Source organism: Saccharopolyspora dendranthemae, assembly GCF_007829955.1.
Lineage (GTDB): Bacteria > Actinomycetota > Actinomycetes > Mycobacteriales > Pseudonocardiaceae > Saccharopolyspora > Saccharopolyspora dendranthemae.
In genome coordinates this window covers 402,877-514,059 of the sequence record NZ_VIWX01000004.1, presented here as the reverse complement: position 1 = coordinate 514,059, position 111,183 = coordinate 402,877, and the positions used below count along the sequence as shown (strand labels likewise).

Here is a 111,183-nt window from a genome sequence, read left to right as displayed (position 1 = left end):
ACTCCCAGGCGTCACCGACGATCACACCGAGGTCGGCGCGCTGGGGCTGCCACCCCAGGTCTTCCCGAGCACGCAGGCTCGAGGCCACCAGAGTCGCGGGGTCGCCTGCCCTGCGGGGTGCCACCTTGGCGGGGATGGGGTGCCCGGTGACCTCGCGGCAGGTGTCGATCACCTGCTTGACCGAGAAGCCCGTGCCGTTGCCGAGGTTGTAGATGCGATGCCGGCCGCCGGTCGCGTTCTGCAGCGCCAGGAGGTGGGCGTCGGCGAGGTCGGTGACGTGGATGTAGTCGCGGACGCAGGTCCCGTCGGCGGTGGGCCAGTCCTCGCCGAAGATCTGCACCTGCTCGCGCTGGCCCAGCGCCACCTGCAGGACGATCGGGATCAGGTGCGTCTCCACGGTGTGCCGCTCGCCGAAGGCGCCGTGCGCCCCGGCGACGTTGAAGTACCGCAGGCTGACCGCGCCGATGCCGTGCGCGGTCGCGTACGAGGTGATCGCGTGGTCGATCGCGAGCTTGGTCGCGCCGTAGGTGTTCGTCGGTCGCGTCGCGAGGTCCTCGGTGATCGGGGATTCCTCCGGCTCGCCGTAGGTGGCCGCGGTCGAGGAGAACACCAATCGCGGCGTGCCGTGCTCGCGCATCGCGTCCAGCAGGTGCAACGACGTCACGACGTTGCCCTGCCAGTACTTCTGCGGATCCTCCATCGACTCGCCGACCAGCGACTTCGCCGCGAAGTGCAGCACTCCGTCGAACTGCTCCGCGAGCAGCTCGTTCGCTGCTGCTGCGATGTCGGCTTCGACGAACTTGCAGCCGTCGGGGACGGCGTCGGCGTGCCCGGTGGAGAGGTCATCGACCACGACGACCTCGTGACCTGCTTCCACCAAGCGTGCCGCGCACACGCTTCCGACGTAACCGGCACCACCTGTGACCAGGAGCTTCAACTGCGCACTGCCTTCCGTGGGAAAACTGGCCGATTCAGCGGGAAGCGGCCGGCGACCAGCTCGTCACAGGTCCCGCCCCGCACCGGCGGAGGGTATCGCGATGAACACGCGCGGCTCGGTCAGGCTCCGCTCGGCGAAGGCGTCGCGGACGGCGGACTCGACGCGTTCCCGGTCGGCGCTGGAGATCAGGGCGATCGCCGAACCGCCGAAGCCGCCGCCGATCATCCGGGCGCCCAGTGCGCCGGACCGCACCGCTGCGTCCACTGCGACGTCGAGTTCGAGGCAGGAGACGCGGTAGTCGTCGCGGAGGCTGGCGTGGGAGGCGTTGAGCAGGGGGCCGATCTCGGCGTACCCGCCGGAGCGCAGCAGCTCCACGGTCGAGAGGACCCGTTCGTTCTCGGTCACCACGTGCTTGACCAGCGGCTGGAGCTCATCCGGAAGCTTCTTCGTCGCCGTCGGCAGCTCCGCCACCGAGATGTCGCGAAGTGCTTTCACATCCAGCAGGTCTGCCGCCCGCTCGCAGCCCTTCCGGCGTTCTCCGTAACCGGATTCGCTGTGCGAGTGCTTCGCGCGCGTGTCGATGACGAGCAGTTCGAGACCGGCGCTGCGCGGGTCGAACGGGACCTGCTCGGAGTCGCCGGTGCGGACGTCGAAGAACAGGACGTGGGACTCGACGCAGCGAAGCGATGCCGTCTGGTCGAGCAGGCCGGTGGGGGCGCCGACGTAGTCGTTCTCCGAGCGCTGCACCAGCCGCGCGATCTCCGCCAGGCTCGGCGCGCCCGGCTCGCCCGGTGCCAGGCCCACGTGATCCAGCAGCGCCAGCGCGAGAGCGCACTGCAGCGCGTGGGAGGAGGACAGGCCGGCGCCGGTGGGAACGTCACCGACGATCATCAGGTTCAGGCCGGGGATCGCGTGACCTGCTTCCCGCAGCGACCACGCGACACCGGCGGGGAAGGCGGACCAGCCGGTGGGGGAGCCCGGACGCAGGTCGTCGACGACGGCCTCGTCCGCCTGGTGGAGCTCGCCGTCATCGCCCAGCGTCGTGGTCACGAGCTTGCGGTCCTCGCGCGGGCCCACTGCCACCGCCACGCGGTGCGGAATCGCCATCGGAAGCACGAAGCCATCGTTGTAGTCGGTGTGCTCACCGATCAGGTTGACCCGTCCGGGGGCCGACCACACCGCGCTCGCAGCGCGGCCGTGCTCCGCGGCGAACAGCTCCGCCGCGCGATCGGAGACCGTCACTTGGCGGTCACCATGACCGCGTGCGCGATGCTCGGGGTCAGCTCGGCGTTGCCGGTCCGGCCGTGCACCTCGATCGGCTTGTTCGCACCCACGACGGACACGATCTCGACCTCGTTGCCGGGCACGATGCCGACCTCCTTGAGGTCGGTCATGAGGTCGGGGTCCAGCTGCACGTGCTCGGAGATGCGGCGGATGACCGCGCGGCCACCGCCGTTGCGGGCGATCTCGTCGACCCGCTGGAGCTCGCCGTCGACCGCGGTCTCGACGTGATCGACACCGAGGTCGTCCAGGCCGGGGATGGGGTTGCCGTAGGGGGAGGTGGTGGGGCCGCCGAGGAGCTTGACGAGCTTGCGCTCGACGGCCTCGCTCATCACGTGCTCCCAGCGGCAGGCCTCGTTGTGCACGTGCTCCCACTCGAGGCCGATCACGTCGACGAGGAGCCGTTCGGCGAGGCGGTGCTTGCGCATGACGCTGATCGCGCGGGCGCGGCCGGCCTTGGTCAGCTCGAGGTGGCGGTCCTCGGCCACGCTCAGCAGTCCGTCGCGTTCCATGCGGGCCACCGTCTGGCTCACGGTCGGTCCGCTCTGCTCCAGGCGCTCGGCGATGCGGGCCCGGAGCGGCACCACGCCCTCTTCCTCGAGGTCGTAGATGGTGCGAAGGTACATCTCAGTGGTATCGATGAGATCGTTCACGTCGGCTCCCCATTCAAGTCCCAACCACGATGCTAGCCGCTGCCAGCGACAACGGTCAGTGGCCGGGGAGTTGACAGCCAAAGATTATGACCGACCTCGTCGGCGGGCTTCGAAAGGCCGTCATGCATACGTTGATCAGTACTGATGATCTCATGTCCGCCCTGAGCGCGGACCCGCACCCGACACTGCTCGACGTGCGGTGGTCGCTGCTCGGCCCACCTGGACGGGAGGACTACGCCGAAGGGCACCTGCCCGGCGCCGTTTTCGTCGATCTGGACGCCGAGCTCGCGGCCGAACCGGGCCCGGCGGGTCGCCATCCGCTGCCGGATCCGGCGGTCCTGCAGGAGGTGCTGCGCAGGGCCGGGGTGGACGCGGACCGCCCGGTGGTGGTCTACGACGCGGACAACGGCTCGGCGGCCGCGCGGGCGTGGTGGCTGCTCCGCTGGGCCGGGCACCGCTCCGTCGCGGTCCTCGACGGTGGTTACGCGGCGTGGACCGCGGAGCACAAGCCGACCACCACCGAGGTTCCCGAGCCCGGCCCCGGTGGGTTCCGGGTGCGGGCCGGTGCCATGCCGGTGATCGACGCCGAGGAGGCCGCTGCGCTGGCCCGCGAGGGCGCGCTGCTCGACGCGCGGGCACCGGAGCGCTACCGGGGAGACGTGGAACCGATGGATCCGCGCGCGGGGCACGTTCCGGGCGCGCTCAACGCGCCGTTCAGCGAGCACATCGGTGAGACGGGGCGCTGGCGTTCGCCGGGAGATCTGGCTGAGCGCTTCGCGGCGCTGGGCGTCACCGGCCACGATCCCGTCGGGGCCTACTGCGGCTCGGGCGTCACGGCCTGCTCCGTGCTGCTCGCACTGGAGCACGCCGGCGTCACCGACGCCGGGAACCCCGCAGCGCTCTACGCGGGCTCGTGGTCGAACTGGTCGGCGGATCCGGAGCGTCCTGCGGCCACCGGGGCGGAAGCGGGCTGAGCGCTCGGCGAGATCGGTCCACCTCGCCGGGTCGCGTCGCCGAGGCCCTGTGGCGGCGGGCCTCCGGCAGGTAGCGTCCCGCCCATGGGTTCTCAGTTGGCCGTGGTCTGGGACGAGGCGCTGCTCGAGTACGACCTCGGAGGGCAGCATCCGCTGCATCCGATCCGCTTGGACCTGACCATGCGGCTCGCCGACTCGCTGGGGCTCCTCGGTGACGTGGAGACGATCAAGCCCGAGCCGGCCACCGAGCAGGACCTGCTGCGGGTGCACACCGCCGAGTACATGGCCGCCGTTCGCTCAGCGCCGCTGAGCGGCTGGGAGGTCGGGCACGGGCTGGGCACCGACGACAACCCGATCTTCGATCGGATGCACGAGGCGTCGGCCTTGATCGCCGGCGCGTCGATCAAGGCCGCCGAGCAGATCGTGTCCGGCCGCGCCGACCGGGCGGTCAACATCGCCGGCGGGCTGCACCACGCGATGGCCGATCACGCGGCCGGGTTCTGCGTCTACAACGACTGCTCGGTGGCCATCGCCTGGATGCTCGAGCAGGGCGTGGAGCGCATCGCCTACCTCGACGTCGACGTCCACCACGGCGACGGCGTGCAGGCGGCCTTCTACGACGACCCCCGCGTGATGACGATCTCGCTGCACCAGCACCCGGTGACGTTGTGGCCGGGCACCGGCTTCGCCACCGAGGTCGGCAGGGGAGACGCGGACGGGACTGCGGTGAACGTCCCGCTGCCGCCGGGCACCGGCGACGGGGACTGGCAGCGCGCCTTCCACGCGGTCGTGCCCTCGGTGCTGGAGCAGTTCCGCCCGCAGGTGCTGGTCACCCAGTGCGGTGCCGACGCGCATCGCGATGACCCGCTGGCGGACCTGTCGCTGAGCGTCGACGGCCAGCGCGCGACCTACCAGAGCCTGCGCGAGCTCGCCGAGACCTACGCCGGCGGAAAGTGGCTGGCGCTCGGCGGCGGCGGGTACTCGCTGTTCCGGGTGGTGCCCAGGGCGTGGACCCACCTGCTGGCGACGCTGCTGAACCGGGACATCGCGCCGGAGACCACCATCCCTGACGATTGGATCGCGTACGCCGTCCGGCGTGCGCAGAACGTGCCGATGCCGACGTCGATGTCGGACGGGGCGGACCCGTCCTTCGAACGCTGGACCGGGGTGACCTCCTCGACGGTGGACACCGCGATCCGCGACGCCCGGCACGCGGTCTTCCCGCTGCTCGGGCTGGACCCGGCCGACACGCGCGACTGAGGAGTGTCCGAAGTGGACGAAGAGCGGGGAGAGGAGACCGGGCCGCAGCAGGACTACCCGCGGCAGTGGGAAGCCGACGTGGTCCTCTCCGACGGCGGCACCGTGCACCTTCGGCCGATCGTCCCGGCCGACAAGGACAAGCTGATCGCCTTCCACGGGCGGCTCAGCGATCGGACCAGGTACTACCGGTACTTCGGTCCGTATCCCCGGATGCCCGAGCGCGACGTGCGGCGGTTCACGCAGGTCGATTACGTCAACCGGATCGCCATGGTGGCGCTGCTGGGCGATGACATCGTCGCCGTGGGGCGCTTCGACCGGCTCGGCGAGCAGAAGTCCGCCGAGGTCGCGTTCGTGGTCGAGGACGGCCACCAGGGCCGGGGCCTGGGCTCGATCCTGCTGGAGCACCTCGCGGCATCGGCGCAGGAACGCGGTTTGCGGCGGTTCGTGGCCGAGGTGCTGGCCGAGAACTCCAAGATGGTGCGGGTCTTCCGCGACGCCGGCTACCAGGTCAGCCGGGCGATGGAGGAAGGCGTCGTGCACCTGGAGTTCGACATCGACCCCACCGAGGAGTCGGTGGCGGTGGCCAGGGCCCGCGAGCAGGCCGCCGAGGCCCGCAGCGTGCACAACCTGCTGCGTCCTCGATCGGTCGCGGTCATCGGTGCCTCCACCGACCACCGCAAGATCGGCCACGCGGTGCTGACGAACCTGCTCACCGCGGACTTCACCGGCCCCGTCTACCCGGTCAACCCGGAGCACCGCTCGGTGCGCGGGGTGCGCGCCTACGCCTCGGTGCTCGACATCCCCGACGAGGTCGACCTCGCGGTGGTGGCGATCCCGGCGGCCAGCGTCACCGAAGTCCTCGACGACTGCTTGGCCAAGGGTGTGAAGGCGCTGGTCATCGTCTCCTCCGGGTTCAGCGAGTCAGGTCCCGCCGGGCGTGAGGTCGAGCGCGAGATGGTGCGGGCCGCGCGCGTGCACGGCATGCGGGTCGTCGGCCCGAACGCCCTCGGCGTGGTCAACCCGGACCCGGAGTTCCGGCTCAACGCCAGCCTCGCCCCGCAGCTGCCCGGTCGCGGCCGCACGGGCTTCTTCTGCCAGTCGGGCGCGCTGGGCGTGGCGATCCTGGAGACCGCCACCGAGCGGGGGCTGGGGCTGTCGACGTTCGTCTCGGCGGGCAACCGCGCGGATCTCTCGGGCAACGACCTGCTGCAGTACTGGCAGACCGACCCGGCCACCGACGTCGTGCTGCTGTACCTGGAGTCCTTCGGCAACCCGCGCAAGTTCGGGCGGCTGGCGAGGCGCCTCGCGCTGAGCAAGCCGGTCGTGGTGGTCAAGTCCGGGCGCAACGCCGTGCGCGCCGGCCTGGCGGCCACCACGGTCGAGATCGACGAGACGAGCGTCCAGGCGCTGTTCGAGCAGTCCGGTGTGATCCGCGTCGAGTCGGTGGCGCAGATGTTCGACACCGCGCTGCTGCTCGCGCACCAGCCGCTGCCGCAGGGCGATCGGGTGTCGATCGTCGGCAACTCCTCGGCCCTGGGCATGATCGCCGCGGACGTGGCTCAGGCGCAGGGGTTGCAGCTGGCGCACGAACCCGTCGACGTCGGGGCCGCAGCCGAACCGGAGGAGTTCGCGGCGGCCGTGCGAGACGCGGCCGCGCGCAGCGACGTCGACGCGCTCATCACCGTGTTCGCCCCGCCGGTGGCCGTGCCCGGCACCGCTTACGCGCGAGCTCTGCGGGACGCGCTGCAGGAGGCGGACGCCGCGCGTTCGAAGCCGGTGGTCACCACGTTCCTGGCGGCCGAGGGCGTGCCCGACGAGCTGGTGGTGCCCGGCCCGGACGGCATCACCGGCAAGGGATCCGTCCCCTCCTACCCGTCGCCCGAGCGCTCGGTGCTCGCGCTGGCCCGCGTCACGCGCTACGCGAAGTGGCGCGCAGCGCCGAAGGGGCACTTCGTGCGGCCGGATGTGGCCGACGAGCAGGCGCGTTCGCTGGTCGAGCAGTGGCTCTCGGAGGGCGTTGCGGAGCTGGGCGACGAGCGCACCGTGCGCCTGCTGGGCTGCTACGGCGTCGAGGTGGTGCCCTTCCGCAAGGTCGCGGACGTGGACGCGGCGCTGGCCGCCGCCGAGGAGCTGGGCTACCCGGTGGTGCTGAAGTCCACCAGCGCCAAGCTCCGGCACCGCAACGACCTGGTCGGCGTCCGGCTGGACCTGGGCAACGAGGACGCGGTGCGCACGGCCTACGCCGACGTGCAGCGCGTGTCGGGGATCGACGAGGTCTACGTGCAGCGGATGGCCGGGCGGGGGACGTCGTGCGTGATCGACCTCCTGGACGACCCGTCGTTCGGCACGTTGGTCTCCTTCGGGCTCTCCGGCGTGGCCAGCGAGTTGCTGGGGGACAAGGCCTACCGGGCGTTGCCGTTGACCGACGTGGACGTGGCGAGCCTGGTGCGAGCGCCCAGGGCGGCTCCGCTGCTGGCCGGGTACCGGGGTGTGGAACCGGCTGATCTGTCCGCCCTGGAAGACCTGGTGCTGCGGGTGGCGACCTTGGCCGAAGACCTCCCCGAGGTGCGGCAGCTGGTGCTGCAGCCGGTGCTGGCCTCCGCGTCCGGTGCCGCCGTCACCGGTGCCCGGGTGTCCTTGGGCGCCTCGTCGGCCGTTCCGGACACCGGACCGCGCAGACTGCGATAGGGGACACAGACCGAAACGTACTAGTTCCGTTAATCTGTGCGCGTGGATGAGGTCACGACCCGGAAAGTCGACGCACCCGCACCTGTGGTCGGCGTGGTCCCAGCGGGCCAATACCGGATCAAGGTGCGCGCGTTGCAGCAGGACGACCCGACCGCGCCGGTCGCCGTCCTGGCACCGGCCATGGGCGTCCCGGCCGGCTACTACCGGCGGTTCGCGGCTGAGCTGCACCGCCTGGGCATGACCGTGGTGTCGTTCGACGTGCGCGGTCAGGGTGAGAACAGGCCCCGGGCCCAGCGCGGGGTCCGCTTCGGCTACCAGGACTTCGTCAACGACCTCGACGCCGTGCTGGACCTCGTCGAATCCGTCTTCCCGAAGGCGCCCCGGTTCGTCCTGGGGCACAGCCTCGGCGGTCAGATCGCGCTGCTGCACGCCGCCGCCAACCCCGGCAGGGTCCACGGCGCAGCGCTGATCGCGACCGGCTCGGTCTGGTACCGGGCCTATCCCGGACTGGCCAAGTACTACTACTCGCTGCTGGGCACCCAGGCGATCGCGATCGGATCGACGCTGCTCGGCTACTGGCCGGGCTTCGCTTTCGGCGGGAAGCAGGCCACCGGTCTGATGCGGGACTGGGCGCGGCAGGCGCGCACCGGGCGCTGGAGACTGACCGGCTCCGACCTGGACTACGACGCCGCGATGGCCGAGGTGACCACGCCGCTGCTCACCGTGACCGTGGAGAACGACGAGCTCGCCCCGGAATCGGCGATGGCGGACCTGGTCAAGCACTCCACGAGCGCCGATCGCACCGCCCGGCACTACACCGCCGACGACGCGGGCGGGCCGGTCGACCACTTCAAGTGGACGCGGAGCTCCGCCGGGATGGCGGCCTGGATCGACGACTGGATGAACGGCGTCCTCGGGCGTTGACGACGCGTTGGTGCACCGCAGGGCGAATAGTGTGAAAGTTGGGGACCGATCCGAATGGTCCGGGACGCAACCGCTGACTCCCGCGCCTCCGTCTTGTAGGTATGAGACGCCTACAAACCGCAGTGGGCGCGGGGAGTCTGCTAGTGGCCTTGGCAGCCTGCGCTCAACAGCCGACCGACGACGTGGGGTTCGGTGGTCAGCCGCCGGTCCCGGCCGGACCCGTTCAGGCCAAGCCTGAACCGGAACGGACACCCGTGGCTGCGGAGGCCATCGACCTCTCGCAGCTGCCAAGAGGATATCCGAAGAAGGTCTGGACCCAGGACAACGGTACCGCAGTGGTCGCCTCCGGTCAGGAGGGCGGTTGCAGCAAGGTGCGCGCCGAACTGGGGGAGCAGACCGCGGACCACGTGAAGATCATCCTGGTGGAGGAGACACCTGACCCACCGGGTGTGTGCACGATGGACCTGAGGTACCCGCCGGTGGCGGTGAGCCTCGACGCACCGCTGGAGGGGCGAAAAGTCGTTCTGGAGCAGAAGGACGTGAAGGTTCCGCGCTGATCCGGCTGTAGCGCGGCGGAAACCTGCCACCGCCGTGCGCGCGGAATCCGGTTCGCCGCCGGAGGTGGGGCTCCACGGTGCGCCGGGTCCGGCAGTCCTGGTTCTCACGCGGGCTTTCGCAGCGGGATGACCGCGGCCGCTTGGGCTCACCCGCACATCGCGGGTGAGCCCAAGACCGGTCGCCAGTCGTCCTTCTCGTGCGGATCAGCCGCGGCTCAGCGGCCGAAGGAGATCTGCAGGGTGGGCTGAGTCGAGTTGGCGAAGAAGTCGTTGCCCTTGTCGTCGACGACGATGAAGGCGGGGAAGTCCTCGACCTCGATGCGCCAGACCGCTTCCATGCCCAGCTCCGGGTACTCCAGCACCTCGACCTTGCGGATGCAGTCCTGAGCGAGACGCGCCGCCGGTCCACCGATCGAACCGAGGTAGAACCCGCCGTGGTTCTCGCAGGAATCGGCGACCTTCTTCGACCGGTTCCCCTTGGCCAGCATGACCATCGAGCCGCCGGCGGCCTGGAACTGCTCGACGTAGGAGTCCATCCGGCCCGCCGTGGTCGGTCCGAACGATCCCGAGGCGTAGCCGTCGGGGGTCTTGGCCGGACCGGCGTAGTAGACCGGGTGGTCGCGCATGTAGTCGGGCATCGGTTCGCCCGCGTCGAGCCGCTCAGCGATCTTGGAGTGCGCGATGTCGCGCGCCACGACGAGCGGTCCGGTCAGCGAAACGCGCGTCTTGACCGGCAGTTTCGACAGCTCGGAGCGGATCTCGTCCATCGGCCGGTTCAGGTCGATCTTCACGACCTCGTCGGAGAGCTGCTCGTCGGAGACCTCCGGCAGGTACTTGGCCGGATCGCGCTCCAGCTGCTCCAGGAACACGCCCTCGGGGGTGATCTTGGCCTTGGCCTGCCGGTCCGCCGAGCAGGACACCGCCACGCCCACCGGCAGCGACGCGCCGTGGCGGGGCAGCCGGATCACGCGCACGTCGTGGCAGAAGTACTTGCCGCCGAACTGCGCGCCGATGCCGAACTGACGGGTCATCTCCAGGACCTGCTGCTCCATCTCGACGTCGCGCAGCGCGTGCCCGGATCCCGAGCCCTCCTGCGGCAGCTCGTCGAGGTAGCGCGCGGAGGCGAGCTTGGCGACCTTGAGGTTGTACTCGGCGGACATGCCGCCGACGACGATCGCCAGGTGGTACGGCGGGCACGCCGCCGTGCCCAGCGAGCGCAGCTTCTCCTCCAGGAAGCGGCCCAGGCGCGTCGGGTTCAGCAGCGCCTTGGTCTCCTGGTAGAGGAACGTCTTGTTGGCGCTCCCACCGCCCTTGGCCATGAACAGCAGCTCGTAGAACGGGTCGGTGCCCGGCTTGTTGAACAGCTCGATCTGGGCGGGCAGGTTGCTGCCGGTGTTGCGCTCCTCCCAGAAGTTCAGCGGCGCCATCTGCGAGTAGCGCAGGTTGAGGTCCTGGTAGGCGTTGAAGATGCCGCGAGCCAGCGACTCCTCGTCCTGGCCGCCGGTGAGCACCGACTCGGTCCGCTTGCCGATGACGATCGCGGTGCCGGTGTCCTGGCACATCGGCAGCACCCCGCCGGCCGACACGCAGGCGTTGCGCAGCAGGTCGGTGGCCACGAAGCGGTCGTTCGCACTGGCCTCGGGGTCTTCCACGATCGACTTCAGCTGGGCGAGGTGCGACGGACGCAGCAGGTGCTGGATGTCCTTGATCGCCTCAGCGGCCAGCGAGGTCAGCGTGGCGGGTTCGATCTCCAGGAAGCGGCGCCCTGCGGCTTCGACGACCTTGATGCCTTCATCGGTCACCAGGCGGTACTCGGTGTCGTCGGGGCCGAGGGGGAGCACCTCGGTGAAGTCGAAATTCGTGGTGGTCACGTCGCGGCTCCTTTGCGCGCGTTCGGGTTACGCGTGCACTCATGTAACCGCGCAGCGGATCACGGCGTCCACACGGGTGGGCTATGTGTGACGGAGACCGGCCGCCGACGCCTCCGGGGTGCCCTGGTCGAAACCTCTTCGGCTTGAGATTCTCGAGGCTGGACGCCCGGTACCGCTCACATCGCATCGGAGGCCGCATGCCCACGTCGGACGCGCTCGATGAACTGGTCAACCTCCGCGACCTGGGCGGTCAACCCGTCGGTGACGGGGAGCTGACCAGGTCCGGGGTGGTGTACCGCAGTGATGCCCCGCATCCCGGCGACCGCGATCCGGAGGGGTTGACCGGCTGGCCGCCGAGGGTGGTGGTGGATCTGCGCGAAGCGGCCGAGACGCAGGAAACGCACCCGATGGCACCGGTCGCTCAGGTGCACCGGATCCGGGTGCTGGAGGGGCTGGACAAGCCCGAGGACGACGGCTCTGCGCACGAGCTGACCCTGCTCTACCAGGGCATGCTGGAAGGCGCTCCGAAGAAGCTCGTCGAGGTCTTCCGGCACGTCCTGGAGGCCGACGGCCCGGCGCTCGTGCACTGCGCTGCGGGCAAGGACCGGACGGGGGTCGTCTCGGCGATGCTGCTCAGCGCCGCCGGCGTGCGCCCGGACGCGATCATCGCCGACTACGTGCGCACCGACAAGAACATGTTCCGCGTCCTGCAGCGCCTCAACGAGGCGCCGGAACTCCCGCCGGGCGTGGACGAGGAGATGGTCGCCGAGTTGCTGGCCACCCCGACCCAAGCCATCGAGCGGGTGCTGGAGGTCTTCGACGTCCACCAGGGGGCCGCGGGCTGGTTGAGCAACCACGGCGTCACCGACGACGAGCTGAACCGCTGGAAGGCGAAGTTCTTGGACAGCTGAGCCGCGAATTTAGGTGAGGAGGTCGGACCCGCCTTTTCGACGAGTCCGGCCTCCTCCAGCAAGCGGTGGAGGACCCCACCGCTCAAGCGAGCGGGAAGAAGATCTTCGCTCCTTCCCCGCACCCGGGTCAACGAGCCGATCGGGTGCAAAGTGATGCGGACCGGCATCGGAGTTCCCACGCGTCACTTCCGCCACACGAGAACGCCCCTCCGCTCCCAGGTCAGGAGCGGAGGGGCGCTCCGGTCGGATCAGCTGGCGTACGCGCGGAGCTTGTCGGCCCGATCGCCCTGGCGGAGCTTCGACATGACCTCGCGCTCGATCTGGCGGACCCGCTCGCGGGACAGGCCGAACGCCTTGCCGATCTGGTCGAGGGTCCGCGGCTGGCCGTCCTCGAGGCCGTAGCGCATCCGGATGACCGCCTGCTCGCGCTCCTCCAGCGTGGACAGCACCCGCCGCAGGTCGTCCTGCAGGAACCCGGAGATCACCGCGTTCTCCGCGTCAGCGGACTCGGAGTCCTCGATGAAGTCGCCCAGCGGGGCGTCCTCCTCGGCACCGACCGGCATGTCCAGGCTCACCGGGTCCCGGGAGTGGTCCATCAGGTCGAGAATCTTCTCGACCGGGATGCCGGCCTCGTTCGACAGCTCGTCGTCGGTGGCCTCGCGACCCAGCTTCTGGTGCAGGTCGCGCTTGATGCGGGCCAGCTTGTTGACCTGCTCGACCAGGTGGACGGGCAGCCGGATGGTGCGGCTCTGGTCGGCCATGCCCCTGGTGATGGCCTGACGGATCCACCAGGTCGCGTAGGTCGAGAACTTGAAGCCCTTGGTGTAGTCGAACTTCTCCACCGCCCGGATCAACCCGAGGTTGCCCTCCTGGATGAGATCGAGCAGCGGCATGCCGCGGCCGGTGTAGCGCTTGGCGAGGCTGACGACCAGCCGGAGGTTGGCCTCCATCAGGTGGTTCTTCGCGCGCCGGCCATCCCGCACCACGGCATTGAGGTCGGAGCGCCGCTCGGGCGAGAGGTTCTTGCTGTCCTCCAGCAGGTGCTTGGCGAACACCCCGGCCTCGATGCGCTTGGCGAGGTCGACCTCTTCCTGTGCGGTGAGCAGCGCGGTGCGCCCGATGCCGTTGAGGTAGACGCGCACCAGGTCGGCCGATGGTCCCTGGGTGTCCAGTTCTTCGGCGACGGCGACGTCTGGCTTGGTGGTCTGCGGGACGGTCATGAGCTCCCTCCCTGACGGGCTGGCTGGCGGGGCGCAATTCACACCGACGCATCGGTGCGCGGTGCGGAAGACGCGTACGCTCGGTATTACCGGGCCTTCCGCGTCGACGTTCTTCCACGGATGTCGGGTCGGTGCCATGGCTGTCCGTTCCGTCGGAACTCGCAGCTGTTCGGTCACCGCTGTCGGCACGGCCGTTGAAGCTTCGTTACCTGGAAAACGACGGGCGCGGCGAATTCGTTCCCGAAGTTCTCGATTCGAAGACGTCGCGGCCGTCACATCCGTTGCGCCCCCAAGCCTGAGGATTTCCTGAGAGCTCTCGTTACATTTAGACCTCAACCAAAAGTGTGAATGGCCCGTCGTTCACGCTTTCGACGGCCATCATCGCGCCGAACACCCCGGTCGACACCCGCGCACCCCGCTCGCGCAGCTCCGCCACGACCTCGTCCACCTGCGGTTCGGCCTGTTCCGGGCGGGCCGCCTCGGTCCACGACGGGCGGCGCCCCTTCTTGGTCGATCCGTAGAGGGTGAACTGGCTGACGACGAGCAGCGGAGCACCGGTCGTGGCGCACGACTCCTCGTCCCGCAGGGCTCGAATCTCGTGCAGTTTCCGGGCCATTTTCGTGACTTCCTCACGACCGTCGGAATGCGTCACACCCAATAGCACCAACAGGCCGGGTTCTTCGATCTTGCCGACGACTTCACCGTCGACCGTTACCGAGGCGCGAGTGACCCGCGTGACGATTGCCCTCACCGATCATCACCTTCCCATTCGGCCGGAACGACCATTCCGTGCCGGACGAGTTCGCGCACCATCGGAATCGCGGCCGCGGCCAACTCCTCCGCGTCCTCGCCGTATCCCATCGCCAGCAGCTCGAGCAGTTCCTCCAGCGGAAGGGCGCCCCGGAAGCCCGCCAGCAACCGGACGCCGAGTTCGTCGATCTCGTGCTGCCAGCCCGGCCCGTCGGTGCGGTGCAGGCGGTGCACCATCGCCTCCCAGCCCTCGTCCCCCGGCTGCGACACCTGTTCCAGCACGGTGCTGTCGGCGGTGACCAGGCGAGCGGCCAGCAGGTCGTCGTCCGAGTCGTGGGCGCGCAGCCACTCGACCCTGCGCAGCCAGGCGTCGGACTCCGGGCCGAGCGGGTCGTCGAAGGCGTGCCGCAGGTCCTCGCAGACGACCTCGCCCGGACCGTCGGTCCGGCGCAGCGTGACGAAGCCGAACCCGATGCCGATCACGTCGTTCGCCTCGAACCAGTCCAGCCACTCGGCCGCCTTGCGGATCCCCTGCTCCGAGCGCGGGTCGTACCCCGCGTCGCGCAACCACGTGCCGACGTAGAGCTCCGGGTCCGCGACGTCGCGCTGCACGAACCACGCGTCCACGCCGGCGCCCGGCGGCAGCCAGGACGACACGCGGTCCTCCCAGTCCTCGCCGTCCCGGTGCACCCAGGACGCCAGCAGCTGCCCGGTGCCGCCCTCGGTGAGGAAGGACGGCAGCTGGCGCACCACCAGCGCGCTCGCGTCGTCACCGGCCAAGCCGGAGTCGCGGTAGGTGAAGTCGGTGCGCGGCGGCCCGACCACGAAGGGCGGGTTGCACACCACCAGGTCGAACTTGCGGCCCCGGACCGGGTCGAACCACTCGCCCGCGGAGAGCTCGGCGTCGACGCCGTTGAGCCGGAACGTCGCCCCGGCCAGCGCCAGCGCCCGCTCGGAGACGTCGGTGACGGTGATGGTGTCCGCGTGCGTGCTCGCGTGCAGGGCTTGGACGCCGCAGCCGGTGCCGAGGTCGAGCACGGAGCCGACCTTCCGCCGGGTGGTGGCCCGCACCAGGCTCAACGAGGCGTGTCCGACGCCCAGCACGTGGTCGGCGTCGAGGGGTCGGCCGCCGCGCAGGTCGGAGTCCAGGTCCGAGACCACCCACCAGGAGTGCTCGCCCTCGCCGTGAGGGCGGATGTCGAGCCCGGCGCGCAGCAGCTCACCGTCGGCGGTCAGGATCCCGGCCGCCAGCGCTTCGTCGACGTCCAGGGAGCCGAGCGCGGCCTGCACCTCGGCGCGCTTCTCGGCCTGGCCGAGCAGGAACAGCCGGACCAGGGTGCCCAGCGGGCCCGCGCCTTCGACGGCGCGCAGCGCGGGCACGGGTTCACCGCGGCCGAGCGCGGCGTGCGCGGAGTGGCCGAGCAGGTCGAGGACGCCGTCGGCGTCGTAGGAGGCGTCGCGGAAGGCGTCGCGGAGTCGGTCGATGCGGTCAGCGGACAGATCTGGAATCACGTCCTGAATCCTCACACGCCCGCCGGTGGGCCCACCCGCTCACTCGACCGGGCGGTCGCGAGGCCGGACGCCGTCGGTGGTGCGGCCTAGCATCGGGTTCATCCACGACGGGGGAGTTGTCATGACCACTCTGGAGAACCGGCCGAACACCGCGCTGCTGGTCATCGACGTGCAGAACGGGGTCGTCGCCGACGCCCACGACCGCGACCGGATCGTCGCCAACATCGGGGACCTGGTCAGCAGAGCCCGCTCGGCCGGGGTCGACGTCGTGTGGGTTCAGCACCACGACGATTCGATGGTCCGCGACAGCGAGGCGTGGGAACTGGTGCCCGAGCTCGACCGCGGTGACGCCGAGCCGCTGGTGCACAAGTCCTACGGAGACGCCTTCGAGAGCACCGAGCTGGAGGACCTGCTCGCCACCGGCGGTATCGGCAGGCTGGTGGTCGCCGGGGCGGCCACCGACCAGTGCGTCCGCTCGACGCTGCACGGCGCGTTCACCCGCGGGTACGACGCGACGCTGGTCGCCGACGCCCACACCACCGTCGACCTCAGCCAGTACGGAGCGCCGACGCCGGAAGAGGTCATCGCGCACACCAACCTGTACTGGCGCTACCAGGTCGCGCCCGGCCGCACCGCGGGCACGGTCAGCACGGCGGATGTGGACTTCACGTCCGCATCGGCGAAAAGGCGGTAGCCAGCCGGTGGGCGTGGGGCTAGATTCGGCCGGTGCCTGACGCGATGTTCGCTCATCCCCGGCTCGCGCCGCTCTACGACGCGTTCGAATCGGACCGCGCGGACCTCACCGCCTACGTCGAGATCGCCGACGAGTTCGGTGCGGCCAGAGTTCTCGACGTGGGGTGCGGGACCGGGTCGCTGGCGATCCTTCTGGAGGAGACCGGGCGCACGGTCGTCGGGACCGACCCCGCTGAGGCCTCGCTGGCGGTCGCCAGGTCCAAGGACAGCTCCGCGCGGATCGTCTGGGTGCGCTGCGACGCCACCATCCTGCCGACCATCGCGGCCGACCTGGCGGTGATGACCGGCAACGTCGCGCAGGTCTTCCGCACCGACGAGGAGTGGACCCGAGTGCTGCTCAGCGTCCGCGCCGCGCTCCGCCCGGGAACGCACTTCGCGTTCGAGACGCGCAAGCCCGAACGCCGCGCCTGGGAGCGGTGGCCCGGCACCACCAGCGTCGAGATCCCGGGGGAGGGCCGCGTCGAGCGGACGGACGAGCTCACCGACGTGAGCCCGCCGCTGATCTCCTTCCGCAGCACCTACCGCTTCGCCGACGGCGACGAGCTCACCAGCGAGTCCACCCTCCGCTTCCGCACCCGCGAGGAGATCGAAACCTCCCTCGCCGAAGCGGGGTTCGAGATCGTCGAGGTGCGAGAAGCCCCAGACCGGCCCGACGAGGAGCACGTCTTCATCACCCGCCGAGCCGACTGAGCTCCCACTCGGGCCCGAGTCGGCTCAGCCCCAGGGGACGGATGACGCGATGGCAGCGATGTCGCCGTCGTCGAAGTAGATCGACGCGAGGCAGGATCATGTTCCTGGGGTGAGCTTGTAGTGCAGGCGGACCACTTGAGCGGACCGCAGCGCGAGGGTGTGATCGGTTCGCACCGAGCCTTCGTCGTCGACGTAGAGGTGGAACGTCTCGTGGATCGGGATGCGCGCGGCGAACGAGCGTCCGCCGGACTCGACGACCACGTAGGCGCCGTTCTGGCCGAACGTGCCCGCCGGTGACCGCAGCTCCAGCTCGCCACCCGGCAGTGCCACGGGCTGGAGGAAGACCTGGACGTTTCCCGATTCCAGCGGAAACGCGACGTGCACGCTCGGGCTTCGCGCACCCGGCAGCGTCCGCGTGGTGTAGCAGCCGCTGTAGACGTACTCGCCGGTCGACCTCAGCGTCCGGATCCACGCGGCGGCTTCCTGGCCTCCACCGGCCCCGATGATGGGGACGACCTTGCTGTCCATGCCGTGGGCGACGTCGAGCGGGCGGGTGGGCAGCGCCAGCTGCTGCACGCGGCGCCCGAACAGCCGGGAGATGAGCTCGCCGCCCGGTTGGAAGACCGGGTTCCACTGGGTCCAGACCTCCATGCGCCACCTGGACGTGTGTTCGTAGAAGTCCCGGATCTCAGGGCGCAGATCGGCCACCCGGAAGGACGGCCCGTCCAGCTGCGACATGTCCGCGAGCAACCCGGAGGGGCTGGCCGTCTCGCCGCCACCGCTGGTCGTGGCGGTGCGCACCCACGCATCACCGACCGTCGACCCCTCGCTCATCGGCGCGTTCAGCCACCGCTCGGCGTGAGCGAGGTCGACGCGGCGGCCGCTCAGCCGCCAGAAGAGGCGGGTGGCCCGGTCCAGGCTCGACATCCATGAACGCACGCGTGACAGCTTGCCCCCGGGGGCTGCGGACTTGGCGGTGAGGTGGGCATCGAATCCTCCCCGCGCCAGGTCGGTGATCGATGCTGAGTGCGGTGGCGTGGTTGTCGGTTCGGGCGCGTGCCAGGATGGGTTCATGCCCCAAGCGCTGCACCTGACCGGCGACGCCGACGCCGACAAGCTCCTCTCGGACGACCCGTTCGCCCTGCTCACCGGGATGTTGCTCGATCAGCAGGTGGCGATGGAGCTGGCGTTCGCCGGTCCGAAGAAGATCGCTGATCGGATGGGCGGGTTCGACGTCGCCAAGATCGCCGACTCCGATCCGGAGGAGTTCGTCGAGCTGTGCGTGCAGAAGCCGGCGATCCACCGCTACGGCGGTTCGATGGCCAAGCGCGTCCAGGCCCTCGCGCAGCACGTGGTCGAGCACTACGACGGTCGCACCGAGGCGCTGTGGACCGACGGCGACCCGGACGGCAAGGAAGTCCTCAAGCGGCTCAAGGCCCTGCCGGGTTACGGCGACCAGAAGGCCCGGATCTTCCTCGCGCTGTTGGGAAAGCAGCGAGGCGTGGAACCGGCGGGCTGGCGGGAGGCGGCAGGCGCCTACGGCGACGAGGACGCGCGCCGGTCGATCGCCGACGTCGTCGACGAGCACACCCTCCAAGAGGTCCGCTCCTTCAAGAAGGCCCAGAAGGCCGCAGCGAAGGCGTCGAAGTAGGTCCGCGTCGTGCTGCGGCAGCCCGCTGGGGTGCCGTGGCGCGGAGCCACGCACGGGCGCGCTCGTCCAGGTCGCGAATGTCGGCCCAGCTGCGCTCCACCGGTATCGACGCGATGCGCAGGTCGTCCTCGTGCACCGGTCCAGGATCTCCGCGCAGCACGTCGATCGCGGGGTCCCCGCGACCCCACCGGAACGTGAATCCGCCCAGGTAGAGCCACTGGCAGGGGATCTTGGCCACGGTCATACCCCCATCAGGCAGGCGAAGTGCACGTGCTGGACGTGCCAGGCCATGCAGTCCAGGCCCATCACGCCGAAGTCGACGAGAACCCGGCCGCAGCGCTTCCCGCCGACCGGGCAGCAGAACCACTCCCGCCCGTCGACCACCGCTACCTCCAGGTCGATCTCGAATCGGCCGACCTCGATCACGCCCCCGACACGCGTGGGTGGCGTGGGCTCGGTCGTCGCTGACATGGCATCGCCCACTTGCATCAGTCGTCACAGTCGTCTCATACAACTTCGTGACGAAGGTAGCGATGCCATCTCTGGTGAGGCAAGGTGAGACACTCGTTTGGGAGGACTGAGTCGTCTAGTGCGAGGTGTTTCCGATGTCCGCCGCAGCGAAGTACCAGGAGATCGCCGCCACGCTGCGAGGCCAGATCGACAGCGGATCGCTGGGTGTGGGTGACAAGCTGCCCACCGAGCAGGCGCTGCAAGAGCAGTTCGACGCCTCGCGCACGACGGTTCGTCAGGCGCTCAGGGAGCTCCGCGATGCCGGTCTGGTTCACAGATGCGCCACGGCATCGGGGTGTTCGTGTCGCCGCCGACCGTGGTTCAGCGGCTCGACTCCCGTGATCGCCTGTCGAAGGCCCGCCGGGAGCGGAACAAGGCCGCCTTCTTGGCGGAGGCGGATGCCCAGGGCTTCGCCCCAGCCTCCTCGGTGCGCGTGTGGTTCGAACCCGCGCAGGACTTCGCCGAACTCCTCGGTATGGCGGAAGATGCCGAGATCTGCGTACGAGATCGGGTGATGCGCGCCGACGGGCAGCCGGTCATGCTCGCGGTGTCCCGGTTGCCTCGGGAGATCACCCGGGGAACCGCTCTCGAGGAGGTCGAGACCGGGGCGGGCGGCTCTCTCGCCCGCCTGGAAGAGCTCGGGTTCGGAATCGCGAGACATGAAGAGGTGGTCGGCGCCCGCATGCCTGACGCCAACGAGCGTCAACTGCTCGGTCTGGGCGCTGGCCCGGTACTCACCGTTCGTCGACGCACCTGGAGTGGGGAGCGGGTCGTCGAGGTGAACGACATGGTGATGTCGGGCGCCGGGTACGAGCTCCGCTACGGCTGGGACGCGATCTGATCGGATCCCAGCCGTGCCGGCTCAGGCGGCGGCTGCTGCTCCGGGTTTCTGGTACTTGTCGACGTACTCCTGGTCGGAGAGCTCCGAGATCGAGTACATGATCTCGTCGGTGATCGACCGCAGGACCGGCAGGGACGCCTCCATGCCCGAGTAGCGGGTGAAGTCCAGCGGGTCGCCGAAGCGGACCGTGACCGCGGCCCGGCGCGGGATCTTGGTGCCGCGGGGCTGGAGCTTGTCGGTGCCGGTCAGCGCCACGGGCACGACCGGGGCGCCGGTGTTCAGCGTCAGCCGTGCGACGCCGGTGCGGCCGCGGTAGAGGCGGCCGTCGGGGGAGCGGGTGCCTTCCGGGTGGATGCCGAAGGCGCCGCCGTTGCGCAGCACGTCCTCGGCCGCGCCGATCGCCTCCAGCGCGGCCCGGCCGCGGCCCCGCTCGACCGGGATGGCGCCCAGCGACGTGAACAGCCACTTGCTGAGGCCGCCCTTGACGCCCGTGCCCTGGAAGTACTCGGCCTTCGCGAGGAAGGCCACCGGGCGCGGCAGCACGAGCGGGACGATGAAGCTGTCCAGCACCGCGAGGTGGTTCGGAGCGAGGATCACCGGCCCCGTGGTGGGCACCTTCTCCGCGCCGATGATCTTGGGGCGGTAGACCGACCTGGCCACTGCACCTACGACCCGTTTGCTCACCGCGTACAGCATGTGTGGTCTCTCCCGCTCCGAGGTTGTCCGCTCCCCCTCGAATCTAACCCGCCGAGGTTTCGCGGGTGCGGCGCGCAGGTCAACCGGTGGGGGTAATCGCCGGGGTCCCGGGGGTATCCGGGCTCGTCGACGAGTGGGAGCATGGAGGTCGGAGGTAGCGTCGTGAACACTTCACATCGTGACGACACCCCGGTGCTGATCACCGAGGCCGAGCCGTCGATGGACGATCAGCAGGCCCTTCGCCGCCGCAGGTACGCGTGGATGATGGCCAGCCGCATCCCGTGCTTGGTCGGTGCGGTAGTCGTGTTCCAGGTGTGGCAGCTGTGGTGGCTCGCGTTGATCATCGTGGCGATTTCGATCCCCTTGCCGTGGATGGCGGTTCTCATCGCCAACGATCGGCCCGTCCGCAAGTCCGAGGACGTCAACCGATTCCGCCGCTCGCACCGCAGCATCGAGTCGCCCAACCACCAGGTCATCGAAGGCACCTGACCGCCCCTGCCCAGGACGATCACCGTCGTGGCGGGAACGGGGCCGCTGCGGACAAACGCATGCGGTGTGCGGCATCATTGGTGACATGAGCACGATGACGCTGCCGGAGACCGACACCCGGAACGAGACCGCTGAAGAGACCAGCGACGACCGTCCCGAGGTATTCCACTACGTGCAGAAGGACAAGATCGCCGAGAGCGCGGTCATGGGCAATCACGTGGTGGCGCTGTGCGGTCAGGTCTTCCCGGTCACCAAGTCCGCGAAGCCCGGTTCCCCGGTCTGCCCGGACTGCAAGGAGATCTTCGAGTCGTTGCCCACGGGCGGCGGCGACGAGTGAGCAGGGCGCTTCCCGAACCGCCGCGGATCAGCCGCTGTGCGGTTCGGGATGTCCCGCGCGCTTGAAGGCCACCGGTGCGCCGTTGGTGTGCGGTGGCTCGGGGTCGGCCGCCGGCGGCTCCGGATCGTCCTCCTGCGTGCGGGTCTTGTCCTCACGCCACGCGCGGTAGCCGTCCTCGGTGTGCATCCGCTGGGCCAGCCGCCGCATTTCCAACCGTCGCCAGCGCCGCCGCTCCCGGCGGGTCATCTTCGCCGGCCACATCTCCTGGATCGCGTTGTTGAACTCCGCGCCCATGATGATCGCGAAGCCGATGAAGAACGCGAACAGCAGGAAGGCGATCGGCGTCGCCAGCGCGCCGTAGGTGTAGCCGGTGCTGGTGATCCAGGTGATGTACACCCGCAGCCCGTAGCTGGACACCAGGAACAGCACCATCGCCAGCAGCGCACCCGGGATTCCCCGGTACCAGGGCAGTTTCCGCGGCAGCGCCACGCTGTAGAGCGTCGCCAGCGCGATCACCAGACCGGCAGCCGTGGCCGGGTAGTAGATCGCGTGGATCAGCCAGGTGATGTCGTCCTGCAGGCCGTGCGGGAACACCGTCGGCAGCCACTCCGGGCCCAGCGCGACCACCGGCATCCCGATGATCGCCAGAACCAGGCCGACCAGGTACAGCAGCAGCGCCACGATCCGCTGCCAGACGCTGTTGCGCACCAGGTACTGGTCGTAGGCCTGGGTGATCGAGTCCACCAGCGACGCCAGCGCGGAGGACCCGGCCCACAGCGACAGCAGGAAACCCATCGACGCGATCTCGCTGCGGCCCTTGGTCAGGATGTCGCCGACGGTCGGACCGATGATCTGGTCCACGACGCCACCGGTGAACACGGTGCGGCAGAAGGCCAGGATCTTGTCGTGCACCGCGTCGACGATCGCGGGACCGAACCAATCACCGAGGTAGCCCAGGCTGCCCAGCAGTCCCAGCAGCAGCGGCGGCAGCGACATCGTCTGCCAGAACGCGGCGGCCGCGGACTCCGAGAAGATGTTGTCCCACCACGCCTTGTCCAGGGTGCGCACGACCAGGCGCAGGGGACCGCGGCGCACCGGGACCTCGTCCCGGGCTGCGGTCGCGCTGCGCCCCTGGCTTTCTGGCGAACTCGGCGAACCCATCTCGCCTATAAGGATGCTTCATAGCTCCCGTGCGTAGGCGTCGAGGTGTTGAAACCGGAGTGTCGGAAGCGTCTCGATCGGCCGAACCGGTGTCGACCGGAGCGCAAAGGTAAGCTGCACGGCGGTCCGCCAGAAGTTGATCGGTGCTGGTTGATCCAGTTCTCCGGTCAATCCCTCGTTCGAGGGAGCACGGCGGTAGTGGGGCTCAACGGATGTGCCCGCACCATCCGGTTTGGGGAAAACGAGGAAGGGAGCGGCGAGCCGGCGTGTCCGAAGCGCAACTCGACTATTCCGTCCGATCTGTTCTGAGCGATCCCTCGCAGGCCCCGTCCCGGCCACTGCGCGCCTGGCAGCGGCGAGCGCTCACCAAGTACCTGGCCAACCAGCCGCAGGACTTCCTGGCCGTCGCGACGCCCGGCGCGGGCAAGACGACCTTCGGCCTGCGGGTGGCCGCCGAGCTGCTGGCCGACCGCACGGTCGAGCAGGTCACCGTGGTCGCGCCGACCGAGCACCTCAAGCACCAGTGGGCGCTGGCCGCCGGTGGCGCCGGGATCCCGCTGGACTCGAACTTCCGCAACGCCGACGGGATCACCTCCAGCGACTACCGCGGCGTGGTCGTCACCTACGCGCAGGTCGCGGCTCACCCGAACCTGCACCGGGTCCGCACCGAACGCCGCAAGACGCTGGTGATCCTCGACGAGGTGCACCACGCCGGCGACGCGAAGTCCTGGGGCGACGCGATCCGGGAAGCGTTCACCCCCGCTGTGCGGAGGTTGTCGCTGACCGGTACGCCGTTCCGCAGCGACGACTCGCCGATCCCGTTCATCGGCTACGAGCCCGACGCCGACGGGTCGTTGCGCAGCCGCGCGGACCACTCCTACGGCTACTCCGACGCGCTCGCCGACGGCGTCGTGCGGCCGGTGCTGTTCCTCGCGTACTCGGGCGAGGCGCGCTGGCGCACCAACGCCGGCGACGAGTTCAGCGCGCGCCTGGGCGAACCGCTGACCGCCGAGCAGACCGCCCGCGCGTGGCGGACCGCGCTGGATCCGTCCGGCGAGTGGATCCCCGCGGTGCTCAAGGCCGCCGACACCCGGCTCGAGCAGCTCCGCCAAGGCGGCATCCCGGACGCGGGCGGCCTGGTGATCGCGTCCGACCACCCGACGGCCAAGGCCTACGCCAAGGCGCTGCACCAGATCACCGGTTCGGATCCGGTCGTGGTGCTCTCCGATGATCCGCAGGCGTCGTCGCGGATCGGTGAGTTCGCCGAGTCCGACGACAAGTGGATGGTCGCGGTCAGGATGGTGTCCGAGGGCGTCGACGTGCCGCGCCTGGCAGTCGGCGTCTACGCCACCAGCGCCTCGACGCCGCTGTACTTCGCCCAGGCCATCGGTCGTTTCGTGCGGTCTCGACGGCCGGGGGAGACGGCCAGCATCTTCCTGCCCAGCGTGCCCGTGCTGCTGGAACTGGCCAGCCAGCTGGAAGCGCAGCGCGACCACGTGCTGGGCAAGCCGCACCGCGAGAAGGATGGCTGGGACGACGAGCTGGTCGCCGCCGCCAACGCCCAGCGCGACGAGCCGGGCGAGGAGGAGAAGGCGTTCACCTCGCTGGGCGCCGACGCCGAGCTGGACCAGGTGATCTACGACGGTTCGTCGTTCGGCACGGCCGCGTTCAGCACCACCGAGGAGGAGCAGGACTACCTCGGTCTGCCGGGTCTGCTGGAGCCGGACCAGGTGAAGGCGCTGCTGCGGCAGCGCCAGTCGCAGCAGCTGGAGGACGTCGGCAAGCGCGAGGCCGAGTCGAAGGCGGCGAAGGCCGCCGAGCAGGCCGAGCAGCAGTCCCGTCCGCAGAGCGTCCAGGAGCGGCTGCAGAAGCTGCGCAAGGAGCTCAACACCCTCGTGTCGCTGCACAACCACCGGACCCGCAAGCCGCACGGCAAGATCTACAACGAGCTGCAGAAGGCGTGCGGCGGCCCGCCGACCGCCATGGCCACGGTCGAACAGCTAGAAGAGCGGATCGCCACGCTCCGTTCTTGGTGATCGCCTGATGCGGGTGCTGCCGTCCGGCTAACCTGTCACCCGCCAGAGCGACGATCTTGGAGCGGGCTGTGACCGGCGACGCGTGGAACATCGGGCTCAACATCATCGCCAGCGTGATCACCGGCTCGGTGGTCTGGCTCTCCGGTCGCCTGCTGCGACTGCGCGGGCTGCGGCGCAAGCAGGCGTTCTTCGGGCTGAGCAGCGGTGGTGAGTGCCTGCTCGTGGTGCCGCGGATGGTCTCGGCCGACAACGAGCGCAGCGTCCACCGCAACGACGCCGCCGCGATGCTCGATCTCTCGTCGATCCTCGGGGAGTGCGGTGCGAAGCCCGAGGTGATCTTCCACGACCAGGTCTACCAGGGGCTGGCCGACAAACCCGAGTTCTGCATCGGCGGTCCGGTGGCCAACCGGCGGACCGAAGCCCACCTGAGGTCGGTGCTGCCGGCGTGCGCATCGGGGGCGTGGAGGAGCGGACGGCGATCACCGTGGGCGGGCAGACCTACCCGCCGAACGCCCGCCGGGTCGGGTACGCGTTGCTGGCCAAGGTCGTGCGGGACGAGCGCGACAAGCCCGCGTTCGTGATCTGCGGTCAGACCTCGATCGCCAACCGCGCCGCCGCGCGCTACCTCGATGCGGAGTTCCAGCGGCTCAAGCGCGCTCACGGCCTCCGGAGGCGCTTCTGCGTGCTGCTGCGCGTCATCGAGCCCGAGAGCTACGGGCCGAGCGTCGTCGAGCTCGTCCGCGACGTCACCACCGAAGCCTTCACCCCGAGCCCCGCCGACGACGCCGAAGCCACCGAAGCGTCGGGAACGTCCGAGGACGAGGTCACCTCCGCGTAGCGGGGCAATTCCCAGTTTTAGTCCAAACCGAGCCATGGTCATGTCCGAAATGTCGGCTCAGTTTGGACTAAAACTGGGATCTGGTGCGGCGCGTTGCTTCAGGTGTGGGACTCAACCTGCACCGCTGTGCCGTCCCCTGTGGGGTTTTCTCACTCGTCGTCTGGCGAGTACGCCGCGACGCCGATGTCCACCCCGGGGTAAGCGGAAGACATCAGGAGTGGCGCACGGAGTCCAGGCGGCGTGTGAGGTTCCGCTACCTGCACCGCCAAGCAAAGTGATTCTGCAATGATCCCTAAAACTGGGAGCTGCCGCGGCGGTGCCCGCGTGCCAGGTGCGGCCGGGGGCGATGATCTTGGGGGGTCGTTCGGTCTTCTAGGGTCGCCGCATGGGATTCGACGTGGAGAAGGTCAGGGCGCAGTACCCGGCGCTGGCCGACGGACGGGCGTGGTTGGACGGTGCCGCCGGCACGCAGGTGCCGGAGGTGGTGATCGAGGCGATCAGCGACGCGTACCGGGTCGGGCTGTCGAACGTGGGCGGGCCCTACGAGTCGAGCCGCCGCTCTAGCGGGATCGTCGCCGAGACCCGCGCGGCTGTGGCCGACCTGGTGGGCGCGCCCGATCCGGCCTGCGTGACCTTCGGGCCCAGCATGACCTCGCTCACCTACCGGTTCGCCGGAACGCTGGCGCTGGGCTGGAACCCCGGCGACGAGATCGTGGTGACCGATCTCGATCACGACGCCAACGTGCGGCCGTGGGTGCAGCTCGCCCAGCGGGCGGGTGCGACCGTGCGCACCGCCGAGATCGATCCGGCCACCGGTGAGCTCCCGGTCGACAACGTCGTGGGACTGATCGGCGACCGCACCAAGCTGGTCGCCGTCACCGCAGCGTCGAACATGCTCGGCGTGATCCCCGACCTCAAGCCGATCACCGACAGGGCTCGGGAGGTCGGTGCGCTGTCCTACGTCGACGGCGTGCAGCACTGCCCGCACGCGCACGTGAGGATCGCGGAGCTGGGAGCGGATCTCTACGCCACGAGCGCTTACAAGTGGGCCGGGCCGCACCTGGCAGCCGTGGTCGCCGCCGACCCGTGGGTGCTGGAGAACCTGCACCCGGACAAGCTCAAGCCCTCGCCGGAGAGCTCTCCTGAGCGCTTCGAGCTGGGGACCAACCCGTTCGCCCCGATGGCCGGTGCGGTCGCCGCTGTGGAGCACCTGGCCGGCCTGGACGCCGACGCGGCGGGCAGCCGGTCCGAACGGCTCGCGACGTCGCGCGCGGCTGTCGTCGAGCACGAGGAGCGGCTGGCGAGCCACCTGTGCGAGGGCCTGGCCGGGCTCAGCGGCGTGCGGCGCCACGGGGTGCCGCAGGGCCCCACCACGCCCACCGCGTTCTTCACCGTGGAGGGCAGGGCCCCGGCGGAGGTCTCCGCTGCGCTCTCGGAGAGGGGTCTGAACGTCTCCGCCGGGCACTTCTACGCGTGGGGGCTCGTCCACGCCCTGGGCATCGGCCCCGAGGGCGGTGTGCGGGCGAGCCTGTCGCACTACTCGACCACCGGCGAGGTCGATCGGCTGCTCGCCGCGCTCGGCGAGATCAGCGCCTGAAACGCACCGGGCCCCCGCAGCGCGTGGCTGCGGGGGCCCGGTGAACTCAGCTGATCAGGTTGTCACTGCTCGTCCTGCTGAAGGTCGGCCTCCACGTCGCGCAGACCGGCTTCGTAGGCGCGGGCGTGGTGCCCGCAGAACAGAAGCTCGCCACCGGACGGTAGTACGGCGCGAAGCTTGGCAGCGGCCCCGCAGCGGTCGCAGCGGTCGGCGGCGGTCAGCTCGGGGCGGGTGAGCGTTCCCGGCATCGATATCTCCCTCCGTCCCGGCGTCGGTTTCCACACCGACGCCCTCGATCCTGCTACGACCACCGGTGTCCTACTGGCTGCAGGGTCGGTGCTCGTTGGCTCCACTCTTCCAGACGTTTTGGCCGGAGTCAGTGTTCCCGCGCGGGCTAGCGACGGTCGTCACCATGAAGTACCCGGTTGCAGCAGCGATCCTTGCGGAGCGTGATCAACATCAGCGCCGTCTCGCTGACCAGGCAATACGCCGGGATCGATGAATCTAGCTGGAGAAACGCATCGAGCAGTCAAGGCTGATCCTGGTGTGGTGGATCACAAATATGACGATCTGTGTTCGGTCGTGTTCCTCTGGAAGCGAACAGCAAATCTCAGCACTCGGACGGAAATCGGCCCTTCTGGAGTCCGAAATGCGTGGTTCGAGGCCGAAGTGGACACACGAAATCGGCCGCCGATCCGAGTGGATCGACGGCCGATTCGCAGATGATGCGGTCAGTCCAGGTAGTCCCGGAGGACCTGCGACCGGGACGGGTGGCGCAGCTTCGACATCGTCTTGGACTCGATCTGCCGGATCCGCTCCCGGGTAACCCCGTAGACCTGGCCGATCTCGTCCAGCGTGCGCGGCTGGCCGTCGGTGAGGCCGAAGCGCAGCCGGACCACGCCCGCCTCGCGCTCGGACAGCGTCGCCAGCACCGACTGCAGCTGGTCCTGCAGCAGCGTGAACGACACCGCGTCCACCGCGACGACGGCCTCGGAGTCCTCGATGAAGTCACCGAGCTGGCTGTCGCCCTCGTCACCGATGGTCTGGTCGAGCGAAATGGGCTCCCGGGCGTACTGCTGGATCTCCAGCACCTTCTCCGGGGTGATGTCCATTTCCTTGGCGAGCTCTTCGGGCGTGGGCTCGCGACCGAGGTCCTGCAGCAGCTCGCGCTGGATGCGCCCGAGCTTGTTGATGACCTCGACCATGTGCACCGGGATGCGGATGGTGCGCGCCTGGTCGGCCATCGCACGCGTGATGGCCTGACGGATCCACCAGGTCGCGTACGTGGAGAACTTGTAGCCCTTGGTGTAATCGAACTTCTCGACCGCGCGGATCAGACCGAGGTTGCCCTCCTGGATCAGGTCCAGGAACGCCATGCCGCGGCCGGTGTAGCGCTTGGCGAGGCTGACCACCAGGCGGAGGTTGGCCTCCAGCAGGTGGTTCTTGGCGCGCTCGCCGTCACGCACGATCCAGCGCAGGTCGCGCCGCATCTGCGTGGTCAGCTGCTCGCCGGACTCCTCGATCTGGCGCAGCCGCTCGGCACCGTAGAGGCCGGCCTCGATGCGCTTGGCGAGCTCGACCTCCTCCTCGGCGTTGAGCAGGGCGACCTTGCCGATCTGCTTGAGGTAGGCGCGAACCGAGTCCGCGGAAGCGGTCAGCTCGGCGTCCTTGCGCGCCTGCCGGAGCGCCTCGGACTCCTCCTCGTCCCAGACGAAGTCACCGGACTCCTTGGAGTCCTCGTCCGGAACCGGCTCCTCCGGGATCTCCACCTCGACTTCCGCGAGATCGCCGACCTCGGGAGAGGTCAGGTCGGTCTCGATCGGTTCGTCGATCTCCATGCCCTCGCCGCTGCCCTTGGCGGAATCCGACTTGGTCGTCTTCTTCGCCGGGGTCTTGGCGGCGCTCTTCTTGGCCGCGGGCTTGCGGGTCGTCGACTTCGCACCCGTCGAGCTCTTGGCGGTGCTCTTGCGCGCGGCAGGCTTCGTCTGCTCGACGTCAGACGAAGCAGCCGCCTCCGAAGCTGGGGTGGCCTGGGACTGGCCCGACTCGGCTGGAGCGCCGCCGTCGGTTTCGGCGGTGCTGGAGCGTCGGGTTGCGGTTTCTGCGGCTGCCACGTACGCCCTTTCGCGACGGTCGATCAGGGCTGGCCGGAGGGCGCGAAACCTCGGCCGCCAAAGGTCGGGGAACAACCCACCGGACTCGGCGTCCTGGCTGACGAGCGATCACCCGAGACTTGCCGGGGTGACCGGTTCGCCGCCGGAGCGGCTACCACCGTCGGCATTGCGCCAGCGGGCGGATTCACCAGCGTTCACCAGCCAAAAGGACTTCGAACCAAGTGGGTCGTGTTCCATTGTAACCGCGATGCGGGGGTGCGGTTCCGCTGCGAGGCGGAGTCCGCGCGTCCCGACGTGTGCTAGGCACGGCTCGGAAGGCCTGTTGCGAGCCGTACCGAGCACACCGACGGGTGTCACTCGGAATTCCCCGCCGAGACGGGCGCAGCGCGCGGTCGCCGCTGCGCCCGGCAGTGGTGAGATCAGCTCTTCTCGCTGCTCGCGGCCGCCATGGCGGCGCCGACGATGCCGGCGTCGTTGCGCAGCGCCGCGGCCACGACGGGCGTGCGGGTCTCCAGCAGTGGGATCCACTTGTGACCCTTCCGACTGACACCGCCGCCGGCGATGAGCAGATCGGGCCAGAGGAACTTCTCCAGCGATTGGACGTAACGGGTGACCCGCGGCGCCCATTCCTCGTAGGAGAGCTCGAGATCGTCCTTGACCGAAGCGGCGGCCTGCGACTCGGCGTCGTGGCCGTCGACCTCGATGTGGCCGAACTCGGTGCTGGGCACCAGCTTGCCGTCGATGAACATCGCGCTGCCGATCCCGGTGCCGAAGGTCAGCACCACGACCTGGCCCTGGTGCCCGGCGCCTGCGCCGGCCTTCATCTCGGCGACTCCGGCGGCGTCGGCGTCGTTGAGCACGACGATCTCGTCCCGGTCTCGCCCGAGCCGCTCCGCGAACAGGGCCTGAGCGTCGGTGCCGATCCAGCCCTTGTCGATGTTGGCAGCCGTGAGCGCCGTGCCGTCCTTGATGACGCAGGGGAGCGTGACGCCGACCGGTCCGGTCCACGCGAACTTCTCGACGATCTCGGCCACGGCGTCGGCCACCGCGTCCGGGGTCGAGGGTTGCGGCGTCGGAATGCGCAGGCGCTCCTCGGCCAGCACTCCGGCTTCGATGTCGACCGGCGATCCCTTGATGCCGGATCCGCCGATATCCACGCCGAACCCGCGGGCTGTCGCCATGGCTGATCCTTCCTATTCGATTCAGACCAAGGTGTGCAGACCTTAACGGGACTGTGTTGCGATGTCTGCGTGGGATTGGCAAAAGATGTGGACGCATTCGCCTTGTCCGAGGTCGCGGTACGGATCGCGCGGGAAGCCGCCGAGCTGGCCAGAACCGTGCGTGACGAGGCGGTGACAGACGGTGTCGACACGAAGAGCACCGAGACCGATGTCGTCACGATGGGAGATCGAGCCGTGGAGCGCTTGGTGCGCGAGCGGCTGGCCGAGATCCGCCCCGGCGAGTCCGTGCTGGGCGAGGAGGAGGGCGGCGACGGTGCGCTGGACGGACTGCGCTGGGTCGTCGACCCGATCGACGGCACTGTGAACTATCTCTACGGATTCCCGTTCTACGCGGTCTCGCTGGCAGCGCAGGTCGACGGGCGCTCGGTCGCCGGTGCTGTCGTCGAGCCCGTGTCCGGTCGGGTCTGGAGCGCTGCGGCCGGTCACGGCGCGCTCCTCGACGGCGAGCCGCTGCGGGTCTCCGGCTCCGAGCGGCTGGATCTCGCGCTGGTCGGCACCGGCTTCGCCTACGCGGTGCAGCGGCGGACGGCTCAGGCGCGCGTGGTGAACGAACTGCTCGGCCGAGTGCGCGACATCCGGCGGGCGGGGGCGGCCTCGCTGGACCTGTGCGCGGTCGCGGCCGGATGGCTGGACGCGACCTACGAGGTGGGCCTCAACCGCTGGGACTGGGCCGCAGGAGCGCTGATCGCCGAGGAGGCCGGCGCGACTCTGCGGTTGCCTCAGAAGGGGTCGGCGGACGGGCTCGGCGACGAGATGCTCGTCTGCGCCACTCCGGGGATCGCCGAGGGGCTCACCGGCGCGCTCCTCGCGGCCGACGCCGGCGAGGTCTAGGAGCCGTTTGGGAATGCGGCAGAGCCGCCTTTTTAGATGTGGGACTCAGCCCGCACCGGCGCTCGGGTTCCGCTACCCGCACCAATTCACGAACAGCCTCTAGACGGCTCGTGGCGGGAACCCGCCAATTCTCAGGCGGGTTCCCGCCACGACATCGATAGCGAGCCGTTGCCGGTTTCTGCCGGGAATCGTTATCAGCAGTGCACGTCGCGGGCCTTGGTGAGCAGATCCTCGCTGATCTGCGGTGGCGTCACCTCTTGGTGCGCGCCGTCCTGCTGATCGCGCTGCGGCACCCAGTTCTGCAGCTGCTGCAGGATCTGCTTGGCCTCTTGCGTGGTCTTGATGTCGTCGAAGTCCGCGCCCAGCGCCAGGTCGAGGCCGGCGTCCTCGCGTTCGTCGCGCACCAGCTGGGCGCAGGGAGCGATCAGGCTCAACGTGCGGGCCGCGCTCATGCCCGCCGCGCCGAAGCGGATCTGGCCGTGGCACTGCAGGTCGTAGTTGACGTAGACCGCGTCGTTGTCGGCACCGGCCTTGTTGAAGCCCAGGCTGGCCAGCTCGTCGCCGACCATGCTCGCCTGCCTGCTCTCACCGTTGCCGTTGAGCACCCGCACCTGCACGTCCTGCGGCGGCACCGGGTTGGTGGAGTCCAGCGCGTTGCGCTCGAGCATGGTGCCCACCGGCACCTGCGCGGGCTGGCCGCTGACCTCGGGCGGAGCGGTCGGGGCTCCGGGCGGGTTGCACCTGGTGGCCGTGTCGATGTCCTCGACGGACCCGAAGACGCGGGTCCACACCAGTCCGGACAGCACCACCAGCGCCACCAGCACGACCAGTGCGGGGAGCGGTCGGCGTCGGCGATATCCGACTCGCCGTCCCGGCCTTGCACCTACGGCTGCCACGTCCGCCCCTCCCTGGATGCATCGGATCCGCGCGCTCCCGCCCGCACTGGATCAGCCTAGGGGTTGACCCCGTGCTGCGCGGTGCTGGTCGCCGCTGTCGTGTCTTGATCTCCCCGTGATCGTCTCGATGCCGATGCCGACCGGGAAAGCGCGAGCGCATCGCATCACGCGTCGATCGTCCGGGCAACCGGGAAGAGCCGTCCGGTGGGGCCGGTCGACCCGTCCAATTTTGATCTACGACGGCCTCCGAATGCGCGCAATGCCACACCTACGGGTGACCTGCTGCGTGTTCGCAGAAGTTATGAGCTACCCTCTCGGCGCCTCACGGAGTGCCGAGTTGAGGCAAGTCGCTCTTTACGGGGGAACTAGACGCGTTGCAGGGCGAGACCGCGATCACTGTCCCATCGGGCACAAATCCGGGTCCTGGAACGTTTACCAGCGGCACACCATTGCAGTCTCCACTAACGCAGGGGTGAATCACGATGGCGACCGACTACGACGCTCCTCGCCGCGAGTCCGAGGACTTGGCGGAGGACTCGTTGGAGGAGCTGAAGGCGCGACGCAACGATGCGCAATCGGGCGTCGTCGACGAGGACGAAGGGGCGATCGCGGAGAACTTCGAACTGCCGGGCGCTGACCTGTCCGGTGAGGAGATGACCGTCAAGGTGCTCCCGAAGCAGGCTGATGAGTTCACCTGCTCGAGCTGCTTCCTCGTTCATCACCGCAGCCGGCTGGCCGAGACCAAGAACGGTCAGTTCATCTGCCGTGATTGCGCCGCCTGAGGCGCACGTCGACGACGCGCACACAAAGGGAAGTGGCTGGGCACACGCGGGCGGCGTGTGCCCAGTGTTTTTCCTGCGGACCTCCTCCGGCGAGGTCCGATCGAGCGGCTCGAGGACCCGGTGCCCGCGCTCCGCGTCAGCCGCGGCGGAGCAGGGCGGCCTTGAGCTTATCCGGCTTGCGGGTGCTGATCACCCAGTACGGCGTGGGGTCGTCCGGGTCGTCGAGCCAGATGCGGGCCGAGGTGGGCACCCAGGACCGGTGCACGAGGAACGCCGCCGGATCCAGGTCCGGGCCCAGGGCGCGGCGCTTCTCGGCGGGGGAGACGGTCTCGACCTCGTCGATGAACCGAAGCGGGAGGTGCGCGTCACCGACCCACAGCTCGTCGTCGACGACCTCGATCTTGAGCCTGCCCAGCCACAGCGGCACGGCGATCGCCAGCGGGACGAGCACGACGTAGGGCAGCCACGCCCGCACGCCCGGGTAGCCCATGTGCACCTGGGCGGCCATCAACACCGCCGCGACCAGCGGCAACGGCCACGTCCACCACGAGGCGTACAACCGCTCGCGGAAGGCCGCGCGGCTCTTCGAATTCGCCTGACCGGGGTTGTCCCCGTCCGTGCTGGCTGCTTCTACGCTTTCGGACACGCATTCAGGGTAGTCTCGCCGCCCGTGTCGAACGTGAAGGTCCTGCTTACCAGAACCGACCCTGGCGTACCGGTTCCCGAATACGCCAAACCCGGGGATGCCGGTGCCGATCTGGTAACCACCAGTGATGTGGTTCTCGAACCGGGCGAACGCGCTCTCGTGGGAACCGGAGTCGCCGTGGCGCTGCCCGAGGGATACGCGGGCTTCGTCCATCCGCGCTCCGGACTGGCGGCCAAGACCGGCCTCAGCGTGGTCAACACGCCCGGCACGATCGATTCCGGGTACCGCGGTGAGATCAAGGTCTGCCTGATCAATCATGATCGTGTGCAGCCGGTGTCGTTGAGACGAGGTGACCGGATCGCTCAGCTGATCGTGCAGAAGGTCGAGCGCGCCGTGTTCGACGAGGTCGACGAGCTGCCCGAGTCGCTGCGCGGTGCCGGTGGTTATGGCTCCACAGGTGGTCATGAGGTGCTGACGGCGTCGGGAACCACCGAGGCCGGTCACAGGACGGAGGTCTGAGGGGATGTTCAGAAGGGGCCGGGGGAAGTCCAAGCGCGACGCCGCGGACGAGCAGCGGGAAGCGCCCGAGCAGATTCCCTCGCAGGGACCGTACGACGAAGACGAGGCGCCCTCGTCCGAGGTCGAGCGCCTCGACCTCGGCTCGGTCCGGGTGCCGGTGCCCGAGGGCGGCCAGCTGCAGGTCGAGGTCGACCCGTCCGGGCCGGTCCGCGCGGTGCACCTGGTGACGCCGGTCGGCAGGCTGACGGTGAGCGCCTTCGCGGCACCGCGCAGCGGCGGGCTGTGGCAGGACGTCAGCAACGAGCTGGCCGACCAGCTGCGCAAGGACGGTGCGCGGGTGCACACCGAGCAGGGCGACTGGGGTCTCGAGCTCGTGGCCGACTCGCCGAAGGCGGCTTTGAGGTTCGTCGGCGTCGACGGCCCGCGCTGGCTGCTGCGCGGGGTCTCGGCCGGTCCGGCCGAGACGTCGAAGGAGTGCGCGCGGCTGCTCTACGGCGTTCTGGACGACACCGTCGTGGTCCGCGGCTCGGAGCCGATGCCGGTGCGCACGCCGCTGCCCATCGAGCTCCCGGAGGCGATCCTGCGCCACATCCAGCAGGCGCAGCAGTCGGAAACCCCCAACGGGCAGGTCTGAGGACCGAGTCCCCGCAGCGGGGGAGGTTCCGCCTGGAACGTCCCCCGCGGGCAGCTCGAACGGCCGGCGGGAACGGGCTGGTGTGCGGTGGGTTTCTTAATCCCGCCGGGCGTGGGTTTCGCCCCGCGCGGCCGGTTACGCTGGGAGGTGCACGGGCTGCGGAGTCGAGCCCCGAGGCGCACAGGAGCGCTCATGAGCAAGGCCGGAGGCGGCTACTGGAAACGCCTCGTGCGGAGCCTGACCAGCGATGTCGCCGAGCTGGACGCGGACGACCTGTCCGATCGGTCGCAGGCGGGGGGAGCGCAGCCCGCCAGTGACTGCCAGTGCGGTCAGGAAGCCGTGGTGCTGGGCCGGGTCCGCAGCGTCGAGCTCTGCCCCAAGACTTCGGCGCCCACCCTGGAAGCCGAGCTCTACGACGGTACCGAAGGGGTGACCCTGGTGTGGCTCGGCCGCAGGCGCATCGCGGGAATCGAGCCCGGCCGTATCGTCAAGGCCCGTGGCCGGATCGCAGTCCGGGACGGTCGCAAGGTGCTGTACAACCCCTACTACGAGTTGCAGAACACCGCATGAGCGAACATGACGCATCGGCTGCCGGGTTCAACGCCCGCCAGACCGACGATGACCGGCAGCCCGAGGGCAAGGCCGGTGTTTCCGAGCAGACCCTGCTGGAGCAGATGGGAGGCGTCAGCGGGCTCGCCTACTCCGCTGTGCCGATCGTCGTGTTCGTGGTGGTCAGCTCGTTCACCTCGCTGATGCCCGCGATCTGGGCCTCGATCGGGGTCGCCGTGGGCATCGCGATCTTCCGCCTGGTGCGCAAGGAACCCCTGCAACCGGCGATCTCCGGCGTGCTGGGCGTGGCGGTGTGCTCGTTCATCGCCTACCGCTCCGGTGAGACCAAGGACTTCTTCCTGCTCGGCATCTGGACCAGCCTGATCTACGGCGGCGTGTTCCTGGTGTCGGTGGCGGCCCGCTGGCCGCTGGTGGGAGTCGTCTGGTCGGCGCTCAACGGCCTGGGCATGGAGTGGCGCAAGCAGCGCCGCGCGATGCGCGCCTACGACATCGCCACGCTGTCCTGGGCGGCGGTGTTCGCCGCGAAGTACGTCGTGCAGCAATGGCTCTACGACAACGACCAGACCGGGTGGCTGGCCTTCGCGCGCATCGCCATGGGCTACCCGATGACCGGCATCGCGCTGGTCGTGACGGTGTGGGCGATCCGCCGGGCGAAGAAGGTCGCCGAAGAGGCGGCGGTCGCCGCCGCCTAGCGCAGCTGAGCAGTGGGGGACGGTTCCGCCGGGAGCCGTCCCCTTCTCATTGCTGCTCCGGGTGGTCGTGGATGACCGCGCGGATCTCGCTCTCGACGTTGCTGGTGGCCACGAACAGCATCTCGTCGCCCGCTTCCAGCGGGTCGTCGGCCTGGGGCACGATGACCCGGCCGCCGCGCAGGATGCTCACCAGCGCCGCGTCGGCGGGCAGCTTGAGGTCGCGGACCCGGCGCCCGGCCAGCGGGGTGGCCTCCGGCAGCGTCACCTCGACGAGGTTGGCCTGGCCCTGGCGCAGCGTCATCAGGCGCACCAGATCGCCGACGTTGACGGCTTCCTCGACCATCGCGGCCAGCATCCGCGGCGTGGAGACGGCGACGTCGACGCCCCAGGCGTCGGTGAACAGCCACTCGTTGCGCGGGTCGTTGACCCGGGCCACGACCCGGCGCACCGCGAACTCGGTCTTCGACAGCAGCGAGACCACGAGGTTGACCTTGTCGTCGCCGGTGGCCGCGATGACCACGTCGCAGGTCTGCAGGCCGGCTTCCTCCAGCGAGGCCAGCTCGCAGGCGTCGGCGAGCATCCACTCGGCGTCCGGGATGCGCCTCGGGTGGTAGCTGGCCGTGCTGCGCTCGACGAGCAGCACCTCGTGCTCGCCTTCGAGCAGTTCGCGGGCGATGGACTGGCCGACCGCCCCCGCTCCCGCGATCGCGATTCGCATTACTCGCTCTCCTCGGGTGTGCGGCGAGCCGCCGCGGTGACGTCGGTGACGGTCCCGGACAGCGCCGCGACGTACACGGTGTCGTCCGCCTGGATCACGGTCTTGCGGTCGGGCAGCACGCCGCTGCCGAACCGCATGATGAACGCCACCCGCGCGCCGGTCGCCGACTCCACCTCGGAGACCTTGCGACCGACCCAGCTCTCGTGCAGCGGCAGCTGCAGGACGGCGACGGCACCGGACGGCTCCCGCCACGCGGTGGCCACGCCTTCCGGCAGCAGCATCCGCAGGAACCGGTCCGTCGTCCACGGCACGGTGGCCACGGTGGGGATGCCGAGGCGCTGGTAGACCTCGGCGCGCTTGGGGTCGTAGATGCGGGCGACGACGTGCGCCACTCCGAAGGTCTCCCGGGCCACCCTCGCCGAGACGATGTTGGAGTTGTCGCCGTTGGACACCGCGGCGAAGGCGCTGGCCTGCTCGATCCCGGCCTCTTCGAGGATGTCTCGGTCGAAACCGTTCCCGGTGACCTGCTGGCCGCGGAAGTCCCGTCCGAGGCGGTGGAACGACTGCGGATCCTTGTCCACGACGGCCACCGTGTGATCGAGCCGTTGCAGGGCGGCGGCCAGGGAGGCCCCGACCCGGCCGCAGCCCATGATCACCACGTGCACGACTCTTGTCTCCTCGCTGCGGGTTGAGCGCGTGTGTGCTGACGACGACGCTGTTCAGTCGCCTGACCGTACCCGGACGGGTGCCGTCTGGTTGCTCCAGCGGCCCGTCGGGCGCGGGCTGGTGCACCGTACCGGGTGAAGGGCTCTGAAAGGGATCGTGGCACCCCCGATGTGACCTCCGGAGCAATTCCCGAGCCCGCGTGCACCGGTTGCGTTCCCCCAGCCCTTACGCTCTGCACCGTGTCCAAGCTCGCAACCGCGGCGAAGCGGCTGATCGTCGGTCGGCCGTTCCGCAGTGACCGCCTTTCGCACACCCTGTTGCCCAAGCGGATCGCGCTCCCGGTGTTCTCCTCCGACGCGATGTCGAGCGTGGCCTACGCACCGGAAGAGATCCTGCTCGTCCTGTCGGCGGCAGGTATTTCCGCCTACGCGATCAGCCCGTGGATCGGTGGCCTGGTCGCGCTGGTGATGATCGCCGTGGTTGCCTCGTACCGGCAGAACGTGCACGCCTACCCCTCCGGAGGCGGTGACTACGAGGTCGCCAGCGCCAACCACGGTCGGCGCTGGGGCCTGGTGGTGGCCAGCGCGTTGCTGGTCGACTACATCCTCACCGTGGCTGTCTCGATCTCCTCGGCCGCCGCCAACATCGGCTCGGTGATCCCGTTCGTCGCTCAGCACAAGGTGCTGTTCGCCGTCGGGGCCATCGCTCTGCTCACGGCGCTGAACCTGCGGGGGATCCGCGAGTCGGGGACGCTGTTCGCGATCCCCACCTACGCGTTCGTCGTCGGCGTGCTGGGCATGATCGTGTGGGGCTTCTTCCAGTCCACGTTCCTGGGCACCGACCTGCGCGCCGAGAGCGCGGGGTTCCAGCTCGTCGAGGAGGAGGGGCAGCTGGCGGGGGTGGCCTTCGCCTTCCTGATCCTGCGGGCGTTCTCCTCGGGCAGCGCGGCGCTGACCGGTGTGGAGGCCATCAGCAACGGCGTGCCCGCTTTCCGCAAGCCCAAGTCCCGCAACGCGGCGACCACGCTGGCGCTCATGGGCGGCCTCGCGGTCCTGATGTTCCTGGGCCTGATCATGCTGGCCAAGACGACCGGCGCGGTCGTCGCCGAGGACCCGGCCCACCAGCTGGTCGGCGCCCCGGAGGGCTACCAGCAGAAGACGTTGATCGCGCAGCTGGCCGGCGCCGTGTTCGCCGGGTTCTCGCCGGGCGTGTGGTACCTGGTGTTCTTCACCGGGCTGATCCTGGTCCTGGCCGCCAACACCGCCTTCAACGGGTTCCCGGTGCTGGGATCGATCCTCGCCCAGGACCGGTTCCTGCCGCGGCAGCTGCACACCCGCGGCGACCGGCTCGCCTACTCCAACGGCATCCTGTTCCTGGCCTTCGGCGCGATCATCCTCGTGTTCGCCTTCGAGGCCGAGGTCACGCGGCTGATCCAGCTCTACATCGTGGGCGTGTTCGTCTCCTTCGTGCTCAGCCAGAGCGGCATGATCCGGCACTGGAACCGGTTGCTGCGCAACGAAGACGACCCGATGGCGCGGCGCAGGATGCGCAGGGCTCAAGCGACCAACGCCTTCGGCCTGTTCATGACCGCCAGCGTGCTGGTGATCGTGCTGATCACCAAGTTCACCCACGGCGCCTGGATCGCGATCGCCGTCATGGCCGCCATCTACGTGCTGATGACCGCGATCCGGAAGCACTACGACCGGGTGGCCGACGAGCTGGAGGAAGCCGAGACCGACCGGGTCCTGCCCTCCCGGAACCACGCGCTGGTGCTGGTCTCCAAGCTGCACCTGCCGACGATGCGGGCCATCGCCTACGCCCGCGCGACGCGCCCGGATGAACTGGAAGGTGTCACCGTCAACGTCGACGAGGAGGACACCCGGGCCCTGACCGCCGAGTGGGAGCGGGAGAACCTGCCGCTGCCGCTGAAGGTCCTCGAATCGCCGTACCGGGAGATCACCCGCCCGGTGCTGGAGTACGTCAAGCGCATCCGCCGGGACAGCCCGCGCGACGTCGTCACGGTGTTCATCCCCGAGTACGTCGTCGGGCACTGGTGGGAGCAGCTGCTGCACAACCAGAGCGCGCTGCGCCTCAAGAGCAGGCTGCTGTTCCAGCCGGGAGTGATGGTGACCAGCGTGCCGTGGCAGCTGGAGTCGTCCACGAGGGTGCGAGCACAGCGGATCACGTCGATGCCCGGCGCGACGCGCCGAGGCCTCGGGAGCAATGGAAAGGTGAACGGTGACCGAAAAGCCGGACTGGACCGGTAGGCGGCTGGAGGTCGAAGTCGGCCCGGTGGCCCACGGAGGCCACTGCGTGGCCCGCTACGAGGGCCGGGTGGTGTTCGTCCGCCACGCCCTGCCGGGGGAGAGCGTGATCGCCGAGGTCACCGAGGACAACGGCGGCGGTTTCTGCCGCGCTGATGCCGTGGAGGTGCGCGAAGCGGCACCGGGCCGAGTCGTTCCGCCGTGCCCGCTGGCCGACATCGCGCTGGGCAAGGACCGCTGCGGCGGCTGCGACTTCCAGCACGCCGACGGCGAGACGCAGCGCGAGCTCAAGGCCGCGGTGATCACCGAACAGCTGCAGCGCCTCGCGGGCCTGGACTGGCCGGTCCAGGTGCGCGAGCTGCCCGGCGGCCTGCTGCGCTGGCGCACCCGCGCCCGGCTGGCGGTCGATCGCAAGGGCAACGCGGGTTTCCGCCCGAACCGCAGCCACCGGGTCATCCCGGTGGCCGACTGCCCGATCACCGTCGAAGGTGCCGTGGAGGCGATCGCCGATCGCCGCTGGCGGCCCGGCGCGGAGCTGACCGTCGCGGCCGACGGCGAGGGCGAGCTGCACGTCACCGCCCTGGACCGCAAGCCGCAGCGGCGCGGACGCCAGCAGGCCGTGGCCCGTCAGGTCTCCGGTAGCGGCGTGGCGCACGAGACGGTGCGGGGACGCGGTTTCGACGTCGCGGCGCAGGGCTTCTGGCAGGTGCACAGGGAAGCGCCGGAGACCTTCGCCGAGGTCGTCGCCCGCTTCGCGGCGGCTCCGGCCGGGGGCGTGGCCTGGGACCTCTACGGAGGGGTGGGCCTGTTCGCCGCGGACCTCGCCGACCAGGTCGGCCCGACCGGTTCGGTGCTGCTGGTGGAGTCCTCGCACCGCGCGGTGGAGGACGCGGTCGCCAACCTGCGCGACCAGCCGCAGGTGGCCTTCCGCGCGGGCACGGTCGAGCGCGTCCTCGACGACGAGGAGCTGGAGTCGCCGGACGTGGTCGTCCTCGACCCGCCGAGGAAGGGCGCGGGGCGCCAGGTCGTGGACGGCATCGCGGCTCGCGCACCGGCCCGGATCGTGCACGTCGCCTGCGACCCGGCCGCCCTCGCCCGCGATGTCTCGCTGTACGCGGACAAGGGCTACCGCATGGTCGATCTGGAGGCGTTCGACGCCTTCCCGATGACCCACCACATCGAGTGTGTCGCGGTGTTCGAACCTGTCGCGGAGGACGCCTGACCGCAGGTCACGCGACCTGGAGGACGTGCTTGCCCCGGACGCCGCCCGCCTCCAGGTCGCGGTGGGCCTCGGCGATCTCGTCGAGCGGCCGGACGGTGTCGACGACCGGCCGCAGCGAACCGGACTCGGCGAGGGCGGTGAGCTCGGCCAGCATCGTGCTCGTCGGGTTGCCGCTGAAGAAGCGGACGCGCTGCGCGCCGTGGACCGCCGAGCCGGCGATGTAGCCAGGCTCGGCCCGATCCGGTCGAGGTCGAACGCGATCGCGACCATCCGACCGCCGGGCGCGAGCAGCCGCCGGAAGGCGCGGTGCTCGGTGCCGACGGTGTCCAGGACGACGTCGTGCGCAGCGAGGTCGGACGGCCGATGGGTCCGGTGATCGAGGGCCTCGGCCGCGCCGAGGTCGCGGGTGAAGTCGAGGTTCGCGGCGCTCGCGAGCGCGGTGACGCGGGCGCCGAGCATGGCTCCGATCTGCACGCCGAAGCTGCCGACGCCGCCGCTCCCGCCGCGCACCAGGAGGCGTTCGCCCGGTTGCAGCCGGGCCTTGTCGCGCAGGGCCGTCATGGCGGTGGTGCCGCCCGCGAGCATCGAGACCGCGTCGGCGTCGGAGAGGTTCTCGGGGGCCGGCGCGATCTTGTCCGGGCTGATCGCGACGTACTCGGCGGCGCTGCCGAACGTGCGGCCCAGCACGCCCCACACCCGGCGGCCCGCGGTGACGTCCTCGACCGAAGCGCCCGTCTCGACCACCTCGCCGACGAAGTCGATGCCCAGGCGCTGCGGGAACCGGCGCCCGGTCACCAGGCGCACCTTGCCCGCGCGGCCCGCGAGCTCGCCCCCGTTGACGCTGACCGCGCGGACGCGGACGAGGACCTCGTCGCGCTCGATCTCCGGCACCGGCACCGACCCCACGTAGAGGACGTCGGGACCGCCGTAGCCGTCGTAGAGGGCTGCGCGCATGGTGCTCAAGGGTGTTCCGTTCGTTCGGGGGGAGAGGGTGTGAAGGCTTCCTCTGCGTGGCGGTGCGGGTGGCGGAACCCGACACGCCTTCCGGCTCCGGGATCCGAGACCGATGCATGCCCGCTCCGCCGCACTTCGCGGCTCCACCCACGCTAACCAGCTAATCGGACGATGCCTTCCACTTCTCGTAAAGTGAGAGACATGCCTGCTCAGGACACTCACAAGGCGCGGTCGCACCAGCGCTCCGACGCCCGCCGCAATCGCGAGCAGATCCTCGACGCCGCCCGCGCGGCGTTCACCGCGCAGGGCATCGACGTGCCGCTCACCGCGATCGCCCGCCGGGCCGGTGTCGGCCCGGCGACGCTCTACCGGCACTTCCCGACCCGCTCCGCGCTGGTCACCGAGGCGTTCGCGGAGCAGCTCGCCGAGTGCGTCGCGCTGCTCGACGGCGCGCTCGCCGACCCGGACCCGTGGCGCGGGTTCTGCTCGATGATCGAGCAGGTGTGCGCGATGCAGGCGGCTGACCGGGGCTTCACGGCCGCGTTCCTCTCGAAGTTCCCCGATGCCGTCGACCACGAGCGCGAGCGCCGCCGGGCGGAAGCGGGGATCGCGGAACTGGTGCGGCGCGCTCAGGAATCCGGGCAGCTGCGCGGGGATTTCGACCCGGCCGACATCACGTTGCTGATGCTCGCCAACAGCGGTGTCGTCGACGGCGCGGGGGAGCAGCGGCTCGCAGACGCCGCGTCCCGGCGGCTCGTCGGGTACCTGCTCCAGTCCTTCCGCGCGAGCGACGGCGCTCCGCTTCCGCCTGCGGCACCGCTGGGCCTGGACCAGGTCCACCGGGGCTCAGCGCATCGGCCAGTGGGGCTGAGATCGGAGGACGGCTGCGGCTAGGGTTGCCGCGGTTGGAGGAGGTGGCCGGGTGTTCGGTGAGGTGCCAGGACGGGTTGACCCGCGAGCGGCCGACGTCGTCGGACGGCGTTGGGCGCGGGCGAAGCTCCTGCTGTCGGTGACGTGGCTCTGGTGCGCGGCGGAGGTCGTCGCGTCGCTGCTCGCGCTGGGCTGGGTGCTGGCGGAAGGGCCGGACCTGCCGCTGTTCGGGGGCCCGAAGCGGGGCGACCTGATCGGCCTCGCCATCCTCGCGATCGCTCTGCTGCTGCCGATGCCGCTCGCCCGCTGGATGTCCCGGCGCGCCGCGGACGGCATCGACTGGAGGCTCAAGCCGGACGGCTGGCTGATGTACGGGATCGTCGTGGGACTGGCTCAAGCGTTCGGCCTGGTGCTGGCGATCACCTACGTCGCCCCCTGGTGGGTCCGGGTCGTGGTGGTGGTCATCGGGTTCGCGGTTCCGCTGGTGGCAACGCTCATGGCCCGGCGGGCGATTCTCGCCGAGCCGTTGCGGGAGATCGGCGGCTCCGAGTTCGTGCTGACCAAGGCGCTGCGGTCGCCGCAGGGAGGCGACGAGGACTCCGTCAAGATCACCGGTGAGGCGCTGCGGATGTCCGTGCGCACGGCCGCCGGTCGACCCGCTGCCGGGGCGTCCACGAAGGACATCCGGATCACCGACATCACCGAGATCGGGGTGCGGCCGAGCCGTCCCGAGGACGGGTCGTGGGCGCGCCTCGCCGATGGTCGCGGCGCCTCGCTGCCGGAGGGCGACATCGTGGTGATCCGCACCGGCACCGAAACCCAGCTGCTCCCGGCAGATCCGGAGCTCGCCGAGCTCCTGCGCGCCCGAGCCGCCCTGCACGGACGGGCGCCGGCGCCCATCGAGGACGGGGCATGACCGCCGAGCACATCCCGGAAGTCCTCCCGGCGCCGTCGGAGACGGGCACCGACGTCAGCCCGGTTCCCGGGCGGTCGAGCGCCGCTCCGGAGAGCGTTGCCGCCCGCCAGGTCCAAGCCTTCGGGCTCGGAGCCTCGGCGGTGGTGGTGATCCCGCTGGGTTTCGTGCTCTGGGCGATGCGGGAGCTCGACACCGGCGCCGGCATCGCCGGTCTGGTCGGCATCGCGGTCGCGACCACCGGGTGGCTCGCCGACGCGCGCACCCCTCGGCGCTGGGCCGGGTGGGCGCTGCTCGCCGCCTTCTCGGCGGTCTACGTGAACCTCGCCCTGGCTCCGGCGGGGCTGCTCGCGCTGCTCGCCGCGGTCGTGTGCCCGCTGCTCGCGGGCGTGGCGCATCGTCGTGTCACCGCACCGGGTTTCGACCTGGCGGAGCGAGACGTCGAGGTGGGCTTCCAGATCTACCGCAAACAGCCCGCGCGACTGCGGATCGGCCGCGACCGGGCCGTTCTCGCGCTCAAGCGCATGGCAGGTGGCGGGCACGTCGACCAGGCGATCGCGCTGGCCGAGGTGTCGATGGCCCAGCCCGGCGAGATCGTCACCGTCGATTCGTGGCCGCTTCCCGGCACGATGGCGGTCCGGCTCGTGGAGGGGCCCGCCGTGCGGATCGTCGCGGGTCGGCAGCAGTGGATCGTCAACGTCGAGGACCCGAGGCTGGTGGCCGCGATCCTGCGCAGGCGACAGTCAGCGGCCTGGTCGCAGCGGACCGGCCCGCAGGACCTCGGCTCCTGGCACGCGATGCGGAAGTGGGCCGCAGCCCGCGCCACGACCTTCCGGAACGGCCGGAAGTCCCAGTCCTACCTCATCTTCCGGCCGCTGGTCGGCTTCTTCTCCGGTGTCCTGGGGCTGATGCTGCTCACCGTGCTGATCGCGGGCGGCGGCATGGCGCCGAGCGCGTGGCCGGCCGCCGGCGCGCTGCTGCTGATCGGAGCGTTCTTCGTGGTCAGCTGGCTGCGGCTGCGGCGGCGACTGGACTTCGCCGAACTCCAGTCGCTGCCGCCGAACAGCCCGCCTTGGGGAGATCAGCGTCCGGATGCGGCGCCGATTCCCGGTTGGCGGCCGTGGAGCTGACGCGGGTGGGGGAGCGGCCCCCGCACCCGCGCGCGGCTCAGCGCGGACCGTCCGGCAGGTCCAGCTTCTCCGGGCTCTGCTGCTTCTGCGCGTCAACCTCGCCGTAGGAGTTGTTGTTGACGTTGTTCGGCCCGCCGTCGATGTTGGCGTGCTGGCCCACGGTTCCCGAGTTGACGTTGTTGCTGTAGGGACTGTCCACATTGGCCCCGTGGACCGCGCCCTCGTCGGACTCGAAGCGCCAGCCCTGGGTGTTGGAACCTGACGTCCACTCACCGCCGCCGTCGGAGGTCGGGCCGCGCCCGTTGCCCTCCCAGGTCGCGTTGAGACCTTCGTGCCGGCTCTGCATCCCGCCCGTGGCTCCGGCGACGCCCCCGGAGATCGCGCCCGAGGTGAGGTCGTTGATCCCCGGCGCCTGACCGTGCAGGCCCTGGTTGATGGTGTTGCCGAGCATGCCCGAGATCGAGCCGCGGGCAGCACCGTAGGCGGCGGCCTCGGTGAAGTTCTTCGTGGCGTTGCCCGCCAGATCCTTGCCGACCTGCTGGCCGATGCCTGGCGCGAGCCCGTCCACGAGACCGCCCGCAAGACCTGCCGCGACGCCCGAGACCGCCGCGTTGCCGGTGTTGGACCAGTCCCAGCTCGTGCGGTCGCCCTTGGCGAACTGGAGGCCTTGGATCGCGCCGTCGACGCCGACGTTGATCGCCACGTTGAGCAGGACCTGCTGGGCGATCTTCTGCAGCAGCTGCTGGAAGAACGTCCGGACCGTCAGCTGCGTCGCGGCCTGGGCGATCGGGATGCCCGCCGTGCTCGCGCCGAAGGTCGCCACCGCCGAGGCGATCATCGCCGCGATCTGCGCGGCCAGGATGACCAGCGCGGCGATGATGCTGTACTTGGTGTACTCGACCTCCAGCGCCGCGTTGTCGGCTCCTTCGCCGAGCGCTTCGCAGAGCTTCTTCAACTCCGGCAGGTGACCGGCGTCGCCGTTGCAGAAGTCCTTCATGAACTTCTCGAAGGCGTCGTGCGTCTCGCCCTTCATCGTGCCCAGGGCCGCCTGGACCGCGCCCTCGGTCTCGCTGATGACGCCCTCGATGTCGGCGCCGCACTGCGTCCAGGCCTCGGCGACCCTGCGCATCGCCGTCTCGTCGCCCTCGGGCCAGCTCGCGCCGACGACGATCGGGAACAGCCAGCTGACCTCGCCGGGAATCTCGATGCCCACGTCGTCCCCCTCAGCCCTGGCTCTTGATGCCGTCGGCGTTCGCCTGATCGACGTCGTCCCAGGTGCGGGCGGTGGCGTCGAGCTCGCCCTTGACCTGGTGCAGAGCCTCGGCGAGGCCCTTCATGCCGTCGGTGCCCTGCTGGGAACCGGGCTCGTACTGCTTGGCGAACTCCTGACCGGCCTCGTCACCGCCCCAGCACTTGCCCTCCGCCTGCAGGACGCCGTTGAGCTTGTCCAGCGCGGACGCCAGCTTGTCCGCCGAGCCGTCGAACTTCGGTGAGGCGCCGCGCAGCGCCTCGGGGTCGACCTCGAATCCCATCACCAATCGTCCTTCCGGAAACGGGACCGGGGTTCGAAGTCGTCCCAGTCCTCCTGCACCGGCGGTTTGGACGTGGCCGAGGGGCGGTTCGGTTCCGGCATTTCGGGAGCGGCCGGGATCAGCTGGGACAGCGACGGCGCGCCCGGGAACACGTCCGGGAGGTCGGGGACGTTCTCCTGGAGCGGTGCGACGGCTTCGTCGGCCTTCGCGCGGGCGTCCCGGGCCGCCGCTTGGGCTGTTTCGGTGAAGCTCGTGGCGAGTTTTTCCGGCGTGCTCGTCCGCAGGGCGGACGGCGACAGGGTCGTGCCGGTGACCACGCCAGCGGCGTTGACCTGGACGGTGACCAGACCGTCGGCGGAGGTGGCCTCGCCGGTCGCGGCGAGGGCGCTGGCCTGGGCTTCGTGCAACTGGGCCGTTTGCCGCTGCAACCCTTCGAGCATCGAGCTCACCTGCTCGCGCATCGCGGCGTTGCGCGCTTCGAGCTCCGCCTTGCGTCCGTCCGGACCAGTCATGTCGCCTCCACGTGGATCAGGTGCAAGGTAGCAACACCGCGCTCCGGGTGGTACCGGCGACAGGGAGGTCACCGCGGCGGACGAGCAGCGCGAGGAGGGCGTCGCCACCGGTGTGCGACCGCGCCCGGTAGCCGCGTGGCCCCTCCGTAGACTGGGGCGCACTATGCAGACGGAGCCAGGTTGCCGGCCAGGCCCCGGGATCGCGATTGTGACCGACCGGCACGACAAGCGAGGTGGAACACGGTGACGCTGCTGGGGTCCGTGCGCAGTCCGGCCGACGTCAAGCGCATGACGCACACCGAATTGGCGGAGCTGGCGGAGGAGATCAGGGAGTTCCTGATCCAGAAGGTCTCGCGAACCGGTGGACATCTGGGACCCAACCTGGGTGCGCTGGAACTGACCCTCTCGCTGCACCGGGTCTTCGACTCGCCGAACGACGCGATGGTGTTCGACACCGGCCACCAGGCCTACGTGCACAAGATCGTCACGGGCAGGCAGGAGGGCTTCGACCAGCTGCGCAAGCGGGACGGCCTGTCCGGCTACCCGTCGCGGGCCGAGAGCGAGCACGACTTCGTCGAGAACAGCCACGCCTCGACCGCGCTGTCCTACGCCGATGGGCTGGCCCGCTCCTTCCAGGTCACCGGTGCCGACCGGCACGCGGTCGCGGTCGTCGGAGACGGCGCGCTCACCGGCGGCATGTGCTGGGAGGCCCTGAACAACATCGCGGCCGACCCGGAGCGCCCGGTCGTCATCGTCGTCAACGACAACGGTCGTTCCTACGCACCGACCATCGGCGGGCTCGCCGAGCACCTCGCGGCGCTGCGGCTCAACCCCAGCTACGAGAAGGCCCTGGAGTCGGGCAAGCGCACGCTGCGCAAGATGCCCGTCGTGGGCCGCTCGCTCTACACCGGCCTGCACGCCGCCAAGAGCGGCATAAAGGACGCGATCAGCCCGCAGGTCATGTTCTCCGACCTCGGCCTCAAGTACCTGGGCCCGGTGGACGGCCACGACATGCGCGCGATGGAGTACGCGCTGCAGATGGCCAAGTCCTTCGGCGGACCGGTGATCGTGCACGCCGTGACCCGCAAGGGGAACGGTTTCGCCCCGGCCGAGAACGACGAGGCCGAGCAGATGCACCAGGTCAAGGTCATCGACCCGGAAACCGGCCTGCCCAAGAAGCCCGCGCCGAAGAGCTGGACCGACGTCTACGCCGACGAGCTGGTCAAGGTCGGTGCCGATCGGTCGGACGTCGTGGCGATCACCGCCGCGATGCTGGGTCCGACAGGGCTGAAGAAGTTCGCCGACGCCTACCCGGACCGCTGCTTCGACGTCGGCATCGCCGAGCAGCACGGCATGACCTCCGCCGCCGGCCTGGCCATGGGCGGTCTGCACCCGGTCTTCGCGGTCTACTCGACGTTCCTGAACCGGGCGTTCGACCAGCTGCTGATGGACGTGGCCCTGCACAAGCAGCCGGTCACCGTGACGCTGGACCGCTCCGGCATCACCGGCGACGACGGTGCCAGCCACAACGGCATGTGGGACCTGTCGATCCTCGGCCTGATCCCCGGCATCCGGGTGGCCGCGCCGCGCGACGGCGTGACGTTGCGCGAAGAGCTGCGCGAGGCCGTCGCCGTCGACGACGGGCCGACCGTGCTGCGCTTCTCCAAGGGCTCGGTGATCGAAGAGGTCCCGTCCGTGGAGCGGACCGGTGGTGTGGACGTGCTGCGCGCCGACGAGCGCAAGGACGTCCTGCTGGTGGCGGTCGGAGCGTTCGGCCAGCTCGCCGTGGCCGCGGCCGAGAGGCTGGCCGCGATGGGCGTCGGCGTGACCGTGGTCGACCCGCGCTGGGTCGTCCCGATGCCGTCGAAGGTCGTGGAGATGGCCGCCGAGCACCGGCTGGTGGTCTCGCTCGAGGACTGCGGCCGGCACGGCGGTTTCGGCTCGTCGCTGGCCGCCGCCCTGCGCGACGCGGAAGTCGACGTGCCGCTGCGCGATCTCGCGGTGCCGAACAACTTCCTCCACCACTCCTCGCGCGAGGAGGTCCTGGCCGACCTCGGCCTCACCGAGACCGACATCGCCACCCGCATCAACGACTGGGTGACGAGCCGGCGCGGCGCGCAGCTCCGCGTCGCCACCGAGGCCGAAGCCGCCCACGGCTGATCGCGACCCCCGTTCCGGCGGAGCTCCAAGGTGGTGGGGGTGGGGAAGTTTTCATGAAAACTTCCCCACCCCCACCACGGATCCCCACCGGAACCGGGCTGAAATCCGCCTCACCCGGCCCTGACCTCGACAGGTGGGAGCGCCTGTTGTGGCAGGGTGGATCCGTGCGAATCCTGGTCGTGGAGGACGAGAAGCCGCTGGCCGACGCGGTGGCCCGAGGGCTCCGGCGCGATGGCATGGCCGTCGACGTCGCCTACGACGGTGAGAGCGGGCAGGAGAAGTCCACGATCACCCGGTACGACGTCGTCGTGCTCGATCGCGACCTGCCCGGGATGTCCGGCGATGACCTGTGCCGCGACCTGGTCGCTTCGGGCGGGCTCACCAGGGTCATCATGCTGACCGCCTCCGGCACGGTCGCCGACCGCGTTGCCGGGCTGTCGCTCGGCGCCGACGACTACTTGGCCAAGCCGTTCGCGTTCCCGGAGCTGATCGCGCGCGTGCGCGCGCTGGGACGCCGCGCCACACCCGCGCAACCGCCGCTGCTGACGGCCGAGGACCTCGAGCTCGACCCGGCGCGCCGGACGGTCACCCGCTCCGTCGGCGAGGTGGAGCTGACCCGCAAGGAGCTCGGCGTGCTGGAGGTGCTGCTGTCCGCGGGAGGCGCGGTGGTCAGCTCGGAGGAACTGCTGGAGCGGGTCTGGGACGAGAACGCCGACCCGTTCACCACGACCGTCCGGGTCACGATGATGACGCTGCGCAAGAAGCTGGGGGAGCCCGGCGTCATCGAGACCGTCGTCGGCTCCGGGTACCGGGTGCCTTCCGCGGCCCGGACCGAGCACGCCAGGGGCTGATCGTGGGTGCGCTCACCCGGCGCGGGCCGGGACTGCGGGCCCGGCTGACGCTGCTGGCGACCTCGCTGGTCGCCCTGGTCAGCGCGGTGCTGCTGTGGCTGGGCTGGGTGCTGGTGGGCAACGTCGTCGCCGCGGTTCCCCGGCTGCCCGTGGGCACTCCGGTGCGAGTCAGGGGAGTGGACGTCCCCGCGGAGCTCCTCGGCGCGGCGCTGCGGGATTCGGCCCGGCAGCAGGTCCTGCTGATCGGCGGTCCGGCGTTCGTCGCCGTCGTGGCAGCCGCCGCGCTGCTCGCGTGGCTGGTCACCGGCCGGATGTTGCGGCCGCTCCAGGACGTCACCGAGACCGCGCAGCGGTTGTCGGCCGAGTCGCTGGACGAGCGGATCGCGCTCAGCGGCCCGCGCGACGAGGTCGCCCGGCTCGCCGACACCTTCGACGCGATGCTGGACCGGTTGCAGGCGGCCTTCGACGCCCAGCGCCGGTTCGTCGCCAACGCCAGCCACGAGCTGCGCACCCCGTTGTCGGTGGTGCGCACCGAGCTCGACGTGACGCTGTCGGACCCGAACGCCGACGAAGCCGAGCTGCGCCGGATGGCCGACGTCGTGCGCGAAGCCACCAGCCGCGCCGAACGCCTGGTGGAAGCCCTGCTGCTGCTGGCGCGCACCGAGGGCGTCGAACTCGCGGTCCGGGAGCCGGTCGACCTCACCGACGTCGTCGGCCGCGCGCTGCGTGCCGTCGAACCCGAGTCCCGCAGGCGCGGACTGCGCGTGAAGCGGTGCACCGAGCCCGCTTTCGCCGTCGGAGATCCTGCGCTGCTGGAACGGGTGGCGGGAAACCTGCTGGAGAACGCGGTCCGGCACAACGTCGACGGGGGGTGGCTGGAGATCAGCACCGGGGCCGACGCGCAGTGGACGACGCTGCGCGTGGCCTCCTCCGGCCCGGAGATCCCCGCGGACTCGGTGGACGCGCTCTTCGAACCGTTCCGGCGGGCGGGCGTTCAGCGCACCGCCCGCAACGGCACCGGCCTCGGGCTGTCCATCGTGCAGGCCGCCACCACCGCGCACCACGGCAAGATCCACGCCACCGCGCTGCCCGCCGGCGGCCTCGCGATCACCATCCAACTCCCTACCGCGCCGTGAATTGCGTAGGACATTTTTGTAGTACTCTGGATCCATGAGTGAGGTTCCGGTGCGCCAGTTGAACCAGGAAACGTCCAGTGTCCTGGCAAGGGTGAAGCACGGTGAAGAGATCGAAATTACGGAGCGGGGTTCCGTGATCGCTCGCATCGTTCCTGCTGAGCCCCACCCCTTCGCGGACTTGCTCGCGTCCGGAAAATTTCGGCCCGCGACTTTGCAGGGGCCGATTCCGCGACCGCGGGGCGCCGTGCGCAAGGAAGCCGATGCCGGTGAGCTGGTGCGTGAGCTTCGGGACGAGGAACGCTTCTAGTGATCTATCTCGATACTGCAGCGCTCATCAAACTCGTTCGTCCTGAGCCGGAAAGCGATGCCTTGGGCGATTGGCTCGAGAGGCAGCCCGATGTGCCTTTGGTTGCTTCTGCTCTGGTCGAGGTCGAAATGCCGAGAGCGCTCCGGCGTTGTGCACCGGAGCTGATGGGGTCGGTACCGGCCGTGATGAAGCGGATCGGTGTGTACGACATCGACGAGGTCGTTCGTGCCACGGCGGCCGCGTATCAGGACGTGATGTTGCGATCCCTCGACTCGATCCACCTCGCTACCGCACATGCGATCTTCGGACCGCATCTCACGGCGTTCGTCACTTACGACCGACGCCTGCACGAGGCGGCTGCGGCGCTTGGTTTGCCGACGGAGCAGCCGGGCGCCGTCTGATCAAGCAAAAGACCGGGGTTGGAGCCAGTGGCACCAACCCCGGTCTCCCGGTAGTCCTCTGATCAGGCGGGCAGCGAGGCCACACCCGGGGCGAGGAACCGCTTGCCGTTGACCCGCTCGGACACGCCGGCCCGGTCCAGGTACGGCGTGATGCCACCCAGCCAGAACGGCCAGCCGGCACCGAGGATCATGCACAGGTCGATGTCCTGCGCCTCGGCCACGACGTCCTCGTCCAGCATGATCTGGATCTCCTCGGCCAGCGCGTTGAGCGCGCGGTCGCGGACCTCCTCGCTGGTCGAGACCTTGTCGCCGGACTTCCACAGCGCGGCGACCTCGGGGTCGACGACCGTGTTGCCGGACTCGTCGAAGGTCCACACCGCGGACTTGCCCTCGTCGACGAACCGCTGCAGGTTCTCGCTGATGCCGAAGCGCTGCGGGAAGGCCGCGTGCATCGTGCCGTTGACGTGCTGAGCGACGGCCGGGCCGACCAGCTGCAGCAGCACCATCGGGCTCATCGGCAGACCCAGCTCTTCCACGGCGTTGTCGGCGACCTCGAAGGGCGTGCCCTCGTCGACGGCCGCGATGATCTCGCCCATGAAGCGGGTCAGCAGGCGGTTGACCACGAACGCCGGAGCGTCCTTGACCAGCACGCTGGACTTCTTCAGCTGCTTGCCGACGCCGAACGCGGTGGCCAGCGACGCGTCGTCGGTCTTCTCCCCGCGCACGATCTCCAGCAGCGGCAGCACCGCGACCGGGTTGAAGAAGTGGAAGCCGACGACCCGCTCCGGGTTGTTGAGCTTCGAGGCCATCTCCGTGATCGACAGCGACGAGGTGTTGGTCGCCAGGATCGCCTCGGGGGAGACGTGCTGCTCCAGCTCGGCAAACACCTTCTGCTTGACCGTCATCTCCTCGAAGACGGCCTCGATGACGAAGTCGGCGTCGGCAAAGGCCTTCTTGTCCAGCTCACCGGTCACCAGGGCCTTGAGCCGGTTGGTGGCGTCCGGCGAGAGCCGTCCCTTGCCCGCGAGCTTGTCGATCTCGCCGTGGATGTAGGCGACGCCCTTGTCGATGCGCTCCTGGTCGATGTCGGTGATGACCACCGGCACCTGCAGGCGGCGCACGAACAGCAGCGCCAGCTGACCGGCCATCAGACCGGCGCCGACGACGCCAACCTTGGAGACCTTGCGGGCCAGCTGCTTGTCCGGCGCACCGGCGGGCTTCTTGGCGCGCTTCTGGGCCAGGTCGAACGAGTACAGGCCGGCGCGCAGCTCATCCGACATCAGCGCGTCGGTGAGCGCCTCGGTCTCGGCCGCGTAGCCGGCGTCGAGGTCGTTGTTGCGGGCCAGCTCGATGAGCTCCACCGTCTTGGTCACCGCGGGCGAGGCACCCTTGGTGCGGGAGGAGACGATCTCCTTGGCGCGAGCCACGGCGTCGTCCCAGCCCTTGCCGCGGTCGATCTCCGGGCGCTCGACGGTCTTCTCGCCGCTGAGCACGCGGGTCAGCCAGCGCACCGACTCCTCGAGGAAGTCCGCACCTTCCAGCAGCTCGTCGAAGATGCCCAGCTGCAGGCCCTTCTTCGGGTTGAGCATCTTGTTCTGGCTCAGCGCGTTCTCGATGATCACCGTCACCGCGGCGTCCGGGCCGATCAGGTTCGGCAGCAGCTGCGTGCCGCCCCAGCCCGGGAACAGGCCCAGGTAGCACTCCGGGAACGCGATCGCGCCCGCGTTGGAGGCCACGGTCCGGTAGTGGCAGGACAGCGCCAGCTCGAGGCCACCGCCGAGGGCGGCGCCGTTGACGAAGGCGAACGTCGGGATCGTCGACTCGGTGAGCCGGCGGAACACGTCGTGGCCGGTCTGCGCAATGGCGTGCGCGTGCTCGCGCTGCGACACCTGGCCGACGCCCGTGAGATCCGCGCCGACGGCGAACACGAACGGCTTGCCGGTGACCGCGATCGCGGCCGGCTCAGCGGCGAACGCCTCGTCCAGCGCGGCGTTCAGGCTGCTCAGACCGCCCGGGCCGAAGGTCGACGGCTTGGTGTGATCGTGGCCGTTGTCGATCGTGATGAGCGCGAGCTTGCCGGTCAGACCGGGAACGTCGACGAGGCGGGTGTACGCCTTGGTCACGACCTCGTCGGGGAACAGGGACGCGAAGTCAGTCACTGCTCGCCTCCTGCGTTGTAGTTCGGGTTCTCCCAGATGACCGTTCCGCCCATGCCGATGCCGATGCACATGGTGGTGATGCCGTAGCGGACCTCGGGGTGCTCTTCGAAGTGGCGGGACAGCTGCGTCATCAGCCGCACGCCGGAGGAGGCCAGCGGGTGACCGCAGGCGATCGCGCCGCCCCACGGGTTGACCCGCGGGTCGTCGTCGGAGATGCCGAAGTGCTCGAGGAAGGCCAGCACCTGCACGGCGAAGGCCTCGTTGATCTCGAACAGGCCGATGTCGTCGATGGTCAGCCCGGCGCGCTGCAGCGCCTTCTCGGTGGCCGGGACCGGACCGACACCCATGACCTCGGGCTCGACGCCGGCGAAGGAGTAGCCGACCATGCGCATGCCGATCGGCAGGCCCAGTTCCTTCGCGGTCTCGGCGTCGGCGAGCAGAGCACCGGTGGCGCCGTCGTTGAGACCCGCGGCGTTGCCCGGGGTGACCCGGCCGTGCGGGCGGAACGGCGTCTTGAGACCGGAGAGGTTCTCGACCGTGGTGCCCGGGCGCGGCGGCTCGTCCGTGGTGGCCAGGCCCCAGCCCTCGTCGGAGCGGGTGGAGACCGCGACCAGGTCCGGGCTGATCTTGCCGGCCTGCTGCGCCTCGTCGTAGCGCTTCTGGCTCAGCGCCGCGTACGCGTCGGTGCGCTCCTTGGTCAGCGACGGGTAGCGGTCGTGCAGGTTCTCCGCGGTGGAGCCCATGACCAGCGCGGACGGGTCGACGATCTTGTCCGACACGAAGCGCGGGTTGGGGTCGGCGCCCTCGCCCATCGGGTGGTTGCCCATGTGCTCGACGCCGCCGGCGATGACGACGTCGTAGGCGCCGAAGGCGATGCCGCTGGACACGGTGGTCACGGCGGTCATGGCGCCGGCGCACATGCGGTCGATGGCGAAGCCCGGCACGGACTTGGGCAGCCCGGCCAGCAGCGCGGCCGTGCGGCCGATGGTCAGGCCCTGGTCACCGATCTGAGTGGTCGCGGCGATGGCGACCTCGTCGATGCGCTCCGCCGGAAGCTCCGGGTGGCGGCGCAGCAGTTCTCGGATGACCTTGACGACCATGTCGTCCGCGCGCGTCTGGGCGTACTGGCCCTTCGAACCGGCCTTGCCGAACGGCGTGCGTACGCCGTCGACGAAGACCACGTCCCGAACCGCTGGGCGGCTGCGGCTGTCGGCGGGTGCCGACGCAGGTGCGGCCACGGCGTGCTCCTCACTGGCTTGGTGGATGGTGCTCGGCCGGGATCCGCGGGGCGCGGCGCCTTACCGGCCGGTAATCGCACTCTAGCGCTTATTACCCACCGGTAACCACGTGCCCGCCACTGTCGGTTGTCTCACATGCTGACCAGCCCGGACCCGGCGAACCCGATCTTTCCCCGAGGGGCGGGTTCGCGCTCGGCGAGGCAGTTCCCAGTTTTAGTCCAAACCGAGCCATGATCATGTCCGAAATGTCGGCTCAGTTTGGACTAAAACTGGGACCGGCTCAGGATTCCTCGGCGGGAGTTGCGAGGAGGGCTTGGCAGAACGCCTCTGCTGTGAGGGTGATCTGCCACTCGCGGGCACCCTTGGTGCGCAGCAGCTCCGCGACCGACGCGGTGCTGATCTCCTCCGGCGGGGTCCAGCAGGTGCGCCGGACCAGGTCGGGAAGCAGGAGGTTCTCCACCGGCAGCGAGTGCTCCTCGGCGATCGCGTTCAGCGCGGCCCGGGCGGCGGTGAGCCGTGCCGCGGCGGCGGGATCGCGATCGGACCAGCGGTTGGTCGGAGGCGGGCCGTCGTTGGGCGTGGACGCGGAGGGGAGTTCCTCCTTGGTGAGGCGACGTGCGGCGCGCAGCGCCTGCAACCACATCGAGGCGCGCCTGCGCTGCTGGCGACCGCCGAACACCGGCATCGCCACCAGGTCGCCCTCGGACTTGGGGTTGGACTGCGCCGCGAGCACGATCGAGGAGTCCGGGAGCACCCGGCCAGGGGCGATGTCGCGTTCGCGGGCGAATTCGTCGCGGGCCTGCCACAGCGATCGCACCGCGGCCAGCTGCTGCGGACTGCGCACCTTGTGGATCCCGGACGTGCGACGCCACGGTTCGGCGCGCGGGGGCGGGGGTTCAGCGGTCCGGACCGCCTCGAACTCCTCGAAGGCCCAGTCCAGCTTGTTCTGCCGCTCCAGCTCGGCGTGCATCTCGTCGCGCAGCGCGACCAGGAGCTCGACGTCGAGCGCGGCGTAGACCAGCCAGTCCTCGGGCAACGGCCGCTTCGACCAGTCGGCGGCGCTGTGGCCCTTCTCCAGCTGATAGCCGAGCATCCGCTCGACCAGGGCGCCCAGCGACACCCGGTCGAACCCGGCGAGTCGCCCGGCAAGCTCGGTGTCGAAGAGCTGGGATGGGTGCAGATCGAGTTCGGCGAGGCACGGCAGGTCCTGGGACGCGGCGTGCAGCACCCACTCGGTGTCGGCCAGCGCCGGCACCAGCGGGTCGAGCTCGCCCTTGAGGGCGATCGGGTCCACCAGAGCGGTGCCCGACCCCTCGCGGCGCAGCTGCACCAGGTAGGCGCGCTGCGAGTAGCGGTAACCCGAGGCGCGCTCGGTGTCCACCGCGACCGGCCCGGTACCTGCGGCCAGCGCTTCAGCGGCCGCGTTCAACGCGGCCGGGGTGTCCACCACCGGCGGCACGCCGTCGACGGGTTCGGTCAACAACACCGGCTCCGGGCGGCCGGATCCGACTGTTTCGGGGCTTGCAGCTTCCACGGCTAACAGACCTTACGTGCTTTGGCCCGTTTCGTGTGGCTGGTCCACCCGACGTCGTCGGTCCGGCCCACCCGGTGCTGGTGTTTCGTCAGCGATCCGCCTCAGCGGATCACTCCGGCACGCATGGCCAGTGCGACCATTTGCGCTCGGTCGCCGGTGCCCAGCTTGCGCCCGATCCGCGACAGGTGAGACTTCACCGTGAGCGCGGAAAGGTTCAGGGCCTCGCCGATCTCCTTGTTGGAGCGGCCATCGGCCACCAACTGGAGAACTTCGACCTCACGCCCGGAGAGCTCGCGAGGTGTGTTGTCCGTTCCCGGCACGCGGGTTCCGGCGGCAAGCACCGGAGCCACGCTGGGATCGGCGTACACACCGCCGTCGAGCACGCGGCGCACGCCGTCGGTGACCACCATGGGTGAGGCCGACTTCAACAGGTACGCCTGCGCACCTGCCTGGAAGGCAGCTCTGACCGCATAGGGGTCATCGGACGAAGCGAGCACCACGATCCGTGGCCAACCCTGGCTCCGGAGTTCCGTGACCAGTTCGATTCCGGTCCCATCCGGGAGTCCGAGATCGAGGATTGCGAGGTCGCAAGGACCGGTCGCCAGAGCGCGAGCCCTGGCTTCGGCCATGGATGCGGCCTCGTGCACCGTGCCGGCGCCCATCTGCAGCAGCCGAGCGGCAATCGCCTCTCGGAGCAGCGGATGGTCATCCACCACGAGCACCGTGAACAGCTCTTCCCGCGGGTGCGGGACCATGTTCGCCGGCAAAGCGCCGGCAGGCGTGGTTCGAGCGGCCTGACCTAAGCCGACGGCAGCCACGTCACTACCTCCCTGGAGTCGGTCGTGCCCCCCCGACCGGCACCGGGACTCTCGACCAATCAGCCGCGCCACTGATCGACCGAAAGTGGTGTCGTCGGGGTGAGCGTAACCGCCCAAGCGGGTCAGCGGGACGATCAATCGGGTATGTATCCCGATCGAGTTGTGACGGGACCATGCTTTTGTCGCCCTTTGGGGTGACTCAGAGCGACGACCGTAACGTCGGAGCGTGGCCATGCGACATATTTTGAATGCGTATGGTGAAAATCTTGCACGAGCAAGCAGTTCGGCGAGCCTGAACGAACTTCGCGAATGAAAATCGGACACCGGCGTGTCGCGCTTCGGCGTGTCGCATTCGGGGGGTTCGCGAAGGGGGAGACGAGGCAACGCTACGCGCTGCGCCGACTCGCCGCAGCCGATGATCGGGGGACCCCGATCAGTCCTGTCGCACTGACCCGTTCGGGCGCCTGCCGAGTAGCGCAACGCCTTCCGGCGGAAGCCCGGCGGCGCACGCCATGAGTTCGTGGAAGGCATCCGCGTGCGGCCTGAGCTCGACCTCGTCGCCGCCGAACACCGAGGGTTTCGCGGTCCACGACCCGCGCAGCTCCAGATCGTGGCTGCGGGACGGGCCCGTGATGTCGCCGAACCTCGCGGAGGAAGTCAGGGTCACCGTGCCGCCCAGCGAGGTGAACGACGCGCCCGCGTTCTCCAGGGCGTCGGTCAGCCACGACCAACCGACCGCGGGGAGCAGCGGGTCATCGGCGACCTCGGGGTCGAGCTCGGCCCGCAGGTAGACCACCAGCCGCAGCACCCCGTCCCAGGCCTCCTGGCCCTCCGGGTCGTAGAGCAGCACGAAACGCGCAGTGGCCAGCTCGCCTGCCGGTCCGTTCGCCTCCGCGGCCAGCGCGTGGGCCCAGGGGGCCAGGCGCTTGGGAGGACCGACCTCGCTGAGCTCGATCTCCGCACGCGGCCGAGGCGACGTCAACGCGGCAACCGCCTGCCGGAAAACTTCGGGCGCCGCCGACATCTCCGTCACGGCGACGACTGTAGGGGCCCGCACCGGCCCGTGGGTGGAGGCACGCCGTGGGAGGCGCGGGCGCTTCGCGTGGCGGCGCGGGCGCCGTGCGAAGATTGCCCGTGCAAGCCCGGCCGTCCGTCGTGGCAGATCCTCTCCAGGCGCCCGCAGACCGCACCGGGATCCGACGAGTCGACGTACGGACAGCGCCTCCCATGACGAATTCCGCTCCGGTCTCCGCCCGCCGGGACCTCACCGATGCACCCCTGCTCGTGGCCGCGCGCGGCGGAAAGCCCCGGCACACGCCGGTGTGGTTCATGCGGCAGGCCGGACGATCGCTGCCCGAGTACCGCAAGGTCCGCGAGGGCACCCCGATGCTGCAGGCGTGCCTGACACCAGAGCTCGTCGCCGAGATCACCATGCAGCCCGTCCGCAGGCACGGGGTGGACGCGGCGATCCTGTTCAGCGACATCGTGCTCCCGCTCTACGCGGCCGGTGTCGGACTGGACATCGTGGCCGGGACGGGCCCTGTGGTCTCCCGCCCGATCAGCGGGCCCTCCGACGTCTCCGCGCTGCCCTCGCTGGCGCCGGAGCAGGTCGCGCCCGTCGCCGATGCCGTGGGCCTGCTGGTGAAGGAGCTCGGGAGCACGCCGCTGATCGGGTTCGCCGGTGCGCCGTTCACGCTGGCCTCCTACCTCGTCGAGGGTGGGCCGAGCCGCAACCACGAGCGCACCAAGGCGTTGATGCACTCCGATCCCCAGACCTGGCACGTGCTGCTGGAGAAGCTCGCCGACACGACGCTGGAGTTCCTGCGGGTGCAGCTGGGAGCCGGTGTCGACGCGATCCAGCTGTTCGACTCCTGGGCGGGCGCGCTCTCGCTGCGCGACTACCGCGAGTTCGTGCTCCCGCACAGCCGCCGGATCTTCGAGGGAGTCGCGGAGATCTCCGACGTGCCCAAGATTCACTTCGGGGTCGGCACGGGCGAACTGCTCGGCGCGATGCGCAGCGCCGGACCCGAGGTGGTCGGCGTGGACTGGCGCGTTCCGCTGGACACCGCCGTCGCGCGGCTGTGTGCCGCCGAGCCGGGCGCGGCCGCACCGGTCGTGCAGGGCAACCTCGACCCGGCCGTGCTGTTCGCCGGCTGGGACGCCGTCGAGCGCGAGGTGCACCGCATCCTCGAAGAGGGGCGCGACGCGGGCGGGCACATCTTCAACCTCGGCCACGGCGTGCTGCCGACCACGGACCCGGAAATCCTGTCCCGGGTCGTCGAGCTGGTGCACACCGCGACCGCGCAGCGCTGATGGCCGTTCGTCGCGTCGCCGTCGTCGGCGGCGGTGTCGCCGGACTGGCCGCCGCCCACCGGCTCCGCCGCGAGCTGGGTGCTGAGGCCGAGATCGTGCTGGTGGAGCAGACGTCGCGGCTCGGCGGCAAGCTGCGCACCGTCGAGCTCGCCGGTCGTCCCTACGACCTGGGTGCCGAGGCGTTCCTGGCGCGACGGCCCGAGGTGCTCGACCTGGCCGAGGAACTGGGCTTGCGCGGTGAGGTGGTCCACCCGGCGGGCGCGGCCGCGACCGTGCGGGCCGGCGGTCGGTCCCACCGGCTGCCCGGCGGAACCGTGATGGGCGTTCCGGCCGATGCCGGGTCGGTCACCGGGGTGCTCTCCGACGCGGGTGTCGCCGCCGTGCGCGCCGAATCCTCGCTGCCGCCGATCGAGTGGGGCGGCGCGGACGTCTCGGTCGGCGAACTGCTGCGCGCCCGCGTCGGCGACGAGGTCGTCGACCGGCTGGTGGAGCCGCTCCTCGGCGGTGTCTACGCGGGGGACGCGAACCTGCTCGGGCTGCGGGCCACGGTTCCCGCGCTGGCCAAGGCGCTCGACGACGGCGCGGGCTGGATCACCGAAGCCGTCCGCACGTCGCTGCCGACGCCGAAACCCGGCGCGCCGCAGCCGGTCTTCGGAGCCTTCCAGGCCGGCTATCGGGAACTGCTCGACCGGCTGCTGATCGCCGCCGATGCCGAGGTGCGGCTGGGCCTGCCGGTCCGGGCGCTGACCCGCACCGAGAGCGGCTGGCGGCTGGAGATCGGCTCGGCGCCCGCTCCGGAGCACCTCGACGCCGACGCCGTGGTGCTGGCGGTTCCCGCCCCCGCAGCCCGGAAGCTCTTGCAAGGCCCTGTTCCCGCTGCCTCCGCCAAGCTCGCCGAGATCGAGCTGGCGTCGATGGCCGTGGTGGGCCTCGCGTTTCCGCCCGGCACCGAACTGCCCGAGCACGAGGGGACCCCGGCCTCCGGCGCGCTGATCGCCCGAGGCGAGCGCCACTCCGGTGGAACCCCGTTCACCGCCAAGGCGTTCACCTTCTCCAGCACCAAGTGGCCGCACCTGCGCGGCGGCGGGGGAGAGGTGCTGCTGCGCGGTTCGGTCGGCCGCTTCGGCGAGACCGAGGACCTGCGCCTGGACGACGAGGAACTGCTGACCCGCGTCCGCGCGGATCTCGCCGAGCTGACCGGCATCACCGCCGAGCCGGTGGATTCCGCGGTGCTGCGCTGGGGCGGTGGCCTGCCGCAGTACGGCGTGGGGCATCCCGAGCTGGTCGCCGAGGTGGAACGCGAGGTAGCTGGCGTTCCGGGGCTCGCCATCGCGGGCGCCGCGCTGCACGGCGTGGGAGTTCCCGCCTGCGTGGCGACCGGTGAGGCGGCCGCGACCAGCATCACGCGGGACCTGCTGCGGCCCGGACGCTGAGCAGTGGCACGATGAAGTCATGGCGCGGCTGAATTACGACGAACTCAACGACACCATCCGCTACACGATGTGGTCCGTCTTCCGGATCGAGCAGGGAACCCTGCCCGAGGACCGGGTCAAGGCCGCGCAGGCGACCCAGGAGTACCTGGAGTCGCTGGAGGAGTCCGGTGTCGTGGTTCGCGGTGTCTACGACGTGTCCGGCCTGCGCGCCGACGCGGACTTCATGATCTGGTGGCACGCCCAGGACATCGAGGCCGTGCAGGCCGCCTACACCGGTTTCCGCCGCGAGACCCCGCTCGGGCAGTCCTCCGAGCCGGTCTGGAGCAACGTGGCGTTGCACCGCCCCGCGGAGTTCAACAAGAGCCACATCCCGGCGTTCATGGCCGGTGAGGACCCCAGGAAGTACATCTGCGTGTACCCCTTCGTGCGGTCCTACGAGTGGTACCTGCTGCCCGACGACGAGCGACGCAAGATGCTCGCCGACCACGGCAAGGAAGCCCGCGACTACCCGGACGTGCGCGCCAACACCGTCGCGTCCTTCGCGCTGGGCGACTACGAGTGGATGCTCGCCTTCGAGGCCGACGAGCTGCACCGCATCGTCGACCTGATGCGCCACCTGCGCGGCACGGAGGCCCGCCTGCACGTCCGCGAGGAGGTCCCGTTCTACACGGGCCACCGCGTCGACGTCGGCGACCTCGTCGTCCGCCTTCCCTGAAGCGCTCGATCACCCGAACTGCGGCCCCACCCCGGCACTGCCGAGGTGGGGCCGCAGTCGTTCTGGTGGGAGCTGCCGGCCGTCGGGTCAGCTCTCGATCAGGCGGACTGCGATGGAGTTGATGCAGTAGCGCTGGTCGGTGGGCGTCGCGTAGCCCTCGCCCTCGAAGACGTGGCCGAGGTGGCCGTGGCAGGAGGCGCAGAGGACCTCCGTGCGGACCATGCCCATGCTGCGGTCCTTCCTGAGGATGACCGCGTCGGTGTCGCTCGGGTCGTAGAACGACGGCCAACCGCAGTGCGACTCGAACTTGGTCTCGCTGCGGAACAGCTCCGCACCGCACCCCCGGCACTCGTAGACGCCGGTGGTCTTGGTGTCGACGTACTCGCCGGCCCACGCGGGTTCCGTGGCCGACTGGCGCAGCACGGCGAACTCGTTCGGGGTGAGCTGCTCCCGCCACTCCTGCTCGCTCTTGGTGACCTGGGGAGTGCCTGCAACCGGATCCATGCTTCCACGCTAATGCGATCGAAGATCGATTGCTAAGAGCCCCCGCGGCATCGAGGCCTGGACCACGGTCAGCCGAAGAACGTGCCGAGCATGTAGGCCACCGCGTTCCAGACCGTGAACAGCACTCCGAACAGGATCAGGACGACGACCACCACCGCCAGCAGCCTGCGGTGACCTCCGGTGCGGTTGGCGCTCTGGGCGAACTCGTCCACCCCGCGCAGCATCCCCTCGACCGTGGCCTCGGAGTTCGGGCGGTCCATCCGCGCGCGGTGCTCGGCGAACGCGCGAACCTCGGGATCGTTCTCGTCGAGGTCGTCCAGGTCGCCGAAGCGGGTCGGCTCGTCCGATTCGCGGCGCTGCATCGACCTACCGTAACGCCTGCGCACGGGGAGCGGAATCGCCTCGTTCACCGCATGGGGTGGGCCGGAACAGGCGAAAGTCCCTCGTCGCAGGCGCTCGATCAAATAGAATGCGAAGAATCCACTGTGGAAGTCCGGGGAGGCGGCGTTGAGCGAGTCAGCAGGAGTCGAACAGGGCCGGTTCCTGCCGGAACTGCAGATCACTCCACCCGAGCGGCAGCGCCGCTGGACCGTGCTGCTGCGGATGCTCCTGCTGATCCCGCACTTCATCGTGCTGTGGGCGCTGGGCGTCGCGGCCGCCGTCGTGGTGATCATCGGGTGGTTCGCCGCGCTGGTCCTGGGGCGGCTGCCCGAGTGGATCTCCGGGTTCCTCGTCCTCTACATCTCCTACAACACGCGCGTGGGCGCCTCGGCATGGTTGCTCGTCGACCGCTATCCGCCGTTCGTCGTGGGCGATCCGCAGTTCCCGGTGGACATCGAACTCCGGCCCGGCACCCTCAACCGCTGGGCGGTGCTGTTCCGTCTGATCCTGGTGATCCCGGCGGGGATCGTCTCCGCGGTTGTCTCCTACGGATTCGGCGTCCTCTCCTTCTTCCTGTGGCTGACCATCCTGATCATGGGCCGCAACCCGCGCCCGGTGTTCGACGCGTCGGTGGCCTCGCTGCGCTACACCATGCGCGTCAACGCCTACTTCTACCTGCTCACCGGCGCGTACCCGAAGGGCTTGTTCGGGGACGCCCGCGAAGAGGGCGAGGCGGCGAAGGTGCCCTCCGGCACGCGACCGCTGGTGATGTCCCAGGGCGGGCGGGTCATGCTGATCGTGTTCATCGTGCTCGGAGCGCTCGCGCTGGTCGGCAACGGCGTGGTGTCGTCGACGCAGCCTGCCTACTCACCCGAGTACCAGCACGCCCTCCACGGGTGATCCACCCGGCCACGCCGCCCGGTCACTGATCGCAATCGCGGGGTTCCGCTCCTTGGGCGACGTCGGTTCGCTCTTGCAGCGGTGTGCCGGTCCTCGGAGCTGCGAGGAACATCGACAGGTGCTGGTATCCAACACCGATCGGAGGTCGGAGATGGTCGGCACCGAAGCACCGCACCAGGGCGGTTGCAGCTGCTGCGGTAGTTGCAGCGGTCCCTCCTGTGGCTGCTGCTCCAGCTGCGGCTGAAGCGGCGGTGGCTTGCCCGGGGTGTTGCGGGATCACTCCGGGCAAGCCATGCCCTCGGTGGGCACGACCCCTCGGACCAGGTATCGGCTGACCGCATCGGTGATGCACGTCGAGCGCGTGATCGCTCCGTGCCCAGCACCTTGCCAGCGCATCAGCACTCCGGTCGGCAGCTCGTCGGCCATGTGATCGGTGCCCAGCGCGAGCGTCTTCGGATCGTGCGCGGTGGTGATCACCGGGATTGGCGGCAGGTCCGTGCGGCGAGGCGCGGGCAACGGCTGCTGGGGGACCGGCCACGAACCGCACCACACCACGTGTTGCGCGGCGATCCCGCCGAACAGAGGGAAGCGACTCGTCCAGTCCTGCGCGATCTCGCTGCTGCGCTGCGGCGGAACGCGCAGCGTCGTGTCGTTGCAGCCGGTGATCAGGTCCCCGTCGAACCACGGCGGGTTGACCCCCTGCGGCGTGACCAGCGGCGCGGTGAACTCGGCGAGCTCGGTGCCGTCGCCCCGGTTGCCCGCCGTCAGCGCTTCGGCGAGGGCCGGCCAGCTGTTGCGGTCGGCGAGTCCCTGCAGGATCCCCCGCGTCACCAGGCCGGCCGGGACCTGCCTACCCGGGCCGGGCAGCGCGGTCTGCCGGGTGCGCTCGACGAGGTCGCTGACGGTCTGCCGGGGGTTCGGACCGAGGGGGCAGCGACGGCTGACGCAGTCCGCGGCGAAGACGTCGAAGGTCTGCTCGGCGGTCTGCGCCTGGTGCTCGGCCTGCCCCATCGAATCGCGGGTCGGGTCGGGAGCGCCGTCGATGACGAACCGCCCCACACCGCCCGGATAGCGCTCGGCGTAGGTCGTCAGCAGCCGTCCGGCCTCGCCGCGGCCGATCGCGTGCAGCTTGGGCACGCCCAGTTCGAGGCGGAGTTCTTCGAGGTCGGATGCGGTGCGCCAGGTGTCGTAGGCCTGCAGCCGCTCGTCCAGCTTGAGCAGGCACTCCTGGCTGGCCGCCAGGACCGACTCCAGCAGCCGGTCCAGGTCGGCTCGCTCGGTCGCGCGCGGGTCGAATCCCAGCACCTGCTCGCGCTGCTGCTGCGGGACGCAGTTGGCCGCTTCCGACTCGCCGGTGCCGCGCCGGTCCATCCCGATGATGTCGTAGGTGTTGCGGACCTCCTGGGGCAACTGGGTGGCCAGCCGCGCGGCGAAGGTGGTGCCCGGCTCGCCGTCGACGTCGCCCACGACGACCAGCGGCACCCGGCCCGAACCGGTGCGGATCAGCGAGTTGCGGGCGGTGCCCCGTTCCGGGGCCTCCGGGGCGTCGAGCGTGGACAGGAGGCGGGAGCAGGAGAAGGTCATCCCGGGCGGCAGGGAACCGACTTCCGAGCGGGTTTGCTCGGTGCAGTCCTGCCAGTTCAAGGAGTCGTTCGGAGCGGTGCCCAGCGGCGGCACCGGCTGCGGCTTCGGTGGCTGCGGTGCGGGAGCCACCTGCTGCTCGCTGTCGTGGTAGGCGACCGCGGGGCGCTGGGACGGCCCGACCGAACAACCGGTGGCCACCAGCAACAGCAACGGCAGCAGCGCGACCCCGGCCCGGTTGATGGTGCGCGGCACGGGAACTCCTAGTCGACAAAGCCCGGCGGTAAGTGTGCAGCATCCCATGATCGGCGTGTGACCTCGGTGAGGGGAGGTCGTGTTTCGCCCGAGCGCGGGCTCACCGGTTTTTCCCGGTCGTGTTCGCTCGGCTAGCGTGCTGGTGGTCGTGGTCGGCGGATGGTGAGGAGCGCTGTGCAGGTCGCCTGGGGGCCCGGAGACGGACGTCGATGGAGCGCGAGCCGGGCGTCGGCCGCTGCTCTGGGAGCCGTCCCGCCGCCGATGATGGTGCTGATCGGCGTGATCAGCGTGCAGGTCGGAGCGGCCTTCGCCAAGCAGCTGTTCAGCGTCGCCGGAGCCTCCGGGGTGGTGCTGCTGCGGCTGGTGTTCGCGGCCGCGATCCTGCTCGCGGTGTTCCGGCCGTCCTTGCGGCTGGACTGGCCGACGCTGCGCGTCGTCGCCGGGTACGGCCTGGTGCTGGCGGGCATGAACATGTGCATCTACCAGGCGTTCGAGCGGATCCCGCTGGGCGCCGCGGTGACCATCGAGTTCCTCGGGCCGCTGACCGTGGCGCTGTTCGGGTCGCGCCGCAAGCTCGACGTGCTGTGGGCGATGCTGGCCGGAACCGGGGTGTTCCTGCTGTCCCGCGTCGAGGGCGGTCTCGACTGGGTGGGCGTGGCGTTCGCCCTGGCGGCGGGCGCCTGCTGGGCCGGGTACATCCTGCTCGGCGCCAAGCTCGGGAGCCGGACGACCGGGACCTCCGGTCTCGCGCTGGCGATGGCCTTCGGAGCCTTGGTGGCGCTGCCGATCGGGGCGTTCGACTCCGGGCCCGCGCTGCTGAGCCCGACGGTGCTGGTCATCGGGCTGCTCGTCGCGCTGATGTCGTCGGTGGTGCCCTACACGCTCGAACTCGAAGCGCTGCGCCGGATGCCGCCTCGCGTGTTCGGGATCCTGATGAGCACCGAGCCCGCCGTCGCCGCCCTCGCCGGGCTCGTGGTCCTCGGCGAACTCCTGACCGGTTGGCAGTGGGCCGCGATCTGCTGCGTCGTCATCGCCTCGGTCGGCTCGGTGGCCACCACCCGCACGACCCCGGAGTCCGGCGACCCCCCGGCGAACTGACCCGACCCGGCGACGTCCTTCGAACTTCGCGCGAAATTCGAATGCGGCGGTGCGGTCAGGTGTTCGGGAGGGGTTTCGGCTCGATCGCCCGGAGGAGGGTGAGCAGGGTCCGGTTCAGCGGGACCGGGATGCCGTGGCGGTCGGCCGCGCGGACCAGGGTTCCGGTGATGTGCTCGTGCTCCAGGGGAAGACCGGCGAGCCGGTCGTAGAGCATCGAGGTGCCGTTGGTCGCCGGGAAGCGGGACGTGTAGTCGCCCAGCACCTTGTCCGCGTCCTGCTGGGTCAGCTCGGCGCCCTCGGCCTGGGCCACGGCGATGGCTTCGGCGAGGACGCCCGCGCAGAGCTCCTGGACGTCGGCTTCGGCGAGCACGTCCAGGCGGCGCAGGGTCAGCGCGGTGATCGGGTTCGGCGCCACGTTGGTGAGCATCTTGCGCCAGGCCGAGGTGTGGAAGTCCGCGGTCTCGCGGAGATCGACCCCCGAGCCTTCCAGCAGCGCCACGAAGCGGGACCCGGCGTCACCGGCGGCGACCTGCATGGTGGTCGGCGAGCGCCGAACCACGTGGCCCGGGCTGGTGCGCTCCGCGCCGACGTAGATCAGCGCTGGCAGCACCGGTCCCCGCGACCACAGGCCGGCGACCGAATCGCGGTGCGCGACACCGTTCTGCACCACCACCAGCCCCGCGCGCCCGTCGTCGAGCCGGTGCAGCCAGGGCGCGGCGCTCGACACGTCGTGGACCTTGGTGGTCAGCACGACCCAGTCGCACTCGCCGACGGCACCGGGGTCGGTCGTGACCGTCACCGGGATCTCCGCGGTTCCACCGGGAGCGTCCAGCACCAGCCGTTCGAACGGGGTGCGCACGCACATCGTCACCTCGTGACCGGCCGCGTGCGCCGCCTCGGCGATCACTCCGCCGATAGCACCCGAACCGATCACCGCAATCCGCTTCGTCACCACGGGAGCGGAGATTACCCGTTCGAACGTTCCGTCCGGTGCGCTGCGCCGAACAGCACCGAGTCGAGGTCGTAGCGCATCGGTTCCTCCAGCTGGGCGTAGCCGCAGGACCCCGGATCGCGATCGGGACGCCAGCGCACGAACTGCGTCGTGTGCCGGAACCGGGACGGGTACCCGCCCTCGGTGTGGTCGTAGGCGACCTCCACGACCCGCTCCGGTCGCAACGGGACCCACGGCTGCTCGGTGCTGTTCCAGCGGTTGACCGATCCGGGCAACCGCCTGCCCGTCGCGTTCTCGCCGACCCACGGGTGCTCGCCCTCGGTGATCAGCCCGGAGAGCTCGTCGGCCAGCTCCCGCCGCCGCGCAGCGGTGAACGCGCCGACGACGCCGACGTGGTGCAGCACCCCGTTCTCGTCGTGCAGACCGAGCTGCAACGACCCGACAGCTGTGCCGGGTTCGGTGTTGGCGTGCCAGCGGAGCCCCGCGACCACGCAGTCCACCGTGCGGGAGTGCTTGATCTTGAACATCGTCCGCTTACCCGGCACGTACTGCCCGTCGAGCGGTTTGGCGATGACGCCGTCGAGCCCGGCGCCCTCGAACAACCGGAACCATTCCTCGGCGAGTTCCGGGTCCTCGGTGGCGGGCGTCGTGCGCAGTCCGGGCCTGTCCAGTCCGAGTTCGGTCAGCAGCGCCCGGCGCTCGGACTGAGTCGAGGAGGTGAGGTCCCGGTCGTCCAGCGCCAGCAGGTCGAAGGCGATGAAGGTGGCGGGGGTCCGCTCGGCGAGGGTGGCGACCCTGCTGGCGGCGGGGTGGATGCGTTCGCTGAGCTCGTTCCAGTCGAGCCGGTCGCCGTCCTCGTCGCGCTGGATCACGACCAGCTCACCGTCCAGCACCGCCGGCCGCTCCAGCTGCTGGGCGAGCGTGGCCTGCACCTCGGGGAAGTAGCGCTCCAGCCCGCGACCGGTGCGCGACTGCAGCAGCACGGGCTCGCCGGGATCGACGAACGCCAGGCACCGGAAGCCGTCCCACTTGGGCTCGAACAGCAGGCCGCCGCGGTGCGGGACGCCGTCGACGGGCTTCGCCAGCATCGGTTTCACCGGAGCTCGCAGCGGCAGCACGACGGCCTCCTACTGGACGCGTTGCTTGGGAGCTCGGTCGAGCTGCAGGCGGATCGCCGTGGGCAGCGTTTCCCGGCCCAGCGACTGCCGGGCGCGGGTGAGGACCTTCTCGTCCAACTCCTCCCACACCTGCCGGATGTTGGTGCCCTCCTGGAGCGACAACGTCAGGCGCAGCGAGGGGGACCGGTCGCTGCCGGCCATTCGGACTCGGGCGCGCTTGACGCCCGGAACCTGCTCGGCATCGGCGCGCACGGCGTTGGCCAGCGCTCCGCTGGTCACGTCCAGGTCACCGGAATCGGACTTCTCGAGGCGGAAGTCCGGTCGACCTTCGGGCCGCATCGCGCGCACCAGCCACCACAGGCCCAGCACCAGCAGCACGAGCCCGGCGACGAGGCCGATCACCGCGGCCAGCCGGGCGTTGTCCCGCAACCACTGCACGACCAGGGGATCGGCCACCGGACGCCGGGAGCGGAACATTCCCAGCACGCCGGAACCGACCAGGATCGCCGCGAGGCCGACCAGCAGGGACAGCAGGCCCAGCAGGGTCACCGCTGAGCGCTCGAATCCCGCGCCACGACCGATCGGGGTGCTGCTCGGCTTGATGTCGCTCATCGGTGCTCCTTGGGCTGCGCCACCGACACCTGCACCTTCGGCGAGCGGGGCATCGGCAGTTCTCCGACGGTCTGCTTGGCGGTCTCCGTCAGCTTTCCGCGGAGGCCACCTGAGTCCCGGAAGCGGGAGGTGGCCTTGACGCGGATCCGCTTGGCGCCCGCGGTGACGGTCGCTCCTGCGACGCCGTCCTGATCGCGGACCTGGTGACCCACCAGCCGCGCGAGCGAACGCCGGTCGGTGGTGACGGTGACCTCCGGGGCCGGATCGTGCAGGCGGATCTGCTTGTGCCCCGCGCTCATCGCGGCGATCAGAAGCACCAGGCCGAGCACGATCAGCGCGCAGGCGCCGATCAGCACCGGCAGGTCGGACCACGAGAACCCGCCCAGCGCATCGCGAACGGTGGCCGGGCCGAGGATGAGACCGCGTGAATCCGGCCGGATCAGCGACCACGCGGACTCGATCGCCAGCAGCGCACCGACAGCGGCGATGAGGATTCCGGCCACGGCGGTGATCAGTCGTACGAACAGGCGCATCGCTCACTCCACCCGCGGTGCGGAAGCTGGGGGCACCAGCGCGGACACGGTCACGTCGACGCTGCGGACCTGGCATCCCGCGATGCGCGACAGCTCCGCGCCGACCCGCTCGCGCACCGAGGCGACGGTGTCGCGCACCGGAGCCGGGTAGTTCAGCGCCACGCTGAGCCGGACCCGCAAGGCGTCGTCCGGGCCGCTGACCTCGGCGTCCGACGCGTGCTTGCGACCGCTGCGCGCGCTGCCGGGATCGACGTCAGCGGCGTGCTGGGCGATCTTGCGCAGCACCGTGCGGTTGACGTGCAGTGTGCCGCGCTCCTCCGAGTCCTCGCCGGTCGCGGACTCCGCCGGCTCGGTCGCGGTGGCCGTCATTGGCGGTCCTTGGCGCGGCCGATCAGGTCGCTGACGTCGAGCTCGCCGTCGAGGATCCGGCCGACTACCAGCCCGACCACACCGATCAGCAGGGCGATCAAGAACCCGATGAAACCGCCGACGGCTGCGGCGGTTCCGAGGATCAGTCCGGAGATCAGTCCGGTCTGCGTCGCATTCATCTCCGATGCCTCCAGTGAAGAAACGGGCTGTTGCACGAACAGGTCATCGAACGCGTGGCGGACCGTGACGGCGCCGCCACCGGCATCGGACGCGGTGCACCAGGCCGCGGAGACCGCGAGGCCTGACCTCGACCACGATCGGCGCGTCGAACCGGGGACCGGTGGGTCGGCCGCGCAGCCGGGCGAGACCGGCCTTGAACGTCTCCGGGTCTCCGCCCACGTCCGGGTGGTGCGCCCGGACGAACGCGCGGATCTCGGCGCGCCTCGCCGGATCGTGCTGCACGTCCATCATTCTGCGCCTCCCGGCAAGAACCGCCGTTCATGCCGATTCCGGCGAGTCGTCGGCGGTTTCCACGTCGGAGACCTGGACGTCGACCCGGATGTCGCCGACCAGCTCCTCGGTCAGCGCGTCGCGCAGTTCGGCGACGGTCGTGCGGACCGGTTGGTCGAGCCGCAGCACCACGCCGATCTCCACGGTCTCGTCGTCCGGCCACCGCACGCCGACGACCCTGTAGCCGGGGAAGAGCGAGGTGATCTCCCCGAACGCGCCGCCGTGCAGCCGTACCACCGACGGGTGCGCCAGCACCCGGTCGGAGAGCTCACTGGCGGATGGCTGCTCCGGCAAGTCGGTCTCCTCTGCCGTGTGGAAGGGGCGGTGTCACTCCACGCGCGACTGCGTGGGCTGAGGCGTCTCCTCCTCGTCGTCGCTGGGGAGGTGGATGTCGTTGACGACGATGTTGACCTCGATGACGTCGAGGCCCGTCATCCGCTCCACTGCGGTGATCACGTTGCGCCGCACGGCGCGTGAGAGCTCCACGATGGACGCCCCGTACTCGACCACCAGGTCCAGGTCCACCGCGGCCTGCTTCTCGCCGACCTCGACCTGAACGCCCGCGGTGGAGGAAGTGCCGCTGCCGCCGGGAATCCGGTCGCGCAACGCGCCGAAAGCGCGCGAGACGCCGCCGCCCATCGCGTAGACGCCGGAGACCTCACGGGCCGCCATGCCGCCGATCTTCTGCACCACCGAGGCGGCGATGGTGGTCTTCCCCTGCGAGTCATCGTCGGAGTGGCGCGCGGGAGAACCGCCGGTGCGCGTGTCCGGGATGCGCCGCTCGCCGCTCTGAGTACCCGACTGGGTGGTCTGGCCGGTGGGCGCGTCGCTGTTCTGGGCCATGGAAATCCAGCTCCTTCCCGGTGCGCCGAAGAACTTCGGCGTGGTGTGGCGCGAGTTCTACCCGCACCTGGTCCGAGGGTGTCCCAGGTGCGACCGAAGCACCATTCGGTACTCCGGCGGACGAGACGCCGGTTTCGGCCACACCTGTCACTCCCGCATTCTTCCGCAACGCGTGAGCAGCGGCGAATCCGCGTGCAGCCCCGATTCCAGCCGCATGCGCCGGGACGCCTCCGCTCCGGCGCCGTTCGCGATCCGTCCGGCGTTTCCGCTGGTGAGATCGTCGACCAGTTCGACGCCGACGAGGCCACCGAACAGGTGAGGTCCGGCCTCGCAGCGCTCCTCCAGCGCGTCGAGGCCGGATCCGACGTTCACGCGCGCCCGCGGTCGGTGCGGTGATTCTGGGAAGGCGCCGTGGCCTTCCCGCCACGGGTGAGCAGGAGCACGTCGTGCCAGGACCTGGCCCGGCGGTGTCCGGTTATAGAGTCGGCCGCATGAATTCCGCCCGTCTGGTCGACCGACGTCCAGAGATCACCCCGGACGAGCTGGTCCAGGCGATGACGCCGCCGCCGCGCTTCGAGGCGGCCCGTTTCGAGACCTACATCCCGAACCCGGACGAGCCCAGCCAGGCTCAGGCCGTGCGGGACTGCTCGGCGTTCGCCGAGCGGATCAACGCCGGCGCGGGCAGCAGCGGGGGATGGTTCCGGGCGATGCTCGGCAAGAAGAAGCCCGAGGGCGAGAAGAAGCCCGAGGGCGAGAAGCGGGGGCTGTACCTCGACGGCGGCTTCGGTGTCGGCAAGACCCACCTGCTGGCCTCGCTGTGGCACGCCGCCGAGGGCACCAAGTCCTACGGGACCTTCGTCGAGATCACCAACCTCGTCGGTGCGCTCGGTTTCGTCGAGACCGTGCAGCGGCTCTCGCAGCACCGGCTGCTGGCCATCGACGAGTTCGAGCTGGACGACCCGGGCGACACGATGCTGGTCACCCAGTTGATCGCGAAGCTCACCGATGCCGGTGTGCACGTGGCGGCCACGTCCAACACGCTGCCGGACAAGCTGGGCGAGGGCCGGTTCGCGGCGGTGGACTTCTTGCGCGAGATCCACGCGATGTCCGCGCGGTTCGGCGTGGTCCGGGTCGACGGGCCCGACTACCGTCACCGCGGGCTGCCCGAGGCGCCGCCGCCGATGGCCGATGACGAGCTGTCGCGGCTCGCCGAGGCGACCGACGGTTCGACGCTGGACGACTTCGACGGGCTCTGCGGCTTCCTGGCCGGTCTGCACCCCTCGAAGTACGGCAGGCTCGTCGACGGCATCACGGCCGTGCACCTCTCCGGTGTCCACGCCGCTCCGGACCAGGACGTGGCGCTGCGGCTGGTGGCACTGGCCGACCGGCTCTACGACCGGGCCATCCCGGTCCGCGTGTCCGGTTGCGCGCTGTCGGAGCTGTTCACCGAGGAGATGCTGCAAGGCGGGTACCGCAAGAAGTACCTCCGCGCGATCAGCCGCCTCACAGCCCTCTCCCGCGACCTCACCAAGTCCTGAACCCACACCACCCAGTACGTCCGCACCACCTCGAGCTCGCGCCACCCCGCCTCGCGTCACCCGGGCTTCGCGCCGCACGGTGACAACGGCCGTTGGCATCGCGCAGTTTTAGTCCAAACCGAGCCATGTTCATGTCCGAAATGTCGGCTCAGTTTGGACTAAAACTGGGAACTGGTGAGGCGGTAGTCGTTGTCTTCAGGTGTGGGACTCAGCCCGCACCGCCGCGGGTTCTCACACGTCGTCTGGCGAGTACGCCGCGACGCCGTGCATTGGCATACATCAGGAGTGGCGCACGGAGTCCAGGCGGCGTGTGAGGTTCCGCCACCCGCACCGCCAAGCAAGGTGATACTGCAATGCCCCTAAAACTGGGACCTGGTGCGGTGAGGGTTACTGCTCGAGGGCTTCGGCGATGGCGTCGATGCCCGTGTCGAGCTCGTCGCGGGTGATCGTGAGCGGAGGGGCGATGCGCAGCGTCGTGTCCTGAGTTTCCTTGCACAGCACGCCCTTCGCGATCAGCGCCTCGCTGACCTGACGTCCCGTCGGCCCGCCGGGGGCGATCTCCACGCCCGCCCACAGGCCGCGGCCGCGCACCTGCGCCACGCCGTTGCCGACCAGCTGACCGAGCCGCTCGTGCAGGTGAGCGCCCAGGTCGCGGGAGCGCTCCTGGAACTCCCCGGTGCGCAGCAGGCGGATCACCGCACGGCCCACGGCGGCCGCGAGCGGGTTGCCGCCGAAGGTCGAGCCGTGCTGGCCGGGCTGCAGGACGCCGATGACGTCGTCGCGTCCCACCACCGCCGAGACCGGCAGGATGCCGCCGCCCAGCGCCTTGCCCAGGGTGTAGAGGTCGGCGCGGACGCCGTCGTGAGCGCTGGCCAGCAGCTCGCCGGTGCGCGCGAGACCGGACTGGATCTCGTCGGCGATCAGCAGCGCGCCGTGCTCGTCGCACGCCCTGCGCAGCCGGGGCAGGTAGTCGGCAGGCGGCACGACCACGCCTGCCTCGCCCTGGATGGGCTCGACGAGCACCGCCGCGGTCCGCTCGCTGATCGCGGCCTCGACCGCGGCCGCGTCGCCGTAGTCGGTGACGGTGAAGCCGGGCGTGTAGGGGCCGAACTCGGCGCGCGCCTCCGGGTCGGTGGAGAAGGACACGATGGTGGTGGTGCGGCCGTGGAAGTTGGAGCCGGCCACGATGATCTCGGCCTGGTTCTCCGCGACGCCCTTGACCTGGTAGGCCCACTTGCGGGCGATCTTGATCGCCGACTCCACGGCTTCGGCGCCGGAGTTCATCGGCAGCACCCGGTCGGTGCCGGTCAGCTCGGCCAGCTCCTGGCAGAACGGCCCGAGCTGGTCGTGGTGGAACGCGCGGCTGGTCAGCGTCAGCTTGCCCAGCTGCTCGGTCGCGGCGGAGATCAGGTCGGGGTGCCGGTGGCCGAAGTTCAGGGCCGAGTAGCCGGCCAGGAAGTCCAGGTAACGACGTCCGTCCACATCGGTCATCCAGGCGCCGTCGGCCTCGGCGATCACGACCGGGAGCGGGTGGTAGTTGTGCGCGCTGTAGCGCTCGTCGAGCGCCAGGAACTCCGCGGCGCGGGACTGGGTGTCGAGGTGGTGGACGGTAGCCATGAGCACAAGGCTATGTCGGCGGTCCGGTGGATTTCAGTCGCCGAGCCTTGCTTGTTGCGTCGCTTCGTTGCGTTAATCCGGGTGAATCCGGGGCTTCGTTGTGCGAACGGCGGCGTGCGGGTGTCACAGCATCCGCGAGTCGTAGCGGCCGCGCGCGTACTGGTCCAGCGCCCCGCGCAGGCGGCGCGATTCCTGGCGGCGCGAGATCCAGCCACCGGTCGCGCCGACCGGGTAGATGCGGGCTCCGCCGTGGTAGCGGCGCACCCGGAGCCACGGCGTGGAGCGCGGGACCGAGCCGTCGGCCATCCAGACCGCCAGCGACGTCGACTTGCCCCTGCCCACGACGCCGACGCGCGAGACCTGGTGCCACGGGATCTCGCGGGTGAGCCCGAACCGGTGGACGACGACGCCGTCGCCGTTGACCTTCAGGCGCAGGCTGGGCGCCAGCATCCGGCAGAACGACCACACGGCGCCGAACAGCAGCAGGAACGCTCCGAGCCGGAGGACCGCCACGGGATCGGGGTCGGACAGCGAATCCAACGGGTTTCTCCCGAACAGCGAGAAGCCCATCTCGCGAGCGCCGTAGGTCGCCGCCACCAGCAGCAACGCGAACGTGGCGACCCACATCGCCGCGGCCACGCGTCCGCGCGTGCGGAACTCCGGCCCCGGCCCGTCCCGGCGCACGCGGGGCGGGCGCTGCTCCTGGGATTGCGTCCGGCGTTTCTGCGCTGGTGAGGGAACGATCTTGTCCCGCATCGGCCCGGCCGGAGCGGGCGCCGGGGCAGGCGGTCCGGCCGGGGCCGCGACCGGTGGTGCCTGCGTGTAGGTCTGGGTGACCGGTTTCGGCGCCTGCGGGGGCGCGGCCACGGGTTGCGGCGGGGGAGTGTCGGAGACCTGGGCGGTGCGCTGCAGCTCCGTCGCGTGCTGGGCGATCACCGCCGTGATCGTCGGCGGCAGCCAGCCGCTGCCCTGCGGGCTTGTCTCGCCGATCCGGTCGAGCATCTGCGTCGGGGTCGGGCGGGCTGCCGGGTCCTTCTGCAGGCACTCGGCCAGCAGCGGGCGCAGTCCCTCCGGCGCCTCGTCCAGGTGGGGCTCGCCGTGCGCGACCTTGTACAGCAGCGACGCCGTGCTCTCCTCGCCGAACGGGCCGCACCCGGTGGCGGCGAACGCCAGCACCGCGCCGAGCGAGAACACGTCGCTGGGCGGTCCGACGTCCGTGCCCAGGGTCTGCTCCGGGGAGAAGAACCCGGGCGTGCCCAGGAAGATGCCGGTCGCGGTGAGAGCGTGGCCGCTCATCGCCCGGGAGATGCCGAAGTCGATGACGCGCGGGCCGTCCGGTCCGAGCAGGACGTTCGCCGGTTTGAGGTCGCGGTGCACCAGCCCGGCGTTGTGGATGGCCACCAGCGCCTCGGCCAGTCCCGCGCCCAGGCTGCGCACGGTTTCCTCCGGCAGCGCGCCGTGGTCGGCGACGGCTTGGTGCAGTGTCGGGCCGGGGACGTACTCGGTGGCCAGCCACGGCTGTTCGGCGTCGGGGTCGGCGTTGACGACCGCGGCGGTCCAGAAGCCGCCGACCGCGTGGGCGGCGTCGGCTTCGCGGCGGAACCGCTCGCGGAACTCCGGGTCCTCGGCGAGGTCGGCTCGGATCACCTTGACGGCGACCACGCGGCCTCCGCGCGAGCGGCCGAGGTAGACCCCGCCCATCGCGCCGCGGCCCAGGCGTGCGAGCAGCCGGTAGTCGCCCACCCTGGTCGGGTCGCTGGCCAGCAACGGCTGCACGGCGTCTTCGCCCCCTAGATCATCGAAACGTCGCTTGTGCGCTGTCCCGACCGAGAGCTTACGTACCCTCCGCATCCGTGTCCGGCGGATGCGGAGAAGCCCCTTCCGCGGGGTGCTCCGGTAATCGGTTACTTGGCTTCGTTCCGGACCTTTCACGATGAGTGAAGCTGTGGGTATGATCCGGCGCACCGTGACGTGGAGCACGATCATCGAGGATCGAGGGAGGCTCGCCGTGACAGCCAGCGGACAACGCCCCGCAGTGGCGCTGCGCGGCGTCGGCAAGCGGTTTCCCGGAGTGGTGGCCGTCGACGGCGTCACGCTGGAGATCGCACCCGGTGAAGTGCACGTCTTCGCAGGTGAGAACGGTGCCGGCAAGTCGACGTTGATGAAGATGATCGCCCAGATCGAGCAGCCGAGCAGCGGTCACATCGAACTGGACGGCGCGCCGGTCACCTTCCAGGGGCCCGGCTCGGCGAGGCGGCTCGGTGTGTCCATGGTGCACCAGGAGTTCGCGCTCGCCCCCGATCTGTCGGTGGCCGAGAACCTCTTCATCGGGCACGAACCCGGCCGGGGTGGCTGGATCTCCCGCGCCGCCGAGCGCCGCGCGGCCCACGGGCTGCTCGCCCGCGTCGGCTTGGAGGTTGACCCCGGGAGGCGGGTGTCGCTGCTGTCCACAGCGGAGCAGCAGCGCGTCGAACTCGCCAAAGCCCTGGCGGTGCAAGCGAAAGTGCTCATCCTCGACGAGCCGACCGCGAGCCTCACCGAGCGGGAGGCCGAGGAGCTGTTCGGCATCGTCCGCGAGCTCACCGCTCAAGGGATCGCGGTCCTCTACATCTCGCACCGGTTGGATGAGATCTTCGAGATCGGCGACCGGGTCACCGTGATGCGCGACGGGACCGTTGTGGACACCAGCCCGGCGGGTGGCCTGGACGAGGCGCAGCTGGTGCAGCTGATGGTCGGCCGCGACGTGTCGAACCTCTACCCGCGCACCCATCAGGCGCCCGGTGAGGTGCGGCTCAAGGTCGAGGGGATCTCGCGCGGCGAGAAGGTCCGCGACGTGTCCTTCGAGGTGCGCGCCGGGGAGATCGTCGGGCTGGCCGGTCTGGTCGGCGCGGGACGAACGGAGCTGGCGCGCGCGGTGTTCGGAGCCGAACCCGCCGAGCGCGGAACGGTCACGATGGACGGTCGCAAGCTGCGCATCCGCGGACCTGCTGACGCCATCGCCGCCGGGATCGGCTATCTCACCGAGAGCCGCAAGGCCGACGGACTGGCCCTGCAGCTCGGCGTGGACAAGAACATCACGATGGCCAAGCTGCCGATGCTCGGCTACGGGCTCATCGATCTGAAGGGCGAACGGCGCATCGCCGAGCGCCAGCGGGAATCGCTGCGGATCCGCGTTCCACGCGTGGGACGGCAGGCGCAGACGCTCTCCGGCGGCAACCAGCAGAAGGTGGTGCTGGGGCGCTGGCTGGAGACCGGGGCGGACGTGCTGTTCTTCGACGAGCCGGGCCGCGGGATGGACGTCGGCGCCAAGTCCGAGATGTTCGCGCAGATGGATTCCCTCGCCGAGCAAGGGAAAGCGGTCGTGCTGATCTCCAGCTACCTGCCGGAGCTGCTCAACATGTGCGACCGGATCCTGGTGATGCGCGGTGGCCGGATCACCGGCGAGGTGCAGCGCACCGAGTTCTCCGAAGAACGCGTGGTCGCACTCGCGACCGGAGCGAAGGGCAACCATGACTGAGCAGACCAAGGCACCGTCCGATGGGGACCGTGGGCTGCTGGGCGGGCTGAGCGATCGCCTCTCCGGCGCGGTCTCCCAGGTCGCCGCGGCCGGCGCGCTGATCCTCGTCTTCATCGTGCTGTCGATCGTCGCGCCGTCGTTCCTCACGGCGGACAACCTGTTCAACCTGGGGTCGCAGACCTCGGTGAACGCGGTGATGGCGGTGGGCGTGACGCTGGTGATCATCACCGGCGGCATCGACCTGTCGGTGGGGTCGGTGGCCGCTCTCTCCGGGGTGATCGGCGTCCTCCTGATGGCCGAGTACGGCTTCAACCCGCTGCTGGGCATCGTCGGCGGACTCGTCGTCGGAGCGCTGGCCGGGCTCGTCAACGGCCTGCTGGTGTCGGTGGTGGGACTGCCGCCGTTCATCGCGACTCTGGGCATGCTCAGCGTGGGACGCGGTCTGGTCCTGATCGCCACCGGCGCGGTCGCGGTGTTCGGCGCACCGGACTCGTTCCGGTTGCTGGGGCAGGGGGTCGTCGGGATCGTGCCGATCCCGGTGCTGCTGATCGTCCTGGTGGCGCTGCTCGGGTACGTGGTGCTCACCCGCACCCGGCTCGGCCGCTACGCGTACGTGATGGGTTCCAACATGGAAGCCGCGCGGCTGTCCGGTGTTCCGGTCAAGCGCTACATCACCTCGGTGTACGTGCTCTCCGGTGCGCTGGCCGGCCTGGGCGGCATGATCGCCGCCTCGCGGATCAACTCCGGCCAGCCGAACTTCGGCGAGGGGCTGGAGCTGGACGTGATCGCGGCGGTCGTCATCGGCGGCGCCAGCCTCTTCGGCGGCCGCGGTACCGTGCTCGGTTCGCTGATCGGGGCCTTCCTGGTCGCGGTGATCCGCAACGGCGCGGTGCAGCTCAACATCGGCACCTTCTACCAGAACGTGCTGATCGGCGTGATCATCTGGTTGGCCGTCTGGTGGGACTACTACCAGCGCCGGAAGCTCGGCGGCGACGCCGGGTAGCGACATTCGCGATGAGCAAGGGAGCTCGGCGATGAAGAAGGTTCTGACCGCAACCTGCGTGCTGCTGACGCTCGCGGCCACCGGCTGCAGCGTCGGCGTGCGCGAGCAGACCGGCGGCGGGCAGCAGGACGGCGGCCCGATCAAGATCGCAGTGGTGCCCAAGGCGATCGGCTTCGACTTCTGGGAGAAGGTCCGCGTCGGCGCCCAGTGCGCGGGCGACAAGCAGCAGGACGTCGACCTGCAGTGGGACGGGGTGAGCTCGGAGAGCGACGTCAGCGGCCAGCAGAGCCTGCTGCAGGACATGCTCGCCCAGGGCAACGTGAAGGGTCTCGTCTACGCGGCCACCGACGCCAAGGCGCTGTCGGAGATCACCAAGACCGCGCAGGGGCAGGGCACCACGGTGGTCAACATGGACTCGGGCACCACGCCGCAGCCTCCGGACGTGCCGGTGTTCGCCACCAACAACGTCGCCGCGGCCGAGCAGGGCACCGACGAGCTGGCCAAGCAGCTGGGCGGCAAGGGCAAGGTCGCCTTCATCGAGTTCCAGGCGGGCACCAGCACGAACGAGACCCGCGGTCAGGGCTTCAAGAACGGGCTGGCCAAGCACCCCGGTCTGCAGCTGGTCGCCCAGCAGTCCAGCGACAGCGACTACAACAAGGCCCTGCAGGTCACCCAGGACATCCTGACCGCCAACCCGGACCTCAACGGCATCTACGCGGCCAACGAGCCGAGCGTGCTGGGCGCCGCCGAGGCCGTCCGCCAGTCGGGCAAGGGCGGGCAGGTCAAGATCATCGGGTGGGACACCTCCGAGGGGCAGATCCAGTCGCTCCGCGACGGCGTGATCACGGGTCTCATCGCCCAGAACCCGTTCAAGATGGGCTACGCGGCGGTCAACACGGCCGTCGCCAAGATCCGCGGCACCGGGGACCAGTCGGCGAACACCGACACCGGAGCCACGCTGATCACCAAGGAGAACCTGGAAACCCCCGAGGTCCAGAAGATCCTGAACCCCTCCTGCGAGAACCCGCCGCAGTGACCCACGGCTGACGCGGCGGTCGACTCACGACGAGAACCCCGGTGTTCGTGCGCGATCACCGGGGTTCTCCCGTGCGCGCAGGAATCGCTGGCGGGAGCACCACCGGGCAGTTCTGGCCCGAACCGTCCATGATCGATGTCGCTTTTGCCCGGTCAATTCGGACCAGAACTGCCCGCTGCTGAGACGGGGAACTCCCCGGCCCGGCGGGGCTCGGGGTGGATGCGGAGCGCGAGAATCGCGACGTCATCGACCACCGGGTGCGTGAGCTGCTCCGGGAGTGGGCCCGCGGGCGTGACGTCCGGTCATCGGGGCGGTCCCCATCGGGTGGTTTGGATCCCGGTTACTACCCGCACGCGGTAGCAAGCGCTCCCACCTGCGATGTTCCCCCGACTGTGCTGTCGTGACCGGATGGCGTCGTTGTGAATCGGGTTCGCGACGCCGACGTGCACGACCACGGCAACCGGGGGGCGGCGTGATCGGCAGGGAACCGGCTTCTTCGCATCCGCTGCGCCGGCGCGCGGGGGCAGCGGTGGCTGCCGTCCTCGCACTTCTGCTCGCCGCCTGCGCGCCGTCGGCCGTCGCCACGCTGCACGGCACGCCCGTCGAACCGCCCACGGGTGCTCCCGCAGAGGCCGTGGCGGCCGCCGACCAGCAGGCCACCGACCAGGACAACCCGCTGGGCATCGCGGTGCTCGACCGCGCCACCGGTGAGTTCGCGGTCGGCGAGCACGGGCAGCAGCCGATGTACTCCGCGTCCTTATCCAAGGTCGTCGTGGCCGTCGAACTGCTCGAACGCCACCGGGTCACGCCGCAGGACCGGTTCGATCTGCGGCGCGCGCTGGGTCCCAGCGACGACGAGGCCATGAACGCGCTGTGGGAGCGCTACGGCGGGCCGTCGCTGATCACCTCGGCGGCTGCCCGAATGCACCTGCAGCACACCCGGGCCCCGGGCGATCAGGGGCGCTGGGGCGACACGGTCACCACCGCCCGCGACATGGCCGCCGTCTTCCAGCACCTGCTCAGCCAGATGCCGTCCGACGATCGCGATTTCGTGCTCGACGCGCTGCACGCGGCTCCGGGTCAGGCCGCGGACGGGGTCAACCAGAAGTTCGGGCTGATGGCGCTGAACGCGCACGCGGTGAAGAACGGCTGGATGTGCTGCCAGCAGGGCAAGGTCTGGGTGCACAGCGCCGGCGTCGTCGATCCCGACCGCCACCGCTACGTCGTCGCCCTGCTCAGCTCCCAGCCGAGCGATGTCGGCTACGGCAAGGCCGTAGCCGACATCACCGAGGTGTCCGGTACCGCGCTCAGTCGTCTGCCGTGACCGGCTTCGGCTGCGCGGACAGCCCGACGGCCAGCAGCAACGCCATCAGCACGCCCAGCAGCAGGACGGTCAGCGAGACGCCGACCGCGGGTGCCAGGAGCGACGTGGCCAGCAGCAGCACCGAACCGGCCGCAGCGATGAGCGCCTGAATCCTGCCCGACTCGGAGTACCGGGACTGCAGCAGCACGACCAGCAGCAGGTACACCGCCAGCGGCACGGCCACCGTGAGCGCGGCCGCGACGTCGCCGATGTGCGCCTTGTGCGCGTCGGCGTCGATGGCGACCTCCAGCCCGGCACCGACCGCCGCGACCGAGGCGAAGACGAAGATGTGGCTGTACCCCCAGGTCAACGTGCCGCGCAGGGTGTCGCTGAGGTGCTTGACGGGGGAGTGCTCGAAGTAGATCCACCACATCGCGAAGATCATCAGCAGGCCGCCGACGCCGATCTCCAGCAGTCCCGGCGACCAGCCGCCGTCGGCGACGTTCTCCTGCATCGCCGCGGTCACCGCCAGCACGACCTCGCCCAGCACGATGATCGTGAACAGGCTGTAGCGCTCGGCGATGTGATGCGGGTGCCAGGCGGTCTGCAGCTTCCGCTCGGCGAAGGCGGGGACCGCCAGCTCGGCCGCGGCGAGCAGCACGAAGCCGATCTCGCCGTACGGGTGCGGAAGAAGCAGGCGCAGCAGCCAGCCGACCTGGACCACCGCGATGCCACCGGCGTAGCGCAGTGCGCAGGTCCGGCCCTCCGGGTGCTCGGCCGCGGCGCGCAACCACTGCGCGATCATCGCGACCCGCATCACCACGTAGCCGAAGGTGACGACCCTGAAGTCGTAGTCGTGGAACGTCGCCGGTACCCCGGCGGCCAGCACCAGCACGCCGCCCATCTGCAGCAGCGTCAGCAACCGGTAGGGCATGTCGTCGGTGTCGTAGGCGGAGGCGAACCAGGTGAAGTTCATCCACGCCCACCAGATGGCGAAGAAGACCATCACGAAGCCGGCAACGGTGGGGAGGTAGTGCCCTTCGGCGAGTCCGTGGTGCAGCTGCACCGCGGCTTGGCCGACGGCGGCCACGAAGCACAGGTCGAACAGGAGCTCGAGTGGTGTCGCTGCGCGGTGCTCTTCCCCGGGATCGCGAGAGCGCATCCGGCGACGCAGCGGCGTTTGCTTGCTCATGGAGGCGGATTATCGCAGTCCGCCACGCTGCCCTTCGTTGATGCTGGTGGGAGTGTTGCCCGAACGAAATGATCATCAAGCGTGCATGTCCGGAGCGCATGCACCCGGACACGGACAGTGGGGTAGCCTCGACACCGCACAGGGGGTCAGGGTCGGACAGTCGGGGGACGACCGGGAGCCGGGTCCGCAACGGGCCCGGCTCCTTGCGCTCCGGGCCGCGTCGCGGGTGCTGCGTCGGCCTGCGATGTGCGGTCGCGCACTGTTCATCGGTCACGTTCGGCGGTCTTTGGCATGATCCGAGCCGGACAACGTCGCGTAGCGGCAATGCGGCCGGGAGCGGAAGGAACTGTGGTGACCAAGATCGAACGCCTGGGAGTCGTCGGTGGCGGGCAGATGGGCGGGGGCATCGCCGAGGTCGGCGCCCGCGCGGGCCTGGACGTGATCGTCCGCGAGGTCGACGACGACGCCGCCCGGGCCGCTCGCTCTCGGCTCTGGAAGTCGCTGAACCGCGCGGTGCAGAAGGGCAAGCTGACCGAGTCGGAGCGCGACGCCATTCAGGAGCGCCTGCACTTCACCACCACGCTCGCCGACCTCGACGACCGTGACATGGTGATCGAAGCGATCGCCGAGGACGAGGGCCTCAAGCTCGGGCTGTTCGAGGAGCTCGACGAGCTGCTCACCAACCCGGAGGCGATCCTGGCCTCCAACACCTCGTCCATCCCGATCGCCAAGCTCGCGGGCGCGACCAAGCGCCCCGACAAGGTCATCGGAGTGCACTTCTTCAACCCGGTTCCGGTGCTGAACCTGGTCGAGCTGGTTCCGTCGCTGCTCACCAGCGAGGAGACAGTCGAGCGCGCCCGCAGCTTCGCCTCCGATCAGCTGGGCAAGGAGACCATCCGCGCCGAGGACCGGTCCGGGTTCATCGTCAACGCGCTGCTGGTGCCCTACCTGCTCTCGGCGATCCGGATGTTCGAGGCCGGGCACGCCAGCGCCGAGGACATCGACAACGGCATGGTGCAGGGTTGCGCCCACCCGATGGGCCCGCTGCGGCTGTCGGACATGGTCGGCCTGGACACGCTCAAGGCCATCGCCGACTCGATGTACCAGGAGTTCGCCGAGCCCACCTACGCTGCTCCGCCGCTGCTCAAGCGCATGGTCGACGCCGGCATCAAGGGCAAGAAGACCGGTCAGGGCTTCTACGACTACGAGTAGGTCATTCGTGGTGGTTTCGTGCGGTGGGGAAGTTTTCATGAAAACTTCCCCACCGCACGAAACAGCACCTACCCCTCGTCGCCGATGGTGCTCCGCAGTGCCTCGACGGCGTGGTCCCGGTGCTCGGCGAGCAGGTGGATCAGGTCGTCGGCGCGGCGGTCCTCGGCCGCGCTGATGATGGCCTCGTGCTCGCGGCGGACGCGGGCCCGGTTGGTTCCCGAGTTGTAGTAGACGGCGCGGTAGGCGTCGGTCGCGTCCCAGAGCGTGCGCACCACGCGCAGCAGGCGCGGCATCCCGGCCGGTTCGAGCAGCGCGAAGTGGAAGCGGCGGTTGGCCGCGATCATCGCCACCAGGTCGCCCTCGTCCGCGGCCGCCTCCACGTCCTGGCCCGCATCGGCGATGCGGGCCAGATCGGCGTCGGTGAGGCGTTCGGAGGCCACCCGCGCCGCCTCCGCCTCCAGCAGCTCCCGCATCCGGTAGACCTCCAGCAGGTCCGCCAGCGACAGCTCGGCCACCGAGTAGCCCCGGTGCGGCTGGTAGATGACCTGGCCCTCGGCCTCGAGCGTCTTCAGCGCTTCGCGCAGCGGCACGCGGCTGACGCCCATCCCGGCTGCGATGGTGTCCTGGCGGATCGGCTGGCCGGGTGAGAGTTCTCCCGCGACGATGGATTTGCGCAGCTCATCGAGCACGTACTCCTGCGTGGTGGGCGGTCTGCGCACAGGTGGTCTCCAACGTCGGGTGCGGACACGCGGGCGTTCGCAACGGCTTGACCGCGCTTCGAACAACTGTATATTGGATCCAAATTTCCCGTCGCGCAAGCAACCTGCTGCGCGCGCCGTTGGAAAGGGTGGGTCATGGAAGCGCTGCCGCTGGACGGTGTCGTCGTCGCGGACTTCAGCCGGGTGCTGGCCGGTCCGTACGCCACGATGCTGCTCGCCGACCTGGGAGCGACCGTGATCAAAGTCGAGCGGCCCGGTTCCGGCGACGACACGCGCTCGTGGGGCCCGCCCTGGACCGAGAGCAGCTCCGCCTACTTCGAGTCGGTCAACCGCGGCAAGCGCAGCATCGCCCTCGACCTGTCGGATCCGGAGGATCGCGAGGCGGCGCGTGAGCTGGTGCGCCGTGCCGACGTGCTGGTGGAGAACTTCAAGGCGGGATCGCTGGCGCAGTACGGCCTCGACTTCGAGTCCGCCCATGAGATCAACCCGGGGCTGATCTACACCTCCATCTCCGGGTTCGGTTCGAAGGAGGGCGCCGAGCTGCCGGGGTACGACTTCGTCGTGCAGGCGCTCGGCGGCCTGATGAGCATCACCGGAGAGCCCGAGCGGCCACCGGTGAAGGTCGGCGTCGCCGTGGTCGACGTGCTCACCGGCAAGGACGCCGCGCTGGGCATCATGGCCGCGCTGCGCCACCGCGAGACGACCGGTCAGGGCCAGCACGTCGAGGTCAACCTGATGTCGAGCCTGCTGGGTTCGCTGGCCAACCAGATGTCGAGCCTGCTGACCACCGGAAGCGCTCCGCAGCGGATGGGCAACCAGCACCCGAGCATCGCCCCCTACGAGACGCTGCGCTGCGAGGACGCGTTCCTGGCCGTCGCGATCGGCAACGACGCCCAGTTCCGCACGCTGTGCGAGGCGCTGGGCCTGATGTCGATGGCCGACGACCCGGACTTCGCCACCAACGCCCAGCGGGTCGCGCACCGCGAGGACATGGTGAGCCGGTTGGAAGGCGTGCTCGGCGCGCGTCCGGCCGCCGACTGGCAGCAGCGGCTGCAGGGAGTCGGGGTCGCGTGCGGGCAGGTCAACGACCTGGCGCGGGCCGTCGACCACGCGGAATCGCTCGGGCTGAGGCCGCTGATTGACCCGGGTGGAGGCGCTGCGAAGCAGGTGCGGATGCCCATCGACTTCTCCGGGCACGGCAGCGCGGCGGTGACCGCGCCACCGCTGCTCGGCGAGCACGACAAGGAGGTCCTGGCGTGGTTGCAGGACCCCGAGCAGCAGCTGTTCCCGATCTCGGCCAGGAGGAACTCGCAATGAGCAACGGTGGGAACCGCCCGAAGTTCGACCCGCACGACCCGCTCGGGATCGACGCCGAGTTCTCCGCGGAACAGCTGGCGATCCGCGACAGCGTGCGCGCTCTGTGCCGCGACCACGTGCAGCCGCACGTCGCGGAGTGGTACGAGAACGGTGAGCTCCCGCAGGCCCGTGAGCTGGCGCGGGAGTTGGGCAAGCTCGGGGTGCTGGGCATGCACCTGGAGGGCTACGGCTGCGCCGGTCTGTCCGCTGTGGACTACGGAATTGCCTGCGAGGAGCTGGAAGCGTGTGATTCCGGCCTTCGTTCGCTGGTGTCGGTGCAGGGCTCGCTGGCCATGTTCGCGATCTGGCGGTGGGGTTCGGAGGAGCACAAGCAGCGGTGGCTGCCGCAGATGGCGGCCGGCGAGGCGATCGGGTGCTTCGGCCTGACCGAGCCCGACCACGGTTCGGATCCCTCGTCGATGCGCACGGTGGCCCGGCGGGACGGTTCCGACTGGGTGCTCAACGGCCGCAAGATGTGGATCACCAACGGCAGCATCGCCTCGGTCGCGGTGGTGTGGGCGCAGACCGACGAGGGCGTGCGCGGTTTCGTGGTTCCGACCGACACGCCCGGGTTCTCGGCTCCCGAGATCAAGCGCAAGCTCTCGCTGCGCGCGTCGGTGACCGCGGAGCTGGTGCTCGACGACGTCCGGTTGCCGGCTGACGCGGTGCTGCCCGAGGTCACCGGGCTGCGCGGGCCGCTGTCCTGCCTGAACGAAGCGCGTTTCGGCATCGTGTGGGGTTCGGTCGGCGCCGGGCGCAGCTGCCTGGAGGCCGCGCTGGAGTACTCGACGAGCCGCGAGCAGTTCGGACGCCCTATCGCCGGCTTCCAGCTCACCCAGTCCAAGCTCGCCGACATGGCGGTGCGGGTGCAGAACGGGCGGCTGCTCGCGCTGCACCTGGGCAAGCGCAAGGACGCCGGTCGGCTGAGCCCGCAGCAGGTCAGCTTCGGCAAGCTGGACAACGTGCGCGGCGCGCTGGAGGTGGCCCGCACCGCCCGGACGATCATGGGCGCCAACGGGATCTCGCTGGAGTACCCGGTGATCCGGCACATGACGAACCTGGAGTCGGTGCTGACCTACGAGGGCACCAGCGAGATGCACGCGTTGACCATCGGTCAGGCGCTGACCGGGATCCCCGCCTTCAGGGGATGACGGGTTCGTCACCTTAGCCTTGCTAAGGATCGTTCGGGGTCGGAAGCTGGCAGGACCTGGGATGAAGGGGTCTTGATGTCAGCCTTGGCCGTCCAGCAGCGCGGCGTCGGGATAGCGCGAGTTCTCTCGTCGGTGGCTGCGGTGGTGACCGTCGGCGTGTTCCCGGTGTTCCTGGTCGGCGGGCTCGGCGTGCAGCTGCAGGAGGACCTGCGCTTCGGTGCGGCCCTGCTGGGCGTCGGTGCGGCCGGATTCTTCGGCGTGGCGTCGGTGTCCTCCCGCGGCATGGGTTGGCTGGTCGAACGCATCGGTGCGCGGCTCGGCATGCGCATCGGTGTCCTCGGCAGCTCGCTGTGCCTGTTCGGGCTCGCGGCCGCGCCGAACGCGGTCTGGCTGATGGGGCTGCTGTGGCTCGCCGGGCTGCCCAACTCGTTGGCGCAGCCGGCCTCGAACCTGCTGATCGCGCAAGGCGTTCCGGCTCATCGCCGAGGCATGGGCTTCGGGGTCAAGCAGTCCTCGATCCCGCTGGCCACGCTCCTGGCCGGCGTGGCGGTGCCGGGCATCGCGCTCACCATCGGCTGGCGCTGGGTGTTCCTGATCGGCGGAGCGATCGGCCTCGTCGCGGCGGCGACGGTCCCGAAGCTCCCGCAGGCCGAGCGCTCCGAAGCCGCCCGCCCGGGTTCACGCGGTGCCGACGGGAACTTCACGGCGCTGCTGCTGATCGCGATCGCGGGCGGTCTCGGCTCGGCCGCGGCCAACGCGCTGGGTGCCTTCGTCACGACCACCGCGGTCGAGGTCGGCTTCAGCCCCTGGGCTGCGGGGCTGGTTCTCTCGCTCGGGTCGGCGGTCGGTCTGACGATCCGCCTGCTGGCCGGGGTGGTCGCCGACCGCAAGAACCCGAACCTGATCCGGGTCATCACGGTCATGCTGCTGATCGGCTCGCTCGGCTTCGCCCTCATGGCGGTGGATTCCCCGGCCGCGTTCCTCATCGGTGTGGCGATCGGTTTCGGTGCCGGGTGGGCGTGGCCGGGGTTGCTGAACTTCGCCGTGGCGAAGATCGCGCCGGACCGCGTGGCCAGCGCGACGTCGTTCACCCAGACCGGCATCTACTTCGGCGGCAGCCTCGGCCCGCTGCTGTTCGGGCTGCTGGCCGAGACCGCCGGTCTCGCTGGCGCGTGGCTCGCGGCAGGTCTCTGCGCCATCACCGCTGCGGTGCTGCTCGTCTTCGTCCGGCGGTGACCGGTTCGATCACTTCCGGGCGAGACCGCCGCGCAGCAGGCGCAACGACGCCGCGCTCGGTGTGCCGGGGTCCGGACGCCACTCGGCCAGGTAGGTCGTGCCCGGGGGAACCCGCGTGAAGTCGCCGAAGAAGGACTCGATGCGCTCGGCATCGCGTAGGTGCAGCGGGTCGGAGGTCTCGGCGTAGAGGTCGGCGAGCGTGCGCGCCGCGACCGGGTCGTGGTGGTCGGTCACGTGCGAGATCAGCAGGTGGCTGCCCGGCGCGAGCCGGTCCCGGTACTCCGCCACCAGGTCCGCCGGCCCGTCCGAGTCCGGGATGAAGTGCAGCACCGACGACATCAGCAGGCCGACCGGTTCATCCATCCTCAGCATGTTGCGGACCTCGGAGGACTCCAGCACGGCCTGCGGATCGCGGATGTCGGCGTTGGTGATGCCGGCGTTGAGGTTGGCGGCGAGCAGGGGTTTGCTGTGTGCGACCGTCAGCGGTTCGTTGTCCACGTAGACCACTCGGAAGTGTCGGGTGCGTCGGCGCGCCACCTCGTGGACGTGGCCGATGGTCGGGATGCCCGAGCCGAGGTCGAGGAACTGCCGGACCCCGCGGGCGAGCAGGTATTCGACCGCGCGTCGCAGGAAGGCGCGGCTTTCCACGTAGGTCCCGGCGATGCCGGGCAGCGCGGTCTCGATGCGCTCCACGATCGCGCGTTCGACTCCGAAGTTGTGACAACCCCCGAGGAACGCGTCGTACATCCGGGCGGCGGCGGGACGACTGATGTCCATCTCCCGGACGGCGGTGTCGCGCGTGTCGACCATGCCCCCTCCTTCCTGCTCTACTTGAAAATCGTACAGTAATCGACTGGTCACCCACGGTGTTCGATCCGATCGGGGAAGCAGATCATCGAGCTCTTGTGATGGCCGAGCGCGCATATGACGATGTGGCGGGACGTCCACAGAGAATCCAGACGATGCGGTCCGCAGGAGGCAGTTGTGTCCGACGTGCAGGCGGTGGTTTCGGCAGGCAAGGGGAAGCCGGTCGAGGTCGTGACGATCAAGGTCCCGGACCCGGGCCCTGGGGAGGCGGTCGTACGGGTCCAGGCCTGCGGGGTTTGCCACACCGACCTGCACTACCGCGAGGGCGGGATCAGCGACGACTACCCGTTCCTGCTGGGCCACGAGGCGGCCGGTGTCGTCGAGCAGGTGGGCGAGGGCGTCACCGACGTCGAGCCCGGTGACTTCGTGGTGCTCAACTGGCGTGCGGTGTGCGGGGTCTGCCGGGCCTGCAAGCGCGGCCGCCCGCAGTACTGCTTCGACACCCACAACGCCGCCCAGCCGATGACGCTCGCGGACGGCACTCCGCTGTCCCCGGCGCTGGGAATCGGTGCGTTCGCGGAGAAGACGCTCGTCCACGCCGGGCAGTGCACGAAGGTGGACCCGTCCGCGCGAGCGGCGGTGGCCGGGCTGCTCGGCTGCGGCGTGATGGCGGGCATCGGTGCCGCGGTCAACACCGGTCAGGCCGGTCCCGGCGACACCGTGGCGGTCATCGGCTGCGGTGGTGTGGGCGACGGCGCGGTGGCCGGTGCGGCGATGGCCGGGGCGCGTCGCATCATCGCCGTGGACACCGACCCGACGAAGCTGAGCTGGGCCGAGGGCTTCGGCGCCACCCACACGGTCAACGCCGCCGAGCAGGACAGCGTCGAGGCGATCCGCGAGCTGACCGGTGGTTTCGGCGCGGACGTGGTGATCGACGCCGTCGGCCGGGTCGAGACCTTCAAGCAGGCCTTCTACGCGCGCGACCTCGCCGGGACCGTGGTGCTGGTCGGTGTTCCGACGCCGGAGATGACGGTGGACCTGCCGCTGCTGGACGTCTTCGGGCGTGGTGGCGCCATCAAGTCGTCCTGGTACGGCGACTGCCTGCCGGAGCGCGACTTCCCGATGCTCATCGAGCTCTACCAGCAGGGCAGGTTGCCCCTGGAGAAGTTCGTGACCGAGGAGATCGCGCTGAACCAGGTGGAGCAGGCGTTCGAGAAGATGCACCGCGGAGAGGTCCTGCGTTCCGTCGTGACCTTCTGAGCAGTCCTCGCCCTGCGGCGCGGGTGGCGGATCCTCGCACGCCCGCACCCGGAACGACGGCTGCCGCCGTCAACCGACCCCCAGCGGTCGAAACCCCTCATCCCGAACACGATCTTGGTGGTGAACATGACCCTGCGCATCGATCACGCGGTCACGTCCGGAACTTTCTCGCTCGACGGCCAGACGTTCGAGGTGGACAACAACGTCTGGGTCGTCGGTGACGACTCGGAGTGCGTGGTGCTCGACGCGCCGCACGACGTGGACGCGATCCAGAAGCTGATCGGCGGCCGGAAGGTGCGGGCCTTGCTGTGCACGCACGCCCACGACGACCACGTCCGCTGGGCGCCGGACCTGGCCGACGCCGTCGGCGCCCCGATCCACCTGCACCCGGACGACATGGTGCTGTGGAACATGACCCACCCCGACCGCGAGCCGGACGAGCAGCTGTCGGATGGCGAGGTGTTCGAGATCGCCGGCGGCGAGCTGCGCGTGCTCCACACGCCGGGTCACGCGCCCGGGGCGGTGTGCTTCCACCTGCCCAGCGAGAACGTCGTGTTCACCGGCGACACCTTGTTCTCCGGCGGGCCGGGGGCGACCGGGCGGTCCTACTCGGACTTCGGCGTCATCACCGATTCGATCCGCGACCGGCTGCTGCCGCTGCCGCCGGAGACCGAAGTCCGTCCCGGGCACGGCGATTCGACGACGATCGGCGAGGTCCGCTCGCAGTTCGACGAGTGGGTGGCCAGGGGCCAGTGATCAGTCGTGGGTGAGGCGCGGAACGTTCCGCGCTCCCACCTTCGACGGATGAGAAGAGGCCGAACGGCGGGCAGGATCTTGGGGCCCGTCGTCCGGCGAGCCGGTGTGGGCGGGAACGGCGTGCTGCGGATGCTGGAACCCCCGACTCCGGTGTCCGCGGCACGCATTGCCGGCGGGGCCGTGCGCGGCTCCGTGAGCCCGCTGCAGACAGGCAGGTGCGATGGATCAGGTCGTCGGCAGGCTGGTGTTCTCCCGTCCCAGATCGGGGCTCTGGCAGTGGGCGCTGACCCATCGCGTGATGCTCGGCGACATCGGGTTCGTCCTCGCCGCTTCGGTGCTCTACGTCTTCGACGCCGCGCTGGCCGACCATCCACCGTCGGTTCCCTGGTGGTTGCCGATGGCCATCGGCGGTCCGGCCGGGCTGCTGCTGCCGCTGCGCCGGCGCGCGCCGTGGACGGTGCTGTTCGTGCTGGTCGCGACCGCGGCCGGGTTGAGCGTCTTCCAGCTGAGCATCGGAGCGCTGAACCTGGTCATACAGGTGGCGCTGTACTCGGTGTGCGTGCGCAGCACACCGCCGATGATGGTGGTCGCCGCGGCTCTGGCGATGTTCTACCCGGTGGCCGACGCGCTCGGTTACGAGATGGGCCTGCTGATGGGCGGTCTGCGGGTCATCGGCGCGGTGGTGAACCTGGTGATCGTCGTGGGTCTCGCCTACGCGGTGCAGATCGGCCGCAGGCGCGCTGATCAGCTCGAACGCACGCTGGCGCTGCTGGACGAAGCGCGGGATCAGCTGGCGGCGGACGCCGCGTCGATCGAACGGGGCCGGATCGCGCGGGAATTCCACGACATCGTGTCCCACAACCTGTCCGTGGTGGCGTTGCGCGCCGGTGTGGCGCGCGCGGTGATCGATCGCGATCCCGACCACGCCAGGCAGACCCTGCAGGAGTTGGAGAGCAGTTCGAAGGGCGCGCTGGGGGAGATGCGCGACATGCTCACCGCGCTGCGCGACCGCGACGTCACCGGCAAGGAGACGATCGACTGGCACCCCACGCCGACCCTGGACGGGTTGGACGACCTGGTCGACTCGGTCCGCGGCGGGCAGGTGACCTGGAAGCTGGACCGGCGCGGTTCGGTCCGCTCGCTCGGGCAGGGCGTGGAGATGACGGCCTACCGCATCGTTCAGGAAGCGATGACCAACGTGCTCAAGCACGCCGGTGCGGGTCGTGCGCGGGTGCTGGTGGAGTACGCGCCGGCCACGCTGCGGATCGAGGTGACCAACGAGCTCAGCGCGTTGGACGACCAGAAGCAGCGACCTGCCTCCCAACAGTCGGGTCACGGGTTGATCGGCCTGCGGGAACGCGTTGCGCTGCTGGGCGGAACTTTGACAGCACATCCGGTCATGAACGGATTTCGCCTTGAGGCCGTGTTACCGTGCCCGGAAAATTCGGACCTGGCCTGAGCCGGAATGTCAGGCCGCAGGGACCTAGGAGGCTCGGTGGGAACTGCGGAGACGACCGTCCTGGTTGCCGATGACCAAGCGATGATCCGCGCGGGACTGGTCGCGCTGCTGTCCAACGAGCCCGGCCTGCGCGTTCTGGCCGAAGCTTCGGACGGTGACTCGGCGGTGGCCGCGGTGCGCCGGAGGCGCCCGGACGTGGTCCTGCTGGACGTGCGGATGCCGGGCAAGGACGGCATCGCCGCAGCGCAGGAGATCCTCGCGGAGACCGGCGGTGGCACGTCGGTCATCATGCTGACGGTGCACGACCTGGACGAGTACGTCTACGGCGCGCTTCGCGCGGGTGCCAGCGGTTTCCTGCTCAAGGACGCCAGCCCGGAGGAACTGGTCAAGGCCGTGCACACCGTCGCCGCCGGGGAGGCGCTGCTGGCGCCCCGGGTGACCAAGCGGCTGCTCCAGCGCTTCGCCGCGCTCGGCGTGCGCGACGCCCGCAGCGAGCTGTCCGTGCTCACCGAGCGCGAGGTCGACGTGCTGCTGGAGGTCGCGCGCGGCGGATCCAACGCCGAGATCGCCCGCAATCTCGGTCTCGCCGAGCTGACCGTGAAATCGCACCTGTACCACGTGATGCAGAAGCTCCAGATCTCCTCGCGCACGCAGCTGGTGATCCTCGCCTACGAGACGGGCCTGGTCTGCCCCGGGCAGGACAACGCGCGCCCGCCTCGCCAGGTCTCGGCCTGAAGCCCCTGCTGAACCGATTCTCCGACGCCATGTCTAATGGAGGAATGCACGGCTCGGAACAGGACGAACTGAAGGTCGGTCTCGTGGGCTACGGCTCGGGTGGGGCCATCTTCCACGCCCCGCTGATCGCCGCGCAGCCGCGGTTGCGGCTCGACGCGGTGGTCACCTCCAACCCGGAGCGGCAGGCGCAGGTGCGCGCCGACCTGCCGGGCAGCGAACCGGTGGCCGACCTGGACGCGCTGTTCGCCCGCGAACCCGACCTGGTGGTCATCACGACGCCGAACCGCACGCACGTCGAGCTGGCGAAAGCCGCGCTGGACGCGGGTGTGCCGGTGGTGGTGGACAAGCCGTTCACGCCGACCGCCCAGGAGGGCCGCGAGCTCGTCGAGCACGCGCGCGACAGGGGACTGCTGCTCACGGTCTTCCAGAACCGGCGCTGGGACAGCGACATCCGCACGGTGCGCAAGGTGCTCGCCGGCGGCGAGCTCGGCCGGGTACACCGCTTCGAGTCCCGCTTCGACCGCTGGTCGCCGGAGCCGAAGCCGACCTGGCGCGACTCCGGCGGAGCCGAGGACGTGGCCGGACTGCTCTACGACCTGGGCAGCCACCTCATCGACCAGGCGCTGCAGTTGTTCGGCCCGGTCGCCTCCGTCTACGCCGAGATCGACCGCCGTCGGCCGGGGGTGCGCGCCGACGACGACTCCTTCGTCTCGCTGACGCACGCCAACGGCGTCCGCTCCCACCTGTGGATGAGCAAGCTCGCGGCAGCGCCCGGACCGCGCCTGCGCGTGCTCGGTGACCAGGGCACGTTCACCAAGGACGGCACCGACCCGCAGGAAGCCGACCTCCGCGCGGGCAAGCGTCCCGTCGACGACACGTGGGGTCGCGAGAGCGAGGACATCTGGGGCGAACTGGGCGACGGCGAGAGCACGCGCACGATCCCCAGCGAACCGGGTGCCTACCAAGCGTTCTACGACGGTGTCGTCGAAGCGATCGCCGCTCGCGGCCCGGCCCCGGTGGACCCGGCCGACGCGGTGGCCGGCCTGGAGATCATCGCCGCGGCTCAGCGCTCCTCGGAGAACCAGACCGTCGAACGCCTCCTCTGACTCCCACGACGCACAACAGCGCCCCTCGCCGAGCGGCGGAGGGGCGCTGTTGGCGTTGGCGGCTCAGAGGTCGTAGCGCCCGGACTTGACGCCGTCCAGGAACGCCGACCACTGGGCGGGGTTGGCCGTCAGATGCCCCGCGCGCGGGTTCTTGCTTTCACGGATGCCGATGGCACCAGGCGTTCTCGCGACCTCGACGCACTGGCCCGCGTGAGCGCTGCGAGAGCTTCTTTTCCACGTCATGTCGGACAGATCGCTCATCTCGCGCCTCCGTGCTCATAGCGGCGTTCATTCCTCGGCCATCGTACGCACGAGCGAAAGCGACTCGGGCTCTGGCAATGCGGCGGACCGAACCTCGTCGAAGCGGTTGAGCAGCGCGGTGACATCGGCGCCTGCTCGCCCTGAACGGGAGGACCTGGAAGGGGGACTGGGTCCCGTTCCCGTCCTGCGCGGGTTGCTTCGAGTTGCGCATCGGCCGTCACCTACCACGCTGAGTGGCGTGGATCGAGCGTTGGGGAGCCGGGGATGAGCAGTGATGCGGAGGTCAGCGAGGCGGGTTGGGCGATGACACCGGCCGTGAGCGAGCACCTGGATCGGCAGGAGCTCGACGGCGTTCATCTGTGGTGGCGTGCCGCGAACTTCCTGTCGGCGGCTCAGATCTACCTGATGGACAACCCGCTGCTGCGCGAACCGCTGCGCCCCGAGCACATCAAGCCCCGGCTGCTGGGGCACTGGGGGACCACTCCGGGCCTGAACTTCGTCTACGCGCACCTCAACCGAGCGATCCGGACGCGCGACATTCCCATGATGTACGTGATCGGGCCGGGTCACGGCGGGCCGGGACTGGTCGCGGCGGCGTGGCTGGAAGGGACCTACGGCGAGATCTACCCCGATGTCGCTCACGACCACGACGGCTTGAAGCGGCTGGTCACCCAGTTCTCCTTCCCCGGAGGCGTTCCCAGCCACGTCGCGCCCGAGACACCGGGGTCGATCCACGAGGGCGGCGAGCTCGGCTACGCGCTCTCCCACGCGTTCGGGGCGGTGTTCGACAACCCGGACCTGGTCGTGCCCTGCATCATCGGTGACGGCGAGGCGGAGACCGGCCCGCTGGCGACCAGCTGGCACTCCAACAAGTTCGTCAACCCGGCCACCGACGGGGCCGTGCTGCCGATCCTGCACCTCAACGGCTACAAGATCGCCAGCCCGGCCGTGCTGGCCCGCATCCCGGAGGAAGAACTGCTCAGCATGCTGCGCGGTTTCGGCTACGAGCCCTACCTCGTCACGGGAGATGAACCGGCGCCGATGCACCACTTGTTCGCTGCGACGCTGGACCGCTGCCTGGACGAGATCGCGGCGATCCAGCGCAAGGCACGGCGCGAGGGGGGCGGGCAGCGGCCGAGGTGGCCGATGATCGTGCTGCGCACTCCGAAGGGCTGGACCGGCCCCGACACCGTCGACGGCAAGTACGTGGCCGGGACCTGGCGGGCGCACCAGGTCCCGCTCGCCGATCCCCGGCAGAACCCGGAGCACCTGTCGCAGCTGGAGTCGTGGATGCGCAGCTACGGGCCGGGCGAGCTGTTCGACGAGCGGGGCGCTCCGGTGCGCGAGATCCGCGATCACAACCCGTCGGGCGACCGGCGGATGAGCGCCAGCCCCCACGCCAACGGCGGGCACCTGCTGCGGGCCCTGAGGTTGCCGAACTTCCGCGAGTACGGGGTCGACGTGGAGCAGCCGGGAGCGACCAGCGGCGAGGCGACGCGGGTCCTGGGCAAGTTCCTGCGGGACGTGATGCGGGTGAACGAGGCCGAGCGCAACTTCCGGGTCTTCTCCCCGGACGAGAACAACTCCAACCGGCTGGGGGCGATCCTGGCTGCGAGCCCGCGCGCCTGGGCGGCCGAGACGAGGCCCGGTGACGAGTCGCTGGGCCTCGACGGCCGGGTGATGGAGGTGCTCTCCGAGCACACCTGCCAGGGCTGGTTGGAGGGCTACCTGCTCACCGGCAGGCACGGGTTCTTCTCCTGCTACGAGGCTTTCGCGCACATCGTCGACTCGATGGTCAACCAGCACGCCAAGTGGCTGAAGGTCTCCGGGCGGTTGGCCTGGCGGCAGCCGATCGCCTCGCTGAACTACCTGCTGACCTCGCACGTGTGGCGGCAGGACCACAACGGCTTCTCCCACCAGGACCCGGGGTTCATCGACCACGTGGTGAACAAGAAGGCGGAGGTGGTGCGGGTCTACCTGCCTCCGGACGTGAACACGCTGCTGTCGGTGGTCGACCACTGCCTCCGCAGCCGCGACTACATCAACGTCGTGGTGGCCGGGAAGCAGCCCGCGCCGCAGTACCTGGACATGGAGTCGGCGGTCGTGCACTGCACCAAGGGGATCGGCATCTGGGACTGGGCCTCCAGCGACGCCGACGGCGACCCCGACGTGGTGATGGGATGTGCGGGAGACGTTCCCACGATGGAAACCCTGGCCGCGGTCGACCTGCTGCTGGGCGAATTCCCCGACCTGCGCATCCGCGTGGTCAACGTGGTGGACCTGATGCGCCTGCAGGACGAGCGCGAGCACCCGCACGGGCTGTCCGACGCCGAGTTCGACAGCCTGTTCACCCGCGATCGTCCGGTGATCTTCAACTACCACGGCTACCCCTGGCTGATCCACCGGCTGACCTACCGCCGGACCAACCACGAGAACCTGCACGTGCGCGGGTACAAGGAGGAGGGCACCACCACCACGCCGTTCGACATGTGCGTGCTCAACCAGATCGACCGGTTCAACCTGGCGATCGACGTCATCGACCGGGTTCCCCGGCTCGGCCCGCGCGCCGCGTACGCGCGGGAGGGGTTGAAGACCAAGCTGATCGAGCACCGGCACTACGTATCCACGCACGGCGAGGACATGCCGGAGATCCGGGAGTGGGCTTGGCCGGGCCGGTGAGGGTGCTGACGGTCAACGCGGGCTCCAGCAGCCTCAAGCTCGCCCTGCTCGACGGCGACGAACTCGCCGGTGAACAGCACGTGGAGAGCTGGGGCGGGGAGCCGGGGCCGATCGAGGAGTTCCTGGACGAGCACGGAGCGGAGGTCGTCGGGCACCGGGTGGTGCACGGCGGCGACCGGATCACCGAGGCGACGGTCGTCGACGACGAGGTCCAGAGCTACCTGGAGTCGATCGTCGACCTCGCCCCGCTGCACCAGCCGCGCGCGATCGACGGGATCCGGGTGGCGCGGCGGGTCGCGCCCGAGGTGCCGTCGGTGGTGTGCGTGGACACGGCCTTCCACGCGCGGTTGCCCGCGGCTGCGGCGACCTACGCGCTGCCGCGAGAGTGGAACCAGCGGTACGGGCTGCGCCGCTACGGTTTTCACGGCCTGTCGCACTCCTACGCGGTGCGTCGCGGGGCGGAGTTGGCCGGGACGGAGCCGGGGCGGGGCAAGGTGCTGAGCTGCCACCTGGGAGCAGGTGCGTCGATGGCGGCGGTGCTCAACGGCCGCTGCGTGGATACCACGATGGGTTTCACGCCCGAAGAGGGCCTGGTGATGAACACCCGCAGCGGCAGCGTCGATCCCGGTCTCATCGGCTGGCTCATCGATGCCAAAGGCGTTGCCGCGCAGGAGGTGTTCGAGACGCTGGCGCGGAGGTCGGGCATCGCCGGGCTGGCAGGCGGAGCGGGAGACCTCCGCGAGGTGATGGAGGCTCGTGAGAACGGAGATCACGACGCCGCAACGGCTTTCGACGTATATCGGCACAGCCTGGTGCGACATGCCGGGGCGATGCTGGCGGTGCTCGGCGGTCTGGACCTGCTGGTGTTCACGGGCGGGATCGGCGAGAACCAGCCGCCGGTGCGCGCGGCGGTGGGATCGGCGCTGGTGTTCGCCGGCGCGGCCATCGATCCCGCGCACAACATCCACACCGGCGAGGGCGAGATCAGCGCGGCCGGAGCCGCGGCGCGCAGCGTCGTCGTCCACGCCCGGGAGGACCTGGAGATCGCCCGCCAATCACGAGTGGCGGTCGCCCTCCGGGGCTGAATCGCACTTTCACCCATCCGTGTTCAATTGCGATTCGAACGGATTCCGTCCGGTTTTCGGATGATCATGAACGGTTTCGCTGCGTGCGCTGGAAATTCCGCCATGGCAGGCAATCCGACGCAATTATCGGAAACCTGGCGGTCACGCGCTGCGACCGGTTTTCGCGTTGACACGGCCACACCGCAGACCTACCGTCTCGACCCAACAACTGCATCACTCTAATGGGCGATGCATCAGGGAGGTTGGGCCGATGAGCACGACCGAAATGTCCCGGCGGCAGCTGCTCCGCGCAGGTGGAGCGGCGGCGCTCGCCCTGCCGATCACCGGATTCCTCGCCGGGTGCAGCTTCACCCAGCCCGGCACCGGGCAACCGACCGGATCCACGTTGGACAGGCTCAAGCAGCAGGGATACGCGCGCATCGCGATCGCCAACGAGCCTCCCTACACCCAGATCAACCCGGACGGCAGCGTCACGGGTGCCGAGCCCGACGTGGTCGCCGCAGTGCTCAAGCGAATGGGCGTTCCCCGGATCGAAGGCGTCGTCACTCCGTACGAATCGATGATTCCGGGGCTCAACGCGAGCCGGTGGGACATCATCGCCGCCGGATTGTTCATGAAGCAGTCGCGCTGCGGCCAGATCCGCTACTCCGAACCGGAAATCGTGTCCACCGAATCGTTCGCGGTTCCCGCCGGAAATCCCAAGAAGCTCACCGGGATAGCGGCGGTGAAAGCGGATCCCGCCTTGAAGATCGCTGTCCTGCCGGGTGGTTTCGAGGACGGAGCGCTGAAGACCGCCGGAGTTCCGGCCTCGCAGGTCGTCAACATCCCGGACGGGCGCAGCGGGATCGAGGCGGTTCAGGCAGGGCGGGCCGACGCGTTCTTCCTGCCGACCCTGTCGCTCAACGCGCTCAAGACCGAGGGCATCGAGATCACCGGTGCGATCACCGACGTGCAGCAGACCGGCTCGGGCGCCGGGTTCCGGCAGGCCGACGCCGACCTCGTGGCCGCCTACGACGAACAGCTCAAGGCGCTCAAGGCGACGCCCGAGTTCGACCAGATCCTCGACAAGTGGGGCTTCTCCGGGGAGGCCGCCAGATCCGTGACCCGCGATCAGCTCTGCTCCGTACCGGGCTGAGCCGCGCATGTCGCAGATCCTGCCCTACCTCCCGCTGCTCGGTGAAGGTCTGCTGATCACCATCGCGCTCACCCTCGCGGGCATGGTGCTGGCGGTGGTGGTCGCCTTCGCCGCCGGCATCGCCCGGATGTCGCACCGGCGGTGGTTGCGCTGGCCCGCCGGGGTGTTCGTCGAGGTCTTCCGCGGCACGTCGATGCTGGTCCAGCTGTTCTGGCTGTTCTTCGCGCTGCCGTTCTTCGGCGTCCAGCTGGTGCCCTTCGCCGCGGCGATCCTGGCGCTCGGGCTCAACGAGGGCGCCTACGGGGCCGAGATCGTGCGCGGCGCGATCACCGCGTTGCCGCGCGGTCAGCGGGAGGGGGCGATCGCGCTGAGCCTGACCCCCTACCAGCGGATGCGGTTCGTGATCCTGCCGCAGACGGTTCCGGCGATGATCCCGCCGTTCGGCAACGTGATGGTCGACCTGCTCAAGAACACCTCTCTGGTGTCGCTGGTGACCGTGGCCGACCTGACCTTCACGGCGCAGATGGTGCGCAACACGACCGGCGCGACGGCGGCGGTCTTCGGCACGATCCTGGTGCTGTACTTCGTCGTCGCCTACGTGCTCTCGCTGGGTTCGTCGTGGCTGGAGCGGCGGGTCGACCCGACCCGGCCGGCGCGCGCGCAGAACTTCTGGCAGCGCGTGCTGCCGGATCGGCGGGTGACGTCGTGATCTGGGACTGGTCGTTCGCCGCGCAGATCGTGCCCTTCCTGCTGCAGGGGCTGTGGATCACCGTGCAGATCACGTTGATCGGCATGGCGATCGCGTTGATCGTCGGGTTGTTCGTCGCCGTGGTGCGCTACTCCGAAGTCCCGGTGATCAGCAAGCTGTTCACCTTCTACGTGCTGTTCGTCCGGGGAACACCGCTGCTGGTGCAGGCGTACTTCGCGTTCTTCGTGCTGCCCGGTTTCGGGGTGCAGTTCCCGGCGATGGCCACCGGCATCGTCGTCATCGGGCTCAACTACAGCGCCTACACCGCTGAGGTGTACCGCGCCGGTATCCAGAGCGTCGCCGCCGGGCAGTGGGAGGCGTGCACCGCGCTGAGCCTGTCGAACTGGCAGCGGTGGCGGTTCGTGGTGCTGCCGCAAGCGATCCGGGACGTCATCCCTGCGCTGGGCAACTACCTGGTGCAGATGTTCAAGGATTCCGCGATCCTGCACGCCATCACGGTGTTCGAGCTGCTCGGCCACGCGACGGCGATCGGCTCCAGCAGCTACCGATACCTGGAGCCGATGACCATCGCCGCGCTGTTGTTCCTGGCGGTCAGCCTGCCCGCCGCGCGGCTGATCACACGATTGGAGCTGCGTCTTGCCCACCCCAGATGAGGCGATGATCTCCTTCTCCGACGTGGGGAAGTCCTTCGGGGACAACCACGTGCTGCGCGAGCTCGACCTGACCGTGGCAGCGGGGGAGAGGGTGTCGATCATCGGGCCGAGCGGTTCCGGCAAGACCACGATCTTGCGGCTGCTGATGACCTTGGAGAGCCCGGACACCGGGCTGATCGAGGTCGGCGGGAAGCCGTTGTGGGACCGCCGCGAAGGTGCCCGGTTCGACGCGAAGGAGCAGGCCCAGGTGCGCCGCAGGATCGGCATGGTCTTCCAGCACTTCAACCTGTTCCCGCACATGGCGGTGCTGGACAACGTGACGCTCTCGCCGGTGCAGGTGCTGGGCATGAGCCATGACGAGGCCGAGCAGCGGGCCGTCGAGCTGCTGCAGCTGGTGGGTCTCGACAAGCACATGTCGCACAAGCCGGGCCAGCTCTCGGGAGGTCAGCAGCAACGCGTGGCCATCGCCCGGGCCCTGGCGATGCGGCCGGACGTGATGCTCTTCGACGAGGTCACCTCGGCCCTGGATCCGGAGCTCATCGGTGAGGTGCTCGCCGTCATCCGCGACCTCGCGCACTCGACGGCCATGACGATGCTGCTGGTCACCCACGAGATGCGCTTCGCGGAGGAGATCTCCGACCGGGTCCTCATGTTCGACTCCGGATCGGTGATCGAGTCCGGACCCCCGTCCCAGCTCCTCCAGGACCCCCAGCACGAGCGAACCCAGCGCTTCCTCAAAGCAGTCCTCGAACGCAAGTGACCGACTCGCCCGGATCCGCTGACCTCCGCATTTCCCAGTTTTAGTCCAAACCGAGCCATGATCATGTCCGAAATGTCGGCTCAGTTAGGACTAAAACTGGGACCGGGTGACCACCTCGGCCCAACGCGGCCCGCTGACCGAGGTCCGGTCAGAGGGGGAGGGCGGCGAGGTGGCGGTAGGAGGCGAGCCGGGCGTCGGGGGAGTGGGACGTGGTGGTGATGAGGAGTTCGTCGGCGCCGGTGCTGGTCACCAGGTCCTTCACCGCGACCGCCACCTGGTCCGGGGTGCCGTAGGTGTGCCCCTGCATCGCCCGGGTGAAGTGGGTGCGCTCGCGGTCGGTCATGTCGCGGGTGAGGATGCGGTCCGGGTCGTCGAGGGGAGGGAACTCGCCCCGGGTGCGCGACCAGACCCCGGCCCAGGCCTCGGGGATCAGCAACCGGCGGGCGTCCTCGGTGGTGTCGGCGACGGCCACGGAGCGGGCGACGACCACGTACGGCTCGGCCGCGCGCCGGGATGGGCGGAAGCGCTGCCGGTAGTCCTCGATCGTGCGCAGCATCTGCTGCTCGCCCAGGGGCGAGGCGATGACCAGCGGTAGGCCCAGTTCGGCGGCGCTGGTGGCGTTGCGGGTGGCCAGCACGAACACCGGGAGGTCGAGTCCCTCAGCGGGCACCGCGTGCACGCCGGAGATGCCGCCGTCGAGGTAGGTGAGCAGTTCGGACAGCTGGTCGGTGAAGCCGTCGGCCTTCTCGGCGCCGAGCGCCTTGCGGATCCCGCCGGTGAAACCGAGCGACCTGCCCAGCCCGACGTCGATTCGGTCTCCGAACAGCGACCCGAGCACGCCGAACTGCTCGGCGACCACCAGCGGCCGGTGGTTGGGCAGCATGACGCCGCCGGTGCCCACCCGGATGCGGCTGGTGGCGGCGGCGATCGCGGACGCCAGCACGGTGGGGGCGGCTCCGGCGACGCCGGGCACACCGTGGTGCTCGGCGACCCAGAACCGGTGGTAGCCGAGCCGCTCGACCTCCTGGGCGAACCGCACCGTCTCGCGCAGCGCTTCCTCGGCGCTGCCGCCGACGGGGATGTGCGAGCGGTCCAGCACGGACAGACGTGGACTCACACCTGGTGCAACGCCTGCCGGAACCACAGATTCCGGCAGGCGTTGTGACCTCTACCGTGCCTTCGGCAGAAGGATCCACAGCAGGATGTAGAGGACGAACTGCGGGCCGGGCAGGATGCACGAGACCACGAAGGCCACCCGCACCAAGAACACGGGCAGGCCGAACCTGTGGGCCAGACCCGCGCACACGCCGGCGATCATCTTTCCGTTGCGAGGACGCTCCAATGCCGTCATTCCCCAAGCCTGCCCGCGCGCCGACGATCTCGCCAACGGGCACCTCGCGCGCCAGCCCTCGGAGTGGCAGGTTGGTGCCGTGGACCTGCGGGAAGTGGCACGCGAGCTGAGCACCGGCGACCCGGTGGGGTTCGTCACGGCCCGCGATTCGGCTGCCGCGCGGGCGCGCGAAGCCGGTGACACCGAGCTGTCCGAGCGGATCAAGAAGCTGCGCAAGCCCACCACGGCGGCGTGGGCGGTGAACCTGCTTGCCGATCGCGAACCGGGTGACCTGCGGGCTCTGCTCGATCTCGGCGAGCGCCTCCGCAGCGCTCAGCGGGAACTGCGCGGCGAGGAGATGCGGGAGCTGGCAGTCGAGCGCACCCGGCTGCTCGAGCGGCTCACCGGTCGTGCGGTCGCGCTCGCTTCCGAACGCGGACACCGCATCGCCGATGCCGGACGCGAGCAGATCTCGCAGACCTTCACCGCGGCCCTCTCGGACCCCGAGGCCGCGGCCGAGGTCCAGGAGGCGACGCTGACCAAGCCCCTGGAGTACAGCGGATTCGGCCTCGACGACCTCGCCGCAGCGGCCATCCGCAGGCAGACGGCAGGGCGCGAACCCCGCCGGAAGAAGCGTTCGAAGAACGCCGACGACACGGGCGAGGCGAAGCTCCTCGAACTCCGGAACCAGCTGCGGCAGAAGGAGGACGACCTCGCCTCGGCCGAAGACGCCCTCCGGCGCGCGGAGCAGGCGGAGCGCGACGCGCACGACCGCTGCGAACGCCTCCGAGAAGAACTCGCCGAAGCCGAGAACGACCTCCGAACCCGCCATCGAGAAGCGAAAACCGCCCGCCACGACCGGGACAAGGCCGACAAGGGCAAGAACGAGGCCGCCCGAGACGTGGAGAACCAGAAGTAGCGCTGAACCGGGTTCCGCACTGCCCGGCATCACCGGTCCGGAAGAGGCGCGGATCTCGTGTGGTGCGGGATGCGCCCGGGTTTGCGACGAAATCATCACGTTTCGTTGACGTTGTCGTTCGGGCGCTTACCTTGGCTCTTCTTCCTGGACATGCACATCCACGAGCAAGGGTGCCGACGATGGCAGATCGCAACGAAGCGAGCCCGCAGAGCCCGGCGACGGCGTTCCCCGACAGATACATCCCGCAACCGCAGGTGCGCGACCTGCCGCAGCCGCCGCGGAACCAGTGGCGGCTGATCGGCCCGGGCATCGTCGCGGCCGGCGTCGGCCTGGCCACCGGTGAGTTCATCCTCTTCCCCTACATCACCTCCCAGGTCGGGCTGACCTTCGTGTGGGCGGCGCTGCTGGGCCTGGTCACGCAGTACTTCCTGAACATGGAGATCGAGCGCTACACCCTGGCCACCGGCGAGACCGCGGTGACCGGCTTCAGCCGGCTGTGGAAGCACTGGGGCCTGGTGTTCGCGATCATGGCCCTCTTCGCCAACCTGTGGCCCGCGTGGGCGACGAGTTCGGCGACGCTGATCACCTACGCGATCGGTGGCGACAAATCCCTGGTGGCGGTGGGAATCCTGGTGCTGGTGGGGCTGATCCTCACGCTGGCCCCCGCGGTCTACACCGCGCTGGAGCGCGCGGAGATGCTCAAGGTCGCGGCGATCGTGCTGCTCATCGCGATCGGCGCGCTGTTCGTGATCGGCGCCGAGACCTGGCAGGCACTGCCCACCGTGGTCACGCAGCCCGGTTTTCCCGCCGCGGAGCTGGGGTTCGCAGTGCTGATGGGCGCTCTGGCGTTCGCCGGTGCCGGTGGCGGCCAGAACCTCGTGCAGAGCAACTGGATTCGGGACAAGGGCTTCGGGATGGGCCACTACGTGCCGAAGATCGTCTCCCCGCTGACCGGGGAGACCGAGGCCCGCGGGCAGGCGGGGTTCATCTTCCCGGCCACCGACGAGAACATGGACCGCTGGAAGGCCTGGTGGCGCTTCGCCAACAAGGAACAGCTGCTGACCTTCGTGCTCATCACGTTCCTGTCCATCATGTTCATGTCGCTGCTGGCCTACGGCACCGTGTTCGGCCACCCCGGGCTGGAGAACGACGTGTCGTTCCTGCGCATCCAGGGCGAGAAGATGTCGGCCATGGCCGGCGGCTGGTTCGGCTACTTCTTCTGGATCGTGGGTGCGTTCTCGCTGTTCGCAGCGGCGTTGGGCATCGTCGACTACACCTGCCGGCTCGCCGCGGACGTGCTCAAGACGAGTTACTTCCCGGATGCCTCCGAGAGCAAGGTCTACGCGATCCTGGTCTGGGCGCTGTGCGTGACCGGCATGGTCGTCATCGCCGTCGGCATGGGGCAGCCGCTGCTGCTGGCCATCATCTCGGCCTGCACCAACGGCGTCATGATGTTCATCTACTCCGGCCTGCTGATCGCCATCAACCGCAAGATGCTGCCCGCCCAGATCCGCGTCTCCGGCGTCCGCCTCGGCGCACTCGTCTGGTCGATCATCCTCTTCGGCGTGATGGCGGTCCTGACCGTCCACCAGCAGGTCGACAAGCTGCTCGGAGGCTGACCGCGAGCGGCGGAAGCCTCCGGCCGCTGGGACCGGAGGCTCCGCCGCGCGGGGTTTCGAATGCTCCACGTGCCAGCGCGGAGCGCCCGCCAGCACTTCCAGGATAGCGCTCTCACCTGCGGTGATGGCCAGCTTCGCGGGGGTGGGCGGTCGGGACTTCGCACCGGAGGCCCCGACCGCCCCACGCGTCACATCTTGGCGGCGCCTGACTTGATGGCCTCGCGGATCCGGAAGTAGGTGCCGCAGCGGCAGATGTTGCGGATCGAGTCCAGGTCGGCCTCGGTGATCTGACGACCTCCCGCCGCGGCGCGGCGGACGAGCGCGACCGCCGCCATGATCTGCCCCGGCTGGCAGTAGCCGCACTGCGCGACGTCCTGCTCCAGCCACGCCTCCTGCATCGGGTGCAGCTCGGCGTCGGCCGTGGCGGGCAAGCCCTCGATCGTGGTGATCTCGTCCTCGGCCGAGATCGCGCTGACCGGGACCGAGCACGGGTTGAACGCCTTGCCGTTGATGTGGCTGGTGCAGGCCTTGCAGACGTTGATGCCGCAGCCGTACTTCGGGCCGGTCACGCCCAGCAGGTCGCGCAACACCCACAGCACTCGCACGTCGTCGGCGACGTCGACGGTGACCTGTTCGCCGTTGAGTTGAAAAGTGTGCTCAGGCACGGGAATTCCTCCAGGTCCTCACTGCGCGTGACGCAGGCCGTCGGTGGGCGACTGCGGGATCGGCGGCACGTTCGGCTTCGGCTCGAACGACAGCTCGCCGTGGTTGATCGGGAAGCTCGTCGGCACCGACCCGGTCGCGCGGGCGTAGGCGCAGGCCACCGCGGCTTGTGCCGAGGCGACCCCGAGCTCACCGGCGCCACCGGGCTTGCCGGTCGTGGGCGGCATGATGATGATCTCCAGCTCCGGCGGGGAGTTCCACTGCCGGGTGTAGAAGTAGTTGTCCCAGCTGGCTTCCAGGAAGTACCCGTCGGTCAGGTGCAGGCTGGAGGTCAAGGTGTTGGCGATGCCGTCGTTGATGGCGCCCATGATCTGAGCCTCCAGGCCGCGCGGGTTGACCGCGAGCCCGACGTCCACGGCGCAGACGGCCTTGGTGATCCGCGGCCCCGTCACGCCCTTGCGGATCGGCCGGTTCACCGTCTCCGGGGTGCAGTCGATCTCCACCAGCGTCGCGATCGTCGCCCGGTACTCGGTGTGCACCGCGATGCCCTGGGCGGTGTTCGCCGGCATCGACCGGCCCCAGTCGCCGGCCCTGGCGACCTCGTCGAGGACCGCGCGGAGCCGTTCCTCCTGCACGAAGCGCCGGCGGAACCGGTACGGGTCCTCGCCGAACTTCGCCGCCAGCTGGTCGACGATCAGCTCCCGCGCCGTGGCGACGTCGGGGGAGTAGATGTTGCGCATGCTGCCGGTGTTGAACCCGTGATCGGCCTCGTTGAGCAGCTGCGTTGTCGCCCCGAAGCCGTAGGGCATGGTCTGGGTGAAGTGGAAGATCGTCTGCGAGAACGACGCGTCCGCGATCGGCAGCTTCGCGGCGCTGGCGGTGATGATCTCGCCGAAACCGTGGCTGAAATCGGTGAAGACGCTGGTGTGCCGCTGCTCGTAGCTGAGCACTCCGTCTCCGGCGACACCGACGCGCACGCGCGAGGTCGCCATCGGGTGCGTGCGCCCCTGCCGGGAGTCGTCGGCGCGGTGCCACATGAGCTTGACCGGCTTGCCGATCTCGCGGGAGATCTCGGCTGCTTCCATCGCGCCGTCGTTGAACAGCTTGCGGCCGAACGATCCGCCGCCCTCGGTGACGTGCACCTTCACCGCGTTGAGCGGAATCCCGTACTGCGCGGCGATGGTCTCCTGGGTGACGATCGGGTTCTTCTGCGCGGACCAGATCTCCGCGTGTCCGCTGCGCACGTCGGCGATCGCGCAGTTGGTCTCCAGCGCGCTGTTGCTGCGGAAGTGGAAGGTGAAGTCGCCCTCGACGCTCGACTCGCCCTTCGGCGCGACCAGCGGGACCTCGGCCGCCCGCAGCTCCTCCAGCACCGATTCGTCCGACTTGCCCTCGGCGGTGCCGGGTTTCCAGTCGACCTCCAGCGCGCACACCGCGTCGATGCACTGCCCGAAGGTCTCCGCCCGCACGGCGACACCCGTCGAGATCGCGACGACATCGGTGACGCCCGGCATGGTCTTCACGGCGCCCAGGTTGCGCACCGAACCGACCTTGCCGTTGAGCGTCGGCGGCCGGCACACCATGGTCGGCAGCGCGCCCGGGATCTTGAGATCCATCGCGAACTTCTTCGCACCTGTCACCGCCGCGCGAGCGTCCACGCGGTTGTGCGGGGAGCCGATGACCGAGAAGTTCTGGTTCTCCTTGAGCTGTACCGGGACCTCCTCGGTGCGCACGGCGGCGGCCTTCTTCGCCAGCTCGCCGATGCCGAGGGTGTTGCCCAGCAGGTCGGTGATCACGCCCTGCTTGAGGCGCAGCGTCGCGACCGCCTGCTCCAGCTCGATCGCAGCGGCCTGCAGCAGACGTCCGCGAGCGACCGCGGCGGCGACGCGGATCGGGGTGTAGGTGGACAGCGTGGTTCCCGAACCGCCGGTGATCTGGTTGAACACCAGCTCCGGGCGAGCGTCGGCGAGGGTGACGTGGACGCGCTCGACCGGCACGTCCAACTCCTCGGCGATGATCATCGCGGTGGAAGTCGTGATGCCCTGCCCCACTTCGGCGCGCGGCAGCTCGAACGACACGGTGCCGTCGGTGTTCACGACGACCTTGATGAGGTTCGCGGTCGGCGCGGCCGAGAACTCCAGCAGATCGCTGAGGTCGGCGATCTCGGCCAGCTGCGGCGACGGGACCGGTGGCAGCCCTTGCGCTTCCGCCGAGGGAGCGCGGAGGTTGAGGTCCGCGGCGGCGACCAGCGTCGGCGCGGCCAGCACGTAGCCGAGGAATCCGCGACGCCCGACGGCAGCGGACTCGGTTTGCCGGGAATCGGGCGGAGAGGATCGGTCTGCGGTCGTCACTTCGGGACCCCTTCCGCCGGAGTGCAGCGTGGAAATCGGCAGCCGCTGATGGCTGTGACCAGGGAAGAGAGAACCCCGGTCCGGTCGAACAGCGGAACTGTAACGTTCTCCGATGAAGGGGTCAACGAATCGCGCCTCCCTCAAGATCACGATCGCGTCAAGCCGTCAAAGTGTGCAATCTCCCGTCCGTTTCACGGCTTTTCGGGGGAGTCGAACCGCTTGCGGACGTCCTCGGCCACCTGCCGGTGCCCCGCCGCCTCGATGAGCTTGGCGAAGCGGTGGGCGGTGAGCCGCCGAACCGCGTTGCGCTCACCCTGCAACCCGAGTTGGTCGAGCAGCATACCGACGTGGTCGGCCGGGGTGCGGATCGCACCCGTCAGCTTCTTGAACGCACCGAATCCCACTCCCACCAGCAGCGGAACCACCACCCACGCGGGCCATTCCAGCAGGAGGCCGAAGAGGAGTGGGATGAGCGCGGCGATCACGAGTCCGATGTAGAGGGTCCGGTTCTCCTTGCTCATCGCACGAACTCCTCGGGTCGCGGGTACGCGTAGTCCTGGTTCTGCAGCCCCTGCGCGAGATCGACCAGCTGCGACAGCCGGACCGCGACGTGCGGATGGCCGTGCGCGGTCTGGCTCCAGTCGCGTGCTGCGACGTGGAGATCCGCGAGCAGGTCCACGGAGCCCTGCGCGGCCTCGACCAGGATCGACAGCAGCAGATCGGCGTTCGAGATCCGGCCGGCCGTCGCGAGCCAGTGGGTGAGCAGGCGAGCGGCGTGGTCCGGGCGGTGTGCGAACAGCGCCTGCCAGCAGGCTACGAGGTCGGACCGGACCTCCTGCTGCGCGACGAGCGGTCGGGAGGCCCACGAGGTGTCCACGAGCCGGCGCGGGTCGGCGGCCTGCGCGAACAGCACGAAATCGGCGGCCCACGGGTCGGTTCGCGGCAGGTCCTCGCGCAGTCGCCGCAACAGCGACCGCAGCAGGAAATCGCTGTCGGCGGTCAGGCTCAGCAACGCCTCCCGCGCGGTCGGGTCGCCGAACTCGTTCTCCCGGCGTGCTCGGTGGTGCAGCCGCACCACCGCCTGGTCCGGGTAGTTGGGCGCGATCAGGGTGGTCGTCAGCGTGACCAGGACCTGACCCACCTCGTCGGGAAGACCGGGTTCCTTGGCCCATTCGCGGACCAGGCGGCGAAACTCCCTGCCGTGCCGGGGGTCCTCGAGACCGTTGGTCAGCGCCCGGACACCGAAGTCCCGCAGTGGCCTGCTCCGGTGGTTGCGCGGCTCCAGCCAGCGCTCGATCAGCCAGCGGACGTGGCCGGGGGAGTTCGTGCGCAGCGCCTGCCCGGTGAACCGGTCGACGAGGTCGAGGCGATCGGTACCGGTCAGGGACGGCATCCTGATGACCTCGTCGCACCACTGGCAGTACGTCTCGCGCAGGTCCGGGTAGTTGTCCCAGAAGTGCTCCAGGAGCGCCCGGCCGAGTTCCCGCGCACCGAGGTCGATCCGGTTCGGCGGGAGCAGGTCGATGCCGAGATCGCTGAGCTGCGCGCGATAGCCGGGCTGCTCGATCCTGGGCCCTTCGCGATCGCCGAGTCCCAGCAGCTCGACCAGCCGGTGGGAGGCGAAGAACACCGCGTCTCCCGAAGCGCCGTGGCACATCGCCGAGGCGAGCAGGATCGCTCGGTCGCGCCCAGTCGTCCGCTGCTCGACGAGCTTGGAGGCTTCCTCCCGCCTGTCGGTCTGCTCGGAGATCGCTTCGGCGAGCAGGGCGTCCAGCGCGCGGTCCGGTGCGCTCCTGCTGAGATCGATGATCCGCGTCGCGAGCCCGCTGATCTCGGCCATCGGTAGTGCGAGGGAAGCCGAGACGTCCTCGGAGTCCAGCTGGTCCGCTGCGGGGTAGAAGCCCTCGGCTTCCAGATGTCTGCGCAGCACCACGGGCCCGGCGGGCCGATCGATGCGCGCGACGAGCGGCCGCAGCTCGTCGCCGAGGTGATGGGCGAACTCGTCGGGCACTACGACCACGAGGTAGCCCGTCGAACTCACCAACCTCGCCCTGAACTCCGGGAGCTCGCGCATCCGGGTCAGGAAGACCTCTTCGCTCGCGTCGAGCAGGTCGAGCACGAGCCGGTGGTCGGCCAGCAGCGAGACCTCACCGAGCCGGCGGTGCGGGTCGTAGGGCTCCTCGGTGAGCAGCGCGTAGGGCGACTGATCACCGGCGGATTCGTTGACCACCACCTTCGCGGCGGTGCTCCGGCCGCTCCCGCGCGGGCCGGTCAGCAGCGCGGTGCCGTGCTTGCGGAGCGCCGCGCGCGCGTCGTCGAGGCCGGGCGGAGCCGCGAAGCGCTGCTCGCTCCAGCTGAGATCGCCTCGGAAGGTGAGGCGGGGGCGGATCTGGCGGAGCACGCTCTCGTGGCCGGACCCGAAGATGTTGAAGACGTGGCCGGTGCCGGTGTG

General features: G+C 69.9%; 112 protein-coding genes and 2 pseudogenes (2 of these 114 cut by a window edge). 60 read left to right on the top strand and 54 right to left on the bottom strand.

What is annotated here, in order from left to right; genetic code table 11:
• The 3 genes from galE to FHU35_RS20595 all read right to left on the bottom strand — a co-directional run.
• Window positions 1-937: the 5' portion of a UDP-glucose 4-epimerase GalE gene (gene galE / locus FHU35_RS20605; RefSeq protein ID WP_145742214.1), read on the bottom strand. It extends 26 nt beyond the left edge of the window; only the first 937 of its 963 coding nucleotides appear in the window; the start codon lies at window positions 935-937; its stop codon lies off the left edge, out of view.
• Between the two features lie 63 nt (window positions 938-1,000).
• Complete coding sequence (gene galK / locus FHU35_RS20600; protein ID WP_145742212.1) at window positions 1,001-2,179, bottom strand: galactokinase; 1,179 nt, start codon at window positions 2,177-2,179, stop codon at window positions 1,001-1,003.
• Entirely contained in the window at window positions 2,176-2,871 is a 696-nt protein-coding gene (locus FHU35_RS20595) for an iron-dependent transcriptional repressor DtxR (protein WP_145742210.1), read from the bottom strand. Before FHU35_RS20595 ends, galK begins: the two co-directional genes overlap by 4 nt.
• A gap of 122 nt (window positions 2,872-2,993) precedes the next feature.
• On the opposite strand from FHU35_RS20595, the gene FHU35_RS20590 reads away from it, so the two are divergent.
• From FHU35_RS20590 to FHU35_RS20570, 5 genes are all read left to right on the top strand, one after another.
• Window positions 2,994-3,845 (top strand): sulfurtransferase, encoded by an 852-nt coding sequence (locus tag FHU35_RS20590; protein WP_145742208.1) that lies wholly within the window; start codon window positions 2,994-2,996, stop codon window positions 3,843-3,845.
• Between the two features lie 84 nt (window positions 3,846-3,929).
• On the top strand, window positions 3,930-5,105 hold the full coding sequence (locus tag FHU35_RS20585; protein ID WP_145742206.1) for an acetoin utilization protein AcuC: 1,176 nt from the start codon (window positions 3,930-3,932) through the stop codon (window positions 5,103-5,105).
• Between the two features lie 12 nt (window positions 5,106-5,117).
• Complete coding sequence (locus FHU35_RS20580) at window positions 5,118-7,793, top strand: bifunctional acetate--CoA ligase family protein/GNAT family N-acetyltransferase (RefSeq protein WP_145742204.1); 2,676 nt, start codon at window positions 5,118-5,120, stop codon at window positions 7,791-7,793.
• 42 nt (window positions 7,794-7,835) lie between these two features.
• The gene (locus FHU35_RS20575) at window positions 7,836-8,717 is read left to right on the top strand and encodes an alpha/beta hydrolase family protein (RefSeq protein ID WP_246110447.1); all 882 of its coding nucleotides are present in this window, start codon (window positions 7,836-7,838) and stop codon (window positions 8,715-8,717) included.
• Between the two features lie 143 nt (window positions 8,718-8,860).
• The gene (locus tag FHU35_RS20570; RefSeq protein WP_246110446.1) at window positions 8,861-9,274 is read left to right on the top strand and encodes a hypothetical protein; all 414 of its coding nucleotides are present in this window, start codon (window positions 8,861-8,863) and stop codon (window positions 9,272-9,274) included.
• Between the two features lie 215 nt (window positions 9,275-9,489).
• Here the strand turns inward: FHU35_RS20570 and FHU35_RS20565 are convergent, their stop codons facing one another.
• Window positions 9,490-11,145 carry a fumarate hydratase gene (locus FHU35_RS20565; protein ID WP_145742200.1) on the bottom strand — a complete coding sequence of 552 codons (1,656 nt, stop codon included), beginning with the start codon at window positions 11,143-11,145 and terminating at the stop codon, window positions 9,490-9,492.
• 197 nt (window positions 11,146-11,342) lie between these two features.
• Between FHU35_RS20565 and FHU35_RS20560 the strand changes: the two genes are divergently transcribed.
• Window positions 11,343-12,056, top strand: coding sequence for a tyrosine-protein phosphatase (locus FHU35_RS20560; RefSeq protein WP_145742199.1), 714 nt, complete (start codon window positions 11,343-11,345; stop codon window positions 12,054-12,056).
• Window positions 12,057-12,304: 248 nt separating this feature from the next.
• Here FHU35_RS20560 and FHU35_RS20555 read toward each other — a convergent pair whose 3' ends face one another.
• The 3 genes from FHU35_RS20555 to FHU35_RS20545 all read right to left on the bottom strand — a co-directional run bounded on the left by FHU35_RS20555 (window position 12,305) and on the right by FHU35_RS20545 (window position 15,538).
• Window positions 12,305-13,276, bottom strand: coding sequence for a sigma-70 family RNA polymerase sigma factor (locus FHU35_RS20555; RefSeq protein ID WP_145742196.1), 972 nt, complete (start codon window positions 13,274-13,276; stop codon window positions 12,305-12,307).
• 325 nt (window positions 13,277-13,601) lie between these two features.
• On the bottom strand, window positions 13,602-14,027 hold the full coding sequence (dtd, locus tag FHU35_RS20550) for a D-aminoacyl-tRNA deacylase (RefSeq protein WP_145742194.1): 426 nt from the start codon (window positions 14,025-14,027) through the stop codon (window positions 13,602-13,604).
• Complete coding sequence (locus FHU35_RS20545; protein WP_145742192.1) at window positions 14,024-15,538, bottom strand: N5-glutamine methyltransferase family protein; 1,515 nt, start codon at window positions 15,536-15,538, stop codon at window positions 14,024-14,026. The genes dtd and FHU35_RS20545 overlap by 4 nt, the downstream gene beginning before the upstream one ends.
• A gap of 121 nt (window positions 15,539-15,659) precedes the next feature.
• On the opposite strand from FHU35_RS20545, the gene FHU35_RS20540 reads away from it, so the two are divergent.
• Both FHU35_RS20540 and FHU35_RS20535 read left to right on the top strand, forming a co-directional pair.
• Complete coding sequence (locus FHU35_RS20540) at window positions 15,660-16,232, top strand: isochorismatase family protein (RefSeq protein ID WP_145742190.1); 573 nt, start codon at window positions 15,660-15,662, stop codon at window positions 16,230-16,232.
• Between the two features lie 32 nt (window positions 16,233-16,264).
• A complete protein-coding gene (locus FHU35_RS20535; RefSeq protein ID WP_145742188.1) occupies window positions 16,265-16,981 on the top strand; it encodes a class I SAM-dependent methyltransferase in 717 nt (238 codons plus the stop codon).
• 96 nt (window positions 16,982-17,077) lie between these two features.
• On the opposite strand, the gene FHU35_RS20530 is transcribed toward FHU35_RS20535, so the two are convergent.
• Entirely contained in the window at window positions 17,078-17,920 is an 843-nt protein-coding gene (locus FHU35_RS20530) for a hypothetical protein (RefSeq protein ID WP_222429439.1), read from the bottom strand.
• 133 nt (window positions 17,921-18,053) lie between these two features.
• Here FHU35_RS20530 and FHU35_RS20525 point away from each other — a divergent pair, with 133 nt between their 5' ends.
• A complete protein-coding gene (locus FHU35_RS20525; protein WP_145742186.1) occupies window positions 18,054-18,632 on the top strand; it encodes an HhH-GPD-type base excision DNA repair protein in 579 nt (192 codons plus the stop codon).
• Here FHU35_RS20525 and FHU35_RS20520 read toward each other — a convergent pair.
• Window positions 18,592-18,876, bottom strand: a complete 285-nt coding sequence (locus tag FHU35_RS20520; protein WP_145742184.1) for a hypothetical protein — start codon at window positions 18,874-18,876, stop codon at window positions 18,592-18,594. The two genes, FHU35_RS20525 and FHU35_RS20520, sit on opposite strands and share 41 nt — an antisense overlap.
• Window positions 18,873-19,103: a hypothetical protein gene (locus FHU35_RS20515; protein WP_145742181.1), complete on the bottom strand. Its 231-nt coding sequence runs from the start codon at window positions 19,101-19,103 to the stop codon at window positions 18,873-18,875. Before FHU35_RS20515 ends, FHU35_RS20520 begins: the two co-directional genes overlap by 4 nt.
• A gap of 134 nt (window positions 19,104-19,237) precedes the next feature.
• Here FHU35_RS20515 and FHU35_RS29990 point away from each other — a divergent pair.
• Window positions 19,238-19,360: pseudogene (locus tag FHU35_RS29990) on the top strand (GntR family transcriptional regulator); the annotation flags it as partial.
• A gap of 59 nt (window positions 19,361-19,419) precedes the next feature.
• Window positions 19,420-19,983: a GntR family transcriptional regulator gene (locus FHU35_RS29725; protein WP_246110445.1), complete on the top strand. Its 564-nt coding sequence runs from the start codon at window positions 19,420-19,422 to the stop codon at window positions 19,981-19,983.
• A 21-nt stretch (window positions 19,984-20,004) separates the two neighbouring features.
• On the opposite strand, the gene FHU35_RS20505 is transcribed toward FHU35_RS29725, so the two are convergent.
• Window positions 20,005-20,679, bottom strand: coding sequence for a lysophospholipid acyltransferase family protein (locus FHU35_RS20505; RefSeq protein WP_145742178.1), 675 nt, complete (start codon window positions 20,677-20,679; stop codon window positions 20,005-20,007).
• Window positions 20,680-20,820: 141 nt separating this feature from the next.
• Here FHU35_RS20505 and FHU35_RS20500 point away from each other — a divergent pair, with 141 nt between their 5' ends.
• The gene (locus FHU35_RS20500) at window positions 20,821-21,168 is read left to right on the top strand and encodes a DUF3099 domain-containing protein (RefSeq protein ID WP_145742176.1); all 348 of its coding nucleotides are present in this window, start codon (window positions 20,821-20,823) and stop codon (window positions 21,166-21,168) included.
• A gap of 85 nt (window positions 21,169-21,253) precedes the next feature.
• Window positions 21,254-21,505 (top strand): DUF3039 domain-containing protein, encoded by a 252-nt coding sequence (locus FHU35_RS20495; protein WP_145742174.1) that lies wholly within the window; start codon window positions 21,254-21,256, stop codon window positions 21,503-21,505.
• A gap of 27 nt (window positions 21,506-21,532) precedes the next feature.
• Here the strand turns inward: FHU35_RS20495 and FHU35_RS20490 are convergent, their stop codons facing one another.
• Window positions 21,533-22,600: a YihY/virulence factor BrkB family protein gene (locus tag FHU35_RS20490; protein ID WP_246110444.1), complete on the bottom strand. Its 1,068-nt coding sequence runs from the start codon at window positions 22,598-22,600 to the stop codon at window positions 21,533-21,535.
• Window positions 22,601-22,932: 332 nt separating this feature from the next.
• Here FHU35_RS20490 and FHU35_RS20485 point away from each other — a divergent pair, with 332 nt between their 5' ends.
• From FHU35_RS20485 to FHU35_RS20475, 4 genes are all read left to right on the top strand, one after another.
• Window positions 22,933-24,702: a DEAD/DEAH box helicase gene (locus FHU35_RS20485; protein WP_145742169.1), complete on the top strand. Its 1,770-nt coding sequence runs from the start codon at window positions 22,933-22,935 to the stop codon at window positions 24,700-24,702.
• Between the two features lie 68 nt (window positions 24,703-24,770).
• Window positions 24,771-25,283, top strand: coding sequence for a hypothetical protein (locus FHU35_RS20480; protein WP_186459522.1), 513 nt, complete (start codon window positions 24,771-24,773; stop codon window positions 25,281-25,283).
• A complete protein-coding gene (locus tag FHU35_RS29365; RefSeq protein WP_186459521.1) occupies window positions 25,250-25,540 on the top strand; it encodes a hypothetical protein in 291 nt (96 codons plus the stop codon). The genes FHU35_RS20480 and FHU35_RS29365 overlap by 34 nt, the downstream gene beginning before the upstream one ends.
• Before the next feature lie 385 nt (window positions 25,541-25,925).
• Complete coding sequence (locus FHU35_RS20475; RefSeq protein ID WP_145742166.1) at window positions 25,926-27,137, top strand: cysteine desulfurase-like protein; 1,212 nt, start codon at window positions 25,926-25,928, stop codon at window positions 27,135-27,137.
• Window positions 27,138-27,199: 62 nt separating this feature from the next.
• On the opposite strand, the gene FHU35_RS20470 is transcribed toward FHU35_RS20475, so the two are convergent.
• The 3 genes from FHU35_RS20470 to ppgK all read right to left on the bottom strand — a co-directional run bounded on the left by FHU35_RS20470 (window position 27,200) and on the right by ppgK (window position 30,432).
• Window positions 27,200-27,385 carry a DUF7455 domain-containing protein gene (locus tag FHU35_RS20470; RefSeq protein WP_145742163.1) on the bottom strand — a complete coding sequence of 62 codons (186 nt, stop codon included), beginning with the start codon at window positions 27,383-27,385 and terminating at the stop codon, window positions 27,200-27,202.
• Between the two features lie 483 nt (window positions 27,386-27,868).
• Complete coding sequence (locus FHU35_RS20465) at window positions 27,869-29,251, bottom strand: RNA polymerase sigma factor (protein WP_145742161.1); 1,383 nt, start codon at window positions 29,249-29,251, stop codon at window positions 27,869-27,871.
• A gap of 419 nt (window positions 29,252-29,670) precedes the next feature.
• Window positions 29,671-30,432 carry a polyphosphate--glucose phosphotransferase gene (gene ppgK, locus FHU35_RS20460; protein ID WP_145742159.1) on the bottom strand — a complete coding sequence of 254 codons (762 nt, stop codon included), beginning with the start codon at window positions 30,430-30,432 and terminating at the stop codon, window positions 29,671-29,673.
• A gap of 87 nt (window positions 30,433-30,519) precedes the next feature.
• Between ppgK and FHU35_RS20455 the strand changes: the two genes are divergently transcribed.
• Window positions 30,520-31,323, top strand: coding sequence for an inositol monophosphatase family protein (locus FHU35_RS20455; RefSeq protein WP_246110443.1), 804 nt, complete (start codon window positions 30,520-30,522; stop codon window positions 31,321-31,323).
• Between the two features lie 194 nt (window positions 31,324-31,517).
• Here FHU35_RS20455 and cei read toward each other — a convergent pair whose 3' ends face one another.
• Window positions 31,518-32,219 (bottom strand): envelope integrity protein Cei, encoded by a 702-nt coding sequence (gene cei / locus FHU35_RS20450; protein ID WP_145742156.1) that lies wholly within the window; start codon window positions 32,217-32,219, stop codon window positions 31,518-31,520.
• 482 nt (window positions 32,220-32,701) lie between these two features.
• On the opposite strand from cei, the gene FHU35_RS20445 reads away from it, so the two are divergent.
• Window positions 32,702-33,001 carry a DUF4193 domain-containing protein gene (locus FHU35_RS20445; protein ID WP_093416518.1) on the top strand — a complete coding sequence of 100 codons (300 nt, stop codon included), beginning with the start codon at window positions 32,702-32,704 and terminating at the stop codon, window positions 32,999-33,001.
• A gap of 136 nt (window positions 33,002-33,137) precedes the next feature.
• Here the strand turns inward: FHU35_RS20445 and FHU35_RS20440 are convergent, their stop codons facing one another.
• A complete protein-coding gene (locus FHU35_RS20440) occupies window positions 33,138-33,647 on the bottom strand; it encodes a DUF3093 domain-containing protein (protein ID WP_145742154.1) in 510 nt (169 codons plus the stop codon).
• A 24-nt stretch (window positions 33,648-33,671) separates the two neighbouring features.
• On the opposite strand from FHU35_RS20440, the gene dut reads away from it, so the two are divergent.
• The 4 genes from dut (at window position 33,672) to FHU35_RS20420 (ending at window position 36,062) form a co-directional block, all read left to right on the top strand.
• A complete protein-coding gene (gene dut, locus FHU35_RS20435; RefSeq protein ID WP_186459520.1) occupies window positions 33,672-34,166 on the top strand; it encodes a dUTP diphosphatase in 495 nt (164 codons plus the stop codon).
• 4 nt (window positions 34,167-34,170) lie between these two features.
• The gene (locus tag FHU35_RS20430; protein ID WP_145742152.1) at window positions 34,171-34,800 is read left to right on the top strand and encodes a DUF3710 domain-containing protein; all 630 of its coding nucleotides are present in this window, start codon (window positions 34,171-34,173) and stop codon (window positions 34,798-34,800) included.
• Window positions 34,801-34,992: 192 nt separating this feature from the next.
• Entirely contained in the window at window positions 34,993-35,370 is a 378-nt protein-coding gene (locus FHU35_RS20425; RefSeq protein WP_145742150.1) for an OB-fold nucleic acid binding domain-containing protein, read from the top strand.
• Window positions 35,367-36,062, top strand: coding sequence for a DUF3159 domain-containing protein (locus tag FHU35_RS20420; protein WP_145742148.1), 696 nt, complete (start codon window positions 35,367-35,369; stop codon window positions 36,060-36,062). Before FHU35_RS20425 ends, FHU35_RS20420 begins: the two co-directional genes overlap by 4 nt.
• A 46-nt stretch (window positions 36,063-36,108) precedes the next feature.
• Here FHU35_RS20420 and FHU35_RS20415 read toward each other — a convergent pair whose 3' ends face one another.
• Window positions 36,109-36,780: a potassium channel family protein gene (locus FHU35_RS20415; RefSeq protein ID WP_145742146.1), complete on the bottom strand. Its 672-nt coding sequence runs from the start codon at window positions 36,778-36,780 to the stop codon at window positions 36,109-36,111.
• Window positions 36,780-37,445 carry a potassium channel family protein gene (locus FHU35_RS20410; RefSeq protein ID WP_145742144.1) on the bottom strand — a complete coding sequence of 222 codons (666 nt, stop codon included), beginning with the start codon at window positions 37,443-37,445 and terminating at the stop codon, window positions 36,780-36,782. Before FHU35_RS20410 ends, FHU35_RS20415 begins: the two co-directional genes overlap by 1 nt.
• A 240-nt stretch (window positions 37,446-37,685) precedes the next feature.
• Between FHU35_RS20410 and FHU35_RS20405 the strand changes: the two genes are divergently transcribed.
• Together FHU35_RS20405 and FHU35_RS20400 are read left to right on the top strand one after the other, a co-directional pair.
• Complete coding sequence (locus tag FHU35_RS20405) at window positions 37,686-39,713, top strand: APC family permease (RefSeq protein ID WP_145742142.1); 2,028 nt, start codon at window positions 37,686-37,688, stop codon at window positions 39,711-39,713.
• Window positions 39,685-40,932 carry a class I SAM-dependent RNA methyltransferase gene (locus tag FHU35_RS20400; RefSeq protein ID WP_145742140.1) on the top strand — a complete coding sequence of 416 codons (1,248 nt, stop codon included), beginning with the start codon at window positions 39,685-39,687 and terminating at the stop codon, window positions 40,930-40,932. The genes FHU35_RS20405 and FHU35_RS20400 overlap by 29 nt, the downstream gene beginning before the upstream one ends.
• Before the next feature lie 7 nt (window positions 40,933-40,939).
• Here the strand turns inward: FHU35_RS20400 and FHU35_RS29985 are convergent, their stop codons facing one another.
• Both FHU35_RS29985 and FHU35_RS20395 read right to left on the bottom strand, forming a co-directional pair.
• Complete coding sequence (locus FHU35_RS29985; RefSeq protein WP_246110442.1) at window positions 40,940-41,086, bottom strand: zinc-binding dehydrogenase; 147 nt, start codon at window positions 41,084-41,086, stop codon at window positions 40,940-40,942.
• Window positions 41,087-41,241: 155 nt separating this feature from the next.
• Window positions 41,242-41,886, bottom strand: a pseudogene (locus FHU35_RS20395) (NAD(P)-dependent alcohol dehydrogenase); the annotation flags it as partial.
• 201 nt (window positions 41,887-42,087) lie between these two features.
• Between FHU35_RS20395 and FHU35_RS20390 the strand changes: the two are divergent.
• Genes FHU35_RS20390 through FHU35_RS20380 form a run of 3 tightly spaced genes read left to right on the top strand, consistent with a single transcriptional unit; the run spans window position 42,088 to window position 44,799 of the window.
• The gene (locus tag FHU35_RS20390; protein WP_222429438.1) at window positions 42,088-42,780 is read left to right on the top strand and encodes a TetR/AcrR family transcriptional regulator; all 693 of its coding nucleotides are present in this window, start codon (window positions 42,088-42,090) and stop codon (window positions 42,778-42,780) included.
• 28 nt (window positions 42,781-42,808) lie between these two features.
• Complete coding sequence (locus tag FHU35_RS20385; RefSeq protein WP_145742135.1) at window positions 42,809-43,672, top strand: hypothetical protein; 864 nt, start codon at window positions 42,809-42,811, stop codon at window positions 43,670-43,672.
• Complete coding sequence (locus FHU35_RS20380; RefSeq protein ID WP_145742132.1) at window positions 43,669-44,799, top strand: hypothetical protein; 1,131 nt, start codon at window positions 43,669-43,671, stop codon at window positions 44,797-44,799. The genes FHU35_RS20385 and FHU35_RS20380 overlap by 4 nt, the downstream gene beginning before the upstream one ends.
• Before the next feature lie 37 nt (window positions 44,800-44,836).
• On the opposite strand, the gene FHU35_RS20375 is transcribed toward FHU35_RS20380, so the two are convergent.
• From FHU35_RS20375 to FHU35_RS20365, 3 genes are read right to left on the bottom strand one after another with little or no spacing between them, the layout of a single operon-like run.
• Complete coding sequence (locus tag FHU35_RS20375) at window positions 44,837-46,012, bottom strand: WXG100-like domain-containing protein (protein WP_145742130.1); 1,176 nt, start codon at window positions 46,010-46,012, stop codon at window positions 44,837-44,839.
• 10 nt (window positions 46,013-46,022) lie between these two features.
• On the bottom strand, window positions 46,023-46,331 hold the full coding sequence (locus FHU35_RS20370) for a WXG100 family type VII secretion target (RefSeq protein WP_145742127.1): 309 nt from the start codon (window positions 46,329-46,331) through the stop codon (window positions 46,023-46,025).
• The gene (locus tag FHU35_RS20365; protein WP_145742125.1) at window positions 46,331-46,843 is read right to left on the bottom strand and encodes a YbaB/EbfC family nucleoid-associated protein; all 513 of its coding nucleotides are present in this window, start codon (window positions 46,841-46,843) and stop codon (window positions 46,331-46,333) included. Before FHU35_RS20365 ends, FHU35_RS20370 begins: the two co-directional genes overlap by 1 nt.
• 243 nt (window positions 46,844-47,086) lie before the next feature.
• Between FHU35_RS20365 and dxs the strand changes: the two genes are divergently transcribed.
• The 5 genes from dxs to FHU35_RS20340 all read left to right on the top strand — a co-directional run bounded on the left by dxs (window position 47,087) and on the right by FHU35_RS20340 (window position 51,698).
• Entirely contained in the window at window positions 47,087-49,003 is a 1,917-nt protein-coding gene (dxs, locus tag FHU35_RS20360) for a 1-deoxy-D-xylulose-5-phosphate synthase (RefSeq protein WP_145742123.1), read from the top strand.
• Window positions 49,004-49,167: 164 nt separating this feature from the next.
• Entirely contained in the window at window positions 49,168-49,854 is a 687-nt protein-coding gene (locus FHU35_RS20355; RefSeq protein ID WP_145742121.1) for a response regulator transcription factor, read from the top strand.
• Window positions 49,855-49,856: 2 nt separating this feature from the next.
• Window positions 49,857-50,990 (top strand): sensor histidine kinase, encoded by a 1,134-nt coding sequence (locus FHU35_RS20350; protein ID WP_145742119.1) that lies wholly within the window; start codon window positions 49,857-49,859, stop codon window positions 50,988-50,990.
• 34 nt (window positions 50,991-51,024) lie between these two features.
• The gene (locus FHU35_RS20345; protein ID WP_145742117.1) at window positions 51,025-51,297 is read left to right on the top strand and encodes a type II toxin-antitoxin system Phd/YefM family antitoxin; all 273 of its coding nucleotides are present in this window, start codon (window positions 51,025-51,027) and stop codon (window positions 51,295-51,297) included.
• Window positions 51,297-51,698, top strand: a complete 402-nt coding sequence (locus tag FHU35_RS20340) for a type II toxin-antitoxin system VapC family toxin (RefSeq protein WP_145742115.1) — start codon at window positions 51,297-51,299, stop codon at window positions 51,696-51,698. The genes FHU35_RS20345 and FHU35_RS20340 overlap by 1 nt, the downstream gene beginning before the upstream one ends.
• 62 nt (window positions 51,699-51,760) lie before the next feature.
• Here FHU35_RS20340 and FHU35_RS20335 read toward each other — a convergent pair whose 3' ends face one another.
• The 5 genes from FHU35_RS20335 to FHU35_RS20315 all read right to left on the bottom strand — a co-directional run bounded on the left by FHU35_RS20335 (window position 51,761) and on the right by FHU35_RS20315 (window position 58,480).
• Window positions 51,761-53,857 (bottom strand): 3-hydroxyacyl-CoA dehydrogenase NAD-binding domain-containing protein, encoded by a 2,097-nt coding sequence (locus FHU35_RS20335; protein WP_145742112.1) that lies wholly within the window; start codon window positions 53,855-53,857, stop codon window positions 51,761-51,763.
• Window positions 53,854-55,095, bottom strand: a complete 1,242-nt coding sequence (locus tag FHU35_RS20330; RefSeq protein WP_186459519.1) for a thiolase family protein — start codon at window positions 55,093-55,095, stop codon at window positions 53,854-53,856. Before FHU35_RS20330 ends, FHU35_RS20335 begins: the two co-directional genes overlap by 4 nt.
• Window positions 55,096-55,375: 280 nt before the next feature.
• Window positions 55,376-56,629, bottom strand: coding sequence for an HRDC domain-containing protein (locus FHU35_RS20325; protein WP_186459518.1), 1,254 nt, complete (start codon window positions 56,627-56,629; stop codon window positions 55,376-55,378).
• A gap of 101 nt (window positions 56,630-56,730) precedes the next feature.
• Window positions 56,731-57,447: a response regulator gene (locus FHU35_RS20320; protein WP_093264979.1), complete on the bottom strand. Its 717-nt coding sequence runs from the start codon at window positions 57,445-57,447 to the stop codon at window positions 56,731-56,733.
• A gap of 433 nt (window positions 57,448-57,880) precedes the next feature.
• A complete protein-coding gene (locus FHU35_RS20315) occupies window positions 57,881-58,480 on the bottom strand; it encodes a DUF3000 domain-containing protein (RefSeq protein WP_145742108.1) in 600 nt (199 codons plus the stop codon).
• Window positions 58,481-58,674: 194 nt separating this feature from the next.
• Here FHU35_RS20315 and hemE point away from each other — a divergent pair, with 194 nt between their 5' ends.
• The 3 genes from hemE to hemQ are packed head-to-tail and all read left to right on the top strand — an operon-like array spanning window position 58,675 to window position 61,908.
• Window positions 58,675-59,760: a uroporphyrinogen decarboxylase gene (hemE, locus tag FHU35_RS20310; RefSeq protein WP_145742106.1), complete on the top strand. Its 1,086-nt coding sequence runs from the start codon at window positions 58,675-58,677 to the stop codon at window positions 59,758-59,760.
• Complete coding sequence (gene hemG / locus FHU35_RS20305) at window positions 59,760-61,193, top strand: protoporphyrinogen oxidase (RefSeq protein WP_145742104.1); 1,434 nt, start codon at window positions 59,760-59,762, stop codon at window positions 61,191-61,193. The genes hemE and hemG overlap by 1 nt, the downstream gene beginning before the upstream one ends.
• A 19-nt stretch (window positions 61,194-61,212) precedes the next feature.
• The gene (hemQ, locus tag FHU35_RS20300) at window positions 61,213-61,908 is read left to right on the top strand and encodes a hydrogen peroxide-dependent heme synthase (RefSeq protein WP_145742102.1); all 696 of its coding nucleotides are present in this window, start codon (window positions 61,213-61,215) and stop codon (window positions 61,906-61,908) included.
• A gap of 87 nt (window positions 61,909-61,995) precedes the next feature.
• Here hemQ and msrB read toward each other — a convergent pair whose 3' ends face one another.
• Window positions 61,996-62,412, bottom strand: a complete 417-nt coding sequence (gene msrB, locus FHU35_RS20295) for a peptide-methionine (R)-S-oxide reductase MsrB (protein ID WP_145742100.1) — start codon at window positions 62,410-62,412, stop codon at window positions 61,996-61,998.
• Window positions 62,413-62,480: 68 nt separating this feature from the next.
• The gene (locus FHU35_RS20290) at window positions 62,481-62,774 is read right to left on the bottom strand and encodes a hypothetical protein (RefSeq protein WP_145742097.1); all 294 of its coding nucleotides are present in this window, start codon (window positions 62,772-62,774) and stop codon (window positions 62,481-62,483) included.
• A 145-nt stretch (window positions 62,775-62,919) separates the two neighbouring features.
• Between FHU35_RS20290 and FHU35_RS20285 the strand changes: the two genes are divergently transcribed.
• A complete protein-coding gene (locus tag FHU35_RS20285; RefSeq protein ID WP_246110440.1) occupies window positions 62,920-63,693 on the top strand; it encodes a DUF4389 domain-containing protein in 774 nt (257 codons plus the stop codon).
• Window positions 63,694-63,969: 276 nt separating this feature from the next.
• On the opposite strand, the gene FHU35_RS20280 is transcribed toward FHU35_RS20285, so the two are convergent.
• On the bottom strand, window positions 63,970-65,529 hold the full coding sequence (locus FHU35_RS20280) for an alpha/beta hydrolase (protein ID WP_145742095.1): 1,560 nt from the start codon (window positions 65,527-65,529) through the stop codon (window positions 63,970-63,972).
• Window positions 65,530-65,688: 159 nt separating this feature from the next.
• Here FHU35_RS20280 and FHU35_RS20275 point away from each other — a divergent pair, with 159 nt between their 5' ends.
• Window positions 65,689-66,627 (top strand): EamA family transporter, encoded by a 939-nt coding sequence (locus tag FHU35_RS20275; protein ID WP_145742093.1) that lies wholly within the window; start codon window positions 65,689-65,691, stop codon window positions 66,625-66,627.
• A gap of 55 nt (window positions 66,628-66,682) precedes the next feature.
• On the opposite strand, the gene FHU35_RS20270 is transcribed toward FHU35_RS20275, so the two are convergent.
• From FHU35_RS20270 to FHU35_RS20225, 10 genes are all read right to left on the bottom strand, one after another.
• Entirely contained in the window at window positions 66,683-67,579 is an 897-nt protein-coding gene (locus FHU35_RS20270; protein ID WP_246110438.1) for a 2-dehydropantoate 2-reductase, read from the bottom strand.
• A gap of 14 nt (window positions 67,580-67,593) precedes the next feature.
• Window positions 67,594-68,697 (bottom strand): ATP-dependent DNA ligase, encoded by a 1,104-nt coding sequence (locus FHU35_RS20265; RefSeq protein WP_145742089.1) that lies wholly within the window; start codon window positions 68,695-68,697, stop codon window positions 67,594-67,596.
• A 9-nt stretch (window positions 68,698-68,706) separates the two neighbouring features.
• Entirely contained in the window at window positions 68,707-69,309 is a 603-nt protein-coding gene (gene amaP, locus FHU35_RS20260; protein ID WP_145742087.1) for an alkaline shock response membrane anchor protein AmaP, read from the bottom strand.
• A complete protein-coding gene (locus tag FHU35_RS20255) occupies window positions 69,306-69,842 on the bottom strand; it encodes a DUF6286 domain-containing protein (protein WP_145742085.1) in 537 nt (178 codons plus the stop codon). Before FHU35_RS20255 ends, amaP begins: the two co-directional genes overlap by 4 nt.
• A gap of 3 nt (window positions 69,843-69,845) precedes the next feature.
• The gene (locus tag FHU35_RS20250) at window positions 69,846-70,211 is read right to left on the bottom strand and encodes an Asp23/Gls24 family envelope stress response protein (protein ID WP_145742083.1); all 366 of its coding nucleotides are present in this window, start codon (window positions 70,209-70,211) and stop codon (window positions 69,846-69,848) included.
• Complete coding sequence (locus FHU35_RS20245; RefSeq protein WP_145742081.1) at window positions 70,208-70,390, bottom strand: hypothetical protein; 183 nt, start codon at window positions 70,388-70,390, stop codon at window positions 70,208-70,210. Before FHU35_RS20245 ends, FHU35_RS20250 begins: the two co-directional genes overlap by 4 nt.
• A 43-nt stretch (window positions 70,391-70,433) precedes the next feature.
• The gene (locus FHU35_RS20240) at window positions 70,434-70,682 is read right to left on the bottom strand and encodes a hypothetical protein (protein ID WP_145742079.1); all 249 of its coding nucleotides are present in this window, start codon (window positions 70,680-70,682) and stop codon (window positions 70,434-70,436) included.
• Between the two features lie 27 nt (window positions 70,683-70,709).
• A complete protein-coding gene (locus FHU35_RS20235; RefSeq protein WP_145742077.1) occupies window positions 70,710-71,015 on the bottom strand; it encodes a hypothetical protein in 306 nt (101 codons plus the stop codon).
• Window positions 71,016-71,048: 33 nt separating this feature from the next.
• Window positions 71,049-71,564, bottom strand: a complete 516-nt coding sequence (locus FHU35_RS20230) for an Asp23/Gls24 family envelope stress response protein (RefSeq protein ID WP_145742075.1) — start codon at window positions 71,562-71,564, stop codon at window positions 71,049-71,051.
• Window positions 71,565-71,711: 147 nt separating this feature from the next.
• Window positions 71,712-71,936 carry a dihydrofolate reductase family protein gene (locus FHU35_RS20225; protein WP_145742073.1) on the bottom strand — a complete coding sequence of 75 codons (225 nt, stop codon included), beginning with the start codon at window positions 71,934-71,936 and terminating at the stop codon, window positions 71,712-71,714.
• 119 nt (window positions 71,937-72,055) lie between these two features.
• Here FHU35_RS20225 and zapE point away from each other — a divergent pair, with 119 nt between their 5' ends.
• Window positions 72,056-73,102, top strand: coding sequence for a cell division protein ZapE (gene zapE, locus FHU35_RS20220; protein WP_145742071.1), 1,047 nt, complete (start codon window positions 72,056-72,058; stop codon window positions 73,100-73,102).
• A gap of 387 nt (window positions 73,103-73,489) precedes the next feature.
• On the opposite strand, the gene rocD is transcribed toward zapE, so the two are convergent.
• Window positions 73,490-74,719, bottom strand: a complete 1,230-nt coding sequence (rocD, locus tag FHU35_RS20215; protein WP_145742069.1) for an ornithine--oxo-acid transaminase — start codon at window positions 74,717-74,719, stop codon at window positions 73,490-73,492.
• 123 nt (window positions 74,720-74,842) lie between these two features.
• Complete coding sequence (locus FHU35_RS20210) at window positions 74,843-76,495, bottom strand: serine/threonine-protein kinase (protein ID WP_145742067.1); 1,653 nt, start codon at window positions 76,493-76,495, stop codon at window positions 74,843-74,845.
• A gap of 232 nt (window positions 76,496-76,727) precedes the next feature.
• Between FHU35_RS20210 and FHU35_RS20205 the strand changes: the two genes are divergently transcribed.
• From FHU35_RS20205 to FHU35_RS20190, 4 genes are all read left to right on the top strand, one after another.
• On the top strand, window positions 76,728-78,236 hold the full coding sequence (locus FHU35_RS20205; protein ID WP_246110437.1) for a sugar ABC transporter ATP-binding protein: 1,509 nt from the start codon (window positions 76,728-76,730) through the stop codon (window positions 78,234-78,236).
• The gene (locus FHU35_RS20200) at window positions 78,229-79,239 is read left to right on the top strand and encodes an ABC transporter permease (RefSeq protein WP_145742063.1); all 1,011 of its coding nucleotides are present in this window, start codon (window positions 78,229-78,231) and stop codon (window positions 79,237-79,239) included. Before FHU35_RS20205 ends, FHU35_RS20200 begins: the two co-directional genes overlap by 8 nt.
• A gap of 31 nt (window positions 79,240-79,270) precedes the next feature.
• Window positions 79,271-80,275, top strand: coding sequence for a substrate-binding domain-containing protein (locus tag FHU35_RS20195; RefSeq protein WP_145742061.1), 1,005 nt, complete (start codon window positions 79,271-79,273; stop codon window positions 80,273-80,275).
• Window positions 80,276-80,804: 529 nt separating this feature from the next.
• Entirely contained in the window at window positions 80,805-81,599 is a 795-nt protein-coding gene (locus FHU35_RS20190; protein WP_145742059.1) for a serine hydrolase, read from the top strand.
• Here FHU35_RS20190 and FHU35_RS20185 read toward each other — a convergent pair.
• Window positions 81,583-82,770: a low temperature requirement protein A gene (locus tag FHU35_RS20185; RefSeq protein WP_145742057.1), complete on the bottom strand. Its 1,188-nt coding sequence runs from the start codon at window positions 82,768-82,770 to the stop codon at window positions 81,583-81,585. The genes FHU35_RS20190 and FHU35_RS20185 overlap by 17 nt on opposite strands.
• Before the next feature lie 351 nt (window positions 82,771-83,121).
• On the opposite strand from FHU35_RS20185, the gene FHU35_RS20180 reads away from it, so the two are divergent.
• On the top strand, window positions 83,122-83,982 hold the full coding sequence (locus tag FHU35_RS20180; RefSeq protein ID WP_145742055.1) for a 3-hydroxybutyryl-CoA dehydrogenase: 861 nt from the start codon (window positions 83,122-83,124) through the stop codon (window positions 83,980-83,982).
• A 68-nt stretch (window positions 83,983-84,050) separates the two neighbouring features.
• Here the strand turns inward: FHU35_RS20180 and FHU35_RS20175 are convergent, their stop codons facing one another.
• The gene (locus FHU35_RS20175) at window positions 84,051-84,701 is read right to left on the bottom strand and encodes a GntR family transcriptional regulator (protein ID WP_145742053.1); all 651 of its coding nucleotides are present in this window, start codon (window positions 84,699-84,701) and stop codon (window positions 84,051-84,053) included.
• 135 nt (window positions 84,702-84,836) lie between these two features.
• On the opposite strand from FHU35_RS20175, the gene FHU35_RS20170 reads away from it, so the two are divergent.
• The 3 genes from FHU35_RS20170 (at window position 84,837) to FHU35_RS20160 (ending at window position 88,444) form a co-directional block, all read left to right on the top strand.
• On the top strand, window positions 84,837-86,018 hold the full coding sequence (locus FHU35_RS20170; protein WP_145742051.1) for a CaiB/BaiF CoA transferase family protein: 1,182 nt from the start codon (window positions 84,837-84,839) through the stop codon (window positions 86,016-86,018).
• On the top strand, window positions 86,015-87,208 hold the full coding sequence (locus FHU35_RS20165) for an acyl-CoA dehydrogenase family protein (protein WP_145742049.1): 1,194 nt from the start codon (window positions 86,015-86,017) through the stop codon (window positions 87,206-87,208). The genes FHU35_RS20170 and FHU35_RS20165 overlap by 4 nt, the downstream gene beginning before the upstream one ends.
• 75 nt (window positions 87,209-87,283) lie before the next feature.
• A complete protein-coding gene (locus tag FHU35_RS20160; RefSeq protein WP_145742047.1) occupies window positions 87,284-88,444 on the top strand; it encodes an MFS transporter in 1,161 nt (386 codons plus the stop codon).
• 9 nt (window positions 88,445-88,453) lie between these two features.
• Here FHU35_RS20160 and FHU35_RS20155 read toward each other — a convergent pair whose 3' ends face one another.
• On the bottom strand, window positions 88,454-89,254 hold the full coding sequence (locus FHU35_RS20155; RefSeq protein WP_145742045.1) for an SAM-dependent methyltransferase: 801 nt from the start codon (window positions 89,252-89,254) through the stop codon (window positions 88,454-88,456).
• A 174-nt stretch (window positions 89,255-89,428) separates the two neighbouring features.
• On the opposite strand from FHU35_RS20155, the gene FHU35_RS20150 reads away from it, so the two are divergent.
• From FHU35_RS20150 to FHU35_RS20130, 5 genes are all read left to right on the top strand, one after another.
• Window positions 89,429-90,511, top strand: a complete 1,083-nt coding sequence (locus FHU35_RS20150; RefSeq protein WP_425474160.1) for an S-(hydroxymethyl)mycothiol dehydrogenase — start codon at window positions 89,429-89,431, stop codon at window positions 90,509-90,511.
• Window positions 90,512-90,637: 126 nt separating this feature from the next.
• Complete coding sequence (locus FHU35_RS20145) at window positions 90,638-91,267, top strand: MBL fold metallo-hydrolase (RefSeq protein ID WP_145742043.1); 630 nt, start codon at window positions 90,638-90,640, stop codon at window positions 91,265-91,267.
• A 220-nt stretch (window positions 91,268-91,487) separates the two neighbouring features.
• A complete protein-coding gene (locus FHU35_RS20140) occupies window positions 91,488-92,726 on the top strand; it encodes a sensor histidine kinase (RefSeq protein ID WP_145742040.1) in 1,239 nt (412 codons plus the stop codon).
• A 36-nt stretch (window positions 92,727-92,762) separates the two neighbouring features.
• Window positions 92,763-93,461, top strand: coding sequence for a response regulator (locus FHU35_RS20135; RefSeq protein ID WP_145742038.1), 699 nt, complete (start codon window positions 92,763-92,765; stop codon window positions 93,459-93,461).
• A 44-nt stretch (window positions 93,462-93,505) separates the two neighbouring features.
• Entirely contained in the window at window positions 93,506-94,567 is a 1,062-nt protein-coding gene (locus tag FHU35_RS20130) for a Gfo/Idh/MocA family protein (RefSeq protein WP_145742036.1), read from the top strand.
• Window positions 94,568-94,630: 63 nt separating this feature from the next.
• Here the strand turns inward: FHU35_RS20130 and FHU35_RS20125 are convergent, their stop codons facing one another.
• A complete protein-coding gene (locus tag FHU35_RS20125) occupies window positions 94,631-94,828 on the bottom strand; it encodes a DUF397 domain-containing protein (protein WP_145742034.1) in 198 nt (65 codons plus the stop codon).
• Window positions 94,829-95,131: 303 nt separating this feature from the next.
• Here FHU35_RS20125 and FHU35_RS20120 point away from each other — a divergent pair, with 303 nt between their 5' ends.
• The 6 genes from FHU35_RS20120 to ehuA all read left to right on the top strand — a co-directional run bounded on the left by FHU35_RS20120 (window position 95,132) and on the right by ehuA (window position 101,849).
• On the top strand, window positions 95,132-97,507 hold the full coding sequence (locus FHU35_RS20120) for a phosphoketolase family protein (protein ID WP_222429454.1): 2,376 nt from the start codon (window positions 95,132-95,134) through the stop codon (window positions 97,505-97,507).
• Window positions 97,492-98,592: an acetate/propionate family kinase gene (locus tag FHU35_RS20115; RefSeq protein ID WP_145742032.1), complete on the top strand. Its 1,101-nt coding sequence runs from the start codon at window positions 97,492-97,494 to the stop codon at window positions 98,590-98,592. Before FHU35_RS20120 ends, FHU35_RS20115 begins: the two co-directional genes overlap by 16 nt.
• A gap of 250 nt (window positions 98,593-98,842) precedes the next feature.
• Window positions 98,843-99,727, top strand: a complete 885-nt coding sequence (gene ehuB, locus FHU35_RS20110) for an ectoine/hydroxyectoine ABC transporter substrate-binding protein EhuB (RefSeq protein ID WP_145742030.1) — start codon at window positions 98,843-98,845, stop codon at window positions 99,725-99,727.
• A 7-nt stretch (window positions 99,728-99,734) separates the two neighbouring features.
• Window positions 99,735-100,436 (top strand): ectoine/hydroxyectoine ABC transporter permease subunit EhuC, encoded by a 702-nt coding sequence (ehuC, locus tag FHU35_RS20105; RefSeq protein WP_145742028.1) that lies wholly within the window; start codon window positions 99,735-99,737, stop codon window positions 100,434-100,436.
• On the top strand, window positions 100,433-101,089 hold the full coding sequence (gene ehuD, locus FHU35_RS20100) for an ectoine/hydroxyectoine ABC transporter permease subunit EhuD (protein ID WP_145742027.1): 657 nt from the start codon (window positions 100,433-100,435) through the stop codon (window positions 101,087-101,089). The genes ehuC and ehuD overlap by 4 nt, the downstream gene beginning before the upstream one ends.
• 4 nt (window positions 101,090-101,093) lie before the next feature.
• The gene (ehuA, locus tag FHU35_RS20095) at window positions 101,094-101,849 is read left to right on the top strand and encodes an ectoine/hydroxyectoine ABC transporter ATP-binding protein EhuA (protein WP_145742637.1); all 756 of its coding nucleotides are present in this window, start codon (window positions 101,094-101,096) and stop codon (window positions 101,847-101,849) included.
• Between the two features lie 148 nt (window positions 101,850-101,997).
• Here the strand turns inward: ehuA and FHU35_RS20090 are convergent, their stop codons facing one another.
• Together FHU35_RS20090 and FHU35_RS20085 are read right to left on the bottom strand one after the other, a co-directional pair.
• A complete protein-coding gene (locus tag FHU35_RS20090) occupies window positions 101,998-102,966 on the bottom strand; it encodes an MsnO8 family LLM class oxidoreductase (protein ID WP_145742025.1) in 969 nt (322 codons plus the stop codon).
• A 51-nt stretch (window positions 102,967-103,017) separates the two neighbouring features.
• Window positions 103,018-103,200 carry a PspC domain-containing protein gene (locus FHU35_RS20085; RefSeq protein ID WP_145742023.1) on the bottom strand — a complete coding sequence of 61 codons (183 nt, stop codon included), beginning with the start codon at window positions 103,198-103,200 and terminating at the stop codon, window positions 103,018-103,020.
• 79 nt (window positions 103,201-103,279) lie between these two features.
• On the opposite strand from FHU35_RS20085, the gene FHU35_RS20080 reads away from it, so the two are divergent.
• Both FHU35_RS20080 and FHU35_RS20075 read left to right on the top strand, forming a co-directional pair.
• Window positions 103,280-104,098, top strand: a complete 819-nt coding sequence (locus FHU35_RS20080) for a hypothetical protein (RefSeq protein ID WP_145742021.1) — start codon at window positions 103,280-103,282, stop codon at window positions 104,096-104,098.
• A 179-nt stretch (window positions 104,099-104,277) separates the two neighbouring features.
• Window positions 104,278-105,717: an Nramp family divalent metal transporter gene (locus FHU35_RS20075; RefSeq protein ID WP_145742019.1), complete on the top strand. Its 1,440-nt coding sequence runs from the start codon at window positions 104,278-104,280 to the stop codon at window positions 105,715-105,717.
• 188 nt (window positions 105,718-105,905) lie between these two features.
• On the opposite strand, the gene FHU35_RS20070 is transcribed toward FHU35_RS20075, so the two are convergent.
• The 4 genes from FHU35_RS20070 to FHU35_RS20055 form a co-directional block, all read right to left on the bottom strand.
• A complete protein-coding gene (locus FHU35_RS20070) occupies window positions 105,906-106,382 on the bottom strand; it encodes a (2Fe-2S)-binding protein (RefSeq protein ID WP_145742017.1) in 477 nt (158 codons plus the stop codon).
• Window positions 106,383-106,400: 18 nt separating this feature from the next.
• Window positions 106,401-108,731 carry a molybdopterin cofactor-binding domain-containing protein gene (locus FHU35_RS20065; RefSeq protein WP_145742015.1) on the bottom strand — a complete coding sequence of 777 codons (2,331 nt, stop codon included), beginning with the start codon at window positions 108,729-108,731 and terminating at the stop codon, window positions 106,401-106,403.
• Between the two features lie 191 nt (window positions 108,732-108,922).
• A complete protein-coding gene (locus tag FHU35_RS20060) occupies window positions 108,923-109,252 on the bottom strand; it encodes a hypothetical protein (RefSeq protein WP_145742013.1) in 330 nt (109 codons plus the stop codon).
• Window positions 109,249-111,183, bottom strand: the 3' portion of a protein-coding gene (locus tag FHU35_RS20055; RefSeq protein WP_145742011.1) for a hypothetical protein. It continues 69 nt past the right edge of the window; 1,935 of the gene's 2,004 nt are visible here — the last part of the coding sequence; the start codon falls outside the window, past its right edge — the gene reads right to left on this strand; the stop codon is at window positions 109,249-109,251. The genes FHU35_RS20060 and FHU35_RS20055 overlap by 4 nt, the downstream gene beginning before the upstream one ends.

What these genes read in the sequence shown, in the direction of transcription:
- FHU35_RS20590 (WP_145742208.1), top strand. Translation starts at nt 2,994, where the DNA reads ATGCATACGTTGATCAGTACTGATGATCTCATGTCCGCCCTGAGCGCG.
- FHU35_RS20585 (WP_145742206.1), top strand. Translation starts at nt 3,930, where the DNA reads ATGGGTTCTCAGTTGGCCGTGGTCTGGGACGAGGCGCTGCTCGAGTAC.
- FHU35_RS20560 (WP_145742199.1), top strand. Translation starts at nt 11,343, where the DNA reads ATGCCCACGTCGGACGCGCTCGATGAACTGGTCAACCTCCGCGACCTG.
- FHU35_RS20555 (WP_145742196.1), bottom strand. Translation starts at nt 13,276, where the DNA reads ATGACCGTCCCGCAGACCACCAAGCCAGACGTCGCCGTCGCCGAAGAA.
- FHU35_RS20540 (WP_145742190.1), top strand. Translation starts at nt 15,660, where the DNA reads ATGACCACTCTGGAGAACCGGCCGAACACCGCGCTGCTGGTCATCGAC.
- FHU35_RS20525 (WP_145742186.1), top strand. Translation starts at nt 18,054, where the DNA reads ATGCCCCAAGCGCTGCACCTGACCGGCGACGCCGACGCCGACAAGCTC.
- FHU35_RS20520 (WP_145742184.1), bottom strand. Translation starts at nt 18,876, where the DNA reads ATGACCGTGGCCAAGATCCCCTGCCAGTGGCTCTACCTGGGCGGATTC.
- FHU35_RS20515 (WP_145742181.1), bottom strand. Translation starts at nt 19,103, where the DNA reads ATGTCAGCGACGACCGAGCCCACGCCACCCACGCGTGTCGGGGGCGTG.
- FHU35_RS29725 (WP_246110445.1), top strand. Translation starts at nt 19,420, where the DNA reads ATGCGCCACGGCATCGGGGTGTTCGTGTCGCCGCCGACCGTGGTTCAG.
- FHU35_RS20505 (WP_145742178.1), bottom strand. Translation starts at nt 20,679, where the DNA reads ATGCTGTACGCGGTGAGCAAACGGGTCGTAGGTGCAGTGGCCAGGTCG.
- FHU35_RS20500 (WP_145742176.1), top strand. Translation starts at nt 20,821, where the DNA reads ATGGAGGTCGGAGGTAGCGTCGTGAACACTTCACATCGTGACGACACC.
- FHU35_RS20495 (WP_145742174.1), top strand. Translation starts at nt 21,254, where the DNA reads ATGAGCACGATGACGCTGCCGGAGACCGACACCCGGAACGAGACCGCT.
- FHU35_RS20475 (WP_145742166.1), top strand. Translation starts at nt 25,926, where the DNA reads ATGGGATTCGACGTGGAGAAGGTCAGGGCGCAGTACCCGGCGCTGGCC.
- FHU35_RS20470 (WP_145742163.1), bottom strand. Translation starts at nt 27,385, where the DNA reads ATGCCGGGAACGCTCACCCGCCCCGAGCTGACCGCCGCCGACCGCTGC.
- ppgK (WP_145742159.1), bottom strand. Translation starts at nt 30,432, where the DNA reads ATGGCGACAGCCCGCGGGTTCGGCGTGGATATCGGCGGATCCGGCATC.
- FHU35_RS20445 (WP_093416518.1), top strand. Translation starts at nt 32,702, where the DNA reads ATGGCGACCGACTACGACGCTCCTCGCCGCGAGTCCGAGGACTTGGCG.
- FHU35_RS20430 (WP_145742152.1), top strand. Translation starts at nt 34,171, where the DNA reads ATGTTCAGAAGGGGCCGGGGGAAGTCCAAGCGCGACGCCGCGGACGAG.
- FHU35_RS20425 (WP_145742150.1), top strand. Translation starts at nt 34,993, where the DNA reads ATGAGCAAGGCCGGAGGCGGCTACTGGAAACGCCTCGTGCGGAGCCTG.
- FHU35_RS20420 (WP_145742148.1), top strand. Translation starts at nt 35,367, where the DNA reads ATGAGCGAACATGACGCATCGGCTGCCGGGTTCAACGCCCGCCAGACC.
- FHU35_RS20415 (WP_145742146.1), bottom strand. Translation starts at nt 36,780, where the DNA reads ATGCGAATCGCGATCGCGGGAGCGGGGGCGGTCGGCCAGTCCATCGCC.
- FHU35_RS29985 (WP_246110442.1), bottom strand. Translation starts at nt 41,086, where the DNA reads ATGCTGGCCGAGCTCACCGCCCTCGCCGAGTCCGGTTCGCTGCGGCCG.
- FHU35_RS20390 (WP_222429438.1), top strand. Translation starts at nt 42,088, where the DNA reads ATGCCTGCTCAGGACACTCACAAGGCGCGGTCGCACCAGCGCTCCGAC.
- FHU35_RS20380 (WP_145742132.1), top strand. Translation starts at nt 43,669, where the DNA reads ATGACCGCCGAGCACATCCCGGAAGTCCTCCCGGCGCCGTCGGAGACG.
- FHU35_RS20370 (WP_145742127.1), bottom strand. Translation starts at nt 46,331, where the DNA reads ATGGGATTCGAGGTCGACCCCGAGGCGCTGCGCGGCGCCTCACCGAAG.
- FHU35_RS20365 (WP_145742125.1), bottom strand. Translation starts at nt 46,843, where the DNA reads ATGACTGGTCCGGACGGACGCAAGGCGGAGCTCGAAGCGCGCAACGCC.
- FHU35_RS20345 (WP_145742117.1), top strand. Translation starts at nt 51,025, where the DNA reads ATGAGTGAGGTTCCGGTGCGCCAGTTGAACCAGGAAACGTCCAGTGTC.
- hemE (WP_145742106.1), top strand. Translation starts at nt 58,675, where the DNA reads ATGACGAATTCCGCTCCGGTCTCCGCCCGCCGGGACCTCACCGATGCA.
- hemG (WP_145742104.1), top strand. Translation starts at nt 59,760, where the DNA reads ATGGCCGTTCGTCGCGTCGCCGTCGTCGGCGGCGGTGTCGCCGGACTG.
- hemQ (WP_145742102.1), top strand. Translation starts at nt 61,213, where the DNA reads ATGGCGCGGCTGAATTACGACGAACTCAACGACACCATCCGCTACACG.
- msrB (WP_145742100.1), bottom strand. Translation starts at nt 62,412, where the DNA reads ATGGATCCGGTTGCAGGCACTCCCCAGGTCACCAAGAGCGAGCAGGAG.
- FHU35_RS20290 (WP_145742097.1), bottom strand. Translation starts at nt 62,774, where the DNA reads ATGCAGCGCCGCGAATCGGACGAGCCGACCCGCTTCGGCGACCTGGAC.
- FHU35_RS20275 (WP_145742093.1), top strand. Translation starts at nt 65,689, where the DNA reads ATGGTGAGGAGCGCTGTGCAGGTCGCCTGGGGGCCCGGAGACGGACGT.
- amaP (WP_145742087.1), bottom strand. Translation starts at nt 69,309, where the DNA reads ATGAGCGACATCAAGCCGAGCAGCACCCCGATCGGTCGTGGCGCGGGA.
- FHU35_RS20255 (WP_145742085.1), bottom strand. Translation starts at nt 69,842, where the DNA reads ATGCGCCTGTTCGTACGACTGATCACCGCCGTGGCCGGAATCCTCATC.
- FHU35_RS20250 (WP_145742083.1), bottom strand. Translation starts at nt 70,211, where the DNA reads ATGACGGCCACCGCGACCGAGCCGGCGGAGTCCGCGACCGGCGAGGAC.
- FHU35_RS20245 (WP_145742081.1), bottom strand. Translation starts at nt 70,390, where the DNA reads ATGAATGCGACGCAGACCGGACTGATCTCCGGACTGATCCTCGGAACC.
- FHU35_RS20240 (WP_145742079.1), bottom strand. Translation starts at nt 70,682, where the DNA reads ATGATGGACGTGCAGCACGATCCGGCGAGGCGCGCCGAGATCCGCGCG.
- FHU35_RS20230 (WP_145742075.1), bottom strand. Translation starts at nt 71,564, where the DNA reads ATGGCCCAGAACAGCGACGCGCCCACCGGCCAGACCACCCAGTCGGGT.
- zapE (WP_145742071.1), top strand. Translation starts at nt 72,056, where the DNA reads ATGAATTCCGCCCGTCTGGTCGACCGACGTCCAGAGATCACCCCGGAC.
- rocD (WP_145742069.1), bottom strand. Translation starts at nt 74,719, where the DNA reads ATGGCTACCGTCCACCACCTCGACACCCAGTCCCGCGCCGCGGAGTTC.
- FHU35_RS20200 (WP_145742063.1), top strand. Translation starts at nt 78,229, where the DNA reads ATGACTGAGCAGACCAAGGCACCGTCCGATGGGGACCGTGGGCTGCTG.
- FHU35_RS20195 (WP_145742061.1), top strand. Translation starts at nt 79,271, where the DNA reads ATGAAGAAGGTTCTGACCGCAACCTGCGTGCTGCTGACGCTCGCGGCC.
- FHU35_RS20185 (WP_145742057.1), bottom strand. Translation starts at nt 82,770, where the DNA reads ATGAGCAAGCAAACGCCGCTGCGTCGCCGGATGCGCTCTCGCGATCCC.
- FHU35_RS20170 (WP_145742051.1), top strand. Translation starts at nt 84,837, where the DNA reads ATGGAAGCGCTGCCGCTGGACGGTGTCGTCGTCGCGGACTTCAGCCGG.
- FHU35_RS20165 (WP_145742049.1), top strand. Translation starts at nt 86,015, where the DNA reads ATGAGCAACGGTGGGAACCGCCCGAAGTTCGACCCGCACGACCCGCTC.
- FHU35_RS20160 (WP_145742047.1), top strand. Translation starts at nt 87,284, where the DNA reads ATGTCAGCCTTGGCCGTCCAGCAGCGCGGCGTCGGGATAGCGCGAGTT.
- FHU35_RS20155 (WP_145742045.1), bottom strand. Translation starts at nt 89,254, where the DNA reads ATGGTCGACACGCGCGACACCGCCGTCCGGGAGATGGACATCAGTCGT.
- FHU35_RS20145 (WP_145742043.1), top strand. Translation starts at nt 90,638, where the DNA reads ATGACCCTGCGCATCGATCACGCGGTCACGTCCGGAACTTTCTCGCTC.
- FHU35_RS20140 (WP_145742040.1), top strand. Translation starts at nt 91,488, where the DNA reads ATGGATCAGGTCGTCGGCAGGCTGGTGTTCTCCCGTCCCAGATCGGGG.
- FHU35_RS20130 (WP_145742036.1), top strand. Translation starts at nt 93,506, where the DNA reads ATGCACGGCTCGGAACAGGACGAACTGAAGGTCGGTCTCGTGGGCTAC.
- FHU35_RS20125 (WP_145742034.1), bottom strand. Translation starts at nt 94,828, where the DNA reads ATGAGCGATCTGTCCGACATGACGTGGAAAAGAAGCTCTCGCAGCGCT.
- FHU35_RS20120 (WP_222429454.1), top strand. Translation starts at nt 95,132, where the DNA reads ATGACACCGGCCGTGAGCGAGCACCTGGATCGGCAGGAGCTCGACGGC.
- ehuB (WP_145742030.1), top strand. Translation starts at nt 98,843, where the DNA reads ATGAGCACGACCGAAATGTCCCGGCGGCAGCTGCTCCGCGCAGGTGGA.
- ehuC (WP_145742028.1), top strand. Translation starts at nt 99,735, where the DNA reads ATGTCGCAGATCCTGCCCTACCTCCCGCTGCTCGGTGAAGGTCTGCTG.
- ehuA (WP_145742637.1), top strand. Translation starts at nt 101,094, where the DNA reads ATGATCTCCTTCTCCGACGTGGGGAAGTCCTTCGGGGACAACCACGTG.
- FHU35_RS20085 (WP_145742023.1), bottom strand. Translation starts at nt 103,200, where the DNA reads ATGACGGCATTGGAGCGTCCTCGCAACGGAAAGATGATCGCCGGCGTG.
- FHU35_RS20075 (WP_145742019.1), top strand. Translation starts at nt 104,278, where the DNA reads ATGGCAGATCGCAACGAAGCGAGCCCGCAGAGCCCGGCGACGGCGTTC.
- FHU35_RS20060 (WP_145742013.1), bottom strand. Translation starts at nt 109,252, where the DNA reads ATGAGCAAGGAGAACCGGACCCTCTACATCGGACTCGTGATCGCCGCG.